We start from the raw sequence: 113,206 nt of genomic DNA on the forward strand, positions 1-113,206 counted from the left end.
ATCATCAACGGCATCAATATCGGCAAGCTGTTCCGTGATCAGTTCGCCGACGCGATGCAGCGCAATGGCAACAACCTGGACAAGACCATCGACGGTTGGGCCGGTGAAGTGGCCAAGGCCAAGGAAGTGACCGAAGACGCTGCACAAAAGGCTGCGCAATGAGTGAATCGGCCGTACGCCTCGGTGACGCCGGGGAACTGTTGATCAGCGGCGTGCTGGATTACCGCAGCGGCCCGGGCCTGCGCAAGCAGGGCCAGGCACTGATCAAGTCGAGCCAGGCACCGGCGCTGGTGCTCGATTGCTCGGCGGTGGAGAAGTCCTCCAGCGTCGGCCTTGCGCTGCTGCTGGCCTTCATGCGTGATGGCCAGGCACTGGGCAAGGCGGTAAGCGTTCGTGCGCTGCCCGAGGACATGCGCGAGATCGCCGAGGTCTCCGGAGTCACCGAAATCTTCGCCCACCCCCAATAATCCACATCTCTATATAGAAGCCCCCCGTCAGAGTCCTGCTATGCGGGGTTCGCAGGCGCGGGGCTTTTTTGTATGATGTCCGACCCGCGCGCACAGGGCGCCGATTGAGGTTGAGCATGCAGGCCAACGAAGTGAAGAGCTTTCTTGAGGGAAAGCTGCCCGGAGCTCAGGTAGAAGTTGAGGGCGAAGGCTGCAACTTTCAGCTGAACGTGATTAGCGACGAACTGGTGGCCTTGAGCCCGGTCAAGCGTCAGCAGAGCATCTATGCCCATTTGAATCCATGGATTGCCGATGGCAGCATCCACGCGATCACCATGAAATTTTTCAGCCGCGCGGCCTGGGCCGAGCGCACCTGAGCCCAAGGGCGTCGAGACTGTTATGGATAAATTGATTATTACCGGCGGCGTTCGCCTTGATGGCGAGATCCGCATTTCCGGGGCCAAGAACTCCGCGCTGCCGATTCTGGCGGCAACCCTGCTGTGCGATGGCCCGGTCACCGTGGCCAACCTGCCGCACCTGCACGACATCACCACCATGATCGAGCTGTTCGGCCGCATGGGCATCGAACCGGTGATCGACGAGAAGCTCAGCGTCGAAATCGACCCGCGTACCATCAAGACCCTGGTGGCACCCTACGAGCTGGTGAAAACCATGCGCGCCTCGATCCTGGTACTGGGCCCGATGGTTGCCCGTTTCGGCGAAGCCGAAGTGGCCCTGCCTGGCGGTTGCGCCATCGGCTCGCGTCCGGTGGACCTGCACATCCGTGGCCTGGAGGCCATGGGCGCGGTGATCGATGTCGAAGGCGGCTACATCAAGGCCAAGGCGCCTGAGGGTGGCCTGCGCGGCGCGAATTTCTTCTTCGATACCGTGAGCGTGACCGGTACCGAGAACATCATGATGGCTGCAGCCCTGGCCCGTGGCCGCAGCGTGCTGCAGAACGCCGCCCGTGAACCCGAAGTCGTGGACCTGGCGAACTTCCTGATCGCCATGGGCGCGAAGATTTCCGGCGCCGGCACCGACACCATCACCATCGATGGCGTAGAGCGTCTGCATTCGGCGATCTACAAGGTCATGCCCGACCGCATCGAAACCGGCACCTACCTGGTGGCCGCTGCGGTCACCGGTGGCCGGGTCAAGGTCAAGGACACCGATCCGACCATCCTTGAAGCCGTACTGGAAAAACTCAAGGAAGCCGGCGCCGAAGTCACCACCGGCAGCGACTGGATCGAGCTCAACATGCACGGCAAGCGCCCCAAGGCGGTCAACGTGCGTACCGCTCCGTACCCGGCGTTCCCCACCGACATGCAGGCGCAGTTCATTTCCCTGAACGCGATTGCCGAAGGCACTGGCGCGGTGATCGAGACCATCTTCGAAAACCGCTTCATGCACGTCTATGAGCTGCACCGCATGGGCGCCAAGATCCAGGTCGAAGGCAACACCGCCATCGTTACCGGTACCGAAATCCTCAAGGGCGCGCCAGTGATGGCTACCGACCTGCGGGCTTCGGCCAGCCTGGTGATCTCGGCCCTGATGGCCGAAGGCGACACCCTGATCGACCGCATCTACCACATCGACCGTGGTTACGAGTGCATCGAAGAGAAGCTGCAGATGCTCGGCGCCAAGATCCGCCGCGTACCGGGCTAGTTGCATGACGGGCACAGGGAGGTGCCCACTGCCGAATCTGTTCCACGTCGAGCCTGTCTTCAGGCTCGACGCATGTCTGGCGCCGTTTGCGTCCGGGCATCAGTCGCCGCATAAGGACTTACGTTACTCATGTTGACCATCGCACTGTCCAAGGGCCGTATCCTCGACGACACGCTGCCGCTTCTGGCTGAAGCGGGCATCGTGCCAACCGAGAATCCGGACAAGAGCCGCAAACTGATCATCCCCACGACCCAGGACGATGTACGCCTGCTGATCGTGCGTGCCACTGACGTGCCGACCTACGTCGAGCATGGCGCTGCCGACCTCGGGGTGGCCGGCAAGGACGTACTGATGGAGTACTCCGGCCAGGGCCTGTATGAGCCACTGGACCTGCAGATTGCCCAGTGCAAGCTGATGACTGCCGGTGCCATTGGCGCCGCAGAACCCAAGGGCCGCCTGCGGGTGGCTACCAAGTTCGTCAACGTGGCCAAGCGCTACTACGCCGAGCAGGGTCGTCAGGTGGACATCATCAAGCTCTACGGCTCCATGGAGCTGGCGCCGCTGATCGGCCTGGCCGACAAGATCATCGACGTGGTCGACACCGGCAATACCCTGCGCGCCAACGGCCTGGAGCCCCAGGAACTGATTGCTACCATCAGCTCGCGGCTGGTGGTCAACAAGGCATCGATGAAGATGCAGCACGCCCGTATCCAGGCGTTGATCGACACCCTGCGCAAGGCAGTGGAATCGCGACACCGCGGCTGATTCACATGCGTGGCCTTGAGCCGCGCCCATCTATCCGCGTCATAGCCAGAATGCTCAGGTGCCCACGCGGATGGCTTGGTAGTCTTGCGGCGCCTGAGCTTTGCAAATCCAAGCTTGCCCTTTTGTGCACTCGCCAATCATTGAGGCCTTCGCTATGACCGCTCCGACTGCAATTCGCCGACTCAACGCTGCCGACCCGGATTTCGCCCGTCATCTGGATCATCTGCTGAGCTGGGAAAGTGTCTCTGACGATTCGGTCAATCAGCGGGTGCTGGACATCATCAAGGCCGTGCGTGAGCGCGGCGATGCGGCGCTGGTGGAGTTCACCCAGCGTTTTGACGGCTTGCAAGTGGCCTCCATGGCCGACCTGATCCTGCCGCGCGAGCGCCTGGAACTGGCGCTGACCCGGATCACCGTGGCCCAGCGCGAAGCCCTGGAAAAGGCCGCGGCGCGGGTGCGCAGCTACCACGAGAAGCAGAAACAGGATTCCTGGAGCTATACCGAGGCCGACGGCACGGTGCTGGGCCAGAAAGTCACGCCGCTGGACCGCGCTGGCCTGTACGTGCCGGGGGGCAAGGCATCCTACCCGTCATCGGTGCTGATGAACGCGATTCCGGCCAAGGTGGCGGGCGTGACCGAGGTGGTGATGGTGGTGCCGACCCCGCGTGGCGAGGTCAACGAGCTGGTACTGGCTGCCGCCTGCATCGCCGGGGTCGACCGGGTGTTCACCATCGGCGGCGCCCAGGCCGTGGCCGCGCTGGCCTACGGCACCGAAAGCGTGCCCCAGGTGGACAAGGTGGTCGGCCCGGGCAACATCTATGTGGCCACCGCCAAGCGCCATGTATTCGGCCAGGTCGGCATCGACATGATCGCCGGCCCGTCGGAGATCCTGGTGGTCTGTGACGGCCAGACCGATCCGGACTGGATCGCCATGGACCTGTTCTCCCAGGCCGAGCACGACGAAGACGCCCAGGCGATCCTGGTCAGCCCGGATGCCGAGTTCCTGGATAAAGTCGCGGCGAGCATCGCCAAGCTGCTGCCAACCATGGAGCGCGCGAAAATCATCAACACCTCGATCAATGGCCGTGGCGCGCTGATCCAGGTCCGTGACATGCAGCAAGCCATGGACGTGGCCAACCGCATTGCCCCCGAGCACCTGGAGTTGTCGGTGGCCGACCCGCAAGCCTGGCTGCCGCAGATCCGCCACGCCGGGGCGATCTTCATGGGCCGCCACACCAGCGAAGCGCTGGGCGATTACTGTGCCGGGCCGAACCACGTGCTGCCGACGTCCGGCACCGCGCGTTTCTCGTCGCCGCTGGGGGTGTATGACTTCCAGAAACGCTCGTCGATCATCTTCTGCTCCGAGCAGGGTGCCTCTGAACTGGGCCGCACCGCCTCGGTGCTGGCCCGTGGCGAGTCGCTGACCGCCCACGCCCGCAGTGCCGAATACCGCATCGTCGACGATCAAGATCAGGGGCAATGAACATGAGCAAATTCTGGAGTCCGTTCGTCAAGAACCTGGTGCCCTACGTGCCGGGCGAACAACCCAAGCTGACCAAGCTGGTCAAGCTCAACACCAATGAAAACCCCTATGGCCCGTCGCCCAAGGCCCTGGCGGCGATGCAGGCCGAGCTCAACGACAACCTGCGCCTGTACCCGGACCCCAACAGTGACCTGCTCAAGCAGGCGGTGGCCAGTTACTACGGGGTGCAGGGTAACCAGGTGTTCCTCGGTAACGGTTCCGACGAAGTCCTGGCGCACATTTTCCACGGCCTGCTGCAGCAGGAAAAACCGCTGCTGTTCCCGGACATCAGCTACAGCTTCTACCCGGTGTATTGCGGCCTGTACGGCATCGAGCACGAAGCGGTGCCGCTGGACGAGCAGTTCCAGATCCGCGTGGCCGACTACGCCAGGCCCAACGGTGGGATCATCTTCCCCAACCCGAATGCGCCCACCGGCTGCCTGTTGGCCCTGGATGCGGTGGAGCAGATCCTCAAGGCCAGCCCGGATTCGGTGGTGGTCGTGGACGAAGCCTACATCGACTTCGGCGGCCAGACCGCCATCAGCCTGGTGGATCGCTACCCGAACCTGCTGGTGACCCAGACCCTGTCCAAGTCGCGTTCCCTGGCCGGCTTGCGGGTGGGCCTGGCGGTAGGGCACCCGGATTTGATCGAGGCCCTGGAACGGGTCAAGAACAGCTTCAACTCCTACCCGCTGGATCGCCTGGCGATCGTCGGAGCGGCGGCGGCCTTCGAGGACCGCGAGTACTTTGCCAAGACTTGCCAGCAGGTGATCGACAGTCGCGAATGGGTGGTGGCGCAGTTGCAGGCCAAGGGCTTCGAAGTGCTGCCGTCGGCGGCCAACTTCATCTTTGCCCGCCACCCGCGGCACGACGCAGCCGGCCTGGCGGCCAAGCTGCGCGAGCAAGGGGTGATAGTGCGCCACTTCAAGCAGCAGCGGATCGCTCAGTTCCTGCGGATCAGCATCGGCACACAGGAACAGAACCAGGCGCTGATCGACGGCCTGGGCGAGCTGTAGTCGCGCCTGGTTTGCGAGGCGGCCGTACCTTTATTCGTGGTGCGGCTCGCCGAGGAAGGTCAGGGAGCTGAACAAGCCGCGTGACGCCACATCCGGGTTGTCCTTGAGCGCTACCTCCAGCTCAGCGGCAATCACGTTCAAGCCTTCATTCCTTACCAGCACTTGGGCACGTCCCTGGGCATCGGTCTCGGTGCTCAGGGTGCTCGGTGCATTGCGGTAATCGCCAATCAACTTCACCCCGGCCACGGGTTGCCCATCCAGCAGCACCCGCACCGGCAGGTTCTTGCCCGGGCCGACGGTCAGCGGGTCGACTTCCGGCAGGATCACCAACTTGAGCTGTTCCAGCTTGGGCAGCTTCGCTCCCGGTTGATAGATCGCCAGGCTGTACTTGTAGGTGTGAGTCGAGGCGATGGCCCCCGGGACCTTACTGCGGCCCTGGTTGACCCAGCGCTTGTCCGCGGTTTGCGACCAGGGGCCGTTGTCCAGTGCCACGGCCAGCACCGCCGGCGGCTTGAGCGGTTGCAGGCGTGCGTGGTCCGCCAGGCGTTGCACGGTCACCGGAATCATTCTGGCCGCGCCGTCATAGGCCCAGGCACCGCTGATCTTCTTGGCCTTGAAGGCGTCGTCTTCCGCGCCGTGGCCGTAGATCACTTCGATATTGCCCCGTCGTTGTTCGGTCCACAGGCCGTGGGCCGAGGCCTGGGTGGCGCCCAGTGTGGCAAGCAGGCCCAGCAGGGCGATGGATTTGAGGCTGTGCATGGCGGCTCTCTTCTATAGGTTGAGTGTGAGGCTGAGGGTGAAATTGCGCGGTTCGCCGGGATTGACCCAGTAGTTGCTGTAGGAGCGTTCGTAGTACTTCTCGTCGAACAGGTTGTTCAGGTTCAGGCCCAGGGTCAGGTTGTCGCTGGCCTTGTAGTGGGCCAGCAGGTCCAGGGTGCGGTAGGCGGGCAGCTCGAAGCGGCCTCCGGCCTCGCCCGAGCGGTCGCCGACATAGGTCAGGGCTGCGCCGATGTCCGAGCCTTTGAGCCGGCCGTCCTGGAATTCATAGACCCCCAGCAGGCTGGCGCTGTGCTTGGCCACGCCGAGAATGCGGCTGCCGGCGGGGATTGCCGGGTCGCCCTTGGTGACTTGCGCGTCAATCAGCGCATAGGCGCCTATCACGCGCACCGCGTCGGTCAACTGGCCGCTGAACTGCAGGTCGAAGCCCTGGCTGCGGGCCTTGCCCATGGCACGGCTGGAGTCGGTGCCGGGGTCCAGGGCCAGGACGTTTTCCTTGTCGATATGGAAGGCGGCGAGGGTGGCGCTCAAGCGCTCGTCGAACAGCTCGCTCTTGATCCCCACTTCATAGCCGACGCCTTCCTCGGGCTTGAAGGTCTTGCCGCCCGCATCCAGCCCATTGTTGGGCTTGAACGAGGTGGAGGCGTTGGCGAACAGCCCCACCTGCGGGGTCAGTTGGTAGAGCAGGCCGGCGCGCTGGGTCAGGGCATCGTGGTTCTGGCGGCTGCGCTTGCCGGTGGTGTGGTCGTCGATGCGTTGCTCGAAATGCTCGAAACGCGCGCTGAGCATGCCGCGCAGGCGGTCGTTGAAAACGATCTGGTCCTGCAGGTTCAGGGCCCGGCTTTCGACGTGCTCGAAAAAGTCGCTGCCGGAGCGCTTGCCGTCTGGCTTGGGTTGGCCGTAGACCGGGTGGTAGATGTCGATGGCGTAGGGGCCGCCGGCAATGTTGGTGACCCGCTCGTTCTTGCGGTAGTTCTCGTATTCGCTGCCGATCAGCAGTTCATGCTGCCAACTGCCGAGGTCGAACAGGCCGCGCAGTTCCACCTGGGTGATGCTGTCATGCCAGTTGTTGTCCCGCTCGCGGTAGCGCCGGTTGACGGTGTGTTGGTCGGCGTTCAGCGGTCGGGTTTCGGAGGCGAAGCCCCAGAGCTTGCCTTCCTTGTAGTGGCTGGCCAGACGCAGTTTCCAGCTGTCATTGAGGTGGTGTTCCAGGGTGGCCTGGAGCATGTTGTTGTGGTTGTCGATGTTGCCGTCGTTGGGTTCGCCGAGGAAGGTCGAGCGGGAGACGCCGCTCCAGCGATTGTTTGGGGCCACGATGCCGCGGTCGAAGGTCGAGCTGTGGCGCACCCATTCGCTTTCCAGCAGCAGGCTGGTGTCCGGGTTCAACTGCCAACTGAAGGAGGGCGCGACGAGCACTCGGCGGCTGTCCACGTGGTCGCGAAAGCTGTGGTTGTCCTCCACGGCCAGGTTGACCCGGGACAGCAGGTTGCCCTGGGCATCCAGCGGGGTGTTGAGGTCCAGGGCGGTGCGATAGCGGTCCCAACTGCCAGCGCTGGTCTGCAAGGTCGCGAAGGTTTCGGGCTGGGGTTTCTTGGTGACGATGTTCACCGTGCCGCCGGGGTCGCCACGGCCATAGAGGCTGGCGGCCGGGCCCTTGAGCACTTCGATGCGCTCGATAGTGGCGGCGTCCGGGGTACTGGGGTAGCCGCGGTTGGCGCTGAAGCCGTCCTTGTAGAACTCCGAGGTGGTGAAGCCGCGCACGCTGTATTCATACAGGGTCAGCCCGCCGAAGTTGTTCTGCTTGGAAACCCCGCCGGCATACTCCAGGGCGCGTTCGACGTTGTTGCTGCCCAGGTCCTTGAGCACGCTGGCGGGGATCACGCTGATGGATTGGGGAATGTCGCGGATCGCCGTATCGGTCTTTGTCGCGCTGGCCGAGCGTGTGGCCCGGTAGCCCTTGACCGGGCCCGTGGCGGATTCGTATTCGGTGCTGATACGGGTGGTTTCAAGTTCCAGCGGCTCAGGTTCTTTGGCCAGCAGCGGATCTGCCAGCAGGCCCAGGGCCAGGCCTGCAAAGGGGAGGATTCTTCGGGACGTCATGGGGCTGTTCCAATATCAATATTGAAACAATATAACATGACTATTGAGAATTTATGCTATTAGCCCGGCATGGCCGGGCCCAGCTTCACTCTTCTTCTTTGACGGGCGCGGGCGGTGGTCGCAGGCCGATTTCTGCCGTCAGCTTGAGTTCCTTGCCGTTGCGCATGACCTGGATCGAGACTTTGTCCGTCGGTTTGATCCGCGCCACCTGGTTCATCGAACGCCGGCCGTCGCCGGCAGGTTCGCCATCGATACTGAGGATCACGTCACCCAGTTGCATCCCGGCTTTCTGCGCCGGGCCGTCGCGGAAAATCCCTGCCACCACGATTCCCGGGCGCCCGGCCAGGCCGAAGGACTCCGCCAGCTCTTGGGTCAAGGGTTGCACTTCGATCCCCAGCCAGCCGCGGATGACCTGGCCGTGCTCGATGATCGACTTCATCACTTCCATGGCCAGCTTGATCGGGATCGCAAAACCGATGCCCTGGGAGCCGCCGGACTTGGAGAAGATCGCGGTGTTGATCCCGGTCAGGTTGCCGTTGGCGTCCACCAGGGCGCCACCTGAGTTGCCCGGGTTGATGGCGGCGTCGGTCTGGATGAAGTCTTCGTAGTTGTTCAGGCCCAGCTGGTTGCGCCCGGTGGCGCTGATGATGCCCATGGTCACGGTCTGGCCGACCCCGAACGGGTTGCCGATGGCCAGCGCGACGTCGCCGACGCGGACGTTTTCCGAACGGCCGACGGTGATCGAAGGCAGGTTCTTCAAGTCGATCTTGAGCACCGCCAGGTCGGTTTCCGGATCGCTGCCGATCACCCGGGCCAGGGTCTCGCGGCCGTCCTTGAGGGCCACCACGATCTGCTCGGCGCCGGAGGTCACATGGTTGTTGGTCAGCAGGTAGCCCTCGGGGCTCATGATCACCCCCGAGCCCAGGCTCGATTCCATGCGCTGCTGCTTGGGCAGGTTGTCGCCGAAGAAGCGCCGGAACTGCGGGTCTTCAAAGAGCGGGTGAGCCGGCTTGTTGATGACCTTGGTGGTGTACAGGTTGACCACCGCGGGCGCGGCGATCACCACGGCGTCGGCGTAGGACACCGGCCCCTGTTGCGTGCTGGTGGTTTGCGGGGCTTGCTGCAGATTGACGTCGAGGCTGGGCAGGCCCACCCATTGCGGGTAGCGCTGGATAATCAACAACGCGATAAGCACGCCGGCCAGTAGCGGCCAGCCAAAAAAACGCAGAGCCTTGAGCATTGAGCAAGTCCTGGGTGGTTACGAAGGGCTGCGCACGGCCCATAATGTCGCGCATTATACGAGGCCGCGCGTGCCTCTGAACGGGATATTTAGGAGTCTTTTATGGCCGTTGCCCTGAGCACACTGGTTGAAGAAGCGGACCGCTACCTGGGCAGTTCACGTATTGCCGACTACTGCCCCAACGGCTTGCAGGTCGAAGGGCGCCCGCAGGTGATGCGCATCGTCAGTGGCGTGACCGCCAGCCAGGCGTTGCTGGACGCTGCGGTGGAGGCCAAGGCCGACCTGGTACTGGTGCATCACGGTTACTTCTGGAAGGGCGAGAACCCCTGCATCACCGGCATGAAGCAGCGTAGGCTCAAAACCCTGCTCAAGCACGACATCAGCCTGCTGGCCTATCACCTGCCCCTGGACCTGCACCCCGAAGTGGGCAACAACGTGCAACTGGCCCGTCAGTTGGACATCACCGTGGAAGGCCCGCTGGACCCGGAAAATCCCAAGGTCGTCGGCCTGGTGGGTTCCCTCAGCGAGCCGATGACCGCGCGGGACTTTGCCCGCCGGGTGCAAGAGGCCATGGGGCGAGAGCCGCTGCTGATCGAAGGCAGCGAGATGATCCGCCGGGTCGGCTGGTGCACCGGTGGCGGCCAGGGCTACATCGACCAGGCGGTGCAGGCCGGCGTCGACCTGTACCTCAGTGGCGAAGCCTCGGAGCAGACCTTCCACAGTGCCCGGGAAAACGACATCAGCTTCATTGCCGCCGGCCATCACGCCACCGAGCGTTATGGCGTCCAGGCCCTGGGTGACTACCTGGCCCGGCGCTTTGCCCTCGAACACCTGTTCATCGACTGCCCCAACCCCATCTGACCCCCGGCAGGAGCCGGCTTGCCGGTGAAAAGATCGTCAGCCCGAAGGTGCGTCTGAAAGCGCCTGTGCTGGCAAGCCAACTCCCGCAGAGTGGGGCTTGGGGCCTAACGGAGCGGTATATTCATATACCGTTTCGTTCTAGTTGGCTCCCTGATTAGAAGCAGGTCGCTGTGCTAGCATGCCCCGCTCGAACACGGCCCGATGGCCGTCCATAAGAAAGCTTTCGTGAGTAGCCATGGTCGACAAACTGACGCATCTGAAACAGCTGGAGGCGGAAAGCATCCACATCATCCGCGAGGTGGCCGCCGAGTTCGACAACCCGGTGATGCTGTACTCCATCGGTAAAGACTCCGCCGTGATGTTGCATCTGGCCCGCAAGGCGTTCTTCCCCGGCAAGCTGCCGTTCCCGGTGATGCACGTCGATACCCAGTGGAAATTCCAGGAAATGTACAAGTTCCGCGACCGCATGGTCGAAGAGCTGGGCCTGGACCTGATCACCCACGTCAACCCGGATGGCGTGGCCCAGGGCATCAACCCGTTCACCCACGGCAGTGCCAAGCACACCGACATCATGAAGACCGAGGGCCTCAAGCAGGCTCTGGACAAACATGGTTTCGACGCCGCGTTCGGCGGTGCCCGCCGCGATGAAGAGAAGTCCCGCGCCAAGGAGCGCGTCTACTCGTTCCGCGACAGCAAGCACCGCTGGGACCCGAAGAACCAGCGCCCCGAGTTGTGGAACGTCTACAACGGCAAGGTCAACAAGGGCGAGTCGATCCGTGTGTTCCCGCTGTCCAACTGGACCGAGCTGGACATCTGGCAGTACATCTACCTCGAATGCATCCCGATCGTGCCGCTGTACTTCGCCGCCGAGCGTGAAGTGATCGAGAAGAACGGCACCCTGATCATGATCGATGACGAGCGCATCCTCGAGCATCTGTCCGATGAAGAGAAAGCCCGCATCGTCAAAAAGAAAGTACGTTTCCGCACCCTTGGCTGCTACCCGTTGACGGGCGCGGTGGAGTCCGAGGCCGAGAGCCTGACGGACATCATCCAGGAAATGCTCCTGACGCGAACTTCCGAGCGCCAGGGCCGTGTCATCGACCACGATGGCGCCGGCTCAATGGAAGACAAAAAACGTCAAGGTTATTTCTAAGGGGCTGTCATGTCGCATCAATCTGATTTGATCAGCGAGGACATCCTCGCGTACCTGGGCCAGCACGAACGCAAGGAGCTGCTGCGCTTTTTGACCTGCGGTAACGTCGACGACGGCAAGAGCACCCTGATCGGGCGCCTGTTGCACGACTCGAAGATGATCTACGAAGACCATCTGGAAGCCATCACCCGGGACTCGAAGAAGGTCGGCACCACCGGTGACGACATCGACCTGGCGTTGCTGGTCGACGGCCTGCAGGCCGAGCGCGAGCAGGGCATCACCATCGATGTCGCCTACCGCTATTTCTCCACCGCCAAGCGCAAGTTCATCATCGCCGACACCCCCGGCCATGAGCAGTACACCCGCAACATGGCCACCGGTGCGTCCACCTGTGACCTGGCGATCATCCTGGTGGACGCCCGCTACGGCGTGCAGACCCAGACCCGTCGCCACAGCTTCATCGCCTCCCTGCTGGGCATCAAGCACATCGTCGTGGCCATCAACAAGATGGACCTCAAGGACTTCGATGAAGGCGTGTTCGAGTCGATCAAGGCCGACTACCTGAAGTTCGCCAAGGGCCTGAAGCTGCAGCCCACCAGCCTGCATTTCGTGCCGATGTCGGCGCTCAAGGGCGACAACGTGGTGAACAAGAGCGAGCGCTCGCCCTGGTACACCGGGCAGTCGCTGATGGAAATCCTCGAGACCGTGGAAGTGGCCGGCGACCGCAACTTCACCGACCTGCGTTTCCCGGTGCAGTACGTCAACCGTCCGAACCTGAACTTCCGTGGTTTTGCCGGCACCCTGGCCAGCGGCATCGTGCACAAGGGCGACGAGATCGTCGTATTGCCGTCGGGCAAGAGCAGCCGGGTCAAGTCCATTGTCACCTTCGAAGGTGAACTGGAGCAGGCCGGCCCGGGCCAGGCCGTGACCCTGACCATGGAAGATGAAATCGACATCTCCCGTGGCGACCTGCTGGTGCATGCCGACAACGTGCCGCCGGTCACCGACAGCTTCGAAGCCATGCTGGTATGGATGGCCGAAGAGCCGATGCTGCCGGGCAAGAAGTACGACATCAAGCGCGCCACCAGCTATGTGCCGGGTTCGATCGCCAGCATCATCCACAAGGTCGATGTGAACACCCTGGAAGAGGGCGCGGCCAGCGCGCTGCAACTGAACGAGATCGGCAAGGTCAAGATCAGCCTCGATGCGCCGATTGCCCTGGATGGTTACGAGAGCAACCGCACCACCGGCGCTTTCATCGTCATCGACCGCTTGACCAACGGCACCGTCGGCGCCGGCATGATCGTCGCCCAGCCGGTGACCCATGGCAGCGCCACCCACCACGGCAAGCTGGCTCATGTCGCCACCGAAGAGCGTGCCCAGCGTTTCGGCCAGCAACCGGCTACCGTGCTGTTCAGCGGCCTGTCGGGTGCGGGCAAGAGCACCCTGGCCTACGCCGTGGAGCGCAAGCTGTTCGACATGGGGCGCGCGGTGTATGTGCTCGATGGCCAGAACCTGCGCCATGACCTGAACAAGGGCCTGCCCCAGGACCGTGCCGGGCGTACCGAGAACTGGCGGCGCGCGGCCCATGTGGCCCGTCAGTTCAACGAAGCCGGGCTGCTGACCCTGGCGGCGTTCGTGGCACCGAGTGCCGAAGGGCGCGAGCAGGCCAAGGACCTGATCGGCAAGGAGCGTCTGCTGACGGTCTACGTCCAGGCATCGCCTGCGGTGTGCGCCGAGCGTGATCCGCAGGGCCTGTACGCGGCCGGCGGGGATAACATCCCGGGCGAGTCCTTCCCCTATGACGTACCGCTCAATGCCGATCTGGTGATCGACACCCAGTCGCTGTCGCTGGAAGAAAGCGTCAAGCAGGTGCTGGACCTGTTGCGCAGCCGCGGCGCGATCTAAGCCGTAGCAAAAAGCCCGCAGCCGAGTGATCGGCTGCGGGCTTTTTTGTGCGCTTCAAACAGTGTTCGCCGGCAAGTAGGGTGCAAACCCGCAGGAGCCGGCCTGCCAGCGAAAAGGCCCTCAGGGTCTTGCCGGATACTCGCGATGCAGCGTTTCGAGCAGCGCATCCTTGTCCAGCCACTGCTGGTTGATCCAACCCTGGAATTCCTGGCGATAGGCCGTGTCCTGCTCGTAGTTCTTGCCAAGGAACTGTGCCGGGATCTGCACCTCTTCGAAACGCACCACCACATCCTTGACCCTGCCGCACAGCAGGTCCCAGAAACCGGGGCGGCCTGCCGGGTAGTGGATGGTCACATCGATGATCGATTGCAGTTGTTCGCCCATGGCATCCAGGACAAAGGCGATGCCGCCGGCCTTGGGCTTGAGCAGGTAGCGGAACGGCGATTGTTGCTGGGCGTGCTTGGCGTCGGTAAAGCGCGTGCCCTCGACGAAGTTGAAGATGCCCACCGGGTTGTTGCGAAACTTCGCACAGGTCTTGCGCGTGGTTTCCAGGTCCTTGCCTTTCTTTTCCGGGTGCTTCTCCAGGTACGCCTTGGAGTAGCGCTTCATGAACGGAAAGCCCAGGGCCCACCACGCCAGGCCGATCACCGGCACCCAGATCAGCTCCTGCTTGAGGAAGAACTTCAGCGGGCGGATACGTCGGTTGAGCACGTATTGCAGGACCATGATGTCGACCCAGCTCTGGTGGTTGCTGGTGACCAGGTAGGAGTGCTGGTAATCCAGGCCTTCCAGGCCCTGCACGTGCCAACGGGTACGGCACACCAACTGCATCCAGGCCTTGTTGTTGCTGATCCAGGCTTCGTGGGTGTGGTTCATCAGCCAGTGGCTCAAGCGCTGGGTGAGGGCGAAGGGCAGGGCCTTGACCAGTGCCACGCAGAACAGGAACGAGCACAGCAGGATGGTGTTCAGCGCCAGCAGGAGCGAGGCGATGATTCCGCGCACCACGGCAGGTAGAAATTCCAGCATTTAGACATCCATAGGTCGGTTGGCGGCTTGAATCGCGGTGAGGGCGATGGTGTAGACGATGTCGTCCACCTGGGCGCCCCGGGGCAGGTCGTTCACCGGTTTGCGCAGGCCTTGCAGCATAGGGCCCAGGCTCACGCAGTCGGCACTGCGTTGCACCGCCTTGTGGGTGGTGTTGCCGGTGTTCAGGTCAGGGAATACGAAGACCGTGGCCTTGCCCGCGACCTGGCTGTTGGGGGCCAGTTGCCGGGCGACGTTTTCGTTGGCCGCGGCGTCGTATTGCAACGGCCCGTCGATCAGCAGCGAACGCTGGGCTTCGTGAGCCAGCAGAGTGGCTTCGCGAACTTTCTCCACTTCCTCGCCGCTGGCCGAGTCGCCACTGGAGTAGCTGATCATCGCCACGCGCGGGGTGATACCGAAGGCGGCTGCCGAGTCGGCGCTCTGCAGGGCGATTTCCGCCAGCTCGCTGGCGCTGGGGTGCGGGTTCATCACGCAGTCGCCATACACCAGCACTTCCTCGGGGAACAGCATGAAGAACACCGAGGACACCAGGGTGCAGCCCGGCGCGGTCTTGATCAGTTGCAGGGCCGGGCGGATGGTGTTGGCCGTGGAGTGGATGACCCCGGAAACCAGGCCATCGACTTCATCCAGGGCCAGCATCACCGTGCCGATCACCACCGGATCCTCCAGCTGCTGCTCGGCCATGGGGGCATTGAGGCTCTTGCTCTTGCGTAGGGCCACCATGGGCTCCACGTAGCGTTGGCGAATCAGGTCCGGGTCGAGAATCTCCAGGCCTTCGGGCAGTTCGATGCCCTGGGCCCGGGCCACCGCGTGCACGTCCTCGGGCTTGGCCAGCAGCACGCAGCGGGCGATGCCCCGGGCCTGGCAGATGGCGGCGGCCTGCACGGTCAGCGGCTCGCTGCCTTCGGGCAGGACGATACGCTTGTTGGCCTGCTGGGCGCGCTGGATCAGCTGGTAGCGGAACACTGCGGGCGACAGGCGCATTTCCCGTGGGGTGCCGCAGCGCTGGTGCAGCCAGTTGGCGTCCAGGTGGCTGGCGACGAAGTCGGTGATGATTTCCGCGCGCTCGCGGTCATCGATGGGAATTTCCTTGTTCAGGCCATTGAGCTGGTTGGCGGTGTCGTAGGACCCGGTGCTCACCGAAAGCACTGGCAGGCCGGCGTTCAGGGCGCCCCGGCAGAGCTCCATGATCCGCGGGTCGGGCAGGGTGTCGCTGGTCAGCAGCAGGCCGGCCAGGGGCACACCGTTGATGGCCGCCAGGCTCACGGCGAGGATGATGTCGTCACGGTCGCCCGGGGTCACCACCAGCACGCCGGGCTTGAGCAGTTCCACGGTGTTGCGCATGGTGCGGGCGCAAATGATGATCTTGGTCATGCGACGGCTTTCGTAGTCGCCGGCGTTGAGCACCTGGGCGCCCATCAGGTCGGCCACGTCCCGGGTACGCGGGGCATTGAGCTCCGGCTGGAAGGGGATGCACCCCAGCAGGCGGAAGTCGCCGCTGCGCAGCAAGGGCGAATGCTCCTTCAAGCGTGCGGAAAACGCCTCCATGCTTTCGTCGGTGCGCACCTTGTTGAGGATCACCCCCAGCACTTTCGGGTCCCGCGGGCCGCCGAACAGCTGGGCCTGCAACTCCACCCGTCCGGACAGCTCGGTGAGCACTTCGTTTTCCGGGGCGGATACCAGTATCACCTCGGCATCCAGGCTTTTTGCCAGGTGCAGGTTGACCCGGGCGGCGTAGCTGGCACTGCGGGTCGGCACCATGCCTTCGACGATCAAGACATCCTTGCCGATGGCTGCCTGCTGGTAGAGGGTGATGATTTCTTCCAGCAACTCATCCAGCTGGCCGTCGCCGAGCATCCGCTCCACATGGGCCAGGCCCAGGGGTTGCGGCGGTTTCAGGCCATGGGTGCGCGCCACCAGTTCGGTGGAACGCTCGGGGCCGGTGTCGCCGGGGTGAGGTTGGGCTATGGGCTTGAAGAAACCGACCTTGAGGCCAGCCCGTTCCAGCGTACGCACCAGCCCGAGGCTGATGGAGGTCAGACCCACTCCAAAATCGGTGGGCGCGATGAAAAAAGTTTGCATGCGAATTCTCAGAAGGTGCATGGCAAAGGCGACGGTCTTTGGCCGTCTGCCTGAAGTCAGGCGCTAAGGTTATCGTTATCCGGGGCTTGAGCACACCAGCCGCAGGCAAAGCGCTGGCCTATTTTTTTGGCTCGCAACTGCGGCTCCAGGACCCAGGCCCGGGACTGCCAGGGCGGTTGGTGGCGCAGGTGCTGGGTATGCCCGCAGGACAGTTCGGCCACCCAGTGGCCTTCCTCATCCTGATGAAAACCGCAGATTGTCGAGTGACTTTTCACGTTCCGTTGGTCCGGGTTCCGTTCGCTTTCGAGCGATTGCTTCGCTAAACTTGGACGTTCTTCATTCTTATGCAAAAGGTCCCGCCCCATGCTGATCGCCGCCAATAAGGCTGTCTCCATCGACTATACCCTCACCAACGACGCTGGTGAGGTCATCGACAGCTCTGCCGGCGGCGCCCCGCTGGTTTACCTGCAAGGTGCAGGTAACATCATTCCTGGTCTGGAAAAGGCCCTGGAAGGCAAGCAAGTTGGTGACGAACTGAAAGTCTGCGTAGAACCTGAAGATGCCTACGGCGAATACGCTGCCGAACTGGTCAGCACCCTGAGCCGCAGCATGTTCGAAGGCGTCGACGAGCTGGAAGTGGGCATGCAGTTCCACGCTTCCGCTCCGGACGGCCAGATGCAGATCGTGACCATCCGTGACCTGGACGGCGACGACGTGACCGTCGACGGCAACCACCCGCTGGCCGGTCAGCGCCTGAATTTCCAGGTCAAGATCGTTGCCATCCGTGACGCCAGCCAGGAAGAAATCGCCCATGGTCACGTCCATGGCGAAGGTGGCCATCACCACTGATTTTCTGCGCTAAGCTCAAGTTTGCTGGAGAGGCGCCCGAGGGCGCCTTTTTAGTCCGCGGCTTTTGGCTGTACTGTCGAGAGGCTGTTTTCTGTAAGAACACAGGAATTTGGAGTTCGTCATGAGTGCTTTTCACGACCTTAAATTGAAAGCCCTGGATGGTCAGGAGCTGCCGCTCGCGCCCTTCAAGGGGCACGTCGTGCTGGTGGTCAACGTCGCCTCCAAATGTGGTCTGACACCACAATATGCGGCGTTGGAGAATCTCTACCAGCAATACAAGGCCCAGGGATTCAGCGTGCTGGGGTTGCCCTGCAACCAGTTCGCCGGGCAGGAACCGGGCACCGAGCAGGAGATCCAGGAGTTTTGCAGCCTCAACTACGGGGTGACCTTTCCCTTGAGCAGCAAGCTGGACGTGAACGGTCCCGAGCGCCATCAGCTGTACCGCCTGCTGGCGGGCGAAGGGGCAGAGTTTCCCGGGGACATCACCTGGAACTTCGAGAAATTCCTGCTGGGCAAGGACGGTCGGGTACTGGCGCGTTTCTCGCCACGTACCGCTCCCGATGATCCGACAGTGATCCAGGCCATTGAAAAAGCCTTGAGCTGAACCCGCGCCGGGCCCCTGTTTCACGCCGCTTCAATGCGGCGTTTTTGCATCTAAATCACTCAAATCAATAGTGCTGTGCAGCGCATTGAGGGGGGAATATTATCCCCATCATAAGTGCGCCGGGGCCGGTACCCGGCGCAGTCTTGTGCGTCGAATATCGACTCAAGCCTTTTTCTCGGAGTGCAGCATGCCTGTTCAAGCCTTGTTCAAACCCTTTCAACTCGGCGCGCTGGAACTGCCGACCCGCGTGGTGATGGCTCCAATGACCCGGTCGTTTTCCCCTGGCGGCGTGCCCAACTCCAAGGTCATCGAGTATTACCGCCGTCGCGCTGCCGCGGGTGTCGGCCTGATCATCACCGAGGGCACCACGGTGGGGCACCAGGCTGCCAATGGTTACCCCAATGTGCCGCAGTTCCATGGCGAGGCGGCCCTGGCTGGCTGGAAGAAGGTGGTGGATGCGGTCCACGCCGAAGGCGGCAAGATCGTCCCGCAACTCTGGCATGTGGGCAATGTGCGGCGCCTGGGCACCGAGCCGGACGCCAGCGTGCCCGGCTACGGCCCCACCGAGAAGCTCAAGGACGGCAAGGTGCTGGTGCACGGCATGACCCACCAGGACATCCAGGAGGTGATCGCAGCCTTCGCCCAGGCCGCCAAGGATGCCCAGAGCATCGGCATGGACGGCGTGGAGATCCATGGCGCCCACGGTTACCTGGTGGACCAGTTCTTCTGGGAAGGCACCAACCAGCGTACCGATGAATACGGTGGCGACCTGGCCCAGCGCTCGCGCTTCGCCATTGAACTGATCCAGGCCGTGCGGGCTGCCGTCGGTCCGGATTTCCCGATCATCCTGCGTTTTTCCCAGTGGAAGCAGCAGGACTACAGCGCGCGCCTGGTGCAGACCCCGGAAGCTCTGGAGGCCTTCCTCAAGCCGCTGGCGGATGCCGGTGTGGATATCTTCCACTGCTCGACCCGCCGCTTCTGGGAGCCGGAGTTCGAAGGTTCCGACCTCAACCTGGCGGGCTGGACCCGCAAACTCACCGGCAAGCCCACCATCACCGTGGGCAGCGTCGGCCTGGACGGCGAGTTCCTGCAGTTCATGGTCAACACCGACAAGGTGGCGCAGCCGGCCAGCCTGGAAAACCTGCTGCAGCGTCTGAACAACGACGAGTTCGATCTGGTGGCCGTGGGCCGTGCACTGCTGGTGGATCCGGATTGGGCGCAGAAAGTCCGCGAAGGTCGCGAGCAGGACATCCTGCCGTTCAGCCGTGACGCGCTGACGACCCTGGTTTAACTGCCGGCTCCGGGCGGCGAGGGGGGCAGCCCCCTTGCCGTGCCGAGTGTCTCCACGGTGCTGCGGGGTTTGACCGTTGCTTCGATAAGCCCTTCGTAATCCTCGGCCGGCCCATGCTCGCAGGCACTGCGCAGGCGATCTTCAAACTGCTCGATAACCGCGGCCCAGCCCTGGCGGCTGGCATGCTGGCGGGCGTTGAGGCGTACCCGGCGCAAGGTTTCCGGTTCTTCCAGCAGCCAGCTGGCAGCGTCGCAGAAGGCGCTTTCGTCGCTGGGCATGGCCAGCACACCGTTGTAGCCATGGCGGATATGCTGGGCTGCGCCAGCCTGATCGTAGGCCACCACCGCGAGCCCCGAGGCCAGAGCCTCCAGCACCACGTTGCCGAAGGTTTCGGTGAGGCTGGGAAACAGGAACAGATCCCCGCAGGCGTAGTGGGCGGCCAGGGCTTCGCCCCGCTGGCTGCCACAGAACAGGGCCTCGGGCAGGCTTTTTTCCAGAGCCCCACGTTGCGGGCCGTCACCCACCACGATCAGCTTCATCCTGCGCTGTGGATAAGTCGCCTGCAGGTGTTCGAAGCAGCGCTTGAGCAGGCCCAGGTTCTTCTCCTGCGCCAGGCGCCCGACGTGGATCACCGCCAGGTCATCGGCACCCAGGCCCCAGTCGGCCCGCAGCGTCTCGAGCCGCTTGGCCGGGTGGAACAGCTGGCTGTCGACGCCCCGGGACAGCAGGGCCAGGCGCTCGAAATGCCGGCGCTCCAACTCCAGGTGCTGGCTGGTGCTGGGTACCAGGGTCAGTTGCGAGCGGTTGTGGAACCAGCGCAGGTAATGGGTCAGCAGGCGGGTCAGCAAACCCAGGCCATATTGGCTGGAGTACTGCTGGAAGTTGGTGTGAAAGCCGCTGACCACGGAGATTCCCAGGCGCTTGGCGGCCCGCAGCGCAGACAGCCCCAGCGGCCCCTCGGTGGCGATATAGAGCACGTCCGGGCGTTGGCGTTTCCAGCGCCGCAGCAGCTTGTGCATCGACGACTGGCCCCATTGCAGCCCCGGGTAGCCCGGCAGCGGCCAGCCCCGGCACAGCAGCAGGGCTTCGTCGCTGGCCCGGCTCTGGTCGCAACCCTGGCGCGGGCGCACCAGCTCAACTTGATGCCCACGGGCACGCAGGCCCTCGCAGAGGCGGCCAAGGGTATTGGCCACGCCATTGATTTCCGGTGGGAAGGTTTCAGTGATGAGGGTGATATGCAGAGCTGTCGTCATGGCCTCAGTGTCGGTTGAGGCCATGTCGCCATTGTGACCTTGCGATGATGGATTTATGACGCCCCGGCCTTATTTGGCCGGCAGGTTCTCCACCCCGCGCTCACGCACCCAGAACAGCGTGGCACCGGCCACGGCGGCCGGCATCATCAGGATATTGACCAGCGGGATCAGCAGCGCCAGGTAGACGATGCCGCCAAATCCCAGGCTCTGCCAGCGCTTCTGGCGCAGCCAGGCGAGCATGTCCTGCCAGCTCATTTTGTGGTTGTCTGCCGGGTAGTCGATGTACTGGATAGCCATCATCCAGATACCGAACAGCAGCCACAGCGGCGCGGCAATCAGGTTGACCACCGGAATCAGCGAGAGGATGAACAGGCCGATGGCCCGGGGCAGGAAGTAGCCGAGCTTGCGCATTTCCCGCGCCAGGGTGCGGGGGATCATGGCAATCAGTTCACCCCAGCTGAAGGGCGGGAAATCATCGGTGCCACGCACCACGGTTTCGACTTTTTCCGAGAGGAAGCCGTTGAAGGGGGCGGCGATGATGTTGGCCAGCATGGTGAAGCTGAAAAACACCATGAAGGCCACCAGCACCACGAACAGGGGCCAGATGATATAGGTGAGGAAGCTCAGCCAGCTGGGCAGGGACGGCATCAGCGCATCGACCCAGAGGCTGAACTGATGACCGGCGAAATAGATCAATCCGACGAACAGCACCAGGTTGATTGCCAGGGGCAGGAGCACGAACAGGCGCAGGCCGGGGCTGAGGACCAGCTTCAGGCCTTCGCGCAGGTATTGCGGGCCGGACAGGACGGGGGCGGGCATAGAGCGCTCCGAGCAGAATGAAAACGCGCCGACCTTACCGGCTTTGTCTTGGGGGCGAAAGCGCGGCGAAGCGGTCGACATCAACGGTAACAAAGACCCATTCAAATAGGCCTCCTGAGGATAGAGACCGCCTATGAGCTGGATTGTTAAACCGTATTTCCTTAATCTTCGCCCCCTCTATACGCTTCATCCATTATTTTTTGGACGGACGAGTTCAAGCCTTCCCCAAGGTTTCGCCGTCCTTTTTTATTCCAGCCGGCAATCCGGCGTTCCGCGCCAGGCTAGCCGGGCCGGTCGATAGGAGTGAGTCATGTCTGAAGTACGCCATTCGCGTGTGATTATTCTCGGTTCCGGCCCTGCCGGTTACAGCGCCGCCGTCTATGCCGCCCGTGCCAACCTGAAGCCGCTGCTGATCACCGGCATGCAGGCCGGTGGCCAGCTGACCACCACCACCGAAGTCGACAACTGGCCCGGTGACGTGCACGGCCTGACCGGCCCGGCGCTGATGGAGCGGATGCGCGAACACGCCGAGCGTTTCGAGACTGAAATCGTCTTCGATCACATCAATGCCGTGGACTTCGCTGCCAAGCCCTACACCCTGACCGGTGACAGCGCGACCTACACCTGCGACGCCCTGATCATCGCCACCGGTGCCAGCGCTCGCTACCTGGGCCTGCCTTCGGAAGAAGCGTTCATGGGCAAGGGTGTTTCCGCCTGTGCCACCTGCGATGGCTTCTTCTATCGCAACAAGCCGGTGGCAGTGGTCGGCGGCGGCAACACCGCGGTCGAGGAAGCCCTGTACCTGGCCAACATCGCCAGCACCGTGACCCTGATCCACCGTCGCGAAACCTTCCGCGCCGAGAAGATCCTGATTGACAAGCTCAACGCTCGGGTGGCCGAAGGCAAGATCATCCTCAAGCTCAATGCCAACCTGGACGAAGTCCTGGGTGACAACATGGGCGTGACTGGTGCCCGCCTGAAGAACAACGACGGCAGCTTCGACGAGCTGAAGGTCGACGGCGTGTTCATCGCCATCGGCCACACCCCGAACACCTCGCTGTTCGAAGGCCAGCTGACCCTCAAGGACGGTTACCTGGTCGTGCAGGGCGGCCGTGACGGCAATGCCACCGCCACCAGCGTCGAGGGCATCTTTGCTGCCGGCGACGTGGCCGACCACGTGTACCGCCAGGCCATCACCTCGGCCGGCGCCGGCTGCATGGCGGCACTGGACACCGAGCGTTACCTGGACGGCCTGCAGAACGCTTCGTTCTGATTGGCTACCCATAAAAAAACCGGCGCAAGCCGGTTTTTTTATGGGTGTTGCACGGTAGGAGCCGGCTTGCCGGCGAACAGGCCCTCGAGCCTTGCGCCGCTGTGCTGACGCCTTCGCCGGCGAGCCAGCGCTCCTACAGAATGCGGGTCAGCGGCGGGTCAGCGGCTGGGCGGAGAACTTGACCCCGGCCAGGCCGTGAACGATCAGGGCGCGGATATTGCCGTGGTCGGTGCCTTCGGGGGTGGCCAGTACCGAGCGGTAGTGTTCGCCGAAGGCCAGCAGGGCCTCTTCGTCGCTCAGGCCCTCCAGCAGGGCCAGGCCCAGGGTCTTGCACGAACCTTCGTTCTGCCCGGCGGCGTTTTCCACGCCGCCGTTGTTGAAGGCCTGGGGCTGGTAGTCATAGCCGGCGGCGACAAAGGCCAGGGTGTCCGCAAAAGCGTGTTCACCGCTGTTCAGGCTGGCGCGCAGGGTGTTCAGGTCCGTCATTGGGGTTTTCCTTTGGCGAACGCCGCTTGCTGCTCGGCGCTGGCTTCTTTCTGGTAGAGATTTTTCCATTCGGCGTAGGGCATGCCATACACCACTTCACGGGCGTCATCGAGGCTGACCTCGATCTGGCGTTCGTCGGCCTCGGCCTTGTACCACTTGGACAGGCAGTTGCGGCAGAACCCGGCGAGGTTCATCAGGTCGATGTTCTGTACGTCCTTGCGGCTGTCCAGGTGGGCCACCAGGCGGCGAAAGGCCGCGGCTTCCAGTTCCAGGCGTTGTTGTTCAGTCATGGGGGTTCTCCGGGACAGGGGCAAGCACCCAGGCGGGCACTTGCCACTTGTGGCAGTTTTCTAGGCGCTGGCGCGGCTGGCCGCGAGGGTGATCGACACCGACTCGGCAAAACGCAGGGCGTGGGGCTTGTCGACTTCGACTTCGGCGTACTGCACCGAGGCGTTGCTCATCACCAGGTCCAGCAGCTCCTGGGTCAGGCGCTCCAGCAGGGCAAAGCGGTTGCCCTCGACATGGGCAATGATCGCCTTGGTGATGGTGCGGTAGTTCAGCGCGTGGTCGATGTCGTTGTCCCGCACCGCCTCCTGGGCCGCGTAGAGGATGGTCAGGTTGATCAGCACATCCTGCTTGTTGAGGATCTCTTCCTCGTTGATTCCGATGTAGGTCCGCAGGAGCAGGTCCTTGACTCGGATACGAGCCATTCCTGGCTGAAGTTGTGGCATTGCTACTTGCTCCGTCCAATCAATTGCAGGAATTCCTGGCGAGTGGTGCTCGAATCGCGAAAGGCGCCGAGCATCACCGAGGTGTGCATGGTGGAATTCTGTTTCTCGACGCCGCGCATCATCATGCACATGTGCTTGGCCTCGATCACCACCGCGACGCCGGCGGCCTGAGTCACGCTCTGTACCGCGTCGGCGATTTCCCGAGTGAGATTTTCCTGGATCTGCAGGCGCCTGGCGAACATGTCGACGATCCGCGCGATCTTCGACAGCCCCAGGACCTTGCCGGTGGGAATATAAGCCACATGGGCCTTGCCGATGAAGGGCAGCAGGTGATGTTCGCACAGGGAATACAGCTCGATGTCGGCGACTATCACCATTTCATCGCTGTCGGAAGCAAACAGCGCGCCGTTGACGAGGTCCTCCAGCGACTGGCCGTAGCCGTGACACAGGTACTGCATGGCCTTGGCCGCGCGCTTGGGGGTATCGAGCAGGCCTTCGCGCTCGGGGTCTTCGCCCAGGTCCTTGAGGATCTCGCGATAGTGCTGGGGCAGGGAAAGGGTCATGCAAGGTCCTCACAGGGGCCGGCTTACTTGAGGTGCCGCCCGCCGTTGACGGTCAGGGTGGTGCCGGTGACATAGGGGTTGTCCAGCAGGTAGCGCAGGCTCTGGTAGATCACTTCGCTGCCGGGTTCGATGCCCAGCGCGGATTTGGCCAGGGTCTTGGCGCGGTACGCCGCGTCGTCGTCGGGATTGAACAATAGCAGGGCCGGGGCAATGCCGTTGACCTTGATTGTCGGGGCGTATTTCGCTGCGAAGGACAGGGTCAGGCTGTCCAGGCCGGCTTTGCTGGCGCAGTAGGCGATGTGCTTGCTGCTGCCTTTGCGGGTGACGTCGTCGCTGATGTGGATGATGTCTGCCGGGGTCGAGCGCTGCAGCAACTCGGCGCAATGCAGGTTGATCAGGTAGGGCGCCAGCATGTGCACGCCGAACATCCGGGCAAAGGCCGCTGCTTCCTCGCCTGGGCTCTCCTCCAGCCATTCCGAGGCGTTGTGGACGATGGCCCGCAGGCTCTGGGTATGGTTTTTCAGCTCGGTGATCAGGGCCAGGATCCCGGCTTCGCTGGAGAGATCGGCGAACAGCAGGGTCGCGCCCTTTTCCCGCAGGGCCTCAAGGCCCGGGCGCTGGCTGCGGTAGGTGACGATCACCGGCTGCCCGTCTTGAAGCAGGCGCAGGGCGCAGTGCAGGCCGACTCGCTGGCTGGCGCCGGTGATCAGGATCGGGGCAGGAGTGGTGTTCATGAAGGGCTCGCGTCGCAGGTAGTGGGAAAACTATACCAGCGAGGGAAGGGCCTGTGCCTGCAGGCAACGGGCTTGCCGGCGAATGCGATCTTGCGGGTTTTTTTCGCTGGCCAGCCAGCTCCTACGCTAGGCGCGAATGTTGCGCGAGGTGTGGTAGGAGCCGGCTTGCCGGCGAATCACGGATTCTGCGTCGAGGGGGTGGTCGGCAGCGGTCGGGCCGGTGTGCTGTTGAGCCAGTTGGCCAGCAGCCGGGTGGACAGCGGAATGAAGAAATAAACCATCAGCGGGGTCAGGGCCAGGGTGCTGACGAATACCCGAGGCAGCAGGCTCAGCTCGCCGAGCAACGGGCCCAGGACAAAGTTGAACAGCAGCGACACCGGGAAGAATGCCAGCCAGATGGCCACCGCCTGCTTCCAGCGCGGCGGGCGATGGCCGGCGGCGCCGAACCAGCCGTCGATACCGCTGACCCGGTGCTCCGAAGGGTGGGCGAACAGGTCGCTGCCCCGGGCCAGCCAGGCGGTACGCGAGGCGGAGTGTTCCCAGGTATGCAGGGTGGATTCGTCGGCGAAGCGAAAGATGATCTGGAATTCGTCATCGTTGGGTGGCGGCGCAAGAACGCCGGAACCCAGGTAGCCGGGAAAGTCGGTGGCCAGTTGTTCGCCTTCGCGCAGCCAGGCGATCAGGTCCTGGTAACGGCCGTCGGCAACGCGCCGGGCAACCATCAGGGTGACGGGTGAGGTAGACATTATGTATCTCCGTAAAACCAATGCGCTGCCTGGGTAAGGCAGTCGCTTGACGAGGCACCGGGGTGGCGGGCCGCGCCTGAAGCAAGCAAGGATTATTCCTGATTGCTGCCCAGGCACCAATGACGGCGGTCGGTTTTTCTCGTGCTTGAAGCATCGCCACCTGAGGGGAGTAGAATGATCGCCACTTTGTTTCCCGGTGTTTTCTTCCCAGATGCCCGTCATGACTGAACTTGCCCCTGCCCCTCACGCCCCCGAAGCCGTTCGTCAGGACGAGTTGTTTCCGATCCGCGAGGTGGCGCGCCTGACCGGCATCAACCCGGTGACCCTGCGGGCCTGGGAACGACGCTACGGTCTGATTCAGCCGACGCGCACCGAAAGTGGGCATCGCCTGTATTCCATGCACGATGTTGAGGCGGTGCGCGAGATTCTCGGCTGGATCGAACGCGGCGTGGCGGTAAGCAAAGTGGGCAAGATCCTGGCCAAGAGCCGGGCCGCCCAGGCCCAGCTCAAGGCTCCGGTGGATGACGGCTTGCAGGGCGAATACGGCCAGTGGCGTGATCAATTGAAGGCGGCGGTCAGCGCTTTCGATGAGGAGCAGCTTGAGCGCCTCTACGGGCAGATCTTCTCCAGCTATGCCTTGCCGGTGGTGTTCCAGGACATCTTCCTGCCGTTCTGGAAGCAGTTACTGCTGGCGCGCGAGGCTTTTGGCCAGACCAGCGAATGGCTGTTCCTGGATGGCTTCCTGCGCGCACGGATCACCCAGCGCCTGCTGTTGCAACGCGCCACCCAGAGCCGCTACCTGCTGCTGACGGCGCTCAACGAGCAATGCCGCGAACTGGAGCTGCTGGTGGCGGCGCTGATGCTCGGGCAGGACCCGATCGGTGTGCGCTTGCTGGCCCCCGGGGTGCCGCTGGAGGAACTGACCCTGGTCTGCGAAAAGGTCGCGCCGGTAGCCCTGGTGGTGTTTTCCAATCACGCACCCTCGGCCGAGTTGCCCAAGCGCCTCAAGCGCCTGGCACTGACCCTGGATTGCCCATTGCTGCTGGCCGGAGATGCGGCGGACCTGGCCCAGGACAGCCTGATCGGTTCGCCGGTGGCTTGCCTGGGTAACGAGGGGCGCTTGATGCAGCAGCGCCTGCGCGGGTTTCTTTGAGGCGCTAGCCTTCAGGCGTGCAGTGCCGGATGGCTGTGGCGGTGCTGCTGGAGGATGAACTGGCGCAGGCGCTCGGTTTCTTCCAGGTCGCTCTGATCCAGGCGGTAGGCGTAGAAACCGGCTTCGGTCTGGCGCTCGAAGCGCCCGTGCAGGGCAATCCGTTCATAGCCCGAGGGGCTGAACCACTGGGCGAACTGCCGCGGTGGCCGGGTACCGTTGCGGATCTCCACCAATATCCCCTTGAACGAGACCTCCAGAACCCACAGCCGGCCAGGCTGGCCCCTGGCATTTTCCAGGGCTACCGGTTGCTCCAGGGCCAGGCGCCAGGGGCGCACCATCGGCCCATCCTCGAAGATGCTCGGCACTCCCAGGCGCAGGTGCAGGGCATGGAATTCGTCTTCCACCAGTTGCAGCGGGAAGGTCATCTGCTGATTGTCGAAATGGGCCTGGATGGTGACCTTTTCATTGGCCGCCAGGCGCGTCAGCAGGTCACGGATCTGCGCGCCGCCATTGACCATCAGGCTCGAGGTGGTATCACGCACATTGAGCTGCGGGTTGTGCTGCATGGTCTGGATGAAGTCCAGTTCATCCTGGGTGAGGAGGGCGTCACGCTGCATGATGTTGCTCGGAGGGTGGAGGACAAATCGGCGGGGAATATCCCTACGACCACGAATTCCGCGATTTATTAGTGGCCGCTGGTCGCCTTGAGGGCGGCCAGTTCAGCTTGCACTTCGGCCAGTTGCTGCTCCAGCTGGAGCAAGCGTTGCTGGGCCTTGACCTGGACGCTGACGTCTTTCTGCACGCCGATGAAATAGGTCAGTTGATCACTGTCATTGAATACCGGGGTGATCGACAGCTCATTCCAGAAGTGACTGCCGTCCTTGCGGTAGTTGCGCAGCACTTCGCGGCATGGCAGGCCCTTGCCCAATGCCTGGCGAATCCGTTCCAGCCCCGGTTGGTCACGGTCCCCGGATTGCAGGAAGCGGCAATCCTGATACAGCACTTCGTCGGCGCTGTAGCCGGTCAGCCGCTCGAAAGCCGGGTTCACGTAAATCACGATGTTGTCTTCGCCTTCCTGTTCCGCGACGACAATCCCGTCGTTGGAGGCGTCGATCATCCGTTGCAACAGATGCGCGTTGATCATCCCGAAGTTCCGCTATCAATCAGCAAGTGCTGGATTCTAAGACATGCTGGCACCCTGTCCACTGGGCTACCCAGAGGTGTGGCGCGCCGAGAGAAGGATTTTACTCCGTAGCTGTTAATATCCCAGCCTTTTAGTCAGCTTCAGGATCAGATTGATGAAAGTCGCCATCCTTTCCGGCTCGGTGTACGGCACGGCTGAAGAAGTCGCCCGGCACGCCGCCAAACTCCTCAACGCCGCAGGTTTCGAGGCCTGGCATAACCCGCGCGCGACCTTGGCCGAGGTCCAGGCATTCGCTCCACAGGCGTTTCTGGCGGTGACCTCCACCACTGGCATGGGCGAGCTGCCGGACAACCTGCTGCCGCTGTATTCGAGTATTCGCGATCAGTTGCCCGCCGCCTGGCGCGGGTTGCCGGGGGCGGTGATCGGCCTCGGCGACTCCAGCTATGGCGATACCTTCTGTGGCGGTGGCGAGCAGATGCGCGAGCTGTTCGCCGAGCTGGGCGTGCAGGAAGTGCTGCCGATGCTGCGCCTGGACGCCAGCGAGAGCGTCACCCCGGAAACCGACGCCGAGCCCTGGCTGGCCGAGCTGATCAGCGCCCTGCGGGGCTGACCGGCTGTTCCCGCAGCAGCGCCAGCCAGGCTTGCGCTGCCTTGGACAGATAAGCGCCCTGGCGCCAGATGAAGGCGATATCCCATCGCAGGTAGTCCGGCGCCTTCAAGGTCAGGCGCACCACCCCAGGCCGCACCAGGCCACGGGCCACCACACTGGGCAACAGCACCACGCCCTGGCCGGCTGCCACCAGCGCCGCCAGGAAATCCGCCTGGCCGCTGCGCCCGCCTTCCCGGGGGGTGAAACCCACCTGCTGGCAGGCCTGCAACAGCCGGTCGTTGAGCACGAAACTGCGCTGGTACAGCAGGAACGGCGTGTCCGCCAGTTCTTCCAGGCGCACCTGAGCGTTCATCGCCAAAGGGTGATCGGCGGGTAGCAAGGCATCCAGCGGTTCATCGCAGAAGGGCTGGTAGGCGAATGCCGGGTCCTTGGGGGTCAGGCTGCCCCCCAGTTCCAGTTCGCCGTTGCGCACCGCTTGTTCGACATTCAGGCTGCCGCCTTCGAGCAGCTGCACCTGGATATTCGGATAGCGCCGGCGGTATTCGGCAAAACGGCTGGCGAACAGCGCGTCACTGCCAAGCAGTGGCAGCCCCAGGCGCAGTTCACCCCGTGCCAGCTGGCTCAGGTCGTCCAGTTCGCTGAGCAGTTCGTGGCGCAGGCGCAACATGCCTTCGGCCCGTTGCAGCACCACGTTGCCGGCGGCGGTGAGGTGGATGTGCGAACCCTGGCGCTCCAGCAAGGGCATGCCGAGGCTCTGTTCGAGCTGGGCGATCTGCTTGCTGACCGCCGACTGGCTGATGTGCAGGGTCCTGGCCGCCTGGGTGAAGCCGCCCTGGCGGATCACCTCGACAAAGCTGCGCAGTTGTTTGAAATCCATGGCGTTGATTCCAGATTGGAATGGCTTCCAGTCTAACAATTCGCTTCGGTAATGATGGGGCTTTTCATAAAATAAGCCCCTGAGAGGACCGAACCACCATGAACATTTCCACCTGCAAACGCCTGGGCCGCCTGATTCTTGAACTGGCGGTGCTGCTGGCCATCTATTTTCTCGGCTGCCAACTGGCCAGCTGGCTGCCCTGGCCGATTCCCGGCGGGGTCGTGGGCCTTGCGCTGTTGCTGCTGGCCTTTGCCCTGGGCTGGGTCAAGCCGGCGGCCCTGCAGCTGGGGGCCGGCCTGCTGATGGCCGAGATGCTGCTGTTCTTCATTCCCGCGCTGATGAGCCTGCTGGACTACGGCGGCCTGCTGCGCCAGGACGGCTGGCGAATTCTGCTGGTAATTGGCGTCAGCACCTTGCTGGTGATGCTGGTGACAGCCTTGACCGTGGAACTGGTGTGCCGCTGGAGGATGCGCCATGAAGCTTGAAGCCATGCCGGTGTTCTGGCTGGCCCTGACCCTGGGCGCCTACCTGTTCAGCCGCTGGATCTACCGGCGCACCGGGCGCTACCTGCTGTCGCCGCTGATTTTGGTGCCGGCCCTGCTGCTGGCGGTCGCCGTGCCGCTGCACACCGCCTACGCCGAATACGCCGCCAACACCCACTGGCTGATGCTGGTACTGGGGCCGGTGACGGTAGCGTTCGCCATTCCCATCTGGCAGCAGCGGCAACTGCTGATGCGCCACTGGTCGGCATTGCTGCTGGGCATGCTGGCGGGCAGCGCGGCGTCCATTGGCAGCTCGTTTGGCCTAGCCAAGGCCCTGGCCCTGGACAGCTCGGTGACCCTGTCCCTGGTGCCGCGCTCCATCACCACGCCGTTCGCCATGCCCCTGGCCCATGACCTGGGCGGCGTACCCGAGCTGACCGCGGTATTCGTGATGTTCACCGGGGTGTTCGGGGCCATGCTTGGCGGTGTGCTGCTGCGCTGGCTGCCGCTGCGCAGCGCCCTGGCCCGCGGCGCCCTGTTTGGCGTCGGGGCCCATGGTGCTGGGGTCAGCCGGGCCAATGAAGTGGGGGGCGAAGAAGGTTCGGTGGCGGGGCTGGTGATGGTCCTGACCGGGCTTCTGAACCTGTTCGCCGCCCCTTTGCTGGCGTCGTTGCTTTGACGGTGAAACTCCGGGCCAGGGCCTGATTCCCGGCTGACCCGCACGGCCATCAAGCTGGCTGCCAATGCAACTCCGCCAGCGGCGTGAGCTGTCTAGACTCTGGAGGTCCTCTTCCTATAAGAACCATCACTGAGGTCCTTGCCGTGAGCCTAGCCCCCGTTCAATCGACACCGAGTGTAAAAAACCAGGTCAGCGCCATCGAGTGGCAAACCCGCGTGGACCTGGCCGCCTGCTACCGCCTGGTGGCGATGCATGGCTGGGACGACCTGATTTTCACCCACATCTCCGCCAAGGTACCGGGCACCGAAGATTTCCTGATCAACCCGTTTGGCCTGATGTTCCACGAGATCACCGCGTCGAGCCTGGTGAAGGTCGACCAGGCCGGCAACAAGCTGATGGACAGCCCCTACGAGATCAACCCGGCGGGCTACACCATTCACAGCGCGGTGCATGCGGTGCGTCACGATGTGGTTTGCGTGCTGCACACCCATACCGCGGCCGGGGTTGCGGTGTCGGCGCAGAAGCAGGGCGTGTTGCCCATCAGCCAGCAGTCGCTGTTGGTGTTGTCGAGCCTGGGTTACCACCCCTATGAGGGTGTGGCCCTGAACCCCGAGGAGAAGGTCCGGCTGCAGGCCGACCTGGGGGACAACAGTTTCCTGATGCTGCACAACCATGGCCTGCTCACCTGCGGCGCGACCATCGCCGATACCTTCCTGATGATGTTCACCTTCCAGCGCGCCTGCGAGATCCAGGTGCTGGCGCAGAACGGCGGCGCCGAGCTGATTGCCATCCCTGCGCCGATCCTGGCCGGGGCCAGGGCGATGATCGCCGGCGTCACCCGCAGCGCTCAGGGCATGGGCGGCGCTCTGGCCTGGCCGGCCCTGCTGCGCAAACTCGATCAACTCGACCCGGGTTACACACTCTGATGCCTATTGCCGAGATCCCGCTGTGCGTGTGGCGTACACGCGGACATGACCTGCTCTTTCGCGGCCAGCGCATCCGTTACTGGGTGGCCGGGCAGGGCGAGCCGCTGCTGCTGATCCATGGCTTTCCCACCGCCAGCTGGGACTGGCACTTCCTGTGGCAGCCCCTGGCCCGGCATCATCAGGTGATTGCCTGCGACATGCTGGGCTTCGGTGATTCGGCCAAGCCCCTGGAACATGACTACAGCCTACTGGAGCAGGCTGACCTGCAGCAGGCGCTGCTGGCCCACCTGGGTATCGCCGAGCCGGTGCATCTGCTGGCCCACGACTACGGCGACAGCGTTGCCCAGGAGTTGCTGGCCCGGCACTACGAAGAGCGGATCGATATCGCCAGTTGCGTGTTTCTCAACGGCGGCCTGTTCCCGGAAACCCATCGCCCGGTGCTGACTCAGAAACTGCTGCTCAGCCCGCTGGGCTGGATGCTCGGGCGCACGTTCAGCCGCCAGGGCCTGGCCAAGAGTTTCCGGCAGATATTCGGCCCCCAGAACCGCCCCAGCGAGTCGGTGCTGGATGATTTCTGGAGCCTGGTGCAGAGCAACGATGGCCCGCGAATCCTGCACAAGCTGATCGGCTACATCCCTGAACGTCGGGCCCAGCGTGAGCGGTGGGTCAGTGCCATGCAGCGTGGCGAGGTGCCCCTGCGGGTGATCGATGGTGCCCTGGACCCGATCTCCGGGGCACACATGGTGGAGCGCTATCGGCAGTTGATCCCTCGGGCCGACACGGTGCTGTTGCCGAGCATCGGGCATTACCCGCAGATCGAGGCGCCCCTGGCGGTGCTCAAGCATTACCTGGAGTTTCGCGACAATCTGCTGTCGCCATCATCGCGCTTGGCGTGTTCCTGAGCCCCGCGGCCTTGAGCGAGCAAGGCGATTATCCCGCTGCCTTATTGCGCACCATTCAGCTCAAAACGTTTTTATTGTGACCAAGAGCCGCCTGCCTGACACTCGAAGCATTGTCCATTGGCCCTGCTGGAGTTCGGTATGAGTGAGTCTGTGCGCTTGGAAGATAAAGTGGTGATCGTCACCGGTGCCGGCGGTGGCCTGGGCCGGGCCCATGCACTGCTGTTCGCCCGGCACGGCGCCAAGGTGCTGGTCAACGACCTCGGCGGCTCGGCCCAGGGCGAAGGCGCCAGCGCTTCGGCCGCCGACCGCGTGGTGGCGCAGATCCGCGAGGCCGGCGGTATCGCCGAAGCCAGCCATGACTCGGTCACCGACGGTGAAAAGATCGTGCAGAACGCCCTGGATGTGTTTGGCCGGGTCGATGTGGTGGTCAACAACGCCGGGATCCTGCGGGACAAGACCTTCCACAAGATGGAGGACGCCGATTGGGACCTGGTGTATCGGGTGCATGTCGAGGGGGCCTACAAGGTCACCCGCGCCGCCTGGCCACACCTGCGCGACCAGGGGTATGGCCGGGTGATCTTCACCGCTTCCACTTCGGGCATCTATGGCAACTTCGGCCAGTCCAACTACGGCATGGCCAAGCTCGGCCTGTACGGCCTGACCCGGACTTTGGCCATCGAAGGGCGCAAGAACAACATCCTGGTCAACGCCATCGCGCCCACTGGCGGCACACGGATGACCGAGGGGCTGATTCCGCCCCAGGTGTTCGAGCAGCTCAAGCCCGAACTGGTCAGCCCGCTGGTGGTGTACCTGGGCAGCGAGCAGTGCCAGGAAACCTCCGGCCTGTTCGAAGTGGGCGGCGGCTGGATCGGCAAGGTGCGCTGGGAGCGCAGCCTTGGCGCCGGCTTCGATCCCCGCCAGGGCTTTTCCCCGGACGACGTGGCGGCCCACTGGCAGCAGATCTGCGACTTCGAGGGCGCGGCGCATCCCAAGGACAATATCGAGGCGTTGAAGCAGATGATGCAGAATCTGCAAAAGTACGCCCTCTGAAGCGCCTCTTTATCCGCCCCCTATCGCCTGTGCCAGGGGGATAGGGGCCGGCTTCCGGCGCCAGGTGCGCCGGGTTTTCAGCAGTGGACGCATCACCCCGCCGGGCCCTGGCTCCGGCGGTTTTACTCCTGCAGCGTTCGTCACTATGCTCGACGGTCCGCGAACGAACAGGGAGTGCTGCATATGTATGAGTCCAAGGATCAGCCGGTATTGTCGCGGCTGCTGTTCATCCGCCGTTTATGTCTGCATGGGCTGGTGGTGCTGGCGCTGATCATCTTCTCGGTGCTGCTGGGTATCAGCGGCCTGTTGTACTTCGAACAAGACATTTCCTTCCATGACGCCTTGTATGACGCGGCCATGATCCTCGGCGGCATCGGCCCCATCAACATGCCGCAAACCCCTGGTGGCAAACTGTTTTTTGCCAGTTACGGGCTTTATACCAACCTGGTCTTCGCTGCCACCCTGGGCTTGATCCTGTCCCCAGTGGCGCACCGTCTGCTGCACAAGTTTCATTACGACGAGAGCGAGGACGACGCGGCGTAGTCGCCACTTTCCTCTGGTGTTCCAGGCATAAAAAAGGCCGCTGCAAGAGCAGCGGCCGAAGTAAGACGTTAGATCAAGGAGCTACAAAATCAACGTCGGTGAACCAGGGGCAGCGGCTTGAACCATACGTCTTCAAGCGGCTGGAAATCATTCCCGGGAACAGCTGGTGCCCGGTACTTGCAGGGTCAGTGGCAAGCGGTTGTTTGCCGTGACTGCGAGTGAAGAATAAGCCCTGGCCGGGTGCGGAAAAATAGCGATTCAGGACAAGGACTGTTACAGCCTGAGCAACAGTCGGAGCGTTTTTTCGCCCCGGTCATCCCCCTGCATCGACGCCCCTGATAAGCCTGCATCCAGCCGGTGGATAACCCCTTGAACGGCCCTGATGGCAAGGGCACTAATCCCTTCGAGTGACAGCGCGAATACCTCCTTGGTGCGCTTATCGACCGTGCTACCCCGGCAGTAGGGTGAGGCCTCCTGTCACTCACCGGGGAAGACGCATGACAAGAATAACAATGCGCGCCATCTTCAAACCGCAGGCGCTGGCCGTCGCGGTGGCGCTGGGCTGCTGCGCCCAGGCGCAGGCGGTGTCGTTCAACATCGGGGAAATCGAAGGGCAGTTCGACTCGTCGCTATCGGTTGGCGCCAGCTGGGGCATGCGCGATGCGGACCGCGCCTTCGTCGGAACGGTCAATGGCGGTACCGCCCAGTCGTCCACCGGCGACGATGGCCGCCTGAACTTCAAGAAGGGCGAAACCTTCTCGAAGATCTTCAAGGGCCTGCATGACCTGGAACTCAAGTACGGCGACACCGGGGTCTTCGTTCGTGGCAAGTACTGGTACGACTTCGAGCTCAAGGACGAAGACCGCGAGTTCAAGCCCATCAGCGACCACAACCGCAAGGAAGGCGCCAAGTCCTCGGGGGCGCAGATCCTCGATGCCTTCGTCTACCACAACTACTCCATTGCCGACCTGCCGGGTACCGTGCGTGCCGGCAAGCAGGTGGTCAGCTGGGGCGAGAGCACCTTCATCGGCAACTCCATCAACAGCATCAACCCGGTGGACGTCTCGGCCTTTCGCCGCCCCGGGGCCGAAATCAAGGAAGGCCTGGTGCCGGTGAACATGCTGTTCGCCTCCCAGGGCCTGACCAACCAGCTGACCGTGGAAGGCTTCTATCAACTGGAGTGGGACCAGACCGTGGTGGACAACTGCGGCACCTTCTTCGGCAACGATGTGGTGGCCGATGGCTGCACCACTGGCTACACCGTCGGCAGCCCGGCCATCGCACCATTGCAACCGGTGGCTGCGGCCTTCGGCCAGGGCTTTCAGGTAAGCCGCGAAGGGGTGATCCTGCCCCGCGGCGGTGATCGTGATGCCCGCGACTCCGGGCAGTGGGGCGCGGCCCTGCGCTGGCTCGGCGATGACACCGAGTACGGCCTGTACTTCATGAACTACCACTCCCGCAGCCCGGTGGTGAGTACCACCACCGCCAATGTGAGTCCGGCGACCCTGGGCGCGATTGCCGGCGCTGCCAACGGCATCGTCCCGGGCTCGGGCAGTGGCCTGGTGCAAAGCGTGATGCTCGGCCGTGGCCAGTACTACCTCGAATACCCTGAAGACATCCGCCTGTATGGCGCCAGTTTCTCCACTACCCTGCCCACCGGCACCGCCTGGACCGGCGAGATCAGCTACCGACCCAACGCCCCGGTGCAGGTCAACACCAACGACCTGACCCTGGCCCTGCTCAACCCTATTTCCGGGGGCGCGGCGTCGCCGATCAAGACCTCCATGGGGGCTGACAACACCGGCTACCGGCGCAAGGAAATCACTCAGATCCAGAGTTCCATGACCCAGTTCTTCGATCAGGTGCTGGGGGCCGACCGCCTGACCCTGGTGGGAGAGGCGGCAGTGGTCCATGTCGGAGGCCTGGAAGACAAGAGCAAGCTGCGCTATGGCCGGGACTCGGTGTACGGCCAATACGGCTACGGGGGCGACACCGACGGTTTCGTCACGGCCACCTCCTGGGGCTATCGCGCCCGGGCCATCCTCGACTACAGCAACGTGATCGCCGGCATCAACTTCAAGCCCAACCTGTCCTGGTCCCATGACGTCAACGGCTACGGTCCCAACGGCCTGTTCAACCAGGGCGCCAAGGCCCTGAGCGTTGGCGTGGATGCCGACTACCGCAACACCTACACCGCCAGCCTCAGCTACACCGACTTTTTTGGCGGGCGCTACAACACCCTGACCGACCGGGACTTCCTCGCGTTGAGCTTTGGCGTGAACTTCTGAACCGGCACAAGAAGGAGCATTTGAATGCGCAAGATGATTCTGCAATGCAGCGCCCTGGCACTGGGGTTGTGGGCGGCCAACCTGATGGCTGCCGTGAGCCCGGAAGAGGCCGCCAAGCTGGGAACCAGCCTGACCCCGGTGGGTGCGGAAAAAGCCGGTAATGCCGACGGCTCGATCCCGGCCTGGACCGGAGGCATTCCCAAGAATGCCGGGGCGGTGGACAGCAAGGGCTTTCTCGCCGACCCGTTCGCCAATGAAAAACCGCTGTTCATCATCACCGCGGCGACGGTGGACAAATACAAGGACAAGCTTTCGGACGGCCAGGTGGCGATGTTCAAGCGCTACCCGGACAGCTACCGGATCCCGGTCTACCCCACTCACCGCAGCGTCGGCCTGCCACCTGAGATCTACGAGTCGGCCAAACGCAGCGCGTTGAGCGTGACCACCACCAACGACGGCAACGGCCTGGCCAACTTCACCGGCAACCGTTACTACGCCTTTCCGATTCCGAAGAACGGCATCGAGGTGCTGTGGAACCACCTGACCCGTTATCACGGCGGCAACCAGAAGCGCATCGTCACCCAGGTCACCCCGCAGACCAACGGCAGCTACACCTCGATCCGCTTCGAGGAAGAGGTGGCAGCGCCCCAACTGATCCCGGACCTGGACCCGGCCAAGGCGGCCAACGTACAGAACTTCTTCAAGCAGTCGGTGACCGCCCCGGCGCGGCTGGCAGGCAACGTGCTGCTGGTCCACGAGACCCTGGACCAGGTCAAGGAACCGCGTTCGGCATGGATCTACAACGCTGGCCAGCGTCGCGTGCGCCGCGCCCCGCAGGTGGCCTACGACGGCCCGGGCACGGCCGCCGACGGCCTGCGCACCTCGGACAACTTCGACATGTTCTCCGGTGCTCCCGACCGTTACGACTGGAAGCTGGTGGGCAAGAAGGAGATGTACATCCCCTACAACAGCTACAAGCTGGATTCGCCGAGCCTCAAGTACGACGACATCGTCAAGGCCGGGCACATCAACCAGGACCTGACCCGCTATGAACTGCACCGGGTGTGGGAAGTGGTGGGCACGGTCAAGCCCAACCAGCGGCACATCTACGCCACTCGGCACATGTACATCGACGAGGACAGCTGGCAGGTGGCCCTGGTGGACCACTATGACGGGCGCGGCCAACTGTGGCGGGTAGCCGAAGGTCATGCGCAGTACTACTACGACCACCAGGTACCGGCCTACACCCTGGAGGCCCTGTATGACCTGAACGCCGGCCGTTACCTGGCCCTGGGCATGAAGAACGAAGAGAAGCACAGCCTGGAGTTCGGCTTTGCCGCCAAGGCGGCCGACTACACCCCGGCTGCCCTGCGCGCCGGTGGAGTGCGCTAGGCGCCTCTTGGGTTGCAGTGGAGCAATGGTCGAGCCGCACGCTCTTTAGGGGCGTGCGGCTTTTTATGGCGGCCAGTCCTTGTAAGCGAGCTTGCTCGCCACCGTCGTGGCAATACTGCGTTCCTCTTGGCTGACAGTTATCCGACTGCCTGGTCGGATTTTTTATGGGGGCTGATCAGCCTGCTGAATACTTCTTCAACTGGCCGGGAGGTCGGGGCTAGGGTGGGGCTACGCTGGCTAAAACTATAAAAAGGCACGCCGCAATGACCGCCATGACTCGTTGTCCAGAGCGTCCCGGGTTCATGCCCCGTTTGTCCTCCCATCATTTTCCCCGCAGCCGCCTGAGCGCGCCGTTGCTGGCCTCCGGTGCGCGGGTCAAGCTGCTTTGCGCGCCTGCTGGCAGCGGCAAGACGGCGCTGCTGGCTGAGTGCCTGCAGCAGGCACCGGAGGCTTGCCGGGTGAGCTGGTTGCCGTTGTCCGGCGGGCGGCATAGCCCAGAGGGGCTGTGCGTTGCCCTGGCCCGGGCCCTGGGGCTGGAGCGTGATGATGAAGCCACGGTGCTGCAGCACCTGGCGCACCTGCAGGCGCCGGCCTGGATCTTCATTGATGACTATTGCCGGGTCGCGGCTGCGGACCTGGACCTGCTGCTCGATCGCCTGCTGAGCCTGGACAACCCGCAGTTGACCTGGTGGCTGGGTTGCCGTCGCCGGCCCCTGTGCAACTGGCCACGCCTGCTGCTGGACGATCAGTTGTTCGAGCTGGACGGCCCGGCACTGGCATTCAGCCAGACCGAGATCGAGCAACTGCTGCAACGGCTGCCCCAACCCCTGTGTGCGCAGACCGCCAGCCGCATTCTGCAACGCAGTGGCGGCTGGTGCGCCGGGGTGCGCATCGCCTTGCTGGAAGGCAGCGAACTGACGATTCAGCCCTGCAAGCCGGGACGCCCCAACACCTTGCTGGAGTACCTGGAACACGAGCTGTTCAGCGTGCTGCCGGCGGAGCTGGCGCAAGTCTGGCAAGTACTGGCGCACCTGCCACGTTTCAATGCCGAGCTGTGCGAGCATCTGTTCGGCGTCGGGGAGGGCGCCCAATACCTGCGCACCCTGCAGAACCTGGCCTGCTTCATCGAGCCCTGGGACGGTGGCGGCGACTGGCTCCAGGTGTTTGCGCCGCTGGCCCGGCTGATGCGCGACGAGGCCTGGCCGGGCGGGCGCTCCTGGCATCGCCGGGCCTGCCAGTGGTTCATTGCCCAGGAGGATTGGCAGTCGGCCTTTGAGCAGGCGCTGCGGGCCCAGGAGTATGAAGTCGCGGTCAGCCTGCTGGAGCATTTCAGTTTCGAGTTCCTGTTCCAGCAGGACAATGCGCTGCTGTTGCTGCAACTGCATGAGCGCCACGGTGGCGAACTCTTGCTGGTGTCGCCGCACCTGGTGGGGCTGCTGGTTGCGGCCATGCTGTTTGCCGGGCGCTTCGAGCAGGCTGGGCAGTGCATGGCGCAGATGGCCCGGTTCGCCCCGCAGCCCTCGGCAGCGCAGCAGCGTCAGTTGCTGGCCCGCTGGCAGGCCCAGCAGGGCTGGCTGCTGCACCTGGGCGGGCGGATGGTGGCGGCGCGGCAGCATTTTATCGAGGCCCTGGACGAACTGGCCGACAGCGCCTGGACCACCCGCCTGCTGTGCCTGTCGGGGCTGACCCAGCAGGCCCTGCTGAGTGCGGAGCTGGATGTGGCCCAGGCCCTCAATCGTGAAGCCCTGTGCCTGGCCCGGGCCCAGGATGCCCTGCTGTTCGAAGGCCTGCTGGAACTGGACCATGCCCAGTTGCTGGAGCAGAGGGGTGCGCCGCATCGGGCCCAGAGCCTGCTGGAGCAGGTCTACGAGCGCTTGTCGACGCAGGCGCTGCGGGCGACCCCGCTGCTCGGTCGCATTGCCCTGCGTCTCGGTCGCCTGGCCTTGCGCCAGGGGCATGCAGAGCAGGCGGCCGGCTACTTTCGCAGCGGCCTTGAGGATTGCCTGCTGAGCCACGATAAGCGTGCCTTGTATGGTTTCCTCGGCCAGGCCCAACTGGCGGCCAACCAGGGTGACTATGCCCAGGCCTTCGTGCGCCTGCGGGATGCGGAACGGCTGATGCAGCAGCGGCAGATTCCCGACACGGTGTACCGGGGTGTGCTGTTGCAGGTCAGCAGCCAGCTCTGGCTGCAACAGGGGCGACCGGAGCTGGCTCAGGAGGCGTTGAGCCGCTTGCTCCGGCACTTTCGCGGCCCGCAGGCGCTACAGGCGCCACCGGCCACCCTGGAGTTGATTCCGAGGATCGAATACCTGCTGGTGCTGGCCGAGGTGCACCTGGGGCGGGCCCAGGCGCCGATCGCTACCTTGCAGGGGCTGCTGGCCCGGGCCCAACGCCACGGCATGCAGGGATTGGAGGCCGAGGTGCAACTGGCCCTGGCCGAGGTCGCCTACCTGCAAGGCAACCCGGCGCTGGCGCAAGAGGCATTGCAGGCCGGGCAGGCATTGGTGCAGCGATGCAACCTGCCACAGGCCCTGCACGAACTGCGCCTGCGGCAGCCACTCTTGCTGGCTGCGGGGGAAACGCTTGAGACGCCGTCATCGCCAGGCCCCCTGGAAAACCGTGAAAGCCTGCTCAGCCTGCGGGAACTGCAAGTGCTGCAACTGATCGCCCAGGGCTGTTCAAACCAGCAGATCGCCGAGCAGTTGTTCATTTCCCTGCATACCGTGAAGACCCACGGGCGCCGGATTCACAGCAAATTGGGGGTGGAACGGCGTACCCAGGCGGTAGCCAAGGCCCAGGCCCTGGGGTTGATGAGTTGAGCGCTCGCGGTTATTGCGGCTGATAACCCATGCGCCAGCTCACTGCAGCGCTGGCCGCCAGCAGGCGTTGGGCTGCGGGCCCATGTTCATCGGCGTGGAACAGCGATGTCGGCCCTACCACGGTCAGCACCGCGGCGATCTTGCCGGTGGCATCGAACACCGGCGCCGACAGGGCATCGACCCCGGGCATCAGCAAACCGTGGACATGGTGCAGGCCGCGCTGGCGAATCTGCTCGGCCAGGGCATCGTGCACCTGCTCGTCGGCCAGGGCGTGGGGGCTGCCGGTCGCCAGTTCCTGCTGACGCAGGTCGAGGGTTTCGCGCTGTGGCAGGTAGGCGTTGAACACCAACCCGGTGGATGAACTGAGCAGTGGCAGCACCGAGCCCAGTTGAGTGACCACGGTCACCGCCCGCACCGCCGGTTCGATATGCACCACCGTTGCGCCCTGGTTACCCCACACCGCGAGGAAGCAGGTTTCGTTCAATTCGTCCCGCAGTTCCGCCAGGGGCAGGGTCGCGACTTTCAGTACGTCCATGCTGCCCAGGGCGGCCAGGCCTACCCGCAGGGCTTCGCGGCCCAGGCCGTAGTGGTTGGTGGCGCTGTTCTGTTCGGCAAAGCCGCTGGCAATCAAGGCCTGCAGGTAGCGGTGCACTTTGCTTGCCGGCATCTGCACATGTTCGGCCAGGCGCGAAAGGGAAGTGGCTGGCGACAATTGGGCCAGGGCCTTGAGGATGTCGGTACCGACCTCGGCCGAGCGGACTTTCTGTTTACCGGTGCTGTCGCTGGTGCTGCGCGGCTTTTCCATGGAGGCATTGGGGTCCCGTGACAAGTGGCGGTCTTTATAGCTTGACGCTCTCGGGCAATCAAATTACGTTATGCGTAATTGGATTACGATAAAAATAACCCGGGCGTGCCGACAGCTCTTGTGAGGGAGTGGTGGGCCCCTGCCTACTCCAACTTCCAGGAGGCTCCATGAACCTCGATTCTTCGGCGTCGGCCCTCAGCTACCAATCGGGCTTCGGCAACGAATTTGCCAGCGAAGCCCTGCTAGGGGCGCTGCCCGTCGGCCAGAACTCCCCGCAAAAAGCCCCTTACGGCCTGTACGCCGAACTGTTTTCCGGCACCGCCTTCACCATGACCCGCAGCGAAGCCCGGCGTACCTGGATGTACCGCATCCAGCCCTCGGCCAAGCACCCGGCTTTCACCAAGCTGGCGCGCCAGCTGGCAGGCGGCCCCCTGGGTGAGGTCACCCCCAACCGCCTGCGCTGGAGCCCCCTGCAGATTCCAAGCGAGCCCACCGATTTCATCGACGGCCTGGTGGCCATGGTGGCCAACTCGGCGGCGCAGAAGCCGGCGGGTATCAGCGTCTATCACTACCGTGCCAACCGCTCGATGGAGCGGGTGTTCTTCAATGCCGATGGCGAGCTGCTGCTGGTGCCGGAGCTGGGCCGCCTGCGCATCGTCACCGAACTGGGCATGCTGGACCTGGAGCCATTGGAAATCGCCGTGCTGCCTCGCGGCCTGAAGTTCCGCATCGAACTGCTGGACCCGCAAGCCCGCGGCTACGTCGCCGAGAACCACGGCGCGCCGCTGCGCCTGCCGGACCTTGGGCCGATTGGCAGCAACGGCCTGGCCAACCCCCGGGATTTCCTGGCCCCGGTGGCGCATTACGAAGACCTGCGCCAGCCCACCACGCTCGTCCAGAAGTACCTCGGCGAGCTCTGGGGCTGCGAGCTCGACCATTCGCCACTGAACGTGGTGGCCTGGCACGGTAACAACGTGCCGTACAAATACGATCTGCGCCGTTTCAACACCATTGGTACCGTCAGCTTCGACCACCCGGACCCGTCGATCTTCACCGTATTGACCTCGCCCACCAGCGTGCCGGGCCTGGCCAACCTGGATTTCGTGATCTTCCCGCCACGCTGGATGGTGGCCGAGAACACCTTCCGTCCACCGTGGTTCCACCGCAACCTGATGAACGAGTTCATGGGCCTGATCCAGGGCGCCTACGATGCCAAGGCCGAAGGCTTCCTGCCCGGCGGCGCGTCGCTGCACAGCTGCATGAGCGCCCACGGCCCGGACGGCGAAACCTGCACCAAGGCGATCAACGCCCAGTTGCAGCCGGCCAAGATCGACAACACCATGGCCTTCATGTTCGAGACCAGCCAGGTGCTGCGCCCGAGCCAGTTCGCCCTGGAGTGCCCAGAGCTGCAGAACGACTACGATGCTTGCTGGGCCTCGCTGCCCGTCACCTTCAACCCGAATCGGAGATAACCCATGACCTTGCCCACCACCACCCGTAGCTGGGTCGAGTCCGCCAACGGTCACCCCGACTTCCCGTTGCAGAACCTGCCCCTGGGCGTCTTCAGCACCCAGGGCTCGGCGCCCCGTAGCGGGGTCGCCATTGGCGAACAGATTTTCGACCTGGAAGCGGCGCTGGATGCCGGGCTGTTCGAAGGCCAGGCCCAGGCTGCGGTGCAGGCGGCCCGTGGCGGCCAGCTGAATGCGTTCTTCGAACTCGGCCGCCCGGCCCGGGTCGCCTTGCGCGAGCGCCTGCTGGAACTGCTCGGCGAAGGCAGCAGCCTGCGCGGCAAGATCGAGGCCCAGGGGGCGAAACTGCTCCCCCTGGCCGCGGACTGCCAGATGCACCTGCCGGCCAAGATCAACGATTACACCGACTTCTATGTGGGCATCGAACACGCGCAGAACGTCGGCAAGCTGTTCCGCCCCGACAACCCGCTGCTGCCCAACTACAAGTACGTGCCGATCGGCTACCACGGCCGGGCCTCGACCATTCGGGTTTCCGGTGCCGACGTGCGCCGACCCAAGGGCCAGACCCTGCCGGCCGGGCAGTCCGAACCGACCTTCGGCCCCTGCGCGCGCCTGGACTACGAACTGGAGCTGGGCATCTGGATCGGCCAGGGCAACGAGATGGGCGAGCCCATCGCCATTGGCGACGCTGCCGAACACATTGCCGGGTTCTGCCTGCTCAACGACTGGTCGGCGCGGGATATCCAGGCCTGGGAATACCAACCGCTGGGCCCGTTCCTGTCGAAAAGCTTCATCACCAGCATTTCGCCCTGGGTGGTGACCGCCGAGGCCCTGGAGCCGTTCCGCCAGGCCCAGGCCCCGCGCCCTGAAGGCGACCCGCAACCGCTGCCGTATCTGCTGGATCAGCGTGACCAGGCCGCTGGCGGCTTCGACATCGAACTGGAAGTGCTGCTGACCACCCGCACCATGCGCGAGCAGGGCCTGCCGGCACACCGCCTGACCTTGAGCAACACCCGGTACATGTACTGGACCGTGGCGCAGATGGTTGCGCACCACAGCGTCAACGGCTGCCAGTTGCAGGCCGGCGACCTGTTCGGTTCGGGCACCTTGTCCGGCCCGCAGAACGGCCAGTTCGGCAGCCTGCTGGAGATCACCGAAGGCGGCAAGAAACCCATCGAACTGGCGTCCGGCGAGGTGCGCAAGTTCCTCGAAGATGGCGATGAAATCATCCTGCGCGGGCGTTGCAGTCGTGAAGGTTTCGCCTCCATCGGCTTCGGCGAATGCCGTGGCACGGTCCAGCCGGCACGTTAAGGGAGAGCCCCCATGCAGCTCTATACCTATTACCGCTCCACTGCGTCCTACCGGGTGCGCATCGCCCTGGCGCTCAAGGGCCTGGAGTTCCAGGCCATCCCGGTCAACCTGCTGGTGCCCAAGGGCGGGGCGAATCGCCAGCCGGAGTACCTGCAGATCAACCCCCAGGGCCGGGTGCCGGCCCTGCGCACCGATGAAGGCGACCTGCTGATCCAGTCGCTGGCAATCATCGAGTACCTGGAGGAGCGTTATCCACAGGTACCGCTGCTGTCCACGGACCTGGTCAGCCGCGCCCGGGAACGGGCGGTTGCCGCGATCATCGGCTGCGACATTCATCCGCTGCACAACTCCAGCACCCAGAACCTGCTGCGGGAATGGGGCCATGAGGAAGCGCAACTGCTGGTGTGGATCGACCACTGGATCAGCCAGGGGCTGGCGGCCCTGGAGCAACTGATCGGCGACCAGGGCTTCTGTTTTGGCGATGAGCCGGGGCTGGCCGATGTGTTCCTGATTCCCCAACTGTATGCGGCCGAGCGTTTCAAGGTGTCCCTGGACGCCTATCCGCGGATCCTCCGGGTCGCGGCCCTGGCCGCCGAGCACCCGGCGTTCCAGGCCGCGCACCCGGCCAACCAGCCGGATACGCCAGCCTGAGCCTGCACGCTGCCCCGGCATCCGGGGCAGCGTGGCATCCGCATCACCCAGGCCCCGCAACGGAGCCTGAGCGGTCACCGCCTGTGACCTGCGCAACACCGCTGCCCATAACCATAAAAACCGAACAGGTACCTTGCGATGCAAAATCAGATTGCCAGCTTTCGTGCTGCGCTCGACGCCAGCCCGGTGTCCCGCTACCAGTGGTTGCTCTTGTTGCTTCTCGCCTTGCTGCTGGTTACCGATGGCTACGACGCCCAGGTCCTGGGCTATGTGGTGCCGGCCCTGGCCCAGGACTGGGGGCTGGAGAAGGCCGCCTTCGGCCCGGTGTTCAGCGCCAACCTGCTGGGCCTGACCCTGGGGTCCCTGGCGGTGACGCCCCTGGCGGACCGTTTTGGCGTGCGCCGGATCCTGCTCTGTTGCGTGCTGATCTACGCCAGCCTGACGGTGCTGATGGTGTTCGCCCATTCCCTTGAAAGCCTGATGGCCGCCCGTTTTATCTGTGGCATCGGCATGGGCGGGGCGATGCCCAGCGCGATGGCGCTGATGTCCGAATATTCGCCGCCGCGCCTGCGCACCCTGATGGTGACCCTGGCCGCCTGCGGTTTCTCCTTTGGCGGCGCGGCGGGTGGTTTCGTTGCGGCCGGCTTCATCGATCGCTTTGGCTGGGAAGCGGTGTTCCTCGCCGGTGGCCTCACGCCGCTGCTGCTGTTTCCTTTCCTGCTCTGGCGCCTGCCCGAATCGCTGCCGCGCCTGCTGCGGGACGCACCGCCCTATGCGCGGCTGCGCAAGGTCACCGCACAGATGCTCCCGGACTGGCAACCGCCGGCCGCAGTGCTCAACAGCGGTGAGCAGGCGGACAGCAAGCTCACGGTGCTGGAGTTGTTCCGCCACGGCTATGCTCGGCCTACGTTGCTGATCTGGGCGACCTTTTTCGTCAGCCTGATCCTGCTGTATTTCATGATCAGCTGGTTGCCGACGCTGCTGCTGGAGAGTGGCCTGGCCCTGAAGCAGGCCAACCTGGTGACTTCGATGTTCCTCTTCGCCGGTACCCTCGGCGCGATCTGCATGGCCTGGTTCGCCGACCGCCTGAAACGCAAGGTGCGCCTGCTGGCCGCGGTGCTTAGCGCCGCTGCACTGTGCACCGTGCTGCTGGGGTTGAACCACGACAACCCGCGCTACCTGGTGGTGTTCGTGTTTGCCGCGGGCTTCTGCATCATCGGTGGCCAGTTGACCCTGAATGCCTTCGCCAGCAACTTCTACCCGGCCCAGGTGCGCGCCACCGGCACCGGCTGGGCTTTGGGCGTGGGGCGTTTCGGTTCGATCCTCGGTCCGCTGTTCGGCAGCATGCTGCTGGCGATGCATATTCCGGTGCAGCAGATTTTCTTCTTCTGCGCGATTCCGGCCCTGCTTGCGGCGTTGTTGATCATCCAGGTGCGTTCGCCCCTGGCGTCGGCCTCGGGTGAGGCGGGGCCGGCCGCGCAACGGCAGGCCCCGCTCAAGTCCTGAGGGGCAGGGTGGTTCAGCGTGCCAGGTGCTTGATCATCGGCACGCAGGCCAGGGTCAGGCCCCGGGGTGACTGGTACTGGGCGATGCGCTCACCGACGAAGCCGCAGCGGCGATAGAAGTCGGCGGCGTTGAGGGTCGAATCCAGGATCAGGTGGGGCAACTGGGCCTCCCGCGCCCGCTCTTCGAGGTACTCCATCATCTTGCGGCCGATGCCGCGTCCCATGTAGGCCGGGTCGACGAACACCGCGTCGACCTGCCCGGTCTGCAGGTCGAGCATGCCGCTGGCGGTCACCTGATTGTCGATGACCGCCACATGGCCGGTGTTTTCCACCACTTCGATGAAGTAGTCGCTCAGTTCGCCAGCCGTCCAGACCTGGAGGTCCGCTTCGGGGTAGTGGCCGGCGCACTGCTGGTGGATGGCCTGGTTGCGAATGTCGAAGACCCGCTGTGCGTCGGCGCCGTGGGCTTTTCTGATGAGCATGCTGTGTCCGTTCCCTGGGGTTAGCCGCCCATCCTGCCAGAGCCCGGGCGCTGCTGTCATGCGGCCCTGGCCTGGATCAGCAACAGCCCCCAGCCGTTGGCGTGGTGCCGGGGTGGCGCGGGTGTAAATCCTGGCGGAAGCGTTCGGCGCTGTTCATGTTTTTTCATCCTTGCAGCAGGCACCTGGGCGGCGGGCATCGTTGCACGGCAGGCGCGAAACAGCGGGGAGATTCAGTGCACGATGGTGTTGGGCGGCAGGTGCCCCAGGCGTTCGGTCAGGCGCAGGCGCTGGATCGGATCGTCGCTGAGCAGCAGGGCGTGCTCCAGGTCGAAGCGTTCGGCATTCGGGCATTCCAGGCGCTGGTAGAGGCTGGCCCGGGCCAGGTAGTCGGCGGCGCTGCCGTTGCCGATTTCCAGGACCCGTTCGGCATTGATCAGGGCCCCCAGGTGGTCGTCGTAGGACAGGTGCAACTGGCGCAGGTTGCGTGACAGGCGCTGGAACATCTGCAGCGGTTCGGCGCTGGCCAGGTGCTCGGCGCTGAGCTTGATATGGGCGCCGTACTGGCGTTGCAGCAGTTCCCGGCAATCGTTGGGGTACAGCCGGCGCCCGCCGCACGGGTCCAGCAGGTGGTCGGCACCGGGCACCCGCAGCAGGAAGTGCCCGGGAAAGTTCACCCCCGCCAGCGGCACCTGCAGCCGCTGCGCCAGCTCCAGGGCGATCAGGGCCAGGGCCAGGGGCTGGCCACGCCGACGCTCCAGGACCTTGTCCATCAGCGCCGCCTGGGGCCGCAGGGGCAGGTGTTCGTCCTGCTGGAAACCCAGGTCGTTGAGCCGGCGCAACAGCGGCTGGCCCAGCTCGTTCGCCGGCAGCGTCGGCAGGCTGCTGCCCACTTGCTGCTGCAGTTGCTTGAACTCCTCCAGCAACAGGCCGGGCACCACCTGGGGATCATGCTCGGCGGCAATCCACAGGGCAGCCTCCAGCAGGGCGGGCGGCGAGCGGCGCAGACAGGCGAAAAAAGCTTGGCGCGGGTTCATCTCGATCTCCGACGGATGCCTCGTTTTAGCCTCGTGACGAAGCTTCGTCCAGTGTTGAAATGCGTGGTAGCAGGTTATTTCCCAAAGCCTGCAAAACCCCGGGGCTTATTCCTGCGCGGCGCAGCAAATTCCAGGCGCAAGCCTATACTGGCGTCTACAAGAAGTGATTCGGGAGCCCGTCGATGTTCGCTCTCATGCACAGCACCCGCCTTGAATCGCTGCACCTCAGCGTCGACCCCTGTACCGGGTTGAAGGCAGTGATCGCCATCCACGACAGCCGCCTGGGGCCCGCCCTGGGCGGCTGTCGTTACCTCGCCTACCCCGACGACAGCAGTGCCGTGACGGATGCCGCGCGCCTGGCCCAGGGCATGAGCTACAAGGCCGCCCTGGCCGGCCTGCCCCAGGGGGGCGGTACCGCCGTGATCATCCGCCCCGCCCATGTGGAAAGCCGCGCCGCCCTGTTCGAAGCCTTTGGCCGATGCGTCGAGCAACTGGACGGGCGCTACATCACCGCCATCGACAGCGGCACCTCGGTGGCCGACATGGACTGCATCGCCCAGCAGACCCGTTACGTCACCAGCACCAGTGCCGCGGGCGACCCGGCCCCCCATGCCGCCATGGGCGTGTTCGCCGGCATTCGCAGCACCGCCATGGCGCGCCTGGGCAGCGACAACCTGGAAGGCCTGCGGGTGGCGATCCAGGGGCTGGGCAACGTCGGCTATGCCCTGGCCGAGCAGTTGCACGCTGCCGGGGCGGAGTTGCTGGTCAGTGATATCGATGCCGGCAAGGTGCAACTGGCCATGGAGCAACTGGGCGCCCATCCCATCGCCAACGATTCTCTGCTCAGCACCCCTTGCGACATCCTCGCCCCCTGCGGCCTGGGGGCGGTGCTCAACAGCCTCAGCGTGTCGCAGCTGCGCTGCTCGGCGGTGGCGGGTTCGGCCAACAATCAACTGACCAACCTGCAGGTGGCCGATCAACTGGAGCGCCGCGGGATTCTCTATGCGCCGGATTACGTGATCAATTCCGGGGGGCTGATCTATGTGTCCCTCAAGCACCGCAACACGGAGCTGCCGGTCATCACCGCCCACCTGTCGAAGATCAGTCAGCGGCTGACGGAAATCTTCGCCCACGCCCAGGCCGAAAAGCGCTCCCCGGCGCGAGTGGCCGATGAACTGGCGGAACGGGTGCTGTACCGCTAGGCATTCTTGCCTTAACCCTTGGCCAGGCTCTGTGTACCATCCGGCTGCGAAGTGCCCACTGACAAGGAATGTATCGACGATGCGTGAAGCGCTGGAGACCGGGCTGGATGAGCAGTTGTCCTGCCTGTTGCGGGCGGGGGCGGACATTCAGGCGGTTCGCGATGTTCTTGTGGCATACCGGGACAAGGGCTTTTGCGCAGAGGCCGTATACAAGCATCTGGCATCACTGCGGCCTGGCGCATCGCAAGGGCTGGAGGACCGAATTCTGGAAGCCATGGATATCGCATCAGGTTTTTGTTGCGCAGGCTCCAGGGTCTGGGACGTCGCGCAATGACCGCGCCAGATATGGCCTCACCATTGACTGGCTGCTCCATCAGGCAACTGCAGTTGTACGCAGCGGCATGCCTGGCGGTTTATTGCGAACGAAAAGGCATTGCTCACCCGTGCATCGATGAGTTGATAAAGCACCTTGAGGGCTACCCGCCAAAGGGCGATCTACTGGCGTGGGAGAGAGCCGGGGCGCTGCTGGCACTCAATGGTCGCGGAGATGATTGGCCCCAGGAGCTTGTCGCCTTGATAGCGCCTGAAGAGGTCGAGGCGTTCTCCTGCATCGTTGACAGCGCAGTTGAGGTGGGAATGGTTGACCTGTATGGCGACTCGACCGGTATGCCCCTGGCCTTCCTGGGCAAGATCACTTCCCTGCTGCATCGCAACGCTATCGAATTGCCTGATCCGCCAGGGGCGAAAGCGCTTCAACCGGCCACCGTACTAGGGCCACGCTTGCCTTCGCAGGCATGAAAAAAGCCCTGTGCCAGGGGCACAGGGCTTATTCAATTCGCGTAACGCCTATTTTGCGGCCTTGGCCGCTTTCGCCGGTTTGGCTGGCGCCTCGGCTTCGGCAGGTTGCGGCTCGGCAACAGCCTCCACTACGGGAGCGGGGGCACTGAGCAACTCGGACAACGCGTCCGGCTGGCTCTTGAATGCCTTGGCGAACACATCGCGGTTCTTGGCCATGTAGATCCCGGCTTCTTCCACCTGCTGTTCGCTCAGCGACGGCACGGCTTTTTGCAACACTTCGGCGAGCAATTCAGCCAGTTCGAGCATTTTGTCATGACGGTCAGCTTCGGCTTTATCCATGAACAAGCGCTCCAGATCTCGGCTGCTGCGGTATACCACTTCGACGGCCATTCACCACCTCACATGCCTTCACGATAATGGGTCTGTATAAATACTGTATCTATATACAGGTCGAGAGAATAGGCGAAACCTTTTCCCTTGGATAGTGGCTTTTTAATGTAGACGCAATTTTTTTCCCGGGCCGATTGTCATGGGGCCGTGCCTCGTTGTCGGTGGCCACCATCTCATTGAAGGCTCCTGGCCTTTTTTCTGCATGCAGAACAACCGTCACGTCCAATCCGCATCATCCGGTCGAAACGACCTAAGGAAAAACCATCGTGAAAATCAATTGGGCCGAGAACCTGCGGCAGAACGTCCACCAGCTGGCCGAGTCCCTGGGCAACCTGTTCGTCGAGTCGTTCCACTACCTGGCGCTGTTCGCCATCGGTGCGGTGACCGCCTGGGCGGCGGTGATGGAATTTTTGCAGATGATCGAGGCGGGCCACATCAAGATCGATGACATCCTGCTGCTGTTCATCTACCTGGAATTGGGGGCGATGGTCGGCATCTACTTCAAGACCAACCACATGCCGGTGCGCTTTCTGATCTACGTGGCGATCACCGCGCTGACCCGGTTGCTGATCTCCAACGTCTCGCACCACAACCCGCCGGACCTGGGCATCATCTACCTGTGCGGCGGCATCCTGTTGCTGGCCTTCGCCATCCTGGTGGTGCGCTACGCCTCGTCGCAGTTCCCTTCGGTGAAGATCGAGCATCCGCAGCGCAAGATCGGCGCGGGCTCTGGCGAACACCCGGAAGTGGAAAAGGGCGAGCTCTAGAACCGCAGGGCCGGCGGTGCGAGCTTCTGGCCGCTGGGCGGCGGCAGGCCCAGGCTGTCGCCGTTGGTCATGGCTTCGAGAATGGCCACGGCGCTGTGGCCCTGCTCGATGGCGATACCAAACTGAATGCTTTGCACCAGGCGCTTGATGCGCTGCGGGTCATTGCGCTGGGCCGCGCTGATCATGCGCTTGGCCACCACCCGGCCACCTTCGGACAAGGTCAGCATGATGCTGCCGTCCAGGCCCTGGATGCTCAGGTTGACCTGGTATTGCGGGGTGAAGGTGTCGGTAATCAGTTGAAAAGGGTTGTCCATGATGCGTCACCGCCTGATTGGATCGTGCAGTCATTGACCGGCAGGGCGCGGAATTAGTTCGCGATTCCGGACCACTGGCCAGTCGTTCGCCGAGGGTGGCCAACGTCCGTGTTCCTCCCCCGGGACAAAGCAAGGGGCATGCCGGGAAACGCGCCGGGCAATGAATACGGGGACAAAAAAAGCGGACCACTAGGTCCGCTTTTTTTATCCCGGCCCGATTCAGGGCACGACCGAATAAATGATCGCAGACAGTGCGACCAGCCCGATCAGCACCACGAACAGGTTCGACAACTGGCCCGAATACTGGCGCAGTGAAGGCACCCGTCGGATCGCATACATCGGCATCAGGAACAGCAGGCAGGCGATTACCGGTCCGCCCATGGTCTCGATGATGTGCAGGATGCTCGGGTTGAAGGTGGCCACGGCCCAGCAGGTGAGGATCATGAACAGCGCCGTGATCTTTTCCAGGCTGCTGGAGGACAGCGAGCGCCCCCGCAGGTTTTTCACGATCAGGCCCTGGAAGCCTTCGCTGGCGCCGATGTAGTGGCCCAGGAACGATTTGGTAATGGCCACCAGGGCGATCAGCGGGGCGGCATAGGCAATCACCGGGGTCTGAAAGTGGTTGGCCAGGTAGGACAGGATCGAGATGTTCTGCTCCTTGGCCGCTACCAGGTCCGCCGGCGACAGGGCCAGCACGCAACTGAAGCAGAAGAACATCACTGTCAGCACCATCATGCCGTGGGCCGTGGCCAGGATACCGCTGCTCTTGGCTTCGGCCTGCGGGCCGTAATGGCGCTTCTGATCCAGGGCGAAGGCCGAGATGATCGGCGAATGGTTGAAGGAAAACACCATCACCGGGATCGCCAGCCACAGGGTCTTGAAGAACAGCGGCAGGGGCATGCCTTCGCCGGCCGAGGCGAAGAACGCGCCGTTCCAGTTGGGGATCAGGCTCAGGGCCAGTAGCAGCAACGCGGCGACGAAGGGGTAGACCAGCAGGCTCATGGCCCGCACGATCACGCCCTGGCCGCAGCGCACGATGGCCATCAGGCCGAGTATCAGCAGCAGCGACAGCAGCGCCCGCGGCGGTGGAGTCATGTGCAACTGGTGTTCCATGAAACTGCTCAGGGTGTTGGTCAGCGCCACGCTGTACACCAGCAGGATCGGGAAGATGGCAAAGAAGTAGAGCAGGGTGATGAGCTTGCCGGCGCCGACCCCGAAATGCTCCTCGACCACTTCGGTGATGTCTCCGGAGCGCCCGGAAAGAACGAAGCGGGTCAGGCCGCGGTGGGCGAAGAAGGTCATGGGGAAGGCCAGCAGTGCCAGCACGATCAGCGGCCAGAAGCCGCCAACCCCGGCGTTGATCGGCAAGAACAGGGTGCCGGCGCCGATGGCGGTGCCATACAGGCCGAGCATCCAGGTGGTGTCGTGCTTGCTCCAGCCCTGGCGGGCGCTGGTGGTGTCGCGGGGTGTGGCTACAGCAGGGTTTTGGGCAGCAGGTGTCGGTACATCGGTCATCGTTATCGCCTCGTTATTATTTTTGCTCGGGCTCACGTAGTGCGGACGGTCAGGGAAGGCTCCTCAGCATTCCACCCAGCTCACCGCCAGGCCGCCCCGTGAAGTCTCTTTGTATTTGTCATGCATGTCGGCGCCGGTATCACGCATGGTGCGGATCACCCGGTCCAGGGAGATGAAGTGCTTGCCGTCGCCGCGCAGGGCCATCTGGGTGGCGTTGATCGCCTTCACCGCGGCAATCGCGTTGCGTTCGATGCAGGGCACCTGCACCAGCCCGCCCACCGGGTCGCAGGTCAGGCCGAGGTTGTGTTCCAGGCCGATCTCGGCGGCGTTCTCCAGTTGCTCGGGCGTGGCGCCGAGAACTTCCGCCAGACCGGCGGCGGCCATGGCGCAGGCCGAGCCCACTTCGCCCTGGCAGCCGACTTCTGCGCCGGAGATCGAGGCGTTCTTCTTGCACAGGATGCCCACGGCCGCGGCAGCGAGGAAAAAGTTCACGACGTCGTCGTCACAGGCCTGGGGATTGAACTTAATGTAGTAGTGCAGCACCGCCGGGATGATCCCCGCCGCACCGTTGGTGGGGGCGGTGACCATGCGTCCGCCGGCGGCGTTTTCCTCGTTCACCGCCAGGGCGTAGAGGTTGACCCACTCCATGGCCGACAGGGTCGAGGTGATGACATTCGGCTTGCCGATTTCCAGCAGGCTGCGGTGCAGCTTGGCCGCGCGGCGTGGGATATCGAGGCCGCCGGGCAGGGTGCCTTCGTGGCGCAGGCCCTGTTCGACGCACTCGCGCATCACCGACCAGATATGCAGCAGGCCGCTGCGGATTTCGGCATCGCTGCGCCAGGCCCGTTCGTTGGCCAGCATCAGCTCGCCGACCCGCAGCTTGTGGGTCTTGCACAGGGCCAGCAGCTCGGCGGCGCTGTTGAAGTCGTAAGGCAATTCGACACTGGCGCCGGCTTCAGTTCCGGCCTCGACCTGGGCGGCTTCGATGATGAAGCCGCCGCCCACCGAGTAATAGGTCTGCTCCAGCACGATGCCCTGCTCGCCGTGGGCGGTCAGCGACATGGCGTTGGGGTGGTAGGGCAGGCTTTCGTCCAGCAGCAGCAAATCCTGCTGCCAGTCGAAGGCGATGTTCGTGCGCCCACCCAGCAGCAACTGGCCACTGTCGCGCAGTTGCTGGATGCGAGGGTTGATGCTGCCCGGATCGATGCTGTCTGGCCATTCGCCCATCAGGCCCATGACACTGGCGCGGTCGGTGGCATGGCCGACGCCGGTGGCCGACAGTGAACCGTACAGGCGGATCTGCACCCGCTGCACCTGCTGCTCCAGGCCTTGTTCGAACAGCGCCTGGGCGAAGGTCGCGGCGGCGCGCATCGGGCCCACGGTGTGGGAACTGGAGGGGCCGATACCGACTTTGAAAAGATCGAAAACACTGATAGCCATGCTAAAGCCTTACAAGCAATGGAAGGTGGATCGCTGCCATTTTTTGTAGGCCAAGCGCAATGTCGGCGATACTGCCCGGGTCGGTCGCGGCTGACCAACGAAAATTCCTAAGAGATCCTTTAGCAGGACTAAACGATGAGTCGTCAGTTTCATGCCCAGACCTATGTCTGGCTGCATGTGTTTTCCTGTGCCGCGCGGCACCTGTCTTTCACCCGGTGTGCCGAAGAGCTGCACATCACGCCGGGGGCGGTCAGCCAGCAGATCCGCCAGTTGGAGGAACGCCTGGGTTTTCGCCTGTTTCACCGGCGGCCCCGGGGTGTGGAACTGAGTGCCGAAGGCCAGCGGCTGGCGCTGACAGTGAGCGAGGCCTACGGCAGCATCGACGCGGAACTGCGGCGCCTGGATGCGGGGATGATCGGGGGGACTTTGCGCTTGCGCTCGATCCCGTCGTTTCTCGGCAAGTGGCTGACTCCGCGCCTGCCGCGCCTGCAGCAGCGTTATCCGGAGATCCAGCTGCGGCTGGTGGCCGAAGACAGCAGCGTGGCCCTGCACGAGGGCGACTTCGACCTGGCCATCGACCTGAACGACGGCAGCTACCCCGGCTTGCAGTCCACCGCGCTGCTGGACGAGCAGATCTTCCCGGTGTGCGCCCCGAGCCTGCTGCGTGGGCGCCCGCCGCTGCACGGTCCGGCGGACCTGGCGCACTTTGCGCTGTTGCACGACATCACCGCCTGGCGCGGCAGCTATGAATACGCCGAGTGGGAGTTCTACCTCAATGCCATCGGCTTCGAGGGCGCGGACGTGCGTCGTGGCCATACCTTCAATCGCAACCACCTGACCATCGAGGCGGCGATCGCCGGCATGGGCGTGGCGATTGCCCGGCGCACCCTGCTCAACGACGAACTGGAGCGCGGCACCCTGATCGTGCCTTTCGGCCTGGCGGTGCCCAACCACAAACGCTACGTGCTGCTCTATGCGCCGGGCGCACTGAGCCATCCGGGTGTACGCGCGGTGCATGACTGGCTGGTGGAGGAAGCGGAGATCTTTCGCGGCTTGCACCCTCTGGGCGAGGGGCAGCTGTGAGCGGTTTTGACTGACGCATGGGGCGAGCTAACTCCCGACCTTAACAGCGCCTTTGCGGTTTGTCCGGCTTTATTTGCGTATGAATATTTATCTTTTTTAAGGGGTTGAAATGTTCGTCGCCGTGCCTAATTGTGTAATCAAGAGGTCACGAAATGCAGGTTCATACGCATTGCCTTGACCCTCTTACGAGCAAGCTGAAATAAGGGAAGAACTATGCAAATCCAAGTCCATAGCGATAACCATATTCAAAGCAGCCTTCGGATGGAGGAGTGGGTGCGCAGCACCGTTGAAAGCACGCTCGAACGCTACGAAGAAGACCTGACCCGGGTAGTGGTCCACCTGCGGGACGAGAACGGCGGCAAGTCGGGTCCGGACGATATGCGCTGCCAGCTGGAAGCCCGTCCGAAAGGTCACCAACCGGTTTCCGTGACCCACAAGGCCGACACCCTGGAGCAGGCCCTCGACGGTGCCACCGTCAAGTTGGAAAGTGCCCTGGAGCACATGTTCGGCAAATTGCGCGGCAAACGTGCGGCAGCGGTGCCCACAGCCGATGGCAGCGAGGCAGATGCCCTGCTCGAAGAAGAATTCCTGGAGAACCAACAGGCCGCGCTCAATAGCTGACGGCCGGGTTTCACCCCCAACCGGACGGGCCTGCATTGCAGGCCCGTTTTGCTTTGTGGGGGAAATGAATCAGAACGCCACGGAGGTCTGCACGTAGAGCGTGCGGGGCTCGCCTACGTACTTGCCCTTGTTGTTGTCGTCGAAGGAACGGGTGAAGTACTGGTGGTTGAAGATGTTCTTTACCCCCACCGCCACGTTCAGGTCCGACAGTTGCGGGCCGAAGTCATACCCGGCGCGGGTGCTGAACAGCATGTAGCCGGGGATGCGCCCGGTGCTGCCATCGGCGCTTTCGGCACGGGTGTTGGCATTGTCGGCAAACTGGCTGCTCTGGTAGCTACTGTCGAGGTTGAGCTTCCACGGGCCTTCGGTGTAGCTCACCCCCAGGGTGCCCTTGTGCTTGGAAGAGAAGGGCACGCGGTTGCCCTTGTTCGGGCCGTCTTCACGAATGGTGGCATCGACATAGGCGTAGGTGGCGTAGACATCGAAGCCCGCCAGCGCCGGGGCCAGGCCATCCAGGGCGTAGCTGACGCTGCTCTCGATACCCTGGTGGCGAGTCTCGCCCCGGGCGATCACCGTGTCGTTGGTCTGGTTGCTGTCGTACTGGTTGTCGAAGTTGATCAGGAAAGCGCCGATCTCCGCCCGCAGGGTGCCGTCGTCATAGCGGGTGCCCAGTTCCCAGGTGCGGGCTTTCTCCGGCTTGACCTCGCCACTGGCCACGCGGTTGGGCATCTGGCTGTACTGCACGCTGCCGAAGGAGCCTTCGGTGTTGGCGTAGAGGTTCCAGCTCTCGTTGAGGTGGTACATCACATTCAGCGCCGGGAGCGCGGTGTTGTAGTCACCCTTGTATTTGACGTGGGTGAGGTTGTTGCTCTGCTGCGACTCGATCATCTCGTAGCGGATGCCCGGGGTCAGGGTCCACTTGCCGATATCGATCCGGTCATCGACGAAGAACGCATGGGCCTCGGTGCCGCCACGGGTGTCGCGGTCGTTGCGGCTGTTGCTGGTGGGCAGTTGCTGGTTGGCGGTCAGCGGCGTGCGATAGCGCAGCTCATGACCGGCTTCGTTGATGTAGCGGTAGCCGACGCCCACTTCGTGGCTGCTGTCCCCCAGGTCGATGCCTTGGGCGAAACGGGTTTCCAGGCCGCGTACCCAGTATTCGCGAGGCGACAGGGAGAGGAAGCTGCCCTGGTCCAGGTAACCGCTGCGCAGGGTCTTGGTGAAGAAGCTGTTGACGGTGAATTCGCGGCGATCTTCCTGGTAGCGGTAACCGACGTTGAACATCGTGCGCCGGCCCCAGAACTTGTCGTAGGGGCGGGTCGACTGGTACGGGTCGGCCTTGTAGTCCGCCACGTTCAGGCCGCCGGGCATGTGCGCCTCACCTTCGTAGTACTGGGCCATGGCATTGAAACTGTTGGCGTCATCGAGCTGGTACTTGCCCTTGAGGATCAGGTCGTCGATCTGCGTGTCGCTGTGTTCGCGCCAGTCGCCGCCGCGGGTGCCGGAGTACAGCAGGGCGCCGCCCAGGCCGTTGTCGGCGGTGCCGCCGGCCAGCAGGTTGCCGGTGGTCTTGAAGCCGTCATGGCTGGAAGAGGGGCTGGTTTCGGTCTGCAAGCCGCCCTTGACCGTCGGCGCGTCGGGAATTGCCCGGGTCACGAAGTTGACGATGCCGCCGACGTTCTGTGGGCCATAGCGCACCGCGCCACCACCGCGCACCACGTCCACGGCATCCATGTTGCCCATGCTGATGGGGGCAAACGACAGTTGCGGCTGACCGTAGGGGGCGAAGGGTACCGGGATGCCGTCCATCAGCACCGTGGAACGCGAGGCCAGGCGCGGATTGAGGCCGCGGATGCCGAAGTTCAGCGCCATGTCATGGCTGCCGGTGCCGTTGTTGTCCGGTGCGTTGACCCCGGGAATCCGATTGAGCACGTCCCGTGCCTGGGTGGCGCCCTGGCGTTCGAACTCCTCGCGACGGATCACGTCCCGGGCCCCTGGGTGCTCGAACACATCGCTTTGCTGGGCATCGCCGAGCCAGTCGCCGACCACGCTGGAGGCGCCCAGGTGCAGCGGCTGGGCAGCGGCCTCGGGGCTGGCCGGTTGCAGGCTGAAGGCATTGCTGCCCTCGGCCCGGGCTTGCAGGCCGGTGCCTTGCAGCAGAACGTTCAGGCCTTCCTGCGGGCTGTACTGGCCTTGCAGGCCACGGCTTTGCACGCCACTGGTGACGTGTGAACCGAAAGAGATCAGCACCCCGGCTTGCCGGCCAAACTGGTTCAGGGCGTTTTCCAGCGAGGTCGGGGCGATGTGATAACTCTGGGCCTGGGCCTCGGCGGCCTGGACCAGGGGCAGGCTGGCCAGGCTCAGGCTGGCCCCCAGCAGCCAGTGGCGCAGGGTACGGGCCAGAGGCGTGAGGCAGGTGGGTTGCTCGGTCATGAAGGTGGGTCCTGAGAAGGGGGAATCAAGGTGGCTTTCCTTCTCTGTCACTTGAACCTGGGGAAACGGCTCATGGGCGGTGGTTTTTTTTCGGTGCCGGGGCGGGCGGCGATTGGTTGGCGGGGGCTTGGGTGCGGCCCGGGTCAAGGGCGCGTTCCCTGCGGAGCCGGTTGCAGCCCGCGGCAGCGGCGACAGAGGGCCGTCAGGCGCGGGCTTGGACGGTGACCCAATAGCGGGTGAAGCGACGTACCTTGACCGGCAGGCTGATCTCCAGCAGGTCGAGAATCCGCTCGCTGTCATCCAGGGGGTAGCTGCCGGAAATCAGCAGGTCCGCCACCTGCGCATCACAGTTGAGCTGGCCGCGACGGTAGCGCCCCAGTTCGTCGAGAAAGTCCGCCAGGCGCATGTGCGCTGCCACCAGCATGCCTTCGCTCCAGGCGCCCCTGCCGGCATCCAGGGCCCGGGGAGCTTGCCAGCTGTTGCCGGTGAAATTCAGTTGCTGCCCGGCCGCCACCTGGGGCGGGGTTGTGGCGTAGTCCAGGGGCGTCACGCCGACGGTTCCGGAGAACACTGCCAGTTGGGTGTAGTGCTTGAATTGGCGCAGGTTCAGCCGCGCGCCTTGCGGGCTTACCTGCCCTTGTGCGGTCTGCACCCGCAGCGGCCGGGCATCCTGGGCACTGGTGAGCATGATCTCGCCCTCCAGCAGGCGGATCAGCCGTTGCTGGCCATCAAAGCGCACATCCACCGCGCTGCTGGTATTGAGCTGCAACTGGCTGCCATCGCTCAGTTGCAGTTTGCGCCGCTGCCCCAGGGGGCTGCGGTAATCCGCCAGCAGTGGCGGCAGCGGGTTGTGTTCGCGCAGGCCCCAGGCGGCGGCTGAGCCGGCGCCGAGAATCAGCAAGAGCTTCAGTGCCTGGCGCCGGCTGGCGGATTTCGGCGCGTTCAGGGCGGCGTGGGCCAGGGGCGAAGACAGGCCACGCAGGCGCTGGTTGACGCGCTGGATATGCTCCCAGGCCCGCTGATGTTCGCTGTGGGCATCGTGCCATTGCTGCCAGGCTTGTTGCTGGCGGGGGCTCAAGGGCCCGTCCTGCATTTCGATCAGCCAGTGCACGGCCTGTTCGGCCACCTGGTTACTGAAATCGGGCTGGCCATTGGGGTGTGGGTTCATCGAGGCACTCACAGGGCGAAGTAGCAGCGCATCGCCGCTTTGTTCAGGTGGCGTTTGACCGTGGCGATGGAGATATTCAGCTCCCGGGCGATTTCGCCGTAGGTCAGGCCATCGAGCTGGCACAGCAGAAAGGCTCGCTTGACCGGCCGCGGCAGGCCGTCGAGCAGGCTGTCCAGCTCCATCAGGGTTTGCAGGATGATGGCCCGCTCTTCCTCGGAGGGCGCCACCTGTGCAGGCATCTGCGCCAGGGTTTCCTGATAGGCCCGCTCCAGGTCCTGGCGCCGGTAGTGGTTGAACAGCACGCGCTTGGCGATGGTGGTGAGAAACGCCCGGGGCTCGATCAGGGCCGGTGTTTCCCGGGCGCTTAGCACCCGCATGAAGGTGTCCTGGGCCAGGTCGGCGGCGCTGTGGGGGCAGCCGAGCCGGCGCCGCAACCAGGTGTTCAACCAGCTGTGATGGGCCTGGTAGAGGCCTTCGACGGTAGCGGTATGGGACAAGCCGGACGCTCCTGCACCGAGATGGCGCATAAGAGAACAAGAATTGTTCGCATTGTAGTGGGGCGACATGGTATTGGGCAATCAGGCCGGACCGACGGGTTTGCATCGGGTTCGTCGCTGCTTTTTGCATATGAGAATATTTATCATTAAACTTGCCCGCCTACTTCCCCCGGCCACCTGTGTGCTGTGCCGGACCTCCCCTCGCGTCAAGGTCGAAACATGAAAAGCAAGGCTGGCGGTCTTTCCGCTTCCTATCGTCTGGCGGTGGCTTCGCGGGTATTCGCCGCGGTGCTGGGGGGCTATCTGCTGGCGGCGCTGGGCAGTGTCTGCCTGACCTTGCTGCTGCCCCTGCCCAGGGCCGATGCGGTGGTCAGCGCAATGATGACGTCCTTCCTGCTCTATCTGGTGGCGGTGCTCTGGTGCTTTGCCTGTCGCAGTGCCCGGCAGGCCTGGCTGGGCCTGTTGCTGCCCAGCCTGGTGCTGGCGCTGGTCGCCGGCAGTGCCTACTGGGTGGCCCTGCCATGAAGGAAGGATTTCGCCAGTCCATGGCCTGGCTGCACACCTGGAGCGGGTTGCTGTTCGGCTGGTTGCTGTTTGCGATCTTCCTCACCGGGACCCTGTCCTACTTCAAGGATGAGATCACCCACTGGATGCAGCCGGAGGCGCCGGCCCGGGCCCTGAACGCCGATGCCAGCCTGGGGCTGGCCCAACGCTACCTGGAACGCCATGCCCAGGGCGCGCAACGCTGGTTCATCGGCCTGCCCGATGCCCGCCAGCCAAGCCTGTCGGTGGGCTGGCAGGCGCCCGGCAAACCCGGCGAGCGCGGTGCCTTCACCGAGAAACTGCTGGACCCGGCCACCGGCAGCGAAGTGCATGTGCGCGACACCCGCGGCGGCGAGTTCTTCTACCGCTTCCACTTCCAGCTGCAGATGCCCTATCCCTGGGGCCGCTGGCTGTCGACGATGGCGGCCATGGTGATGTTCGTGGCGCTGATCAGCGGCATCATCACCCACAAGAAAATCTTCAAGGACTTCTTCACCTTCCGCCCGCGCAAGGGCCAGCGCACCTGGCTCGACGGGCACAACGCGGTGGGCGTGCTGGTGCTGCCGTTTCACCTGATGATCACCTACAGCAGCCTGGTGATCTTCATGTACATGGTCATGCCGGCGAGCATCCTGGTGGCCTACAAAGGGGATTCCGATGCCTTCTTCGAGGACTTGCGGCCCGCTGCCGCCGCTGCCTCGGCCGCTGGGCGGAGTGCCCCGCTAGCCCCCCTCGAACCCATGCTCAAGCAGGCCCGGGAACGTTGGTCGGGCGGCCATGCGCAGCGCCTGGTCGTCAGTTACCCGGGGGACCTGAATGCCTCGGTGCAGGTGTTTCGCCATGAAGCCGACCGCGTGGCCCGGGATTTCGGCAGCCAAGTGGCGTTCAACGGCGTGACCGGCCAGCCGTTGCAGGCCTCTGCCGAGCAATCCCTGCCGCTGGCCATCGGCGGCAGCTTCTATGGCTTGCACATGGGGCGCTTCGCCGGGCCGGTGTTGCGCTGGCTGTACTTCCTCTGTGGGTTGGCCAGCACCGCGATGATCGGCACCGGGCTGGTGATCTGGCTGGGCAAGCGCCAGCTCAAGCATGCCAAGAGTGCCGCCCAGCCTTTCGAGCTGCGCCTGGTGCAAGTGTTGAACATCGCCAGCATGGCCGGGCTGCTGCTGGCGGTGGCGGCGTTCTTCTGGGCCAACCGCCTGTTGCCCGCAGGCTTCGCCGAACGCGCCGACTGGGAGGTCAACAGCTTCTTCTGGGCCTGGGGCCTGAGCCTGTTGCACGCCTGCGTGCGCCCCGGCCGTCGCGCCTGGGTTGAACAACTGGGCCTTGGCGCCTTGCTGTTCGCCGGGGTGCCGGTGCTCAGCGTGCTCACCAGCCCGAGCCTGATGGATGGCTTCATGGTCCGGGGCGACTGGGCCATGGCGAGCTTCGACCTGGCGTGCCTGGGCTGTGGCCTGTTCCTGGCCTGGGCGGCGCGCAAGCTGCATCGCGCGGGGGGCGCCGCCACAGCCCCGCCCCGGGTGCCCCGGCAGCGCCCGCCGGCTCTTGAAACCGAGGTGAATTGAATGCTCCTGGTGCTGTTGCTCTGTTATGCCGGCTTTACCGGCCTGTGCCTGTCCCTGGACCGGCATCACGGCGAGCTGCTCGGGCACAAGCCTTCGGCCCTGCGCCGCCACGGCCTGCGTCTGGGCGGCTGGATGCTGCTGGGCCTGTCGCTGGCAGCCGCAGTGCAGGGCACCGGCTGGAGCCTGGGGCTGGTGCAGTGGTGCGCGGTGCTGATGTTCAGCGCCTTGCTGCTGGTGCTGCTGTTGCCCTATCGGCCGCGCCTGGTGCTGACGATGGCGGGGGCCAGCCTGCTGGCCAGCCCGGTCGCGGCCCTGGCCTACTTCTGAGCGGACCGACGATGATGAGCACCCTGCCACCGGAGCCTGCCGAGGCGGATCACCCTGATCCGCAGGGCAGCCGTGCGCATTTTCTCCAGGTGTTCCTGTCCCAGCGTTCGCAGATGGAGGCCCTGGTCAGCCGCCGGGTCGGTTGCCGGGCCACCGCCGCCGACCTGGTGCAGGACCTGTTCCTGCGCTTCTGGCGCCGGCCCCTGGTGCAGGTCGAGGAACTCAGCACCTACCTGCTGCGTTGCGCCGGCAATATCGCCATCGACCACCTGCGCAGCGAGGGCGCGCGAGTGCGGGTCAATGAAGGCTGGCTGCCGGAGCAGCAGGACAACCAGGGCAGCGAGCCCCAGGCGGCGCTGGAAGCCGGCAACGACCTGCGGCATGTCGAGGCGGCCCTGCGCAGCCTGCCGCAGCGCACCCGGCAGATCTTCCTGCTCAACCGCATCCACGGGCGCAAGTACGCCGAGATCGCCAAGGCCATGGGCTTGTCCCAAAGCGCCGTGGAAAAACATATGATGCGCGCCCTCGAAGCCTGCAAGGCCAGCCTGCGGGAAGCCCCGGGCACGCGCACGCCAAGGAATGCACCGTGAACCACCGCACGAGTATCTGCCCGACGCCCGCTCAGGAGCAGGCCGCGCTGGCCTGGCTGAGCCTGCTCCACGATCAGCCCAGCAGTGGCGACCAGGCCACCTTCAGCCACTGGTTGCAGGCCGACCCCGCGCATATCGAGGCCTATGCCCAGGCCCAGGTGGTGTGGGAGCTGAGCGAGCAACCGGCGCGCACCCTGGCCGATGAAGACGCCTTTGCCCTGCACGGCCTGCTGCGTTCCATGGATGCTGCCAGGGGCCGGGCCCGGCGGCGCTGGTCGGCGGGGCTGGCGCTGGCCGCCAGTGTGTTGCTGGCGGTGGCCCTGGGCGCCGGCTGGCAGCCCGGGCGCTGGGTCGATGACCTGGGGGCCGACTATGTTTCCGCGCCGGGCCAGGTGCGCACCCTGACCCTGGCCGACCAGAGCCAGGTGACCCTGGATGCCGACAGCGCCATTGCCGTGGATTTCAGCCGGGGCGAGCGCCATGTGCAACTGCGTCGCGGCGCCGGTTTCTTCAGCGTCAGCCACACCGGCGAGCCCTTTGTGGTGAACGCGCAAGAGGGGGAGGCGCGGGTGCTGGGCACCCAGTTCGAAGTGCGCCTGCAGCCGGGCGGGGCCCAGGTCACGGTGCTGTCTGGCCGGGTGGGGGTCACCCCGGCCAAGGGCGCGGCGCAGCAGGTACTCGGCGCCGGGCAGCAAGTGGCCTACGGACATGGCGTTGCGGCCCCGCTGCACGCTGTCGACAGTGAGGCGCAACTGGCCTGGCGCCAGGGCTGGCTGAACTATTACCACGCGCCTCTGGCCGAGGTGGTGGACGACCTGCGGCGTTATTTCCCCGGGCGTATCCTGCTGCTCAACGATGAACTGGCGGCGCGGCGCATCAGTGGCAGTTTCTCCAGCAAGGACCCGCAGGCGGTCCTCGACTCACTGCAGGCGGTGCTCGGCTTCCAGCAGCATCGGGTGCTCGGGAGGTTCATCGTCCTGCGCTGAGAACCGCGTCCCAGAGCTCCCGAACATTCATCGTTATCACTCCGTTCTGTCACCAAACCGTTACATCAGACGGGGATGATCTGCGCATTCCTGAGCACATGGTCAGGATCGGCGAGGGTTGTGATTCAGCTCTCACAAGGGAGGGATAGCTGAAGCGGGAGCAAGACGATGCGCAGCTGGGATGTAGCTAAAAAGAAAAAAGCTCATATCGAGATCATTCCGATGATCGATGTGATGATGTTTCTGCTGGTGTTCTTCGTACTCATCAGCCTCAACGTGATCCCGGCCGTAGGGATCAAGACGCAGTTGCCGGTCGCCAGTACCGCGCAACAGCTGAAGCCGCAAAACAAGGCAGTGATTACCCTGGGTCTGCAAGAGCGCCTGCAACTCGATGGCCAGGACCTGGATGAAAGTGCATTGCTGGCGCAACTCAAAGTGTTGAACGACAGCAGTGAAAAGTTGGTGATCATTATCAACAGCGATCAGGGCGTGGAAGTTAAACGCCTGGTTTCGGTGATGGACTTGCTCAAGGGCAATGGCTTCTCTTCCGTCTCCATCGCTACACGCAAGTCCTGACGCCATGTTCAGTCTCTATAGAACTCGCAAGTTGCTTGCGTGCCTGCTGCCGGCTGGCCTGTTGCTGCTGGTGATCTATACCAGCCAGTTGCAGCAGTTGCAGATCAAGCCGGTGTATGACGAAAGCACCGTTGAAATCGCCCTGGTCGATGCCGCCGAACTGCTGGCGGCGGCCGAGCCACCACCGCCACCGCCTGAGCCGTTGCCCATCGAGCCCGAGCCGCCGCGGGTGGTGCCGGAGGAAGAACCGCTGGTGATCGAGCCGCCGAAACCCAAGCCGGTGGTCAAGCCCAAGCCGCCGGTGCCCAAGCCCATGGTGGCCAAGCCTGCGCCACCCAAGCCGGCCCCGGCCGTGGCCCAGAATGCCCCCGCCGCGCCGCAGCCCGCGGTGGCCGCCGCGCCGAAACCGGTGGCCGCACCGGCTCCCGTACCTGCTCCGGCCACCGCGCCCGCGGCGCCCAGCAGTGCAATCAAGGAAAGTCTGTACACCGCCGCTTTGCGCAAGGAACTGGAAAAGCACAAGCAATACCCCAGCGGCCGCGAGGCCTCGCTGCAACGTCCCCAGGGCGATGTGGTGATCTGGCTGGAAGTCGATCGGGCCGGCAACGTGCTCGACAGTGGCATCGAAAACAAGGCGCCGAACATGTTGCTCAATCGCGCCGCGCAAACCAGTTTGCGCCGCGTGGAGAAAGTTTCGCCGTTTCCCTCGGACGCGTTCTCCGGCAAGAACAAGCAACGTTTTACCGCGACCTTTAGTTACAACGTGGAATAAACCCATCACCTATTAACGAAAGTTGTAAGCAAGGGATTGACCCGTGAAGATCAATAAACTTTATGCCCTGCTTCTGGCATCGGGCCTGGGCAGTTTTGCGCCACTGGTTTTGGCCGACGATACCGTGGACGTAGGTTCGGTAAACGTTGCCGGTAAACAGACCCTGGGCAACGGCCACATGATCAAGGAAGAAAGCGCCAAGGGCCGCTCCACCGTGACCAAGGAGGCCATGGATCAGATGGCCCCCACCGCCAACGCCGTGGACAAGCTCAAGTACACCCCGGGGATCAACGTTTCCAGCACCGACGCCTCGGGCCTGAGCGGCACCAACTTCACCATGCGCGGGATGAACTCCGACCAGGTCGGGCTCTCCGCCGATGGTTTCCCGATCAACGACTCGGGCGACTACAGCATCTACCCGAACCTGATGGGCGACCCGGAGAACTTCAGTGAAGTCTTCGTCACCCAGGGTTCGTCCGAAGCCGACGGCCCGCACATCGGTTCCAGCGGTGGCAACATCGGCCTGGTGACCGTGCGCCCGACCAAGGATTTCGGGGTGTTCGTCAAGCAGTCTGTGGGTTCCAACAACCTGCGCAAATCCTTTGCCCGCCTCAACACCGGCGAGCTGGGGGGCTTCAAGACCTGGGTCTCGGCGTCCCATACCGAAGGTGACAAGTGGAAGGGCAAGGGCACCCTGCGGGCCGACAAGATCGAGTGGAACACCCTGTTCGAAGACGGCAACGGCAACTCCACCAACGCCATCGTCAAATACAACCTGCAGGAAAACTACAACTACAACAGCGTCAGCAAGTCCCAGTTCCAGACCCAGGGCCGGCGCCTGGACTACTCGGAAAACACCGTGTTCAAGAACGGCAGCGTGTCCCAGTCCTACAAGCTCAACCGCAACCCCTTCGAAAGCGTGACCGCCTCGGTGACCCAGCGCTTCCAGCTGCGCGACGACCTGAGCCTGACCTTCAACCCGTACTACGTCTGGTCCAACGGCGGCAGCTTCAGCGGCCAGACCGCCACCACCTTGTCCAGCACCTCCAGCCGGGCCGGCAACTATGACCTGAGCGGGTTGCCCAGCGGCACCTACTACCGGCCTTCGTGGACCGAGACCTGGCGCCCCGGCATGACCACCAAGCTCAAGTGGGACCTCAACGAAGAGCACAGCCTGGACGTGGGCTACTGGTACGAGCGCGCCCGCCAGCGCCAGACCCAGCCCTTCATCGGCATCAAGGGCAACGGCGCTCCGGAAAACGTCTGGGGCGACTACAACGGCTCCGACCAACTGGTGGACCGCAATGGCGCGACGGTCCAGGGCCGCCACCAGTACACCGTGACCCCGGCGCAGAAACTCTGGGTGCAGGACACCTGGCAGGCGACCCCGGACCTGACCCTCACCGGAGCCCTGGCTTACCAGTACGTGGAGCGCGATGGCAACAACCTGGGCAGCCTCACCGACAAGCCGGAAAAACGCGACGCCAGGTACCACCAGTTCCTGCCCAGCTTCAACGCCAAGTACCAGGTGGACCCGAACAACCAGGCGTTCTACAACGTCACCCGCAACATGCGCACGCCACCCAACTACGTGCTCTACAACAAGGGTGATTCCATCAGCCTGAAACCCGAGCTGAGCTGGAACCAGGAACTGGGCTGGCGCTACAGCGAGGAGAACATGGCCCTGAGCGCGACCCTGTTCTACATCACCTTCAAGGACCGGCAGATCTCCACCACCGACCTCAATGGCGACTACGTCGTGGCCAACGTCGGCGAAGTGAAGAACCGTGGCCTGGAGCTGGAGTGGAGCGGCCTCTTGCCACACAACTTCAACTACTACGCCTCGTACACCTACACCAAGTCCGAGCAGATGGATGACCTGACCAACAAGAACGTGCTGCTGCCGACGTCCGGCAAACAGCTGACCAACGTTCCGGAAAACATGTTCAACCTGAGCCTGGGCTACGACGATTCGCTCTACTACGGCAACGTGGTGGGCAAGTACGTCGGCGCCTTCTACGGCGACCTGACCAACGACGAGAAGATCTCCGGGCGCACCGTGTTCGACCTCAATGCCGGTATCCACCTGCCGGTGGACAAGAAGGTGCTGAAGTCCGCGACCCTGCGCTTCTCGATGCTCAACGTGTTCGACAAGGAATACCTGGCGTCGGTACGCACCGTGTCTTTCAACTCGGTAAGGACCAATGGCCTGGCGCCAAGCACCGCCTATTACAACGTGGGTGAAGAACGCACCGCGATGGTCTCCCTGGAAGCTGCGTTCTGATTCGATTCAGGCACAAGAGGAAATGACGATGGACATGAATCTGCTGCACGACATCACCTTCTACACCATGTACGGCGCTGCCGCGATTGCCGCCTTCATCGCCGTGGAGCGGGGCATCTACTTCAGCTTCAGCCTGCGCCAGGCGAAGAAGCTGGAGACCGTGCTCAACCCCAAGATGCACAGCGTCGACGATCTGCCCGCCCCGCTGCGCGAGCGCAACAGCCTGCCCCTGGAAATGGTCGCCGAGCTGTTTGCCCACAAGCAGGGGCTGGCCAGCCACAAAGACCTGGAAGACCTCAGCGAGTCGATCTACATCGCCACCCGCAGCAAGCTGATGCATGGCCTGTGGCTGCTGGAAACCGTGGTTACCGCTGCGCCCTTGCTGGGCCTCTTGGGCACCATCCTGGGGATCATCGACACCTTCAAGGCCCTGGCCGAGACCGGCGTCAGCGACCCGGGCGAAGTGTCCAAGGGCATCGGCACCGCGCTGTACGCCACGGCCCTGGGGATCGCCATTGCCCTGGGCAGCATGATCTTCCACAACCACTTCCAGGACCGGGTCGAGCGCATCACCGACCACCTGAAGATCCTGCTGCTGCGCGCCGGCATGGGCACCGCGCTGAAAGCCCCGCCAGCATCCCAGGTGGTCCACGGCAACCTGCAACCTGCCTGATGACCTGACCTGTAGCCGCTGCCGCGGGCACGGGCTGCGATCGACGGCGAAGCCGGCGCTGTTCCCTAGCGCTGTTCTCTGCCTGATCGGCCTGCGCCAGCGGCTTTTTTTTCGCTGATCTACCAAGGATTTCTTTCATGTCCCGTCTTCGTCCCATGCCCCGGCTGCTGGGGGCACTGACCCTGGCCCTGGTCACCCTGGCCGGTTGCAGCTCGCTGTCTGAACCGCCGCAACCGGTGGCGGTGAACATCGTCGCCATCAACGATCTGCACGGCTACCTGCAAGCCAACCCCTTCAGCTACAAGGACCCCCAGGCTCCGGGCGGCGTGCGCAAGCTTGCGGCCGGCGGCATCGCGACCCTGGGCGGCATGCTTGCCCAACTGCGCCAGCAGGACCCGCAACTGCTGTTCATCGGCGCCGGCGACCTGGTGGGCGGCAGCCCGCCGCTGTCGGCCATGTGGGCCGACGAGCCGACCCTGGACGCCCTGCGCCAGATGGGCATGAAACTCAGCGCCATCGGCAATCACGAACTGGACAACGGCAAGGCCGAGTTCCTGCGCCAGCTCAACGGCGGTTGCCAGTCGTCGCGGCCGGACAAGGCCTGCCAGTTCCGCCCGAACTATGCCGGCAGCGGCTTCCCCTACCTGGCGGCCAACCTGCTGGACAGCGACACCGGCAAGCCGTTGCTGCCGGCCTACCGCATCGAAGAGGTGCGCGGGGTCAAGGTGGCCTTTGTGGGGGCGGTGCTGCGGGACGTGGCCTCGGTGGTCAGCGCCAAGGGCATGCGCGGTTTGCAGGTGGCCGACGAAGCCGAATCCATCAACAAGCTGATCCCCGAACTCAATGCCCAGGGCGTCAACGCCATCGTCGCCGTGGTGCACCAGGGCGGCTCGACCCCGGAGCCGTTCGACAAGCAGGACTGCTCGCAGCTCGGCGGCGATATCGTCGACGTTGCCAAGCGCCTGGACCCGGCGGTGGACGTGCTGATCAGCGCCCACTCGCACCAGGGCTACCTGTGCAAGGTCGGGCCGCTGCTGGTGACCCAGGGCAATTCCTACGGCCACCTGCTGACCCACCTGACCCTGCAAGTGACCCCGGGCCAGCACCGGGTGGCGAGCATCCAGGCCCTCAACCTGGTGGCCGATCCGGCCCGTTATCCACAGGACCCGGCCCTGGCGCAGTTGCAACAGGAGGTCGAGGCCCGCAGCAACCAGGTGCTGCTCAAGCCGGTGGGGGCGATTGCCGCCTCGCCGATTGCCCGGCGCGCCGACGCGGCCGGGGAAATGCCCATCGGCGACCTGATCGCCGACGCCCATCTGGCCGGCGGCCGGGCCAATGGCGCGCAGATCGCCTTCATGAACACCGGCGGCATTCGTAGCGACCTGGCCCTGGAGCCCGGGCAGACCCAGGTCAATTACGGGCAACTGGCGACCTTGCAGCCGTTCAACAACAACCTGATCGCTTTCGACCTCACGGGCCGAGAGATCGAACAGGTGCTCAACCAGCAATGGAAGGGCGCGGACGATGCCAACATCCTGCAAGTGTCCCAGGGCTTCACCTATCGCTGGGACCCCAAGCGCCCGCCGGACAGCCGTGTCGTACCCGGCAGCGTGCGCCTCAACGGCAAGCCGCTGCAGGCCGGCGCGAACTACCGGCTGGTGATGAACGGCTTCCTGGCCGATGGCGGCGACCGCTTCAGCCTGTTCAAGAGCGGCCGCAACCGCAGCGACCTGGGGGTCAGCGACCTGGAGGCGATGCTGCACTACCTCAAGGACATGGATCAGCAGGGCAAGCCCGTGGGTTCCAGCACCAGTGCCGGGCGCATCCAGCGATCCCTGTAACGAGCGCTGTAGCCGCTGCCGAGCCTGCGAGGCTGCGAAAAGGTCCGCAGGGCCTTGCTTGACGGTCTTCCGTCAAGCCTCCTGCGGCCTCACAAGCGCCTCGATCTTCGCCTGAGTGCCGCCCAGCCCGATCGCAGCCTGCGGCACTGGCTACAGGGGATGCATCGGGCGGGAGGCGTTTTTGCCGGCCTGAAAATATTTTCAAAAAAATGCTGAGGTCTTTGCCTGCGACATACGTGTAGTGCTTGAAAGTGCGACTAATTCGCATTCAAGGTGCTTTTACACACGAGTCTCCAGCATGAAGTCCAGGGCAAATTCGGCGGTAAACGGTTCGGTCAAACGGTGGTTCGGCGCTTCGGCGCTGGTGGTTTCGGGGTTGGCCCTGCTGCCCCTGAGCGTGGCATTGGCGGCCCAGGCCGGCAGCGAGCAGCACAGTGCGCTGTTCAACTTCGCCATCGCAGCCAAGCCGCTACCCCAGGCCCTGAGCGATTTCACCCGGGTCACCGGGATCAGCGTGGTCTACACCGACGAGGCGCCCTACAACCTCAAGGCCCCGGCCGTCACTGGCCAGCTCAGTGCCGATCAGGCCTTGCAGCGTCTCTTGGGCAATTCCGGTTTCACCTATCGCCACAGTGACGCCCATACCCTGGTTCTCGAACCCCTGCCCCAAGGTGCCGGGCTGAACCTGGGGACTTCCAGCATCACCACCCAGGGCGTCGACGAAAGCACCAGCTACCAGCCGCCGGCCACCACCTCGGTGGCCCGCACCCAGGCGCTGAACCAGGAAATCCCGCAGATCATCAACGTGATCCCGGCCCAGGTGCTGCGCGACCAGACCCCGCGCAACTTGGATGACGCCCTGAAGAACGTCAGTGGCATCACCCAGACCAACACCCTGGGCGGCACTCAGGACGCGGTGCTGCTGCGCGGCTTCGGCGACAACCGCAACGGCTCGATCATGCGCGACAGCATGCCGGTGGTGCAGGGGCGCTCCCTCAACGCCACGGCCGAGCGCGTGGAAGTGATCAAGGGCCCGTCCTCCCTGCTGTACGGCATCCAGGACCCGGGCGGGGTGATCAACATCGTCAGCAAGAAACCCGAGTTGCAGCAGTCCACGGCCCTGACCGTGCGCGGCTCGACCTACGGTTCGGGCAAGAACGGCAGCGGTGGCAGCCTGGACACCACCGGGCCGCTGGGGGATTCCGGGCTGGCCTACCGGCTGATCGTCGACCACGAAGACGAAGACTACTGGCGCAACTTCGGCACCCACCGCGAATCCCTGGTGGCACCGTCCCTGGCCTGGTACGGCGAGCGCACCAAGGTGCTGCTGGCCTATGAGCATCGCGAATTCCTGACCCCGTTCGACCGCGGCACGGCCATCGACCCCAAGACCAACCACCCGCTGGACATCCCGGCCACCCGGCGCCTGGACGAGCCGTTCAACAACATGGAAGGGCGTTCGGACCTGTATCGTTTCGAGGTCGATCACGAGCTCAGCGACGACTGGAAGGCCCACTTGGGCTACAGCTGGAACCGTGAAACCTACGACGCCAGCCAGGTGCGCCTGACCGCGGTGAACGCCAATGGCACCCTGACCCGGACCATGGACGGCACCAAGAATGCCCTGACCACCGACCGCTATGCCACCGTCAGCCTGGAAGGCAAGGTGCAACTGGGCGGCATGCAGCACGACCTGGTGTTCGGCCTGGACGACGAGTACCGCAAGATCTACCGCGCCGACCTGATCCGCGGCAAGAACACCAGTTTCAATTACCTCAACCCGGTGTATGGCCAGCAAGTGGCGGGGACCAACGTCAGCGCCCCGGACAGCGACCAGACCGACCTGCTGCGCAGTGACTCGCTGTTCTTCCAGGATGCCATCCACCTCACTGACCAGTGGATCCTGGTGGGCGGCGGGCGTTTCCAGGAGTACGACCAGTACGCGGGCAAGGGCCGGCCGTTCCACGCCAATACCGACAGCAACGGGCAGAAGTTCGTGCCCCGCGCCGGCCTGGTGTACCGCTACACCGACCAGCTGTCGTTCTACGGCAGCTACACCGAGTCGTTCAAACCCAACTCCAGCATTGCCCAGCTGGCCGGCGGCAGCGTGGTGCTGGACGGCTCCATCGCACCGGAAGAAGCCAAGTCCTGGGAACTGGGAGCCAAGCTCGACATTCCAGGGCGCATCACTGCCAGTGCGGCGTTGTTCGACATCACCAAGCGCAATGTGCTGGTGACCACCGCCACGGCCTCCGAGACTGTCACCAGCGTGGCCGGTGAAGTGCATTCCCAGGGCCTGGAGCTGGACCTGACCGGGCAGCTCACCGACCAGTGGAGCCTGATCGGCAGCTACGCCTACACCGACGCCGAGGTGACCAAGGACACCCAGTACAAGGGCAAGCAACTGCAGAACGTGGCCAAGAACACCGGCTCGCTGTCGGCGGTCTACGACTTCGGCAGCCTGATCGGCGGCGACCGCCTGCGGGTCGGCGCCGGTGCCCGTTATGTCGGTGAACGCGCCGGGGATGCGCCCAACAGCTTCGACCTGCCGGGCTACACCGTGGCCGATGCTTTCGCCACCTACGACACCCGGGTCGAAGGGCAGAAGGTCAAGTTCCAGCTCAACGTGAAGAACCTGTTCGACAAGACCTATTACACCTCTTCGGTGAGCAAGTACTTCGTGTCCCTGGGGGACGCTCGCCAAGTGTCGCTGTCCAGCACCCTGGAGTTCTGATGAAAGCCCTGACCCTGAGTGTGCTCCTGGCGTTCTGTGGCGTGGCCCAGGCGGCCGCGCCGGCGGATGAGCGCCTGTACCACCGCGAACAGCAAGTGCAACTGCCGGGCTCCGGCAGCAGTTGGGGCTTTATCGCCCTGGACCCGACCCGGCCTTACCTGTTCCTGGCCCGCCGGGAAAACGGCCTGAGCGTGTTCGATGTGGACAAGCAGCGCCCGGTGCGCACCCTCGAACAGTCCCGGGGCGCCAATGGTGTGGTGTTGGTACCGGAGCTGGACCGCCTGCTGGTACTCAACACCGACGGCAGCCTGGGGGTGGTGGAGTTATCCACATTCAAGCCGCTCAAGCGCATCACCGTGACCCAGAGCAACCTCAACAGCGCGGTGTACGAGCCGCGCACCGGGCAGGTGATCATTGTCAGCGGGCGCCGGGCCGATCGTTCCACCCTGTTCGTCTTCGATCCCAAGGAAGAGCGTATCACCGCCGCCCACGAGCTGGCGGTGAAGAAGATCGACCCCTTGCTGCTCAAGGGCGATGGCAGTTTCTTCTTGCCGATGCGCGATGAGGGCATCGTCGCGCGGCTGTCCTCCAGCAGCTTCAAGGTCCTGGACCGCTGGCAATACCCCGACTGCCCGCGGCCCAGTGCCCTGGCCCAGGATGAACAACGGGGGCGGTTGTTCGTCGCTTGCCGTGGTGAACGGCCAGTGCTGCTGGTGCTCGACCGCGACAACGGCGCGCTGAAAGCCAGCCTGCCCATTACCCGGGACGTCAACGCCCTGGCCTACGACCCGCAGGCCCAGCGCTTGCTGATCGCCAGCGGGGTGGACGCCAACCTCAGCGTCGTCGCCCAGCTCGATGCCGACCGCTACCAGCTCCTGGGTAGCGTCAGCACCCAGCCCATGGCCTACAACATGGCGTTCGACCCGCGTACCCGGCGGGTCTACCTGGCGGCCATGGACTTCACCCAGCCAGCCGCGAGCCCGGCCGAACCCAAGCCGGACCCGCTGTTTCATGCCAATACCTTCAAGGTGCTCACCCTGGCGCCCTAGGGCCTGGGGCGCTAGCGCAGGAACGCCAGGCGGTAGTCTCCCGGCGTGCCCCCCAAGGCGTGGCGGAAGCGATTGCTGAAGTGGCTGGCACTGGCAAAACCACAGGCCAGTGCAATCTCGCCCAGGGGCTGGGCGGTGGTGCGCAGCAGGTGCCGGGCCCGGCTCAGGCGTCGGGCTAGCAGGTATTGGTGGGGCGGCAGGCCGAAGCTTGCACGGAACATGCGGGCGAAGTGGTATTCGGAGAGGGCGCACAACCCCGCCAGCTGGCCCAGGCTCAGGGGTGCGTCCAGCTGGCTGTCGATGTAGTCCACCAGCAGCCGTCGCTGGTGTGCGGCCAGCCCGCCCTTGAGCCGGGCCCCCTGGCGCAGGCCCACTTGATTGAGCAAGGCATGGCTGAGCATCTCGTGGGCCAGGCTGCTGGTCAGCAGGCGCTCGCCGGGTTCGTCCCAGTTCAGGCGGACCAACTGTGCAAAGCGTTGGGTCTGCTCGGGGTCGTCGAGAAAGGTGCTTTCGCGCAGTTGCAGTTCCCGGGGCTCGCGATCCAGCAGGGTGATGCAGCCCAGGGCGAACTGCTCCGGGCTGAAGTACAGATGGGCCAGGCGAATATCACCGTTGATCACCCAGGCCGACTGGTGCTCGGCGGGCAGGATGCACAACTTGCCCGGGCCGCCCTTGCTGCCCGGCTGGTCGCGGCGGAAGGTGCCGGTGCCGCCGGCCAGGTAGCAGGACAGGGTGTGATGGCTGGGGGCCTCGTACTCCTGGGCATCGTGATGGTTGCTCCACAAGGCTGCGGACAAGCCGTCACCGAGCTCGGCGCTGTGCTCCAGGCGAGCATTGGGCGAGCGGTTCAGGGCTTGGAAGACTTGCAGGGTATCCAGTGCGTGCATGGTGGGGCGTCAACATGGGTGCGGCTGCCGGTGTTCTGCATGCTACTCCGTAGCCCGTGCGCTGCCAGCCCCGGGCGGATAAAAAGCGCAAGTTTGTGCAAGCGCACAAGGCCGGCGGGGCGTGACACTGCAGTCCTGACAAAGGAGTCGCGCCATGAACCTATCGCTGTACCTGTTGACCGTGCTGATCTGGGGCACCACCTGGATCGCCCTGAAACTGCAACTGGGGGTGGTGGCGATTCCGGTGTCCATCGTCTATCGCTTCGCCCTGGCGGCCCTGGTGCTGTTCGTCCTGTTGCTGCTCAGCCGCAAGCTGCAGCCAATGAACCGCCGTGGCCACCTGATCTGCCTGGCCCAGGGCCTGTGCCTGTTCTGCATCAACTTCATGTGTTTTTTGCACGCCAGCCAGTGGATTCCCAGTGGTCTTGTCGCCGTGGTGTTTTCCACCGCGACCCTGTGGAACGCCCTGAATGCGCGGGTGTTCTTCGGCCAGAAGATCGCCCGCAACGTGCTGCTGGGCGGCGGCCTGGGGCTGCTGGGGCTGGGGCTGCTGTTCTGGCCGGAGCTGGTGGGCCACAGTGCCAGCCCGCAAACCCTGCTGGGCCTGGGCTTGGCCCTGCTGGGCACCTTGTGCTTCTCGGCGGGCAACATGCTGTCCAGCCTGCAGCAGAAAGCCGGGCTCAAGCCGTTGACCACCAATGCCTGGGGCATGGCCTACGGCGCGACGATGCTGGCGGTGTATTGCCTGTTCCAGGGCATCGCCTTCGATGTGGAATGGAGCACCCGCTACATCGGCTCACTGCTGTACCTGGTGATTCCGGGCTCTGTCATCGGCTTTACCGCCTACCTGACCCTGGTGGGGCGCATGGGCCCGGAGCGCGCGGCCTACTGCACCGTGCTGTTCCCGGTGGTGGCGCTGAACGTCTCGGCCTTTGCCGAAGGCTATCAGTGGACCGCCCCGGCGCTGGCCGGGCTGGTGCTGGTGATGCTGGGCAACGTCCTGGTGTTTCGCAAACCCAAACCTGCCTCTGTAGCCGCTGCCGAGCTCGCGAGGCTGCGAACGGCGGCGCAGCCGTCGCAAAACCGGGCGACCTGATTCTGCCGGGCTATCGCTGAAGGTCCTGCGGACCTTTTCGCAGCCTCGCAGGCTCGGCAGCGGCTACAGGGGGGATGGGCCGTGCGTGGTCAGCCCTTCCACACCTGCGGGTTGACCAGGTCCTGCGGCCGCTCGCCCAGCAGGGCACTGCGCAGGTTGCTCATGGCGCGCGCGGCCATGGCGTCGCGGGTTTCATGGGTGGCCGAGCCAATGTGCGGCAAGGTCACTGCGTTCTTCAGCTGGAACAGCGGCGACTCCGCCAGCGGTTCCTTCTCGTACACATCCAGGCCGGCGCCACGGATCTGGCCCTTCTGCAAGGCTTCGATCAGCGCCGGTTCATCCACCACCGGCCCGCGGGAAATGTTCACCAGGATCGCGCTGGGCTTCATCAGTGCCAGTTCGCGATGGCTGATCAGGTGCTTGGTCTTTTCGCTCAACGGCACCACCAGGCAGACGAAATCCGCCTCCGCCAGCAGTTGCTCCAGGCTGCGAAACTGCGCCCCCAGCTCCTGCTCCAGGGCCGCCTTGCGGCTGTTGCCGCTGTAGAGGATCGGCATGCCGAAGCCCAGGCGCCCACGGCGGGCGATGGCCGCGCCAATGTTGCCCATGCCGACGATGCCCAGGGTCTTGCCGTGCACGTCGCAGCCGAACAGTGCCGGGCCGACGCTGGCCTGCCATTGCCCGGCCTTGGTCCAGGCGTCCAGCTCGGCCACTCGGCGGGCGCTGCTCATGAGCAGGGCGAAGGCCAGGTCGGCGGTGCTTTCGGTGAGCACGTCCGGGGTGTTGGTGAGCATCAGCCCGCGTTCGTTGAAGTAGGCCAGGTCATAGTTGTCGTAGCCCACCGAGATGCTCGATACCACTTCCAGGCGTGCGGCGTTTTCCAGCTGCGCACGGCCCAGCTTGCGGCCGACACCGATCAGGCCGTGGGCCTGGGGCAGGGCTTCATTGAATTGCGCGGCGATGTCCCCGTGCTTGGGGTTGGGCACTATGACCTCGAAATCCTGTTGCAGGCGTTCGGTCATCTCGGGGGTGATGCGGCTGAAGGCAAGTACAGTCTTTTTCATCGCGCGAAGGCTCGTCAGGCGGGGAGAATGCCAAGCACGCTAACATTTTTGCCGCCGCCACCAAAGCACCCCGCCACGAGCCTGCATGTGTAGGAGCTGGCTTGCCAGCGAAGGCGGCATCCAGGCTTGCACAGGACGTGCGGGCTTCTTCGCCGGCAAGCCGGCTCCTACGGGGGATGGGCCGGCGTTTGGGGGAGGGGCGTACATCGTGTAGGAGCTGGCTTGCCAGCGAAGGCGGCATCCAGGTTTGCACAGGATGTGCGGGCTTCTTCGCCGGCAAGCCGGCTCCTACGGGGGATGGGCCGGCGTTTGGGGGAGGGGCGTACATGGTGTAGGAGCTGGCTTGCCAGCGAAGGCGGCATCCAGGCTTGCGCAGGATGTGCGGGCCTCTTCGCCGGCAAGCCGGCTCCTACGGGGGATGGGCCGGCGTTTGGGGGAGGGGCGTACATCGTGTAGGAGCTGGCTTGCCAGCGAAGGCGGCATCCCGGTTTGCACAGGACGTGCGGGCTTCTTCGCCGGCAAGCCGGCTCCTACAGGTGGGGCGGTGGTCTGGGCGGGGCGCCCCGTGGTCAGGTGGCCAGGCGTGCGCCGGTCAGGCTGCCGCTCAGTTCATAGGCCGCCAGTTCCGTCTGGTGCGCGGTGAGGATCTCCGGCAGCGAGCCGCGCAGGTATTCGACCCAGGTCTTGATCTTGGCGTCCAGGTACTGGCGCGACGGGTAGATGGCGTACAGGTTCAGCTCCTGGGAGCGGTACTTGGGCATCACCCGCACCAGGGTGCCGGTGCGCAAACCCTCTATAGCCGCATACACCGGCAACACCCCGACCCCCATGCCGCTGATGATCGCAGTCTTCATGGCATCGGCGGAGTTCACCAGGAACGGCGAGCTGTTGATGGTGACCATTTCCTGGCCTTCCGGGCCGTCGAAGGTCCACTTCTCCAGGGGAATCACCGGGCTCACCAGGCGCAGGCAGGCATGGTTCAGCAGCTCGCTGGGCTTTTGCGGGCAGCCGTTGGCTTTCACATAGGCCGGCGAGGCGCAGACGATGCTGTAGGTCATCCCCAGGCGCTGGGAGACGAACCCCGAATCCGGCAGCTCCCGGGCCAGGACGATGGACACGTCGTAGCCCTCGTCCAGAAGGTCCGGCACACGGTTGGCCATGGTCAGGTCGAAGGTCACGTCCGGGTGGGTCTTGCGGTAGCGGGCGATGGCGTCGATCACGAAGTGCTGGCCGATGCCGGTCATGGTGTGCACTTTCAACTGCCCGGCGGGGCGGGCGTGGGCGTCGCTGGCCTCGGCCTCGGCTTCTTCGACATAGGCCAGGATCTGCTCGCAGCGCAGCAGGTAGCGCTTGCCGGCCTCGGTCAGGGCGATGCGGCGAGTCGTGCGGTTGAGCAGGCGGGTTTGCAGGTGCGCCTCTAGATTGGAGACGGCGCGCGAGACGTTGGCGGTGGTGGTGTCCAGCTGCACCGCGGCGGCCGTGAAACTACCGGCTTCGGCAACACAACTGAAGGCGCGCATGTTTTGCAAGGTGTCCATGGGGTGCTCTCAAGGGAGATTGCAAATTGTGACACGAAGTTTCTGTTTTTACAGGCGTACAGGGATACGACCAAGGGATTATCGCGTTTACGGTAACAAAGATTCACAGGAATCCCAGCTTATCGCCGCCACGACCGCCCCCTAGAATTGCGCCGATCCCTAGGAGCCGGCAGGCCGGCGATCCGCGCAACGCGGTGTAGCAGGCGTATCGCTGCGCCGGCAAGCCAGCTCCTACGAGAGAAATACTCCCCCCCGATCTTCAGGAATTCGCAGCAGTGCCGCGTCGCATCAGCAGAGGGTTCAAGACCCTCAGTGTTTGGGCTTTATCGTTAGCAATCAGCGGCTGCATCGGAACCGGAGGCATTGCCCCACAAGGCAAGACACTTCCCGCTAATACATTGGCCACCGACGAGGCGATCAAGAGCGCCGCGCGAGATGCCCACTGGCCCAGCGCCCAGTGGTGGCAGGCCTATGGCGACCCGCAACTGGACCGCTGGATCAGCCTCGCCTTGCAGGGCAGCCCGAGCCTGGCCATGGCCGCCGCCCGGGTGCGCCAGGCCAAGGCCATGGCCGGTATTGCCGAGTCGGCCGAGTCGTTGCAGATCAAGGGTGACGCCACCCTCAAGCGCCACAACTGGCCCACCGATCAGTTCTACGGCCCCGGCGCCCTGTCCAACAGCACCACCTGGGACAACAACGCCGCCCTGGGTTTCAGTTATGCCCTGGACCTCTGGGGCCGGGAAAGCAACAGCACCGAGCGCGCCGTGGACCTGGCCCACATGAGCGTGGCCGAAGCCCGTCAGGCCCAGTTGGAACTGGTGAACAATGTGGTGCGCAGCTATATCCAGCTGTCCCTGCACTTCGCCCAGCGCGATATCGTCGCGGCCACCCTCAAGCAGCAGCAACAGATCCTCGAACTGGCGCAACGGCGCCTGGACGGCGGCATCGGCACCCATTTCGAAGTCAGCCAGGCCGAGGCGCCGCTGCCGGAAACCCATCGCCAGCTGGACGCCCTGGACGAAGAAATCGCCCTGACCCGCAACCAGCTGGCGGCCCTGGCCGGCAAGGGCCCGGGGGAGGGTGCGCAATTGCAGCGGCCAAGCCTGTCCCTGGGCGCCGCGCTGAAACTGCCTTCGGCCCTGCCCGCCGAACTGCTGGGCCAGCGTCCGGACGTGGTCGCCAGCCGCTGGCAAGTGGCGGCCCAGGCTCGCGGTATCGATGTGGCTCACGCCGGCTTCTACCCCAACGTCGACCTGGTGGGCAGCATCGGCTTCATGGCCACCGGCGGTGGGGCCCTGGAGTTCCTCACCGGCAAGAAGCTCAACTACAACGTCGGCCCGGCCATCAGCCTGCCGATCTTCGACGGCGGGCGCCTGCGCTCGGAGCTGGGTGAAGCCTCGGCCGGCTACGACATGGCCGTGGCCAGGTACAACCAGACCCTGGTGGATGCACTGAAAAGCATCTCCGATCAGTTGATCCGCCGCGAGTCCATGGACAAGCAGCAAGCCTTCGCCGCCGAGTCGGTGGCCGCGGCGCAGAAGACCTACGACATCGCCACCGTGGCCTTCCAGCGCGGCCTGACCGACTACCTGAATGTGCTCAACGCCCAGAGCCTGCTGTTCCATCAGCAACAGGTGCAGCAGCAGGTGCAGGCCGCACGCCTGACGGTCCAGGCGGACCTGGTCACGGCCCTGGGCGGCGGGCTGGAAGCCGGCCGCGACGTCCCCGCGCAAGACCGCCTTGAGGCACCCAAGACCCCCGCGGCCCTGGCCGTGTTCGACCATTGAAGCAGGCCCCCATGACTTCCTTGCCCGCCCCTTTGCGCTGGCTGTACTCCCTTGAATGGCGCCGGGGTTTCTTCGACTGGGCGCGCAGCGACGGCGTGACCTGGGTTTATATCTTCAAGGTCCTGGCCGCCGCGTTCCTCACCCTGTGGCTGGCCATGCGCCTGGAGTTGCCGCAACCGCGCACGGCGATGATCACCGTGTTCATCGTCATGCAGCCGCAGAGCGGCCAGGTGTTCGCCAAGAGCTTCTACCGCTTTCTCGGCACCCTGGCCGGCTCGGCGGTGATGGTGGCGCTGATCGCCCTGTTCGCCCAGAACACCGAGCTGTTCCTAGGCTCGCTGGCGATCTGGGTTGGCATCTGCTCGGCCGGTGCCGCGCGCTACCGCAACTTTCGCGCCTACGGTTTCGTCCTCGCCGGCTACACCGCGGCCATGGTTGGCCTGCCGGCCCTGGCTCACCCCGAAGGGGCCTTCATGGCGGCGGTGTGGCGGGTATTGGAGATCTCCCTGGGGATTCTCTGCTCGACCCTGGTCAGCGCCGCGATCCTGCCGCAGACCGCCAGCGCCGCCATGCGCAACGCCCTGTACCAGCGCTTCGGGGTGTTCGCCCTGTTCGTTACCGACGGCCTGCGCGGGCGCAGCCAGCGCGACAGCTTCGAAAGCAGCAACGTGCGCTTCATCGCCGAGGCCGTGGGCCTGGAAGGGTTGCGCAGCGTCACCGTGTTCGAAGACCCGCACATGCGTCGGCGCAACGGTCGCCTGAGCCGCCTGAACAGCGAGTTCATGGGCATCACCACGCGCTTCAACGCCTTGCACCAGTTGCTCGAACGCCTGCGCAGCAGCGGCGCCGACCATGTGGTGGCGGCGATCAAACCAGGGCTCTATGACCTGGCGGAACTGCTGGACGGTTTCTCTGGCCGGGCCCTGACCAGCCCCGATGCGGCACGCCTGGCCACGGCCCTGGCGGCCTACAAGGCCGAGCTGCCGGCGCGGGTGCGCAGCCTGCGCGCGGCCTTCCAGGAGAGTGGCCCGAGCGACGCCGAGCAGTTGGATTTCCACACGGCCTATGAGCTGCTCTACCGCTTTGTCGACGAGATGCACAGCTACGCCCAGACCCACGCGTCCCTGGCCGACCACCGCCACGAGCGCGAGCGCTGGGACGAGCCCTACACGCCGCAGACCAACTGGCTGGCCTGCGCCGCCTCGGGCATCCGCGCGGCCTTCGTGCTGGTGGTGCTGGGGAGCTACTGGGTGGCCACGGCCTGGCCCAGCGGCGCCACCATGACCCTGATCGCCGCCGCCACCATCGGCCTTTCGGCGGCTACGCCGAACCCCAAGCGCATGGCGTTCCAGATGGCCTGCGGGACTTTCATCGGCGCCCTGGTGGGCTTCGTCGAAATGTTCTTCGTGTTCCCCTGGATCGACGGCTTCCCGCTGCTGTGCCTGATGCTGGCGCCGGTGATCGTGTTGGGTTCGTTCCTTGCGTCCAGGCCCAAGTACGCCGGGGTCGGCCTGGGCTTGCTGATCTTCTTCAGCACCGGTTCGGTGCCGGACAACCTGACCGTCTACAACCCCTACGCCTTCATCAACGACTACATCGCCATGGTCATGGGCATGCTGGTCTGCGCCGCGGCGGGGGCGATCATCCTGCCGCCCAACAGCCGCTGGCTGTGGCGGCGCCTGGAGCAGGACCTGCGCGGCCAGGTGGTGTACGCCATCAGCGGCAAGCTCAAGGGCCTGGCATCGAGCTTCGAAAGCCGTACCCGCGACTTGCTGCACCAGGCCTATGGCCTGGCGGTGGGCCAGCCCAAGGTGCAGAGCGAACTGCTGCGCTGGATGTTCGTGGTGCTGGAAGTCGGCCACGCCATCATCGAGCTGCGCAAGGAACAGGCCATCCTCCCGGTGCACCCGGCCTATGCCGAATCCCAGCCCTGGCGCCAGGCGATCCGGGTCATGGGCCGCTCCCTGGTGCGGCTGTTCCTGCAGCCCAGCCAGAGCAACCTGGAGCGCGGCCTGATCGCCGTGGACCACGCCATCAGCCGGGTCCAGGCCACCGACGAGCCCTTTGCCCCGCACTTCGACACCTCGGCCCTGCGCCGGGTCAAGAGCTACCTGCACTTCATCCGTACTTCATTGCTCGACCCGCAATCGCCGCTGGCGGCCTATGCCGTGGCCAAACCAACGGCGCCTGCACCCCAAGGACTTGACCATGCCTCGTGAAATCGCCTTCCACGGCGTTTACATGCCCACCATGACCCTGATGTTCTTCATCGCCGCGGCCCTGGCCTGGGCCCTGGACCGGTTCATCTCCGGCTATGACCTGTATCGCTTCTTCTGGCACCCGGCGCTGCTGCGCCTGAGCCTGTTCTGCTGTCTGTTCGGCGCCATGGCGCTCACTGTCTACCGTTGAGACCCCCGCAATGAAAAAGTTTTTCAGCCTGCTCGCCACCCTGCTCGTGCTGGCCCTGGCCCTGTGGATCGGCCGCACCCTGTGGGAGCACTACATGTACACCCCCTGGACCCGTGACGGCCGGGTGCGCGCGGACATCATCAACGTCGCCGCCGACGTCACCGGCGAAGTGGTGGACGTGCCGGTCAAGGACAACCAACTGGTGCACAAGGGCGACCTGCTGATGCAGATCGACCCCGAGCACTACCAGATCGCGGTCAAGCAGGCGCAAGCGCTGGTGGCGTCGAAGAAAGCCACCTGGGAGATGCGCAAGGTCAATGCCCGGCGCCGCGCCGACATGGACAACCTGGTGATCTCCAAGGAAAACCGCGACGACGCCGGCAACATCGCCGACTCGGCCCTGGCCGACTACCAGCACGCCCAGGCCCAGTTGGAAGCGGCGCAACTCAACCTTGCGCGCACCCAGGTGCGGGCGGCGGTGGACGGCTATGTCACCAACCTCAACGTGCACCGTGGCGACTACGCGCGCATCGGCGAGCCGAAAATGGCGGTGGTCGACATGAACTCGTTCTGGGTCTACGGCTTCTTTGAGGAAACCAAGCTGCCCCACGTGCGCGTCGGGGATAAGGCCGACATGCAACTGATGAGCGGCGAAGTGCTCAAGGGCCATGTGGAAAGCATTTCCCGGGGCATCTACGACCGCGACAACCCGGAAAGCCGCGAACTGATCGCCGACGTCAACCCGACCTTCAACTGGGTGCGCCTGGCCCAGCGCGTACCGGTGCGCATCCACATCGACCAAGTCCCGGACGGCGTACTGCTGGCCGCCGGCATCACCTGCACCGTCATCGTCAACCCCGAGCCTTTGTAGGCGCCACCCTCTGTAGGAGCTGGCTTGCCAGCGAAGGCGCCGGCATGGGCGATGCAAGGCTCGCGGGCCTCTTCGCCGGCAAGCCGGCTCCTACAGGGAACTGCACGGTCTATCTGACTGCTGTAGGAGCTGGCTTGCCAGCGAAGGCGTCGGCAAGGGCGATGCAAGGCTTGCGGGCCTCTTCGCCGGCAAGCCGGCTCCTACAGGGGGCGGTTATTTGTAGCTTTTGTCCATGATCGCCTGGGACTTCTTCGCCGCAGCTTCCAGGCCGTCGTCGACGTGGTTGATGACCGCCACCAGCTTCGGGTTCTGCAGCACGTCGACACCGGGGTAACGCTGCTGGGCCAGGCGCGAGACGATGATGTACTGGGTCACCGCGTAATGCAGCTTGAACTGGCCGCTGTCCCGGGCCTTGGCGATGGCCGCTTTGACAAAGGCCTGGCGCTCGGCCGTGGTCATGCCCTGGAACAGGTCGGGGAGATCGAAATGGATCTCGGCGGAGAAAATCGCTACTTCTTCATCCCGCGCTTCGTCGTACATCACCTGCTTGCTGGTCACCCGCGCCTTCAGCTCGCCAAAGCGCTGTTCGCCTGCGGCCAGTTGCTCTGGGCTCATTTTGCCTTTAAGGGCATCCAGCTGGCTGGTGTCCTCGGTGTTGTCGATGATCTTCAGCCAGGCATAGGCCTTCACCAGATCGCCGGATTCTTCGGCGGCGTCGGCCAGGCTCTGCTGCGGTTCCGGGTTGCCGTGCAGCGCCGAGCGCTCCAGCCAGCGCAGGGCCAGGTCCCGGTTTTTGGGGATGTCCTTGTCGCCGAACCAGTAGGTGGCGTACATGCCGTACTCGGCGCACCAGTCGTTCTGTGACGCCGAGTAGGCGATGTAGTTGAACGACTCGCGGTCGCGCTCGGCCTTGGGCTTGTCCGTTTCCTGGTCGGTGGTGGTGGACAGGTAGCAGAAGGCCCGGGTGTAGTGCGGCGCGGCCATGGCGAAGCAGCCCTTGGCGTTCGCGTAGTCCTCGATCTCGTTCAGCTTGTAACCGATGCCGTACAGCAGATCGGCCTCCATGGCCGGGTTGCAGTATTCGTTGGCGCTGACCTTGGGCAAGACGCTGTCCAGCGTCAGCTTGGGCAGGGTGTCATTCAGTTCTGGGACTTTCGGTTCAGTGTTTTTCGGAGCCGTGGAGGCGCAGGCCGCCAGCAATACAGCCGCTGCCAGTGGCAGCGCGTTGAACAATTTCAATGGGTATTCCCTGATCGGCGAATGAAAAAAGACGCGCATGAAATCAGGCAAGGACAGGACGGGAGAGGGTGGAGCTTGAGCAAATCCGTGCTTGGGTGTCGACGCCAGCGATTCCATGCTGCATGAGCGCAGGGGCTCAAGGTCGCGCATTCTACTGGGATTGAGAGGGCATACAACCGAAACCGCCGCACCTGTTGGGCTGCGGCAAAGGGCCCCGGGGCCCTGCACCGGTGACACCTCGGACAGCAGTAGCGCCAGCCGCTGCTATGGCTTGCGCTTGGCCAGGAGGATTTTGGCCTGGGCCACGCTGTCTTCCACGCTCAGGTCATCGTCCTCCAGCACGGCCTGCAGCGCCGGGTCTTGCCACAGGTCCACGGCCGGCCCGGTGCTTTGCACCAGGCGGGAAATCAAGGCGTAGGCCACCAGTTGGCCGCGGGTGTGGAACTTCGGGTAGCGGTCCTGCATGTCCACCAACTGGGCGACGAACGCATGCTGTTGCTCAAGTGACATGCCCGCGAACACCTCCGGGTAGTCGTAGTAGATATCCCCTGTGCCCAGGAGGATGACGTTCTGGCGCAGCTCCTGCTCAAGATCCTGTTTGGAGGGGAGCTGGCTGAGCAGCCGGGTGTAGTGCTGTTCGCCTTCGGCCATCTGCTGAGGGCGCATCTTGCGTTTCAGCGCTTCGAGCGCTTGGGCGTCATCCAGGGTTCGGGCCCAGGCGTAGGCCACCGGCAAATTGTCCTGTTCGTTGCGGCGCAGCATCTCTTGTTGCGAGTCCTGGTCGCCGTGCCGGGCGGCGCGTTCCAGCCAGGCCATGGCCAGTGCCTTGTTCGCGGGCTGGTCCAGCTTGCCAAGGTTGTAGATGTCGTACAGGCCCGCTTCAGCGCAGGATTCATTGTGCTGGGCGGCGTAGGCGATGTAGTTGAAGGCTTCGCTTTTGTCATAGTCCTTCTGCCTGGAGCCGACAATCCCGCCCAGGAGGCACAGGCTCATGGTGTCGCGGGGGGCGGCCATGATCAGGCAGGCGCGGGCCATTTGTATGGCCTTGCTCGCCAGCAAGGTGCGGCTTGCGCCATGCAGCACCTCGTCCTCATTCATCAGTCGGATGCCGAGGCCGACCAGCCGTTCGCTGTCCATCTCCGGCGAGCAGTACGGGTTGGCTTCGACCTTGGGCAGGATCTGTTCCAGGCTCAGGTCCGGCAGGGTGGCATTGAGTTTTTCGTCCGGTGACGAGGCATGGCAGCCCAGCAGCAAGGCGAGCAGGGCCAACGGTAGTGTTCTACGACATTTCAATGGGGCAGATCCCTGATCGGCGAATGAACAAAGGCGTACCGCTGTAGGAGCTGGCTTGCCAGCGAAGGCGCCGGCAAGGGCGATGCAAGGCTTGCGGGCCTCTTCGCCGGCAAGCCGGCTCCTACGGGAGGCACGCGGTACACCCTGGATGGCTTGCGTGCGTGGGGGTCAGAGCCTGGCGCTCAGGCCAAACCGCTTCATCAGTCCCTTCTCCAGCAGAGCCTTGGGCAGCAGGTTGGCCAGCAGCGGCAGGGCGCGGCTGCCATTGCCCAGGCGCACCAGGCGTGGCGGCTTGTCCTGTTGCACGGCCTTGAGCAGGCCGGCGGCAAATTCGCTGGCCGGGGTCGGCTTGTCCTGGGAGGCCTTGGCCCGGGAGCGGATGCCCTCGCGCAGCGGCCACCAGGGCGATTGTTCGTTGAGCAGCTGTTCGGCTTCGTGCCCGGCGTTCTTGGCAAAACTTGAAGCAATGGCCCCGGGCTGCACTTCCATGACGCGGATGCCGAACGGCGCCAGTTCCATGCGCAGGGCATCGCTCAAGGCATGCACCGCGGCCTTCGAGGCGCAATAGGCACCGGCAAACGGCGTCACCAGCACCCCGGACACACTGCCGATATTCACCACCAGGCCGCGACTGCGGCGCAGCACCGGGAACATCGCCCGAGTCACCCCGACCACCGAAAATACGTTGGTTTCGAACTGGCGCTGCATGGCTTGCACGCCGCCATCGAGCAGCGGGCCCATGGCGCCGTAGCCGGCGTTGTTGATCAGCACATCCAGGCCGCCGTACTGCTGGTTGATCTCCTCGCCCAGGGCGCCCAGGGCCGGGCCGTCATTCACATCCAGTTGCACGGCCTTGAAACCGGCCGCTTGCAGGGCAGAGACGTCCTCGGCCTTGCGTGCGGTGGCGAGCACGGTGAAACCGGCGCCCTTGAAGGTGTCCGCCAGGGCGCGGCCGATGCCGCTGGAACAACCGGTGATCAACGCTACGGGCATGGCGCGGTCCTTGTGCTGGATGAGGGAAGGGGTGAATCAGTCGGAGAAACTACCCTGTAAACGCTCGGCGCGAAACTCCAGGGTTTGTGGACGATAGCCGGGGCGCAGCGGCGGCAGGGGCAAGCAGTCCTGCCAGTTGGCGCCGGCCTGCAACTCGCCGGGGCCACGGTAGCGCGGGGCGCTGTACTGGTTGTCGGCGAGGTTGACCGTATCCCCCGGCGCGTAGGCCGCGACCCGCCAGCGCAATTCCACCAGGGGCACCTTGTTGCCGTTGTTCAGCTTGACCTGCAATGGACGGTCGGCGGGGCAGTGCTCCGGCGCGTAGGTCAGGCGCAGCTCCAGGCGCGCCAGTTGCTGGGCTTCGCGGTTGTCCAGCCAGACCACCCAGCAGGCCACCAGGGCCAGGCCGAACGCGGCAGCCAGGGACACGGGGAGGGCTTTGGCGGGGTAGCGCAGAAGCAGGATCAGCCAGGTAATGACCAGCAGAACGCCGATGAACATGACGCGAGCCTCGGGGAAAAGGAGGGGACATCCTACCTAAGCGTAGGTGGGGTTGGCGATGGAGGGTGGCTGTTGTGACGTTATCCACAGGCCAGGTTTTGATGGGGGCGTTAGGGACAACAGAAGGTCTGTTAATGCGGATTTATGCCGATAGTGGACATCATGTGGTCCTATGCTGCCCGCCCGAGCAGGTGGCTGGCATGTTCCGGGGTCATCTATCGATTCCTGGAACACCTTTACCGGGACTGGAAAATGCTCAGGCTCTCAGGGCTGCCAACATCGAACGAGGCGAATGCTAGCTGAAGGGGTGGGCTCCGCTTTTGACTGTGAAGAGTGCTGGTGCCAAGGTCGAGACGTGCCCGTGGTGGCGATCTATGAGGTGTATAATCTCCGGGCTTTGGCATCAATCATGGGGCGATGATGGACGTATCACTGCAGCAGATCTTGCAAACTGCACAGATCAGCGATCTGAAGAAGCTCGGAACGTTTCTTGAGGTCAAACGCTTTGTCGAAACTCAGCTTCATTTGAAGTTAGGGGCAAATGGCTGGAGCTCCTTATCTTTGAAGTTAAAGCGCCTGAGTGCCCAGGCAGAAGAGGGGCGTGAATGCGCACGTGCACTCAGTGATGCGTTGCCCTATCCGGTTGTGCGCAATGAAGTTTCAAAAAGAATCGGCTTCAGGATGTGCGCCAGGAATGTTGCAGAACTTAGAGGCGCTTTGTCCCTGTTGTCGAAATGCGCTGTTCGTCCAGCGTTTGATCCTTATGAGCGTTTCGAAAAGAACAAGCTTAAAAACTTTGTCAGCAGTTCAAGACTGGAAGGCATAGACATACCGATCTTCGACGAAAAAGCCTCGTTGGAAAAAATCCTGGCCAAGCATGGAAGACCGTTGAATGGATAAATACGACGCTTCTCATGATCATTACTGCTACCCCGCCTCCTCGGCGTGCCGCCATCCTGAACATTCCTAAACTCTCTTGGCCTGGACATAAACTGCGACGCCTTCGTCGTTGCTGTGTGTCGAACCCGGACTAGCCTTTGAGCGTCGCAGCACATTCAGCGACCGGGCTTGGTAACTCGTTCTGATACAGGCGCAACAGCGCCGCATTTCACTTGTGCAATGGCAGCTGTGCGTGGGAGGGGGCGTCCCTGCCGGGTTCCTGTATCTCCGGTTTACCAACCTGCACGCAGCTGCCACCCCTGCGCTTGGTAACCCGTTTTGATGCAGCTGCAGCAGCACCCCATTGCGCTATTGCCGGCGGGTTGTGCGCCTGCGCATTCGTGCAATGGCAGCTGTGCGTGGGAGGGCTTCGTCCCTGCCGGGTTCCTGTATCTCCGGTCGACCAATCCGCGCACGGCTGCCACCCACAACAGGGCTGCGCATCTTCTGACGAAGATGGGTACGGCAGTGATCGATGAGGCGGGTTCTAGATGAAGGAGAGGGGACAGGCGTGCCGATCGTTCCCCCGCGTTTGAAGGGGAACGATTACGGGGCGTTTTAGTTCAGGTACTGACTGCCACGAATCCGCCGTCCCAACACGTCCAGCAGATCACAACCATCGCGCAACAGAATGGCGCTGGCGTGGGCGATCTGTGTCAGATCGGTGGCATCGGCGTGGCGGCTGTCCATGTGCACGATGCTTTCCATCAGTTGAGTCACCGCGAGGATGCGGTAGGCGGCGCTGGCATGCAGTTCGTCCAAAGGCGCGCGGGTGTCGATAAACAGGGTCGGAGTGGAGGATTCGTTGCTGGTTAGCGCGATACGGTCCGTCATGGTGTGTTGCTCCTGAAATAAATAGAGCTGCCACTTGATCGCCGTCAAACGAGTTGGGTGGCAACTGTACGCAGGTTGACGGACCGGTTTCAGGAACCCGGCGCATCCGAAGATGCCCCACGCACAGTCGCCATAAGACATTTTTGCGAGCGCAGAAGAGCGCAAGCAGAGTCGAGGAACTATGCGTCCTGAAAGTGTTACCGAGCCGTCAAACCCGATCACGAATGAGTCGTGACAGGCGCGAGGATAGGGAGCGAGAAGAGGGTGGTCAACCCGAGATGTGTAGCCTTAAACGACCTTTTGTATCCACAGATGGCTGTTGATCTGGCTTGCCGCTTGAAGCTTACGGTTGCCTCTACTGATCGCTGCTTCTTATAGCCGCTGCCGCAGGCTGCGAACGACCGCGCAGCGGGCTCAGGGGGCTCAAGACCGCTGAAGGTCCTTCGGCCCTTTTCGCAGCCTGCGGCAGTGGCTACAAAAAAATCCCCCTGTCCAGGCGCCTGCGGATAGGGGACGCGGGCACCTGGAAAGGGGGAGCACAAAGGTCTTGCTAGCACGACTCCCTGCTTTTACTTGCAGCTTGCCGCTTGAAACTTGCCGCTGCGCTTACTGCGCTATGGTCTTCACCGAGACGCCACGTTCCACCGGGGTGGAGCGGCCGTAGATATCCTCAAACCGCTCGATATCGTCTTCGCCCAAATAACTGCCCGATTGCACTTCGATGATCTCCAGCGGGATCTTGCCCGGGTTGCGCAGGCGGTGCACCGAGGCGATGGGGATGTAGGTGGACTGGTTCTCGGTGAGCAGGAACACGTTCTCGTCACAGGTGACTTCGGCGGTGCCGCTGACCACGATCCAGTGTTCGGCGCGGTGGTGGTGCATCTGCAGCGACAGGCAGGCCCCCGGCTTGACCGAGATGTGCTTGACCTGGAAACGCCCGCCCATGTCCACCGAGTCGTAGGAGCCCCACGGGCGGTAGACCTCGCAGTGGTTCTGGGTTTCGCTGCGGCCCTGTTCGTTGAGGGTGTTGACCATCTGTTTCACCCCTTGGACCTTGTCCTTGTGGGCGATCATCATGGCGTCCTTGGTTTCCACCACGACGATGTTTTCCAGGCCGATCACCGACACCAGCTTGCCGTTGCCGTGGATCATGCAGTTCTTGCTGTCCTGGATCACCACATCGCCTTTGCTGACGTTGCCGTTGGCGTCTTTTTCATGCACGTCCCATAGCGACGACCAGCAGCCCACATCGCTCCAGCCGGCGCTCAGGGGCACCACGCAGGCGCGCTGGGTCTTCTCCATCACCGCGTAGTCGAGGGAGTTGTCCGGGCAGCAGGCGAAGGTGGCTTCGTCGATGGTCACGGTGTCCGGGTCCTGCTGGCTGCGCTCCAGGGTCAAGAGGCAGGTGTCGTAGATGTCCGGGTCGTGTTTCTTCAGCTCTTCGAGGAAGCGGCTGGCGCGGAACAGGAACATGCCGCTGTTCCAGAAATAGCCGCCGGCCTGGACAAACTCGGTGGCGCGTTTTTCGTCGGGCTTTTCGACGAAGTGCGAGACCCGGCTGACCCCCTCCGGAAGCAACGCATCGTTGGTGGACTTGATGTAGCCGTAGCCGGTTTCCGGCTTGGTCGCCGGTACGCCGAACAGCACCATTTCGCCACGCTCGGCGGCCACGGTGGCCAGGGCTAGGGCTCGTTGCAGGGCTTTCTGGTCGTCCAGGACGTGGTCGGCGGGCAGCACCAGCATCAGCTCGTCGCGGCCTTCGTTGACCAGCATCATCGCGGTCAGGGCCACGGCCGGGGCGGTGTTGCGGCCGAAGGGCTCCATGAGGATGCGCTGGGCTTCGAGCTTACGCGCCGCCAGCTGTTCGTTGACGATAAAGCGGTGGTCCTTGTTGCAGACCACGATGGGGGTGTCCATGCCTTCGAACACCAGGCGCTCCAGGGTTTGCTGGAACAGGGTGTGTTCGCCGGTCAGGGCGAGGAACTGCTTGGGGAATTGCTTGCGCGAAAGCGGCCAAAGACGTGAGCCGCTACCACCTGACAAGATCACCGGAATCATGTTGTTACTCCTTCAAACATCGTATGGGTTAGAGCTACTGCGTTCTGTCGTTTCACTCTTGTTTTTGTGGCGTGCCTGGATGCTCGCGGCGCCCCTGTGTAGGAGCTGGCTTGCCAGCGAAGGCGTCCTCAAGGGCCCCTTCGCCGGCAAGCCGGCTCCTACGGGGGGACGGGCAAGGCATCCGGAAATTCGTTAGCGCGTGGAGACGGGGCGCTTGACCCACACCGGCGACAGGTTGCTGCCGTTGCCGGTGACGTAGAGCACTGCCGCTTCGCCGCGCTCCAGGGCCACGGGCTTGAGGTCGCTGACCTTTTTCTCGCCGTCATACAGGGCGAAGCTGACCTTCACCGGGTTGATTTCGCGCTCGCCGCGGCCCTTGGCGGCCACCGCCTTGACCACATCGGTCTTGCCGTCGGCGGTCTTCAGGGTCAGGGCCTGGTCGCTGAGGTTCTGCACCCGTACCAGGGATTTCTGCTTGTTCTTGAACGGCGGTTCTTCGATCAACTGCGGCTGGCCGCTGGCGTTGTTGACCAGGGTGTAATAGTGATCGGCGGCGAGTTTCACCGGCACGCTCTGGCTGCCCACCTTGGCGGTGTAGTCACCGCCGGGCATGAAGCTGAAGTCGCTGCTGGCCAGGGGCGCGACGTCATTGACGTTGGTGCTGCCCACCGTGGCGCTGACTTCGCTGTTGCTGGCGTTGTACAGGCGCACGAAGGTCGAGCCCTTGGGCGCGGTGGGGCCGTACAGGGCGGCATCGCCACCGGCGAATACCGGAGCTGATAGCAGGCCCAGGCCCGCGGCCAATACGGCAGCTTTCAGGGATTTGGCAGCGAGACGACGAGGAGTAGTAGTGAAAGTCATGAGTGTTACCTCTTTTTCAGTTTTGCGCCCGGTCGGGCGTCTCGGATTTGGTGTTAACAGCTAGGTTCTGTTGGCGAGCACCGGCTTGCTTGAGCTCTGCGACCCACTGCGGGTCGGCGTCGCCGATTTCGTTGTTCACAGGCAGATAACGTTCAGGGAATTCCCAGATCAGCACCTGGGGCGGGTGGTTCTTGAAGTCGTCGCTTTTCAGGTAGCTGAGCATCGGCAGGATCGGCCCGTGGCCGTCTTCGGCGTAGCTCAGCACGTCGCTGTGCAGGGCCTGTTTCAGGGCGCCGACGAAGTTCCAGTTGGGGTTGGCGCTGTAGCTGGTGCCCACCAGGGTCACTGGTACTTCGTGGTCGGCGAACAGCGCATCGTCGGCGGCCGGCTGTTCCTCGCTGGCGCGGGTCACGCGCTTTTGCAGCGGTTCTGCGGCGGGCATCAGGTTGTCGAACAGCGGGTCCAGGGGCAGGAAGCGTCGCAGGTCGCCCTGGTGCTTCACCGTCTCTTGGGTCTCGGTGACGAAGCGTTGTGGCGGGCCGCTGAGCGGGGTCTTGGCGGCGATGGCCTGGGCTAACTGGCGGGCGACGACTTCGGCGCCGGCCGGGGTCCAGTGGGTGTCGGTGCGCAGGAACACTGGCTGGCCCTGTTGCTTGGCCTGTTGCAGGGGGCCCAGCAGATCAGGGGCAAGGATCTTGTCGGCGGCGACCCGGGCGTGGAAGTCCTGGTAGAGGTTGGCGTGGATGCGCGCCGGGCGCACCTCGTCCAGATGTTCCGGATACAGCCGGGCCTTGGCCGGGACGATGGCCATCACCAGCTTCACCCCGTGCGCCTTCAAGGTCTGGCGCACGCCTTCCACCAGGGCGTAGTTGCCCTGCAGGTTGAGTTCCTCGTTGACCACCGGGTTGAACTCTTCATCGCTGTACAGCCACTGGTCGCGGCCCAGCACCACCCCGGGGCGGCCTTCGTTGAACAGCTTGAAGTCCAGGGCGGCCCAGAGGTTGGTGCCCAGGCGCTTGATCGGGAACTGGTCGTCGTAGTGGGTTTCCACGGCCTTGGCCCAGCGCCCGTTGAGCACAGTGGCGTCGTTGTTGGTACTGAAGCCGAAGAAGCTGCGCACCGACCACAGCCCCAGCACCAGCAGGGTCAGCAGGAACAGGGCGATGTAGAACACACGTAATGAGCGGGTCATGGGTAGATCCCTCAGAACTGGAAGTAAAGGAACGGCGAGAAGCTTTGCGCCGAGAGTTTGAGAATCGAGGCAATGAACAGCAGCAGCACCAGGGCGCGCATGGCGTAGCGCGACCAGTCGGCAGTCCAGTAGGCCGGTTGCACCTGGGCCTCGGTGCCGACGATGTAGCCCGGCTGGTGGATGCTGCCGGGGTTGTCCCCGGGCACCGCCTTGATCAGGCCGGGCTGGGCGCTGGCCGGGCCGTCGGCGGCGCTAGTGACCTCGGGCTTGGGCTTGACCGGCGCCGGGTTGCGGTACAGGTCACGCAGGCCGAAGAACGCCAGGGTGGCGTAGGCCAGGATCAGGGTCGCCACTTGCAGGCCGGTGAGGCTGGCACGGTTGAGTTCCGACAGCGACCAGTCGCCAAAGCTGAACATGGCGCCGTACATGCGGCCTGCTACGTGCAGGTTCTCGGCACGGAAGATCACCCAGCCCATCACCACCAGCAGGAAGGTCAGGGCCCAGCGGATCGGGTTCAGGCTGCGCGGCGTGGTGTTGATGCCCAGGGCCTTTTCGATGGCCAGCCACATGCCGTGCCAGGCGCCCCAGACGATGTAGGTGAAGTTGGCGCCGTGCCACAGGCCGCCCAGGAGCATGGTCAAAAACAGGTTGCGGTAGGTGATCAGGGTGCCTTTGCGGTTGCCGCCCAGGGTGATGTACAGGTAGTCGCGCAGCCAGGTGGAGAGGCTGATGTGCCAGCGCCGCCAGAACTCGGTGATCGACTGGCTGATGTAGGGCTGCTTGAAGTTTTCCATGAAGCGAAAACCCATCATCAAGCCTAGGCCGATGGCCATGTCGCTGTAGCCGGAGAAGTCGAAGTACAGCTGCGCGGTGTAGGCCAGGGCGCCGAGCCAGGCATCGCCCGTGGTGGGGTTTTGCAGGGCGAAGCAATGGTCGGCAACCACCGCCAGGGTGTCGGCGATGAACACTTTCTTGATGAAACCCTGCATGAAGCGGGTGCAGCCTTCGGAGAACTTGTCCAGGGTGTGGGTGCGGTTGTTGAACTGGTCCGCCAGGTCACGAAAGCGCAGCACGGGGCCGGCGATCAGGTGCGGGAAGATCGCCACGAACGCCGCGAAGTCGATCAGGTTGCGGGTGGCCGGGGTGTCGCCACGGTAGACGTCGATGATGTAGCTGATGGACTCGAAGATGTAGAACGAGATGCCGATCGGCAGCAGCACGTGGGTCACGATGAACGGCTCAAGCCCCATGGAGGTCATGATGGCGTTGATGCTGTCGACGCCGAAGTTGGCGTACTTGAAGTAGCCGAGGATGCACAGGTCCACCGCCACCCCCAGCAGCAGCCAGCGCTGGGCGGGTCGGGTACGCACACCGGCGGCGCCGACTTTCAGGCCGATCCAGTAGTTCCACAGGGTGACCCCGGCGAACAGCGCCAGGAAGTCCACGCGCCACCAGGCATAGAACACATAGCTGGCGATCAGCAGCAGCAAGTTGCGATAGCGTTGCCCGCTCAAGTAGTACAAGCCGAGAAAGATCGGCAGGAACAGGAACAGGAACACATTGGATGAGAAAACCATCCCGATCTCTCCATGTTTAACCAATAGTCAGAGGCCGGAGCCCCCCCAAACCCCCCCGTGAAAAACCGGGGAAGCGGTACTGCGTGCAGCGCGCCCCCCCTGTAGGAGCCGGCTTGCCGGCGAAGGCGCTCTTGAGGGCCTCTTCGCTGGCAAGCCAGCTCCTACAGGGGGCGTTTCAACGATTCGAATCAGGAGCCCTTTTCATGGGCCGGGTCGTAGACCTTGGTCAGGTCGCCACCCAGGCGGAAAGTCTTGAACGGCTGCATCTTGTGCTTGCGCTCCAATGTCTCCGGAGCGCAGGTGTAGAGGCTGCAGTAGGGTTCCAGCCAGGCGAATTTCGAGTCGACCTTGAGGTCGGTCATGTCCTGCTGCTTGCCGTTCTTCTTCTCGAAGGTGTCCGGGTCCTTGACCCCAGCCAGTACCCGTTCGCCCAGGCGCTTGAGTGCGCTGTTGTTCTCCTGGCGCAGGTCCACGCCGTTGACCTGGGCGAAGCTGGCGATCATCGCCAAAGGCGGCAGGGCGTAGTTGTGGTAGGCCAGGGCCCGTTGCTGGCGCTTGAGTTCATTGGGCAAGAAGCCGTCGGCATCGACCTGGTTGGCGCCGACCTTGTATTCCTTGACCGCCCAGTCGAACAGGTCGCGGCGGTTGGTGGCCACGGCGGTGGCCATCACCGACCAGGCGGCCCAGTAGGAGTGGTTGTTGGTCTTGTCCAGGGGCAGGTTGTCCCAGTCGCTGACCACCTGGTCGGCCATCTTGCTGAACCAGGCTTCGATCTTCTGTGCCTGTTCCTGGTGGGTGGCCAGGGGGTGGGAGTCGGAGAACTTCAGCCGCAGGTAGGCCGAGGCCATGCTGCCCAGGGCCCATTTGCGCATCGACTTGCCGGTGTGGTTGAAGTCCTTGGACATCAGCGCATCGGCCTGGGCCCAGGCGCTGAGCCAGGCGAGGGTGCAGTCCAGCTGTTCAGGACGGCCGTCGCGCATGAACTGCATGACCCGCTTGCTGGTGCCGCGCTCGATCTTGGTGATGTCGGCGGTGGTGTCGCGAAAGGCCTGTTCGGACTGCACGTTGAGGGTCGCCCGGGCCTTGTCCGAGCCTTCGTACTTGCTGCGAAACTGCAGGGCGCCGGTGTAGGGCGCCGGCATGGCGTCGCAGCCCTCGCTGTGGTCGCCGCTCTTGAACTTGTCCACCGGGGCGTAATAGCCCTGGGGCGGGCGCAGCGGCGCGGCGGCCTGGGCGCTGCCGGTGACGATGGCCAGCCCCAGCAGGCTGGGTATCAACAAGCGTTTCAAGTCTGTGCTTTGCATAGGTAACCTCATTGCCCGATCTGCGCGGTGCGTTGCTCGGCGCTCGGGAATACGTTGCGTTTGCAAATTTTCGCTTCGACCTTCTGCCCCGCAGTGCCCGCTTCCGGGCCCTGGATCTCGACCGCCAGCAGGTTCTGCGAGGCCCAGTCTTCGTCGGTGCGCAGTTCGAAGGCGAAGCGCCCGTCGGTGTCGGACGTTTCCGGTTTTTCGATCTTGATGTCCTCGTGGCGCCCGTTCATGTACCAGAGGGTGGCTTGCAGGGTTTTCACCGAGGTGTCGGCGAAGCGGATGTCGACCTGATGACCACTGTTGCGCAGGTCCATGTTCTTGCTGTTGACCAGCAATTCGTTCTTGCCGGGCTTGAGGGTGGTGCTGGCGCTCATCTGCGCGTCCTTGCCCTCGCAGCCGTTGTCCAGCAGGGCCATCATCTGCCGGTAGATGGTTTCCTGGTCCAGGCGGTACAGCGGCGAGAATTCCCAGATGAGGATCTTGGGCGGGCTCTTCTGGAATTCATCACTGCCCAGGTACTGCAGCATCGAGCCTTCCAGGCCGCCGCCGGGGAAGGCGACGTTGAGAATGTCGGCACCGATGGCCTCTTCCAGGAAGCCGGCGAAGTTGTAGTTCTTGCCACTGTGGCTGGTGCCCACCAGGGTGATCTGCGGGTTGCCGGAGTCGCCGAACAGGTCGCCGTCGCCAGCCTCGCCCTTGGGCTCGGTGGTGAACTGGTCCATGTACTGGATGGCGTAGCTGGTGCCGCACAATTGCCCGGCCATGTTGTGCAGGGTGCCGGTCTTGCCCATGCGCCCGGACTTGTGGGTTTCGAATTCACGCCGAGGAATGTCGGCAAAGGCCGGCAACTGCTTGACCTTGTCGGCGACGATCTTCGCCGTGCGCTGGGCGCCATAAGGGGTCCAGTGCTGGTCGCCGCGGAAGTAGAAGTCGTGGGCCGGCAGGGTGTCGGGCAGTTGTTCGTTGGTCAGCGGCGAGAGGTCCGGCACCACGTAGCCCATCTGCGCGAAGCGCCCGAGCATGGCCTTGTAGTTGCTCAGCGCCTTGTCATAGTCGAAACGGGCTTTCTCCGCCGGGTTGAGCTTGTTGCGGTTCACCAGGCCGCGGGTGGGCTGATAGACCACTACCAGTTCCACGCCCTTGCTCTTGAAGGCTTCGTGCAACTGCTTGAGGCGGCGGTAGCCTTCGGGAGTGGTGTTGAACTCGGTGCGCAAATCTTCCTGGGTACGGAACAGCCAGTCGCCCTGGGCTTGCACCAGGGTGGTGAAGTTCTGCTGGTAGCGGGTCACGTAATTCTTTGCGTCGTGGGCGGCCGGGCACAGGTTGCAGCACGGCTCAGCCTTGAAGCTCGGCGCGGCGCTTGTGGCGCTGGTTTGGTCGGCACGGGCGCCGGCGCTGGCGGCGAGAATCCCCGCGGTCAGGGCCGACAGGCCCAGGAGTTTGATCCAGTGTGGGTGCATGAAAGTCATCCTCAATCCCGCAATTCGGTCTGGCGTTCGACGGGGTCGATCAACACGGCTTTCTGCTGGCGCACCAGCAGGTCGAGAATTTCATCCTGGCGCTCGCCCAGGACCCCGGAGAAGCTGATGCCGCTGCTTTTGGTCGGCGCCAGCATGGAGACCCGGTACAGCTCCACGCTCAAGGGGGAGTCGATGGACATCGGTCCGCTGCCGTTGGCGGCCAGTTCGCCGCCGACCACGATCAGCGAGACCTGGGCGTCGAACGGGTCGAGCTTGATGTCGCGGTCGGTGTCGGAAAGGTCCTTGATGTGGCCGTAGACCCCGGTCAGGCCGTTGGCCATGGCGATGTTTTCGTACAGGCGGATGTTCACGCTGTTGCGAATGCGGATGCCGTGGCGGCGGTTGCTGATCACCTTGTTGCCGTAGATCAGGTTGTCGGCACTCTCGTAGAGGGTGATGCCGTCGGTGTGGTTGCGGTAGATCTCGTTGTAGGCGATCAGGTTGTTGATGCTGTTACGGTCGATCACCAGCCCGGAGAGGTGGTTGTCGTAGCTGCGGTTGTTGAAGATGAAGCTGTCGTTCACTTCCCGGGAAATGATGATGCCGTGCTTCTTCTTGGTGCCGTGGACGGTGTTGTCGGCAATGATCAGGCCATGGGAACGGTCGTGGGGGTCGATGCCGTAGACGATGTTGTCCTTGTAGGTGTTGCCCTTGAGCACGAAGTCCCGGGTCTCGTAGCAGTAGAAGCCGTACCACATGTCCGAGAACGTCGAGCCGACGATCCAGCCGGTGGGCTCGGGGCGCTTGAGCACCTTGGCCATGTTCGGCGTGTACTGGGAAATACTCACTCCGTAGGACTTGGAGTTGGCGTAGCCGAAGCTGGCCATCGTGCTGTTGACGATGTAAGTCTCGGTGCCGCCCCAGGCCAGCAGGAACGGGCGGAATTCCTTGGGCGAGCGGAAGGTCGCCGGGCCGTTGTCCTTCTCGCGCCAGCCCGTGACCTTGGTGTCGCGCACGAACAGCTGGCCATCGTTGACCAGGAACGAGCCGCCTTCCTGGGACAGGCGCAGCTCCTGGGTCTGTTTATCGATTTCCAGGATGCCGTGGCGGCCGACGACGATGGGCAGGCGGGCCAGGTAGACCCCGGGCGCGGTTTCGCTGATGTACTGCTTGGGCAGCTTGCCCACCAGCTCCTTGAGGTTGACGTAGCCGTCGTCGATGAAGATCGCCTGGGGTATGCCGTGCTGGCGCACCACCCATTCGGCCATCTTGTTGTCACCGCCGATAAAGTCCTTCAGGGCGTCTTCCTGCATCATCCGGCGCACGCTGATCTTGCCCGGCTTGCTGCGCACGATCTTCGCCGCGGCCGCTTCGGCGGTGTAGCCGGAGAGGTCGGGCAGGGTCGGCTTGGCCAGGGCCAGGGGCTCGGTGGGCGCACTGCTGACGGTGTAGGTCTTGGCCTGTTGCAGCTCCTTGGCGATGATCGGTGCCTTGGCCGTTTCGGCAGTGGCGAAGGCGCTGCTGCTGGCCAGCAGCAGGGCGCCGGCCAGGAGGCTCAGGGAGCCTCTGGACAACGGGCTCTGGAGAGTTTGATTAGGCATGTCGGGCACTCCTTTAGCGGCTTGCATCAGAAGCGCCAGATCACGTCGATAAAGGCGCGGTGCATGTAGGAGTCGACCTCTTTGCCGTAGGCGTCGCCGGGCTTGAACACGCCACCGCGCAAACGCACCAGGGCCGAAGGTTCATCGATCGACTGGCTCAGGGCCGCGGGCAACAGGCCTTGCTTGAAGTACTTGGTGACCACCAGATCCATCTCCTGGCCGAGGTCCTTCTTGCCATCCATGAGCGGCAGCGAGGTGCTGCTGAGCAGGGCGCCGGTGGTGTCGTCGTAGTTGTTGTCCACTGCGTTGATGCCGTTGCTGCCCACCGGTTTGTTGCCGTCCACACGCCAGAACTTGTGGTAGACCAGGCTGGCGTCGTAGTCCTCGCGCAGTTGCCAGGAACCGAACAGGGTGGCGCTCTGGGTGTTGTTCATTTCGCCCCGGAAGGCTTCGCCGAAGCGGTGCACCCGGGAGCGGGTACCGGTGTAGTTGGAGCGGTTGCTTTGCAGGCCGTTCTGTTCGTACTCGGCGCTGGCCCGGGCATAGGCCGCGCCCACTTGCCAGTTCGGGTCAAGGCGCAGGCGCACGCCCAGGTCGGTGGCCCAACCGTTGAGGTTGTCCCCGCGCTTGGCTTGGGTCGGGCGGCTACCGTCGGCGTTCAGCGGGTTGACCGTATCGCGGTCGCCGCGCATGCCGGTGAGGCTGGCCCAGTAGTTGACGGTATTGGTGTTGCGCCAGTTAAAGGCGTCGCTGTTGGCTTGCAGGCCGAGCCAGGTCAGGTCGCCGTTTTCCTTCTTGTCAAGCGGGTCGCTGGCCACGCCGGGCTGGGCATAGTCGAGCTTGCCGTCGTCGTGGGTATGGTGGGCGCGGATGCCCACCCACTGGCCGGGGGTCCACTGGTAGGCGGCGTCGGCGTACAGGTGCAGGCGGTCCTTGTCCTTGGACGCCAGCTCCTTGAGGTCGGTGCGGTATTCGCTGAAGCGCTCGGCGGCGCCGACGTTGGCCCGCAGCAGGGTGGTGTCGAAGGTCCAGTTCAACGCCTCGATGTTGGTGTCGCGCCATTGCCCGTCATCGTTGCGCAGGCGCTGGCGGCCGAACTTCAACTGCTCGCCAGGGTAGGCGGTGAAGCCGCTGTAGCCGACCCAGAACTCGCGCATGGCCAGGTAGTTCTTCTTGGTCTTGCGGTCATCGTTGCTGGACTGCTGGCTGGCGTCGTCGCCGGACTGTTGCAGGGTGTCGGTTTCGATCACGTCGCTTGCGGTCACGGCCTGGCCCATGGCGTAGGCGCTCCAGTTGCCGCTTTCGCCATAGACCCATGGCCGCAGGTCGAGGCCGATGCCGTTGACGTCGCCACCGCCCTGGGTGCCCAGGTCGCGATCGTCTTCGGACTGGCCGGTGATCTTCACTTCCAGGCCGAAGTTCTGGGTGTCGGTGATGGCCGCCAGGGTCGGGTTGGACCAGAGCATGGCAAAGCCCAGGGCCATGCCCAGTTTCGACAGGCACAAGCGCTTGCCTGTGGTTGTGGCGGCGGGGTGTGCCCGGTCGCGCAGCGGCCGCGATTCGCGAGGGCAGGCGTGGCGAGCGCTTCGCGCTCGGTCGCAGCCTGCGGCAGCGGCTACAGGGGCGGTGTTGAATGGGATGGACTTCATAGGGATTCCTCGCCGTCTTCTTCCTGCAGGGCGTGCAGTTGCAGCGTGTTCTGGGTCAGGGCGCCACGCACCGCCTGTTCCTGTTGCAGCAGGCGCTGGGCTTCGGCGCGCTGGCCAGGGGGCAGTTGTTCATCCAGCTGCTGGGCCAGTTCGTTGGCCTGTGGGGTGTCCTGGGCCTTGGCCAGCTGGCTGAAGACGTAGGCGTTGACCGGGTTGGGCTGGGTGCCGCGGCCCTGGGAAAACAGCTGGGCAATGGCGAAGTCGGCGCTGTTCTGGCCGTTGCGGGCAGCCGTCAGCAGGTGGTCCAGGGCTTTTTGCGGGTACACCTGGCCCAGGTAGCCACGGCGGTAGATCTGCCCCAGGTAGTAGTCGGCGGCGACTTCGCGGCCCACGGCTTTCTGGAAGTGCGCCTCGGCCACCTTGGCGTCCGCCGGCACCCACTTGCCTTCGTAGTAGAGCTTGCCCAGCAGCAGTTCGGCCCGGGGCTGGTCGGCGGCGCGGCCGTTCTCCAGGTACTCCATCATCTTGTCGACGTCACCCAGCTCGGGGAAGTCGTAGAGCAGTTGCGCCAGGCTGACCCAGGATGCCGGGTAGCCGGGGGCGACCTGTTCCAGCAGGGCCTGGGCGGTCTTTTCGTCCGGCTTGCCAAGACTGGCATCGCCCAGTACCCGGGCCACGCTGTCGACCCGCTGGGCACTGACGCTGCCACGGCTGTAGCCGGCCTGCAGTTGCTGGATCAGCTCGGCCTGCTGTTCTGGCTGGCCGCGTTTCTGGTAGACGGTGGCCAACTCGACGTAGCAGATGTCGGTGCTGTTGAGGGCGGCCTTGCAGATGCTTTCCACCTGGTCCAGGTGCTGGTCGTAGGTGCCCTGGGTGCGGTACAGCAGGACCTGGGCCAGACCGGCTTCCGGGTAGCCGGCGGCGCGCCACTTGCTGATCTGCTGCTGGGCGTCGACGTTGGGGAAGCTGTGGGGGTATTGCAGGTACAGCATCGCCAGGGGGATCAGGGTGTTGCCTTCGCCATGGGCAAAGGCTTTCTTCAGCAGGCCTTCGGCTTCGTGCTGCTCGGCCTCGCTGGAGCCGGGCTTGGCCACCAGCAGGCGCCCCAGGCGCGCCTGGGCACGGGGCGAGGTGTCGGCCGCGGCGCGGTAGGTGGCCTCGGCCTGCTTGATCTGCGCCGGGTCGCGGCTTTGCACCTGAATGTCGGCCAGGCCCACTTGCGCTTCGCTGTAGCCCAGGTCTGCCAGTTGGCGGTAGTTCTGCTGGGCCAGGGCGGTGTCGCCGCGCTTCAGGGCCTCGTTGGCCAGGCGCTGGTCCGGCAGGCTGGCGCAACCGGCCAGGCTCACGGCCAGCGCCAGGGAGCACAGGGCCAGATGGCGGCGGCTTTGCGAGCTTTCGCGAGCAAGCTCGCTCCTACGGAGGGCCGCGGCGTTCTGGTAGGAGCGAGCTTGCTCGCGATCGAGTGCGCAGCACTCGCCAATGAAAAGGCTAGTCACAGGCATGTCCTCCGCTCAGAGACCCGCAGCCATGGCTTTGTCGATCAGCCAGTTCATCGACGGGCCGCGGTCGCTGCTGACTTCCACCGGGCGGCCGGCGAAGGCGCTGCTCAGGGGCACGTCAGGCTTGATCTGTACGCGGATGTCGGAGGACAAGTCGTTGCTGTTGAGGCTGGCGCTGCTGACGATGGTGCCGGTGCGTACTTCATCCTCGCCGGCGATCTGGAAGTTGACCTTGGTGCCCGGGCGCACGTCGCCGAACTGGCGGTAGGAGAACCGCGCCTCGACATTGGCCAGGCTATTGCGCGGCACCAGCTGGAAGATCACGTCGCCCTTGCTGGCGTACTGCCCGTCGGCCACCAGTTGCTGGGCCACGGTGCAGTCACAGGGGGAGGTCAGGGTGCCGGTCATCTGCTTGCCGAACAGTTCCTCGACCTTGGCCGGTTGCAGCTGGTTTTCGTCCAGGTGGCCCTTGAGCACGTCCAGCATGCTGGTGCTGAAGCTGGCCAGGGGCGCGCCTTTGGCGACGCTGCCGTCGGTCTGCACCAGGCTCTGCACGGTGCCGTCGCGCGGCATGGTGACGTTCATCCCCGGAACGTTGACCAGGCCGGCCTCGGCGTGGCTGACGAAGTACATGCCGTACACCGACTTGAGGATGAAACCGAAGGCGGCGAGGCCGACGATGAAGATCCCGGCGCTGAAGGTCACCGCCCGCAGGCGCCCCAGCGGGGTCATGCCGCTGCCGCTGTCCTTGTTCTTGCGCGCCTTGGTGAAGTTGTCCCGCTGCAGGGTGGCGAGCACGTCGCCCATGCTGACGATATCGCCGGCCAGGTGCGAGGTGATCAGGTGGCGCAGGGTGGAGATGTCCTGGGGTTCGAGGTTCTGGAACTGGCAACCGACCCGGCCGCTCTGGCGATCGAAGGAGCGGATCTGCAATTCCACGTCCATGGCCAGGCCGAGGTTGTCGATGACAAATTGCAGGCGGCCCTTGTGCACTTCGCCCACGGTCAGCATCTGCTGCCCGGCGTTGAAGCTCAGGCCGCCGGCGGAGAGGTCGTGGACCCGCACTTCAAGTGGCTTGGCCTCGGTTCCGAAGAAGCGCAGCTTGGCCGGGATCTTGACCCGGGCGTGCTGGCGTTGGGCTTCGGATTCATGCACTACATTGACGTTCACGGCGGTGTTCATAGAGTCGATTTCCTAGTTAATTCAGGCAAGGCGGTTCAGACCATCAGCAGCAGGACAGCGACGAATACGCTGCCGGCCGAGAAGGTCATGGTCCGAGACGACCAGGTGTTGAACCAACGTTGAAAACTGGCCAGGTCGCGGGTCAGCTTGGTGTCCTGGCGGGTCCAGGATTGCTGGTCGAGGCGGAAGAACACGTAGATCTTCACCAGCGCGCCGACGATCTGGTTGTAATAGAGAATCAAGGGGTAGGCCGGGCCGATGCGGTGCCCCGAGCAGGACAGCAGCAGGGTCAGGATCAGGCGGGTGATGCCGATCCACAGCAGGTAGGCCAGGATGAAGGCGGTGCCGTACTTGAAGCTGGCGATGATCGCCACGGTCAGGCCCAGCAGCGAGGTCCACATCGATACGCGCTGGTCGAACAGCACCACGCTGGTGAACAGCCCCAGGCGTTTCATGCCCAGGCCGAGGGCCCGGGAGTTCTGCCGCAGGTTGTTGCCGTACCAGCGGAACATCAGCTTGCGGCTGGCCTTGATGAAGCTCTTCTCCGGCGGGTGCTCCACGGTGTTGATCGCCGCGTCAGGCACGTAGAAGGTGTCGTAGCCCAGGCGCATCAGGCTGAACCAGCTGGACTTGTCGTCGCCGGTAAGGAACTTGAAGCGGCCCAGGCGCCAGTGCTGCAGGGAGTCGCTTTCCACGTCGGCGATGAAGTCCGGGTCGGTGACCACGGTGGCGCGGAACACCGACATGCGCCCGGTCATGGTCAGCACGCGCTTGGACAGGGCCATGGAGCACATGTTGATGTGGCGCTGGGCGAAGCGCAGCTTGTGCCACTCGCTCATGACGTAGCCGCCGCGCACTTCGCAGAATTCGTTGGTGGTCAGGCCGCCGACATTGCCGAACAGCTGGAACCAGGGCACGGTCTTGCGCACCACGCCTTCGCCGAGCACGGTGTCACCGTCGATCACCGCCACCACGGCGCGGCTGTCCGGCAGGTGGCGGGAGATGGCCCGAAAGCCGAAGGCCAGGCCGTCACGCTTGCCGGTGCCGGGGATGCGCACGAAGTCCAGCGTGACCCGCTCCGGCGGGTTCATCCGCGCCCACAGGCTTTTCACCAGCAACTCGTCGGACATTTCCACGATCGAGCAGACCACGGTGGTGGGGAAGCCGCAGTCGATGGCTTCACGGATGACCGAGCCGTAGACCTGGGCGGTGGTCAGCGCGTCGATGCGAAAGCTGGTGACCATCAGGTACACATGGGACGGGTCCGCCGCGCTGCCGAGCTTGCGCACCTTGCGCCGCAGGTGCGGGTAGACCACGTAGAGAAACAGCATGCCGCGCACGAAGTGCGTGGCACCCATCGAGTAGCGCCAGATGCCCACGGCGCCAATCAGGAAAATGAAGTCCTTGGACTGTGAGTCGAAGGTCGAGGCGGGCAGCAACAAGGCCATGCCCATCAGCAAACTCAAGTAGAACAGCCAACCGGCGGCCTGAAGCAGGCCGTGCTTTAGCCTGTGCATAATCTGCGTCCATCAAGGTCTCGGGCGAGCCTGTTGGGTGGCCCGAGGGGGGTTAAGGCAGGCATGGAGATCTGGGAGGCCAGATCGCTGGCAAGCCAGCTCCTACGGGGATGGGGTAGGAGCCGGCTGGCCGGCGAGGCCTTACCAGCAGATCCCTTCGGTACGGCCTTGGGCGCTGGTGGCCTTGGACATGAAGCCCACCAGGTCGATGACCTGCTTGCCGTGGGGCACGTCTTCGGCCAGGGCACGGAACTTCTCGTCGCGGTTGCCGAGGATGATCACGTCGGAGTTGCCGATCACGGCGTCGAAGTCCGAGTTGAGCAGGGACGACACGTGGGGGATCTTCGACTCGATGTAGTCCTTGTTGGCGCCGTGGACCCGGGCGTACTCGACGTTGCTGTCGTAGATGCTCAGGTCGAAACCCTTGCCGATGAGCATTTCCGCCAGCTCCACCAGCGGGCTCTCGCGCAGGTCGTCGGTACCGGCCTTGAAGCTCAGGCCCAGCAGGGCGACCTTGCGCTTGTCATGGCTGGAAACGATGTCGAAGGCGTTCTGCACCTGGGATTCGTTGCTGCGCATCAGCGAGTTGAGCAGGGGCGCCTCGATGTCCAGGGAGCCGGCGCGGTAGGTCAGGGCGCGCACGTCCTTGGGCAGGCACGAGCCGCCGAAGGCGAAGCCCGGGCGCATGTAGTACTGGGACAGGTTGAGGGTCTTGTCCTGGCAGACCACGTCCATCACTTCACGGCCGTCCACACCCACCGCCTTGGCGATGTTGCCGATCTCGTTGGCGAAGGTGACCTTGGTGGCATGCCAGACGTTGCAGGTGTACTTGATCATCTCGGCGACTTCGATGTCCTTGCGGATGATCGGTGCATCGAGCTCTTCGTACAGCGCTTGCAGCACATCACCGGAGGCCTGGTCGAACTGGCCGATCACGGTCATGGGCGGGAAGTCGTAGTCCTTGATCGCGGTGCTTTCACGCAGGAACTCGGGGTTCACCGCGACGCCGAAATCCACCCCGGCCTTCTTGCCCGAGCAGTCTTCGAGAATCGGGATCACCACGTTCTTCACGGTGCCCGGCAGCACGGTGCTGCGTACCACGATGGTGTGGCGGGTGGCCTTGTCGCGCAGGACGAAACCGATCTCGCGGCACACCGATTCGATGTAGTCCAGTTCCAGGTCGCCGTTCTTCTTGCTTGGGGTACCGACGCAGATCATCGACAGGTCGGTATCGCGAATGGCCTCGGCGAAGTTGGTGGTGCCACGCAGACGAGCGGTCTGGATGCCTTGCGCCAGAAGTTCACCCAAGCCCGGTTCGACGATCGGCGACTTGCCGGCGTTGATCAGGTCGATCTTGTCTTTGGAGATATCTACGCCAACCACTTCATGGCCCCGAGCGGACAGGCAACCGGCACATACTGCACCGACGTAACCCAAACCAAATATGCTGATGCGCATCGCATTTACCTCTGTGTTATTCACGCCATTAGATGGCCGGAGTTAATGTTTGCCAGCTGTTGTTGCGCACTCGGAAGTCCAGCGAAGTACGCTGTAGTGCCGTGTGCAAGGCAGACTAAGTTCCGAGTGACTAAATAAATGCACTCAAGTTGTGCGCAACCGATCCATGTTGTTTCGACTTGCCCGTGAATGTTGCCGGCGGCTCCTGCTGCAGGTCCCTCGAGAAAAACCATCCGCGTTCCTGTGGGTGGCTGGATGCCGCGTAGTACGGGCTCTCCATTTGTTTTCGGGGGCCTTGAAGGCCAGCTGTTCCTTGGCTCGTTAGGGGATAGTTGAGGTGCCTTATCTCCGTTTGTTTACCCTTTAGTTCAAGTTTGTGACTCGTTGGTCAAATCAATGTTGCAACTTGATTAGTTTCTCGTGAGTCCGTGTAAGTCATCTCCTACAACCTCGTTGAGAATCGTTACCGGTGGTATGAGCGGTGTCTGAAGGCATAGTTCCAGCCCACTCATCCTGTTTTTCGAAATTTCTTGAAATATTGAGAAAGATGGCACTGCTCTCAAACTGATAGCACTAACGGTTTGGGCCTTTAGTTATGGGGAGTTGAAGCGAGGGGATATTTTTGTGCCACTACCGAATAAAAAAAGTGGTGCCACTACTGAAAAAAATCAGCGCTGTCGAGTGAAATAAAAGTTAGGCAAAACACTGAAAGTTCTATGGCGCCAGAAAATTGGCTTATTAAAGGCGGGGAATGTGCGGATGATCACATTCTGGCGCGCTCGCCGGTGGGAAGCGAGCGCGGCAGGGGAACGCTTTATTCCGGTGCGTGGTCGCGCAGGAATACCAGGTTGTCGGCCTTGGACTGCTCCGCGCTGAAGCGGTAGCCCTGGGCGTCGAATTGCTTGAGCTCGGCGGGGTCGTTGATGCGTTCCTGGATGACGAAACGGCTCATCAGGCCACGGGCTTTCTTGGCATAGAAACTGATGATCTTGTACTGGCCGTTCTTCAGGTCCTTGAACTCGGTATTGATGATCCGTGCGTTCAGGGCCGTGCGCTTGACCGCCGAGAAGTACTCGTTGGAAGCCAGGTTCAGCAGCAGGTCGTCACCTTGCTCGGCCAGGGCCTCGTTCAACCATTCGCTGATGCGGGTGCCCCAGAAGGCATACAGGTCCTTGCCCCGGGCGTTGGCCAGCTTGGTGCCCATTTCCAGGCGATAGGGCTGCATCAGGTCCAGGGGGCGCAGCAGGCCGTACAGGCCGGAAAGCATGCGCAGGTGTTGCTGGGCGTAGTCGAAGTCCGCCTCGCTGAGGGTTTCGGCGTTGAGCCCGGTATAGACGTCGCCCTTGAACGCCAGCAGCGCCTGCTTGGCGTTGTCTGGGGTGAAGGCCGGGGTCCAGCTGCCGAAGCGCGCGGCGTTGAGCCCGCCGATCTTATCGGATACGTGCATCAGCTCGCTGATCTGCGCCGGGGTCAGTTCCCGCAGTTGCTGGATCAGTTCCTGGGAGTGGTCGAGGTATTGCGGCTGGGTGAAGCGCTGGGTAACCGGCGGTGTTTCGTAATCGAGGGTCTTGGCGGGTGAAATCACCATCAGCATGGGGTCGTCTCCTTTAAGCGTCGGGGGATTCTAGGGGCTCGGGCGCCCGGACTCCACCTATGATGGCGATAGTCATGACCGCTGATCGCGGTTCGCCGGCAAGCCGGCTCCTGCACGCGCCTGTAGGAGCCGGCTTGCCGGCGAAGAGGCCCTGATTCCTGGCTCAGATCGGCTATAGTGCGGCGCGGGTTTTGTTCTGGAGGCATCCCTTTTGCGTATCGCGTTTCTCTTCTCGGCCTGGCTTCTGAGTGTCAGCGTGCTGGCAGCGCCCAATGATGTGGCGACCCTGGACCGCAGCACCTGGCCGGAAAAGCTCGACAGCCCGACCCTGTTCGACGTGGCCTCGCGGGCCGAGATCCTCACCTTCGCTCGCGCCTTGCTGATCAGTGAAGCCTGGGACGAGGCCTCGATGAAGCAGCGCCTGGGCCTGCGGATGATCAACATGGAGGCGATCTCTGAGCTGCGCGAGCATCTGTGGCAGCGCCTGCTGGACAACTACAACTTCGCCCAGCAGAGCTGCGACCAGGATGCGTCCTTCTGTTATCTGGTGGAAAACATGCAGCAGCTGCGCAAGCAGGCCGGCAAGTTCCATCTTGGGGAGGACTCCTATTACGCCCGCTGGGCCGAGCCGAGCCGCAGCTTCCACGAGCAGTACCTGGACGAATTGTTGCGCAAGGCCGCGCTGTCACCGCAGACCAGCAGTGAAGTGCTGCGGTACGGCGACTACGAGCGCAATGGCGACGAGCTCAATGACCGGCTGTTTCTGCTGACCTTCGACAGCGCCGCCAACCTGGCGCCGGACAACACGCCCTGGCTCACCAACTACCTGCGCAAGGCCAACCTCAGCGGCACCTTCTTCGTTCTCGGCAACGATATCCAGAACCGTCTCAACCAGGCTTCGGTGGCCAGCCTGCAGTCCCTGTATTCCCGGCAGTGCGTTGGGGTCCAGGGGTGGGAATTCCGTTCCCATAGCCATTGGCAGGACTGGCAGTACTCGATCCAGCGCAGCGCCGACCTGGTGAAAAGCAAGCTGCCGGAAAACTACGTGCCGCTGTTCCGCCCGCCCTATGGCCAGCGTCGCGCCGATGCCCAGGGCTTCTTCAATGCCCAGGGCATGCAAGTGGCGCTATGGGACATCGACGCCCAGGATGGCGCCGGCAAGCTCAAGGCCGAGGACAGCGGGCAAAGAGTGTTGACCTTGATGCTGTTGTGGCGACGCGGGGTGATTGCCTTCAATGCCAAGCAGGATGGGGTCAAGAGCAGCCTGCCCTGGTTGCTGGCCCAGACCGCGCAGAGCGGCATCGGTTGGGAGGACTGCCAGGATGCATTTCGCTGAAACGAAACAGCCTGCGCAAACAGGGAGAAATGGTGGCTGAAGGGGGAAAAACAGCGGGATTTCGAGGCAGGCTGACTTCCGACTTTAACGGTGCCCGGGCCACTCGCCAAGGGCTATTCGTCACTCTGCAAAATAAACATCAAAAAAGCGTCAAAGTGCTTTTTCCTGTCACGGTTTTTGGAGTATTACGAACTCAGACCGCCGAAACCTGCGACACAGGTGGCGTCTCCCAAGACTCCTTGTGTGTGCAGGTCACCTGAACCCCCGCGGGTGAATTCGGTGGCCCTTCGAGGCGCGATACCCCATGGTATTGCGTCGACTGGCTCCCACATAAGGTGACCGAGTATGGATGACCACGGACGTAGCTCTTCTTCCAACCAGCCAATCCTTTATGTACTCGATACCAATGTATTGATTCACGATCCAAACGCCTTACTGAATTTCGAAGAACACCACGTTGCCATTCCCATGACCGTCCTCGAAGAGCTGGACAAGCTCAAGAGCGGGCATCACAGCGTGGCCGCCGAATGCCGCCAGGCCATCCGCCTGATCGACAAGACCCTGGGTGAAGCCTCGCCCGAGGACGTCGAGCTGGGCGTACCGATCCAGCGTGGCAAGAGCGGGCCCAAGGGCTTGCTGTCGATCCTGATGAGCAAGCGCAACGAGCCCACCAGCCTGTTGCCGGAGAACCTCAACGACAACATCATCATCAACCAGTTGATCGACCTGCACGCGCGCAACAAGGACCTGCCCGTGGTGCTGGTGACCAAAGACATCAACATGCGCCTCAAGGCGCGGGCCTGCGGGATCGCCGCCGAGGACTACAGCACCGACCAGTTGGTGGACGACGTGTCCCTGCTGCCCAATGGTTTCCACAACATGAGCGGCTCGTTCTGGGATCGCGTGAGCAAGGTCGAAACCCGCCAGGACCACGGCCGCACCTGGCACCAGGTGCAGTTGATCGACAACCTGCCGGCGGTGCACATCAATGAATTCATCATCGACGAACAGGGCTTTGTCGGCTGGATCAAGGAGATCCGCGCCGACGTGCTGCTGATCCTCGACCTGCATCAGGAACCCCTGTTGCACCAGGAAGCCTGGGGCCTGAAACCGCGGGACATCTACCAGGGCCTGGCGCTGTACGCGCTGCTCGATCCGGATATCCACCTGGTCAACCTGTCCGGCGCCGCGGGCTCGGGCAAGACCATCCTGGCCCTGGCCGCCGCCATCGAGCAGACCATGGTCAGCAAGCGCTACCGGCGCATCATCGCCACCCGCAGCGTGCAGGGGCTGGACCAGGAGATCGGCTTCCTGCCGGGCACCGAGGCGGAGAAGATGGAACCCTGGCTGGGCGCCATTACCGACAACCTCGAAGCCCTGCACATGGACGACGAGAACACCCATGGCAGCGTTGACTACATCCTCAGCAAGGTGCCGTTGCAGTTCAAATCCCTGAACTACATCCGCGGTCGCAGCTTCCAGCAGAGCCTGATCCTGATCGACGAATGCCAGAACCTCACCCCGCACCAGATGAAGACCATCATCACCCGTGCCGGCGCCGGTTCCAAAGTGGTGTGCCTGGGCAACCTGGCACAGATCGACACCCCCTACCTGTCGGCCACCAGCTCGGGCCTGACCTACCTCACCGAACGCTTCAAGGACTTCCCCAACGGCGTGCACATCACCCTGCAAGGGGTGCCGCGCTCGATCCTGGCCGAGTACGCGGAGAGCCATCTGTAACGCCATTTGCTTCCAGCACGGGCGGCCTTCGGGTCGCCCGTTTTGCATCCGGGCCCGGGCCTCGGGTTATCCTGCGCTCCCGCCGCCGAGCGTTCCCCAGTTGGAAAACACCGGATGACCCGCGTTTCCCTGCGCAATATCGACCTGAATCTGTTGGTAATCCTCGATGCCTTGCTGACAGAAAAACACGTGACCCGCACCGGCGAGCGCCTGCACCTGAGCCAGCCGGCCATCAGCCATTCCCTGGGCAAGCTGCGGGTGCTGCTGGACGATCCGCTGCTGATCCGCCAGGGCAATGACGTGCTGCTTAGCCCGCTGGCCCGCAGCCTGCAGGCACCGCTCAAGGAGATTCTCAGCCAGATCGAAACCTTGCTCGGTAAATCCCTGGATTTCGACCCGGCCACCTCCCAGCGGATCTTTCACCTGGCGATGTCGGATTACGCGGCGGCCATTGTCCTTCCCCGGTTGTTGGTGCGCCTGCGCGGCGAGGCGCCACTGATGCGCCTGGTGGTGACCCAGGGCAGCCGGCACCAGATGTCCGAGCAGATTGCCCAGGGCCAGATCGACCTGGCCCTGGGGGTGTTTCCCAGTCTCGGGGGAGAGATCGTCAAGGAGGTGCTGTTTGAAGAGACCTTCTCCTGCCTGGTGGATGGCAGCACCTTGGGCGAGGAGCAAAGCCTGGACTTGAGCACCTATCTGGCGCGCCCGCATTTGCAGGTATCGATGGATGGTTGCTTCAACGGTGAGGTCGATCATCGCCTGGCAGACGAAGGCCTGCAGCGGCAGATTGCGGTCAGCGTGCCTCATTGGGGCGCGGCGCCGAACCTGATCCGCGGCACCGACCTGATCCTCACCGTGGCCAGCCGCACCCTGGACGAGATCCCGCTGCAGACCGGGCTGCTGCGCTTGACCCCACCGCTGAATATTGCGCCTTTCAAGTTCGTGCAGATCTGGCATTCGCGTTTCAGCGATGACCTGGCCCATCGCTGGTTGCGCGAGCAGGTCCGGCTGGCCAGCGTGGCCCAGGACTGAGACGGCCCCTCAGCCCCGGGTGGTGATGACGAAACCGCCGATCACCACCAGCACGCCGATCAGTTTCTGCAAGCTGATGTCCTTGCGTGGCAGGCCCACCAGCCCGAAGTAGTCGATGATCAGCGAGATCAGCAACTGGCCGATGATCACCGCCATGATGAAGTTCAGCGCCCCCAGGCGGGGCGCCATCAACAGTGCGACGGTGATGTAGAGCACCCCGGCCAGGCCGCCCATCCAGATCCACCAGGGGCCTTGCAGCGCGGCCACGAGATTGGGCTTGGGCACCTTGATCACCAGCAGCAGGCCCCCCAGCACCAGCAGGCTGACCAGCAGCGAAACGCCTGTGGCCCACAGTGGATGCCCCAACACGGTGCCCAGGCGGGCGTTGGTGCCGGCCTGGAGGGGCACGGCGAAACCGGCGAGCAGGCTGAGCAGGATCGAAACGAACAAGGCCATGGAGCGACTTCCTTTTTT

General features: G+C 63.8%; 104 protein-coding genes and 1 pseudogene (1 of these 105 cut by a window edge). 56 read left to right on the forward strand and 49 right to left on the reverse strand.

Features of this window, described 5'->3' with window-relative positions:
- The 7 genes from KCG88_RS13100 to hisC form a co-directional block, all read left to right on the forward strand.
- A protein-coding gene (locus tag KCG88_RS13100; RefSeq protein WP_019093344.1) for an ABC transporter substrate-binding protein crosses the window boundary here: on the forward strand, positions 1–162 show its end. Its footprint begins 492 nt before the window's first position; 162 of the gene's 654 nt are visible here — the last part of the coding sequence; its start codon lies beyond the left edge, outside the window; its stop codon occupies positions 160–162.
- Entirely contained in the window at positions 159–467 is a 309-nt protein-coding gene (locus tag KCG88_RS13105; RefSeq protein WP_011059279.1) for an STAS domain-containing protein, read from the forward strand. Before KCG88_RS13100 ends, KCG88_RS13105 begins: the two co-directional genes overlap by 4 nt.
- A gap of 116 nt (positions 468–583) precedes the next feature.
- On the forward strand, positions 584–823 hold the full coding sequence (locus KCG88_RS13110) for a BolA family protein (RefSeq protein ID WP_016966651.1): 240 nt from the start codon (positions 584–586) through the stop codon (positions 821–823).
- 22 nt (positions 824–845) lie between these two features.
- Positions 846–2,111, forward strand: coding sequence for a UDP-N-acetylglucosamine 1-carboxyvinyltransferase (gene murA, locus KCG88_RS13115; protein WP_011059281.1), 1,266 nt, complete (start codon positions 846–848; stop codon positions 2,109–2,111).
- A gap of 129 nt (positions 2,112–2,240) precedes the next feature.
- Complete coding sequence (gene hisG / locus KCG88_RS13120) at positions 2,241–2,876, forward strand: ATP phosphoribosyltransferase (protein ID WP_025261766.1); 636 nt, start codon at positions 2,241–2,243, stop codon at positions 2,874–2,876.
- Positions 2,877–3,030: 154 nt separating this feature from the next.
- Positions 3,031–4,359 carry a histidinol dehydrogenase gene (hisD, locus tag KCG88_RS13125; protein ID WP_210712513.1) on the forward strand — a complete coding sequence of 443 codons (1,329 nt, stop codon included), beginning with the start codon at positions 3,031–3,033 and terminating at the stop codon, positions 4,357–4,359.
- A gap of 2 nt (positions 4,360–4,361) precedes the next feature.
- Complete coding sequence (hisC, locus tag KCG88_RS13130) at positions 4,362–5,414, forward strand: histidinol-phosphate transaminase (protein WP_047284157.1); 1,053 nt, start codon at positions 4,362–4,364, stop codon at positions 5,412–5,414.
- A gap of 30 nt (positions 5,415–5,444) precedes the next feature.
- On the opposite strand, the gene KCG88_RS13135 is transcribed toward hisC, so the two are convergent.
- The 3 genes from KCG88_RS13135 to algW all read right to left on the reverse strand — a co-directional run bounded on the left by KCG88_RS13135 (position 5,445) and on the right by algW (position 9,531).
- The gene (locus tag KCG88_RS13135) at positions 5,445–6,173 is read right to left on the reverse strand and encodes a DUF4198 domain-containing protein (protein WP_011059285.1); all 729 of its coding nucleotides are present in this window, start codon (positions 6,171–6,173) and stop codon (positions 5,445–5,447) included.
- A gap of 12 nt (positions 6,174–6,185) precedes the next feature.
- The gene (locus KCG88_RS13140) at positions 6,186–8,291 is read right to left on the reverse strand and encodes a TonB-dependent siderophore receptor (RefSeq protein ID WP_210712514.1); all 2,106 of its coding nucleotides are present in this window, start codon (positions 8,289–8,291) and stop codon (positions 6,186–6,188) included.
- Between the two features lie 85 nt (positions 8,292–8,376).
- Positions 8,377–9,531, reverse strand: coding sequence for a Do family serine endopeptidase AlgW (gene algW, locus KCG88_RS13145; RefSeq protein ID WP_047283943.1), 1,155 nt, complete (start codon positions 9,529–9,531; stop codon positions 8,377–8,379).
- 102 nt (positions 9,532–9,633) lie between these two features.
- On the opposite strand from algW, the gene KCG88_RS13150 reads away from it, so the two are divergent.
- The 3 genes from KCG88_RS13150 (at position 9,634) to cysN (ending at position 13,453) form a co-directional block, all read left to right on the forward strand.
- The gene (locus KCG88_RS13150) at positions 9,634–10,392 is read left to right on the forward strand and encodes a Nif3-like dinuclear metal center hexameric protein (RefSeq protein ID WP_011059288.1); all 759 of its coding nucleotides are present in this window, start codon (positions 9,634–9,636) and stop codon (positions 10,390–10,392) included.
- A 235-nt stretch (positions 10,393–10,627) separates the two neighbouring features.
- Complete coding sequence (gene cysD / locus KCG88_RS13155) at positions 10,628–11,545, forward strand: sulfate adenylyltransferase subunit CysD (RefSeq protein ID WP_210712515.1); 918 nt, start codon at positions 10,628–10,630, stop codon at positions 11,543–11,545.
- 9 nt (positions 11,546–11,554) lie between these two features.
- Positions 11,555–13,453 (forward strand): sulfate adenylyltransferase subunit CysN, encoded by a 1,899-nt coding sequence (gene cysN / locus KCG88_RS13160; protein ID WP_047283944.1) that lies wholly within the window; start codon positions 11,555–11,557, stop codon positions 13,451–13,453.
- 120 nt (positions 13,454–13,573) lie between these two features.
- Here cysN and KCG88_RS13165 read toward each other — a convergent pair whose 3' ends face one another.
- Genes KCG88_RS13165 through KCG88_RS13175 form a run of 3 tightly spaced genes read right to left on the reverse strand, consistent with a single transcriptional unit; the run spans position 13,574 to position 16,974 of the window.
- Complete coding sequence (locus tag KCG88_RS13165; protein WP_047283945.1) at positions 13,574–14,479, reverse strand: acyltransferase; 906 nt, start codon at positions 14,477–14,479, stop codon at positions 13,574–13,576.
- Entirely contained in the window at positions 14,480–16,579 is a 2,100-nt protein-coding gene (gene pta / locus KCG88_RS13170; RefSeq protein ID WP_047283946.1) for a phosphate acetyltransferase, read from the reverse strand. It abuts the gene before it with no gap.
- A 56-nt stretch (positions 16,580–16,635) separates the two neighbouring features.
- Positions 16,636–16,974 (reverse strand): DUF3565 domain-containing protein, encoded by a 339-nt coding sequence (locus tag KCG88_RS13175; protein ID WP_080965383.1) that lies wholly within the window; start codon positions 16,972–16,974, stop codon positions 16,636–16,638.
- Here KCG88_RS13175 and KCG88_RS13180 point away from each other — a divergent pair.
- The 3 genes from KCG88_RS13180 to KCG88_RS13190 all read left to right on the forward strand — a co-directional run bounded on the left by KCG88_RS13180 (position 16,943) and on the right by KCG88_RS13190 (position 19,323).
- Entirely contained in the window at positions 16,943–17,428 is a 486-nt protein-coding gene (locus KCG88_RS13180) for a peptidylprolyl isomerase (RefSeq protein WP_047283947.1), read from the forward strand. The genes KCG88_RS13175 and KCG88_RS13180 overlap by 32 nt on opposite strands.
- A 121-nt stretch (positions 17,429–17,549) precedes the next feature.
- Positions 17,550–18,032 carry a redoxin domain-containing protein gene (locus KCG88_RS13185; protein ID WP_015634175.1) on the forward strand — a complete coding sequence of 161 codons (483 nt, stop codon included), beginning with the start codon at positions 17,550–17,552 and terminating at the stop codon, positions 18,030–18,032.
- 187 nt (positions 18,033–18,219) lie between these two features.
- Complete coding sequence (locus KCG88_RS13190) at positions 18,220–19,323, forward strand: NADH:flavin oxidoreductase (RefSeq protein ID WP_011059296.1); 1,104 nt, start codon at positions 18,220–18,222, stop codon at positions 19,321–19,323.
- On the opposite strand, the gene KCG88_RS13195 is transcribed toward KCG88_RS13190, so the two are convergent.
- Both KCG88_RS13195 and cysZ read right to left on the reverse strand, forming a co-directional pair.
- Positions 19,320–20,600: a glycosyltransferase family 1 protein gene (locus KCG88_RS13195; protein ID WP_210712516.1), complete on the reverse strand. Its 1,281-nt coding sequence runs from the start codon at positions 20,598–20,600 to the stop codon at positions 19,320–19,322. The genes KCG88_RS13190 and KCG88_RS13195 overlap by 4 nt on opposite strands.
- A gap of 45 nt (positions 20,601–20,645) precedes the next feature.
- Complete coding sequence (cysZ, locus tag KCG88_RS13200; RefSeq protein WP_047284159.1) at positions 20,646–21,395, reverse strand: sulfate transporter CysZ; 750 nt, start codon at positions 21,393–21,395, stop codon at positions 20,646–20,648.
- Between the two features lie 310 nt (positions 21,396–21,705).
- Here cysZ and trxB point away from each other — a divergent pair, with 310 nt between their 5' ends.
- Entirely contained in the window at positions 21,706–22,668 is a 963-nt protein-coding gene (gene trxB / locus KCG88_RS13205) for a thioredoxin-disulfide reductase (protein WP_011059299.1), read from the forward strand.
- 147 nt (positions 22,669–22,815) lie between these two features.
- On the opposite strand, the gene KCG88_RS13210 is transcribed toward trxB, so the two are convergent.
- From KCG88_RS13210 to KCG88_RS13235, 6 genes are all read right to left on the reverse strand, one after another.
- Positions 22,816–23,154: a HopJ type III effector protein gene (locus KCG88_RS13210; RefSeq protein WP_019093350.1), complete on the reverse strand. Its 339-nt coding sequence runs from the start codon at positions 23,152–23,154 to the stop codon at positions 22,816–22,818.
- Positions 23,151–23,444 (reverse strand): DUF1244 domain-containing protein, encoded by a 294-nt coding sequence (locus KCG88_RS13215; protein ID WP_011059301.1) that lies wholly within the window; start codon positions 23,442–23,444, stop codon positions 23,151–23,153. Before KCG88_RS13215 ends, KCG88_RS13210 begins: the two co-directional genes overlap by 4 nt.
- A gap of 60 nt (positions 23,445–23,504) precedes the next feature.
- Positions 23,505–23,885 carry a dihydroneopterin triphosphate 2'-epimerase gene (folX, locus tag KCG88_RS13220; RefSeq protein WP_047283949.1) on the reverse strand — a complete coding sequence of 127 codons (381 nt, stop codon included), beginning with the start codon at positions 23,883–23,885 and terminating at the stop codon, positions 23,505–23,507.
- A 2-nt stretch (positions 23,886–23,887) separates the two neighbouring features.
- Positions 23,888–24,448: a GTP cyclohydrolase I FolE gene (gene folE, locus KCG88_RS13225; protein WP_047283950.1), complete on the reverse strand. Its 561-nt coding sequence runs from the start codon at positions 24,446–24,448 to the stop codon at positions 23,888–23,890.
- Positions 24,449–24,471: 23 nt separating this feature from the next.
- A complete protein-coding gene (gene folM / locus KCG88_RS13230) occupies positions 24,472–25,182 on the reverse strand; it encodes a dihydromonapterin reductase (protein WP_047335717.1) in 711 nt (236 codons plus the stop codon).
- A 176-nt stretch (positions 25,183–25,358) separates the two neighbouring features.
- Positions 25,359–25,928, reverse strand: coding sequence for an antibiotic biosynthesis monooxygenase (locus KCG88_RS13235; protein ID WP_047283952.1), 570 nt, complete (start codon positions 25,926–25,928; stop codon positions 25,359–25,361).
- A 211-nt stretch (positions 25,929–26,139) separates the two neighbouring features.
- Here KCG88_RS13235 and KCG88_RS13240 point away from each other — a divergent pair, with 211 nt between their 5' ends.
- Complete coding sequence (locus KCG88_RS13240) at positions 26,140–27,081, forward strand: MerR family transcriptional regulator (RefSeq protein ID WP_047283953.1); 942 nt, start codon at positions 26,140–26,142, stop codon at positions 27,079–27,081.
- A gap of 11 nt (positions 27,082–27,092) precedes the next feature.
- Here the strand turns inward: KCG88_RS13240 and KCG88_RS13245 are convergent, their stop codons facing one another.
- Entirely contained in the window at positions 27,093–27,698 is a 606-nt protein-coding gene (locus KCG88_RS13245) for a hypothetical protein (RefSeq protein WP_210712517.1), read from the reverse strand.
- Positions 27,699–27,766: 68 nt separating this feature from the next.
- The gene (locus KCG88_RS13250; protein ID WP_047283955.1) at positions 27,767–28,225 is read right to left on the reverse strand and encodes a PAS domain-containing protein; all 459 of its coding nucleotides are present in this window, start codon (positions 28,223–28,225) and stop codon (positions 27,767–27,769) included.
- A gap of 154 nt (positions 28,226–28,379) precedes the next feature.
- Between KCG88_RS13250 and KCG88_RS13255 the strand changes: the two genes are divergently transcribed.
- The gene (locus tag KCG88_RS13255; RefSeq protein ID WP_210712518.1) at positions 28,380–28,835 is read left to right on the forward strand and encodes a flavodoxin; all 456 of its coding nucleotides are present in this window, start codon (positions 28,380–28,382) and stop codon (positions 28,833–28,835) included.
- Here the strand turns inward: KCG88_RS13255 and KCG88_RS13260 are convergent.
- Positions 28,816–29,712, reverse strand: coding sequence for a LysR family transcriptional regulator (locus KCG88_RS13260; RefSeq protein ID WP_047283957.1), 897 nt, complete (start codon positions 29,710–29,712; stop codon positions 28,816–28,818). The genes KCG88_RS13255 and KCG88_RS13260 overlap by 20 nt on opposite strands.
- Before the next feature lie 98 nt (positions 29,713–29,810).
- Here KCG88_RS13260 and KCG88_RS13265 point away from each other — a divergent pair, with 98 nt between their 5' ends.
- The 9 genes from KCG88_RS13265 to KCG88_RS13305 all read left to right on the forward strand — a co-directional run bounded on the left by KCG88_RS13265 (position 29,811) and on the right by KCG88_RS13305 (position 40,793).
- A complete protein-coding gene (locus tag KCG88_RS13265; RefSeq protein ID WP_047283958.1) occupies positions 29,811–30,197 on the forward strand; it encodes a CidA/LrgA family protein in 387 nt (128 codons plus the stop codon).
- Positions 30,187–30,873 (forward strand): LrgB family protein, encoded by a 687-nt coding sequence (locus KCG88_RS13270; RefSeq protein ID WP_210712519.1) that lies wholly within the window; start codon positions 30,187–30,189, stop codon positions 30,871–30,873. The genes KCG88_RS13265 and KCG88_RS13270 overlap by 11 nt, the downstream gene beginning before the upstream one ends.
- Before the next feature lie 143 nt (positions 30,874–31,016).
- Complete coding sequence (locus tag KCG88_RS13275; RefSeq protein WP_210712520.1) at positions 31,017–31,799, forward strand: class II aldolase/adducin family protein; 783 nt, start codon at positions 31,017–31,019, stop codon at positions 31,797–31,799.
- Entirely contained in the window at positions 31,799–32,701 is a 903-nt protein-coding gene (locus tag KCG88_RS13280; RefSeq protein ID WP_047283959.1) for an alpha/beta hydrolase, read from the forward strand. The genes KCG88_RS13275 and KCG88_RS13280 overlap by 1 nt, the downstream gene beginning before the upstream one ends.
- Positions 32,702–32,839: 138 nt before the next feature.
- A complete protein-coding gene (locus KCG88_RS13285; RefSeq protein ID WP_047284160.1) occupies positions 32,840–33,751 on the forward strand; it encodes an SDR family oxidoreductase in 912 nt (303 codons plus the stop codon).
- Positions 33,752–33,934: 183 nt separating this feature from the next.
- Positions 33,935–34,294: a hypothetical protein gene (locus tag KCG88_RS13290; RefSeq protein ID WP_047335721.1), complete on the forward strand. Its 360-nt coding sequence runs from the start codon at positions 33,935–33,937 to the stop codon at positions 34,292–34,294.
- A 497-nt stretch (positions 34,295–34,791) separates the two neighbouring features.
- Positions 34,792–36,582, forward strand: coding sequence for a DUF1302 domain-containing protein (locus KCG88_RS13295; protein ID WP_210712521.1), 1,791 nt, complete (start codon positions 34,792–34,794; stop codon positions 36,580–36,582).
- A 24-nt stretch (positions 36,583–36,606) separates the two neighbouring features.
- Positions 36,607–37,974: a DUF1329 domain-containing protein gene (locus KCG88_RS13300; RefSeq protein WP_047283962.1), complete on the forward strand. Its 1,368-nt coding sequence runs from the start codon at positions 36,607–36,609 to the stop codon at positions 37,972–37,974.
- A 263-nt stretch (positions 37,975–38,237) separates the two neighbouring features.
- The gene (locus KCG88_RS13305; RefSeq protein ID WP_047283963.1) at positions 38,238–40,793 is read left to right on the forward strand and encodes a LuxR C-terminal-related transcriptional regulator; all 2,556 of its coding nucleotides are present in this window, start codon (positions 38,238–38,240) and stop codon (positions 40,791–40,793) included.
- A 10-nt stretch (positions 40,794–40,803) separates the two neighbouring features.
- Here the strand turns inward: KCG88_RS13305 and KCG88_RS13310 are convergent, their stop codons facing one another.
- Positions 40,804–41,598, reverse strand: coding sequence for an IclR family transcriptional regulator (locus KCG88_RS13310; protein ID WP_047335723.1), 795 nt, complete (start codon positions 41,596–41,598; stop codon positions 40,804–40,806).
- Positions 41,599–41,765: 167 nt separating this feature from the next.
- On the opposite strand from KCG88_RS13310, the gene hmgA reads away from it, so the two are divergent.
- From hmgA to KCG88_RS13330, 4 genes are all read left to right on the forward strand, one after another.
- On the forward strand, positions 41,766–43,070 hold the full coding sequence (gene hmgA / locus KCG88_RS13315) for a homogentisate 1,2-dioxygenase (protein ID WP_210712522.1): 1,305 nt from the start codon (positions 41,766–41,768) through the stop codon (positions 43,068–43,070).
- 3 nt (positions 43,071–43,073) lie between these two features.
- Positions 43,074–44,378, forward strand: a complete 1,305-nt coding sequence (fahA, locus tag KCG88_RS13320; RefSeq protein WP_210712523.1) for a fumarylacetoacetase — start codon at positions 43,074–43,076, stop codon at positions 44,376–44,378.
- Between the two features lie 12 nt (positions 44,379–44,390).
- A complete protein-coding gene (gene maiA / locus KCG88_RS13325; protein WP_047335725.1) occupies positions 44,391–45,029 on the forward strand; it encodes a maleylacetoacetate isomerase in 639 nt (212 codons plus the stop codon).
- A gap of 138 nt (positions 45,030–45,167) precedes the next feature.
- On the forward strand, positions 45,168–46,535 hold the full coding sequence (locus tag KCG88_RS13330; protein WP_047283967.1) for an aromatic acid/H+ symport family MFS transporter: 1,368 nt from the start codon (positions 45,168–45,170) through the stop codon (positions 46,533–46,535).
- Positions 46,536–46,548: 13 nt separating this feature from the next.
- Here the strand turns inward: KCG88_RS13330 and KCG88_RS13335 are convergent, their stop codons facing one another.
- Together KCG88_RS13335 and KCG88_RS13340 are read right to left on the reverse strand one after the other, a co-directional pair.
- The gene (locus KCG88_RS13335) at positions 46,549–47,016 is read right to left on the reverse strand and encodes a GNAT family N-acetyltransferase (protein WP_047335727.1); all 468 of its coding nucleotides are present in this window, start codon (positions 47,014–47,016) and stop codon (positions 46,549–46,551) included.
- Between the two features lie 230 nt (positions 47,017–47,246).
- Positions 47,247–48,050, reverse strand: coding sequence for a transglutaminase family protein (locus KCG88_RS13340; protein WP_210712524.1), 804 nt, complete (start codon positions 48,048–48,050; stop codon positions 47,247–47,249).
- Between the two features lie 182 nt (positions 48,051–48,232).
- Between KCG88_RS13340 and KCG88_RS13345 the strand changes: the two genes are divergently transcribed.
- From KCG88_RS13345 to KCG88_RS13355, 3 genes are all read left to right on the forward strand, one after another.
- Positions 48,233–49,252 (forward strand): Glu/Leu/Phe/Val dehydrogenase dimerization domain-containing protein, encoded by a 1,020-nt coding sequence (locus tag KCG88_RS13345; RefSeq protein WP_047283968.1) that lies wholly within the window; start codon positions 48,233–48,235, stop codon positions 49,250–49,252.
- A 79-nt stretch (positions 49,253–49,331) separates the two neighbouring features.
- Positions 49,332–49,586 carry a hypothetical protein gene (locus KCG88_RS13350; protein WP_047283969.1) on the forward strand — a complete coding sequence of 85 codons (255 nt, stop codon included), beginning with the start codon at positions 49,332–49,334 and terminating at the stop codon, positions 49,584–49,586.
- Positions 49,583–50,050 (forward strand): hypothetical protein, encoded by a 468-nt coding sequence (locus KCG88_RS13355; protein ID WP_246882693.1) that lies wholly within the window; start codon positions 49,583–49,585, stop codon positions 50,048–50,050. The genes KCG88_RS13350 and KCG88_RS13355 overlap by 4 nt, the downstream gene beginning before the upstream one ends.
- A 150-nt stretch (positions 50,051–50,200) precedes the next feature.
- On the opposite strand, the pseudogene KCG88_RS13360 reads toward KCG88_RS13355, so the two are convergent.
- Positions 50,201–50,440: pseudogene (locus tag KCG88_RS13360) on the reverse strand (YebG family protein); the annotation flags it as partial.
- Between the two features lie 266 nt (positions 50,441–50,706).
- On the opposite strand from KCG88_RS13360, the gene KCG88_RS13365 reads away from it, so the two are divergent.
- Positions 50,707–51,207, forward strand: a complete 501-nt coding sequence (locus KCG88_RS13365; RefSeq protein WP_047283972.1) for a phosphate-starvation-inducible PsiE family protein — start codon at positions 50,707–50,709, stop codon at positions 51,205–51,207.
- Here KCG88_RS13365 and KCG88_RS13370 read toward each other — a convergent pair.
- The 3 genes from KCG88_RS13370 to KCG88_RS13380 form a co-directional block, all read right to left on the reverse strand.
- Positions 51,204–51,521 carry a DUF3509 domain-containing protein gene (locus KCG88_RS13370; protein ID WP_047283973.1) on the reverse strand — a complete coding sequence of 106 codons (318 nt, stop codon included), beginning with the start codon at positions 51,519–51,521 and terminating at the stop codon, positions 51,204–51,206. The two genes, KCG88_RS13365 and KCG88_RS13370, sit on opposite strands and share 4 nt — an antisense overlap.
- 219 nt (positions 51,522–51,740) lie before the next feature.
- Positions 51,741–53,036, reverse strand: coding sequence for a serine/threonine transporter (locus tag KCG88_RS13375; RefSeq protein ID WP_041116018.1), 1,296 nt, complete (start codon positions 53,034–53,036; stop codon positions 51,741–51,743).
- Positions 53,037–53,099: 63 nt separating this feature from the next.
- The gene (locus KCG88_RS13380; protein ID WP_210712525.1) at positions 53,100–54,476 is read right to left on the reverse strand and encodes an L-serine ammonia-lyase; all 1,377 of its coding nucleotides are present in this window, start codon (positions 54,474–54,476) and stop codon (positions 53,100–53,102) included.
- 135 nt (positions 54,477–54,611) lie between these two features.
- On the opposite strand from KCG88_RS13380, the gene KCG88_RS13385 reads away from it, so the two are divergent.
- Complete coding sequence (locus KCG88_RS13385; protein WP_011059334.1) at positions 54,612–55,559, forward strand: LysR substrate-binding domain-containing protein; 948 nt, start codon at positions 54,612–54,614, stop codon at positions 55,557–55,559.
- A 213-nt stretch (positions 55,560–55,772) separates the two neighbouring features.
- Positions 55,773–56,180, forward strand: coding sequence for an HPF/RaiA family ribosome-associated protein (locus KCG88_RS13390; protein WP_011059335.1), 408 nt, complete (start codon positions 55,773–55,775; stop codon positions 56,178–56,180).
- Between the two features lie 69 nt (positions 56,181–56,249).
- Here KCG88_RS13390 and fecA read toward each other — a convergent pair whose 3' ends face one another.
- The 3 genes from fecA to KCG88_RS13405 all read right to left on the reverse strand — a co-directional run bounded on the left by fecA (position 56,250) and on the right by KCG88_RS13405 (position 60,275).
- Positions 56,250–58,610 (reverse strand): TonB-dependent Fe(3+) dicitrate receptor FecA, encoded by a 2,361-nt coding sequence (fecA, locus tag KCG88_RS13395; RefSeq protein ID WP_210712526.1) that lies wholly within the window; start codon positions 58,608–58,610, stop codon positions 56,250–56,252.
- 202 nt (positions 58,611–58,812) lie between these two features.
- Entirely contained in the window at positions 58,813–59,778 is a 966-nt protein-coding gene (locus tag KCG88_RS13400) for a FecR family protein (protein WP_210712527.1), read from the reverse strand.
- An 8-nt stretch (positions 59,779–59,786) separates the two neighbouring features.
- Positions 59,787–60,275, reverse strand: coding sequence for a sigma-70 family RNA polymerase sigma factor (locus KCG88_RS13405; protein ID WP_210712528.1), 489 nt, complete (start codon positions 60,273–60,275; stop codon positions 59,787–59,789).
- 219 nt (positions 60,276–60,494) lie between these two features.
- Here KCG88_RS13405 and KCG88_RS13410 point away from each other — a divergent pair, with 219 nt between their 5' ends.
- From KCG88_RS13410 to KCG88_RS13465, 12 genes are all read left to right on the forward strand, one after another.
- The gene (locus KCG88_RS13410; RefSeq protein WP_047283979.1) at positions 60,495–60,800 is read left to right on the forward strand and encodes a DUF3649 domain-containing protein; all 306 of its coding nucleotides are present in this window, start codon (positions 60,495–60,497) and stop codon (positions 60,798–60,800) included.
- The gene (locus KCG88_RS13415) at positions 60,797–62,380 is read left to right on the forward strand and encodes a PepSY-associated TM helix domain-containing protein (protein ID WP_210712529.1); all 1,584 of its coding nucleotides are present in this window, start codon (positions 60,797–60,799) and stop codon (positions 62,378–62,380) included. Before KCG88_RS13410 ends, KCG88_RS13415 begins: the two co-directional genes overlap by 4 nt.
- Complete coding sequence (locus KCG88_RS13420; RefSeq protein WP_047335736.1) at positions 62,381–62,707, forward strand: DUF3325 domain-containing protein; 327 nt, start codon at positions 62,381–62,383, stop codon at positions 62,705–62,707.
- Positions 62,708–62,718: 11 nt separating this feature from the next.
- Positions 62,719–63,297: an RNA polymerase sigma factor gene (locus tag KCG88_RS13425; RefSeq protein WP_047283982.1), complete on the forward strand. Its 579-nt coding sequence runs from the start codon at positions 62,719–62,721 to the stop codon at positions 63,295–63,297.
- Positions 63,294–64,283, forward strand: a complete 990-nt coding sequence (locus KCG88_RS13430) for a FecR family protein (protein ID WP_210712530.1) — start codon at positions 63,294–63,296, stop codon at positions 64,281–64,283. The genes KCG88_RS13425 and KCG88_RS13430 overlap by 4 nt, the downstream gene beginning before the upstream one ends.
- Positions 64,284–64,451: 168 nt before the next feature.
- Positions 64,452–64,859 carry a biopolymer transporter ExbD gene (locus KCG88_RS13435; RefSeq protein ID WP_011059344.1) on the forward strand — a complete coding sequence of 136 codons (408 nt, stop codon included), beginning with the start codon at positions 64,452–64,454 and terminating at the stop codon, positions 64,857–64,859.
- 4 nt (positions 64,860–64,863) lie between these two features.
- Positions 64,864–65,631, forward strand: coding sequence for an energy transducer TonB (locus tag KCG88_RS13440; RefSeq protein ID WP_210712531.1), 768 nt, complete (start codon positions 64,864–64,866; stop codon positions 65,629–65,631).
- A 43-nt stretch (positions 65,632–65,674) separates the two neighbouring features.
- Positions 65,675–67,915, forward strand: a complete 2,241-nt coding sequence (locus KCG88_RS13445; protein ID WP_052914292.1) for a TonB-dependent receptor — start codon at positions 65,675–65,677, stop codon at positions 67,913–67,915.
- Between the two features lie 28 nt (positions 67,916–67,943).
- On the forward strand, positions 67,944–68,588 hold the full coding sequence (locus KCG88_RS13450) for a MotA/TolQ/ExbB proton channel family protein (RefSeq protein WP_047335737.1): 645 nt from the start codon (positions 67,944–67,946) through the stop codon (positions 68,586–68,588).
- 137 nt (positions 68,589–68,725) lie between these two features.
- The gene (locus KCG88_RS13455; RefSeq protein WP_210712532.1) at positions 68,726–70,429 is read left to right on the forward strand and encodes a bifunctional metallophosphatase/5'-nucleotidase; all 1,704 of its coding nucleotides are present in this window, start codon (positions 68,726–68,728) and stop codon (positions 70,427–70,429) included.
- Between the two features lie 298 nt (positions 70,430–70,727).
- Positions 70,728–73,163 carry a TonB-dependent receptor gene (locus KCG88_RS13460; protein WP_047283986.1) on the forward strand — a complete coding sequence of 812 codons (2,436 nt, stop codon included), beginning with the start codon at positions 70,728–70,730 and terminating at the stop codon, positions 73,161–73,163.
- Positions 73,163–74,212, forward strand: a complete 1,050-nt coding sequence (locus tag KCG88_RS13465; RefSeq protein ID WP_047335739.1) for a hypothetical protein — start codon at positions 73,163–73,165, stop codon at positions 74,210–74,212. The genes KCG88_RS13460 and KCG88_RS13465 overlap by 1 nt, the downstream gene beginning before the upstream one ends.
- 11 nt (positions 74,213–74,223) lie before the next feature.
- Here the strand turns inward: KCG88_RS13465 and KCG88_RS13470 are convergent, their stop codons facing one another.
- The gene (locus KCG88_RS13470) at positions 74,224–75,099 is read right to left on the reverse strand and encodes an AraC family transcriptional regulator (RefSeq protein ID WP_210712533.1); all 876 of its coding nucleotides are present in this window, start codon (positions 75,097–75,099) and stop codon (positions 74,224–74,226) included.
- Between the two features lie 154 nt (positions 75,100–75,253).
- On the opposite strand from KCG88_RS13470, the gene KCG88_RS13475 reads away from it, so the two are divergent.
- Entirely contained in the window at positions 75,254–76,195 is a 942-nt protein-coding gene (locus KCG88_RS13475; protein WP_210712534.1) for a DMT family transporter, read from the forward strand.
- A gap of 89 nt (positions 76,196–76,284) precedes the next feature.
- Here KCG88_RS13475 and KCG88_RS13480 read toward each other — a convergent pair whose 3' ends face one another.
- Positions 76,285–77,259, reverse strand: a complete 975-nt coding sequence (locus tag KCG88_RS13480; protein WP_011059355.1) for a D-glycerate dehydrogenase — start codon at positions 77,257–77,259, stop codon at positions 76,285–76,287.
- 569 nt (positions 77,260–77,828) lie between these two features.
- The gene (locus KCG88_RS13485; RefSeq protein ID WP_047283991.1) at positions 77,829–78,797 is read right to left on the reverse strand and encodes a LysR family transcriptional regulator; all 969 of its coding nucleotides are present in this window, start codon (positions 78,795–78,797) and stop codon (positions 77,829–77,831) included.
- Between the two features lie 275 nt (positions 78,798–79,072).
- Between KCG88_RS13485 and KCG88_RS13490 the strand changes: the two genes are divergently transcribed.
- The 4 genes from KCG88_RS13490 to KCG88_RS13505 are packed head-to-tail and all read left to right on the forward strand — an operon-like array spanning position 79,073 to position 83,864.
- Positions 79,073–80,584 carry an efflux transporter outer membrane subunit gene (locus KCG88_RS13490; RefSeq protein WP_210712535.1) on the forward strand — a complete coding sequence of 504 codons (1,512 nt, stop codon included), beginning with the start codon at positions 79,073–79,075 and terminating at the stop codon, positions 80,582–80,584.
- 11 nt (positions 80,585–80,595) lie between these two features.
- Positions 80,596–82,803: an FUSC family protein gene (locus KCG88_RS13495; protein ID WP_047283993.1), complete on the forward strand. Its 2,208-nt coding sequence runs from the start codon at positions 80,596–80,598 to the stop codon at positions 82,801–82,803.
- The gene (locus KCG88_RS13500; RefSeq protein ID WP_007930063.1) at positions 82,793–82,993 is read left to right on the forward strand and encodes a DUF1656 domain-containing protein; all 201 of its coding nucleotides are present in this window, start codon (positions 82,793–82,795) and stop codon (positions 82,991–82,993) included. Before KCG88_RS13495 ends, KCG88_RS13500 begins: the two co-directional genes overlap by 11 nt.
- Before the next feature lie 10 nt (positions 82,994–83,003).
- Positions 83,004–83,864, forward strand: coding sequence for an HlyD family secretion protein (locus KCG88_RS13505; protein WP_210712536.1), 861 nt, complete (start codon positions 83,004–83,006; stop codon positions 83,862–83,864).
- Between the two features lie 213 nt (positions 83,865–84,077).
- Here the strand turns inward: KCG88_RS13505 and KCG88_RS13510 are convergent, their stop codons facing one another.
- The 4 genes from KCG88_RS13510 to KCG88_RS13525 form a co-directional block, all read right to left on the reverse strand.
- On the reverse strand, positions 84,078–85,103 hold the full coding sequence (locus KCG88_RS13510; protein WP_241774806.1) for a sel1 repeat family protein: 1,026 nt from the start codon (positions 85,101–85,103) through the stop codon (positions 84,078–84,080).
- Between the two features lie 264 nt (positions 85,104–85,367).
- Positions 85,368–86,396 carry a sel1 repeat family protein gene (locus KCG88_RS13515; RefSeq protein ID WP_210712537.1) on the reverse strand — a complete coding sequence of 343 codons (1,029 nt, stop codon included), beginning with the start codon at positions 86,394–86,396 and terminating at the stop codon, positions 85,368–85,370.
- 168 nt (positions 86,397–86,564) lie between these two features.
- Entirely contained in the window at positions 86,565–87,389 is an 825-nt protein-coding gene (locus KCG88_RS13520) for an SDR family oxidoreductase (RefSeq protein ID WP_047283996.1), read from the reverse strand.
- A gap of 36 nt (positions 87,390–87,425) precedes the next feature.
- Positions 87,426–87,890 carry a hypothetical protein gene (locus KCG88_RS13525; RefSeq protein ID WP_019094739.1) on the reverse strand — a complete coding sequence of 155 codons (465 nt, stop codon included), beginning with the start codon at positions 87,888–87,890 and terminating at the stop codon, positions 87,426–87,428.
- A 420-nt stretch (positions 87,891–88,310) separates the two neighbouring features.
- Between KCG88_RS13525 and KCG88_RS13530 the strand changes: the two genes are divergently transcribed.
- On the forward strand, positions 88,311–88,790 hold the full coding sequence (locus KCG88_RS13530) for a YhfG family protein (RefSeq protein WP_210712538.1): 480 nt from the start codon (positions 88,311–88,313) through the stop codon (positions 88,788–88,790).
- Positions 88,791–89,387: 597 nt separating this feature from the next.
- Here KCG88_RS13530 and KCG88_RS13535 read toward each other — a convergent pair.
- The 14 genes from KCG88_RS13535 to yaaA all read right to left on the reverse strand — a co-directional run bounded on the left by KCG88_RS13535 (position 89,388) and on the right by yaaA (position 108,624).
- Complete coding sequence (locus tag KCG88_RS13535) at positions 89,388–89,663, reverse strand: hypothetical protein (protein WP_015634231.1); 276 nt, start codon at positions 89,661–89,663, stop codon at positions 89,388–89,390.
- 606 nt (positions 89,664–90,269) lie between these two features.
- Positions 90,270–91,721 (reverse strand): mannose-1-phosphate guanylyltransferase/mannose-6-phosphate isomerase, encoded by a 1,452-nt coding sequence (locus KCG88_RS13540; RefSeq protein ID WP_210712539.1) that lies wholly within the window; start codon positions 91,719–91,721, stop codon positions 90,270–90,272.
- 192 nt (positions 91,722–91,913) lie between these two features.
- On the reverse strand, positions 91,914–92,582 hold the full coding sequence (locus tag KCG88_RS13545; RefSeq protein WP_011059367.1) for an alginate O-acetyltransferase AlgF: 669 nt from the start codon (positions 92,580–92,582) through the stop codon (positions 91,914–91,916).
- 16 nt (positions 92,583–92,598) lie between these two features.
- Positions 92,599–93,774 (reverse strand): alginate O-acetyltransferase, encoded by a 1,176-nt coding sequence (locus tag KCG88_RS13550; RefSeq protein ID WP_199010747.1) that lies wholly within the window; start codon positions 93,772–93,774, stop codon positions 92,599–92,601.
- Between the two features lie 11 nt (positions 93,775–93,785).
- The gene (locus tag KCG88_RS13555) at positions 93,786–95,351 is read right to left on the reverse strand and encodes an MBOAT family protein (protein ID WP_210712540.1); all 1,566 of its coding nucleotides are present in this window, start codon (positions 95,349–95,351) and stop codon (positions 93,786–93,788) included.
- Positions 95,352–95,539: 188 nt separating this feature from the next.
- On the reverse strand, positions 95,540–96,655 hold the full coding sequence (locus tag KCG88_RS13560) for a mannuronate-specific alginate lyase (RefSeq protein ID WP_047284002.1): 1,116 nt from the start codon (positions 96,653–96,655) through the stop codon (positions 95,540–95,542).
- Positions 96,656–96,663: 8 nt separating this feature from the next.
- Entirely contained in the window at positions 96,664–98,124 is a 1,461-nt protein-coding gene (locus KCG88_RS13565; RefSeq protein WP_047335854.1) for an alginate O-acetyltransferase, read from the reverse strand.
- A gap of 11 nt (positions 98,125–98,135) precedes the next feature.
- Complete coding sequence (algG, locus tag KCG88_RS13570) at positions 98,136–99,725, reverse strand: mannuronan 5-epimerase AlgG (protein ID WP_047284003.1); 1,590 nt, start codon at positions 99,723–99,725, stop codon at positions 98,136–98,138.
- 26 nt (positions 99,726–99,751) lie between these two features.
- Positions 99,752–101,209: an alginate export family protein gene (locus KCG88_RS13575; RefSeq protein ID WP_210712727.1), complete on the reverse strand. Its 1,458-nt coding sequence runs from the start codon at positions 101,207–101,209 to the stop codon at positions 99,752–99,754.
- Between the two features lie 161 nt (positions 101,210–101,370).
- On the reverse strand, positions 101,371–102,876 hold the full coding sequence (gene algK / locus KCG88_RS13580; RefSeq protein ID WP_210712541.1) for an alginate biosynthesis TPR repeat lipoprotein AlgK: 1,506 nt from the start codon (positions 102,874–102,876) through the stop codon (positions 101,371–101,373).
- Positions 102,877–102,885: 9 nt separating this feature from the next.
- Positions 102,886–104,055: an alginate biosynthesis protein Alg44 gene (locus KCG88_RS13585; RefSeq protein ID WP_047284006.1), complete on the reverse strand. Its 1,170-nt coding sequence runs from the start codon at positions 104,053–104,055 to the stop codon at positions 102,886–102,888.
- A 35-nt stretch (positions 104,056–104,090) separates the two neighbouring features.
- Entirely contained in the window at positions 104,091–105,575 is a 1,485-nt protein-coding gene (gene alg8, locus KCG88_RS13590; RefSeq protein WP_210712728.1) for a mannuronan synthase, read from the reverse strand.
- Positions 105,576–105,713: 138 nt separating this feature from the next.
- On the reverse strand, positions 105,714–107,030 hold the full coding sequence (locus KCG88_RS13595) for a nucleotide sugar dehydrogenase (RefSeq protein ID WP_047284008.1): 1,317 nt from the start codon (positions 107,028–107,030) through the stop codon (positions 105,714–105,716).
- Between the two features lie 814 nt (positions 107,031–107,844).
- The gene (gene yaaA / locus KCG88_RS13600; RefSeq protein WP_047335756.1) at positions 107,845–108,624 is read right to left on the reverse strand and encodes a peroxide stress protein YaaA; all 780 of its coding nucleotides are present in this window, start codon (positions 108,622–108,624) and stop codon (positions 107,845–107,847) included.
- A gap of 211 nt (positions 108,625–108,835) precedes the next feature.
- On the opposite strand from yaaA, the gene KCG88_RS13605 reads away from it, so the two are divergent.
- The 3 genes from KCG88_RS13605 to KCG88_RS13615 all read left to right on the forward strand — a co-directional run bounded on the left by KCG88_RS13605 (position 108,836) and on the right by KCG88_RS13615 (position 112,732).
- A complete protein-coding gene (locus KCG88_RS13605; protein WP_047335757.1) occupies positions 108,836–109,960 on the forward strand; it encodes a polysaccharide deacetylase family protein in 1,125 nt (374 codons plus the stop codon).
- 345 nt (positions 109,961–110,305) lie between these two features.
- A complete protein-coding gene (locus KCG88_RS13610) occupies positions 110,306–111,700 on the forward strand; it encodes a PhoH family protein (protein ID WP_047284011.1) in 1,395 nt (464 codons plus the stop codon).
- A 114-nt stretch (positions 111,701–111,814) separates the two neighbouring features.
- Positions 111,815–112,732 carry a LysR family transcriptional regulator gene (locus tag KCG88_RS13615; protein WP_210712542.1) on the forward strand — a complete coding sequence of 306 codons (918 nt, stop codon included), beginning with the start codon at positions 111,815–111,817 and terminating at the stop codon, positions 112,730–112,732.
- Between the two features lie 9 nt (positions 112,733–112,741).
- On the opposite strand, the gene KCG88_RS13620 is transcribed toward KCG88_RS13615, so the two are convergent.
- Positions 112,742–113,188, reverse strand: a complete 447-nt coding sequence (locus tag KCG88_RS13620) for a DMT family transporter (RefSeq protein ID WP_210712543.1) — start codon at positions 113,186–113,188, stop codon at positions 112,742–112,744.
- Positions 113,189–113,206: the final 18 nt, after the last annotated feature.

Origin of the sequence: Pseudomonas sp. MWU349 (genome assembly GCF_017947325.1) — a bacterium.
GTDB lineage: Bacteria > Pseudomonadota > Gammaproteobacteria > Pseudomonadales > Pseudomonadaceae > Aquipseudomonas > Aquipseudomonas protegens.

Coding starts and splice junctions, on each gene's coding strand:
- KCG88_RS13105 (WP_011059279.1), top strand. CDS start 159: ATGAGTGAATCGGCCGTACGCCTCGGTGACGCCGGGGAACTGTTGATC.
- KCG88_RS13110 (WP_016966651.1), top strand. CDS start 584: ATGCAGGCCAACGAAGTGAAGAGCTTTCTTGAGGGAAAGCTGCCCGGA.
- murA (WP_011059281.1), top strand. CDS start 846: ATGGATAAATTGATTATTACCGGCGGCGTTCGCCTTGATGGCGAGATC.
- hisG (WP_025261766.1), top strand. CDS start 2,241: ATGTTGACCATCGCACTGTCCAAGGGCCGTATCCTCGACGACACGCTG.
- hisD (WP_210712513.1), top strand. CDS start 3,031: ATGACCGCTCCGACTGCAATTCGCCGACTCAACGCTGCCGACCCGGAT.
- hisC (WP_047284157.1), top strand. CDS start 4,362: ATGAGCAAATTCTGGAGTCCGTTCGTCAAGAACCTGGTGCCCTACGTG.
- KCG88_RS13135 (WP_011059285.1), bottom strand. CDS start 6,173: ATGCACAGCCTCAAATCCATCGCCCTGCTGGGCCTGCTTGCCACACTG.
- KCG88_RS13140 (WP_210712514.1), bottom strand. CDS start 8,291: ATGACGTCCCGAAGAATCCTCCCCTTTGCAGGCCTGGCCCTGGGCCTG.
- algW (WP_047283943.1), bottom strand. CDS start 9,531: ATGCTCAAGGCTCTGCGTTTTTTTGGCTGGCCGCTACTGGCCGGCGTG.
- KCG88_RS13150 (WP_011059288.1), top strand. CDS start 9,634: ATGGCCGTTGCCCTGAGCACACTGGTTGAAGAAGCGGACCGCTACCTG.
- cysD (WP_210712515.1), top strand. CDS start 10,628: ATGGTCGACAAACTGACGCATCTGAAACAGCTGGAGGCGGAAAGCATC.
- cysN (WP_047283944.1), top strand. CDS start 11,555: ATGTCGCATCAATCTGATTTGATCAGCGAGGACATCCTCGCGTACCTG.
- KCG88_RS13165 (WP_047283945.1), bottom strand. CDS start 14,479: ATGCTGGAATTTCTACCTGCCGTGGTGCGCGGAATCATCGCCTCGCTC.
- pta (WP_047283946.1), bottom strand. CDS start 16,579: ATGCAAACTTTTTTCATCGCGCCCACCGATTTTGGAGTGGGTCTGACC.
- KCG88_RS13180 (WP_047283947.1), top strand. CDS start 16,943: ATGCTGATCGCCGCCAATAAGGCTGTCTCCATCGACTATACCCTCACC.
- KCG88_RS13175 (WP_080965383.1), bottom strand. CDS start 16,974: ATGGAGACAGCCTTATTGGCGGCGATCAGCATGGGGCGGGACCTTTTG.
- KCG88_RS13185 (WP_015634175.1), top strand. CDS start 17,550: ATGAGTGCTTTTCACGACCTTAAATTGAAAGCCCTGGATGGTCAGGAG.
- KCG88_RS13190 (WP_011059296.1), top strand. CDS start 18,220: ATGCCTGTTCAAGCCTTGTTCAAACCCTTTCAACTCGGCGCGCTGGAA.
- KCG88_RS13195 (WP_210712516.1), bottom strand. CDS start 20,600: ATGGCCTCAACCGACACTGAGGCCATGACGACAGCTCTGCATATCACC.
- cysZ (WP_047284159.1), bottom strand. CDS start 21,395: ATGCCCGCCCCCGTCCTGTCCGGCCCGCAATACCTGCGCGAAGGCCTG.
- trxB (WP_011059299.1), top strand. CDS start 21,706: ATGTCTGAAGTACGCCATTCGCGTGTGATTATTCTCGGTTCCGGCCCT.
- KCG88_RS13210 (WP_019093350.1), bottom strand. CDS start 23,154: ATGACGGACCTGAACACCCTGCGCGCCAGCCTGAACAGCGGTGAACAC.
- KCG88_RS13215 (WP_011059301.1), bottom strand. CDS start 23,444: ATGACTGAACAACAACGCCTGGAACTGGAAGCCGCGGCCTTTCGCCGC.
- folX (WP_047283949.1), bottom strand. CDS start 23,885: ATGCCACAACTTCAGCCAGGAATGGCTCGTATCCGAGTCAAGGACCTG.
- folE (WP_047283950.1), bottom strand. CDS start 24,448: ATGACCCTTTCCCTGCCCCAGCACTATCGCGAGATCCTCAAGGACCTG.
- folM (WP_047335717.1), bottom strand. CDS start 25,182: ATGAACACCACTCCTGCCCCGATCCTGATCACCGGCGCCAGCCAGCGA.
- KCG88_RS13235 (WP_047283952.1), bottom strand. CDS start 25,928: ATGTCTACCTCACCCGTCACCCTGATGGTTGCCCGGCGCGTTGCCGAC.
- KCG88_RS13240 (WP_047283953.1), top strand. CDS start 26,140: ATGCCCGTCATGACTGAACTTGCCCCTGCCCCTCACGCCCCCGAAGCC.
- KCG88_RS13245 (WP_210712517.1), bottom strand. CDS start 27,698: ATGCAGCGTGACGCCCTCCTCACCCAGGATGAACTGGACTTCATCCAG.
- KCG88_RS13250 (WP_047283955.1), bottom strand. CDS start 28,225: ATGATCAACGCGCATCTGTTGCAACGGATGATCGACGCCTCCAACGAC.
- KCG88_RS13255 (WP_210712518.1), top strand. CDS start 28,380: ATGAAAGTCGCCATCCTTTCCGGCTCGGTGTACGGCACGGCTGAAGAA.
- KCG88_RS13260 (WP_047283957.1), bottom strand. CDS start 29,712: ATGGATTTCAAACAACTGCGCAGCTTTGTCGAGGTGATCCGCCAGGGC.
- KCG88_RS13265 (WP_047283958.1), top strand. CDS start 29,811: ATGAACATTTCCACCTGCAAACGCCTGGGCCGCCTGATTCTTGAACTG.
- KCG88_RS13270 (WP_210712519.1), top strand. CDS start 30,187: ATGAAGCTTGAAGCCATGCCGGTGTTCTGGCTGGCCCTGACCCTGGGC.
- KCG88_RS13280 (WP_047283959.1), top strand. CDS start 31,799: ATGCCTATTGCCGAGATCCCGCTGTGCGTGTGGCGTACACGCGGACAT.
- KCG88_RS13285 (WP_047284160.1), top strand. CDS start 32,840: ATGAGTGAGTCTGTGCGCTTGGAAGATAAAGTGGTGATCGTCACCGGT.
- KCG88_RS13290 (WP_047335721.1), top strand. CDS start 33,935: ATGTATGAGTCCAAGGATCAGCCGGTATTGTCGCGGCTGCTGTTCATC.
- KCG88_RS13295 (WP_210712521.1), top strand. CDS start 34,792: ATGACAAGAATAACAATGCGCGCCATCTTCAAACCGCAGGCGCTGGCC.
- KCG88_RS13300 (WP_047283962.1), top strand. CDS start 36,607: ATGCGCAAGATGATTCTGCAATGCAGCGCCCTGGCACTGGGGTTGTGG.
- KCG88_RS13305 (WP_047283963.1), top strand. CDS start 38,238: ATGACCGCCATGACTCGTTGTCCAGAGCGTCCCGGGTTCATGCCCCGT.
- KCG88_RS13310 (WP_047335723.1), bottom strand. CDS start 41,598: ATGGAAAAGCCGCGCAGCACCAGCGACAGCACCGGTAAACAGAAAGTC.
- hmgA (WP_210712522.1), top strand. CDS start 41,766: ATGAACCTCGATTCTTCGGCGTCGGCCCTCAGCTACCAATCGGGCTTC.
- fahA (WP_210712523.1), top strand. CDS start 43,074: ATGACCTTGCCCACCACCACCCGTAGCTGGGTCGAGTCCGCCAACGGT.
- maiA (WP_047335725.1), top strand. CDS start 44,391: ATGCAGCTCTATACCTATTACCGCTCCACTGCGTCCTACCGGGTGCGC.
- KCG88_RS13330 (WP_047283967.1), top strand. CDS start 45,168: ATGCAAAATCAGATTGCCAGCTTTCGTGCTGCGCTCGACGCCAGCCCG.
- KCG88_RS13335 (WP_047335727.1), bottom strand. CDS start 47,016: ATGCTCATCAGAAAAGCCCACGGCGCCGACGCACAGCGGGTCTTCGAC.
- KCG88_RS13340 (WP_210712524.1), bottom strand. CDS start 48,050: ATGAACCCGCGCCAAGCTTTTTTCGCCTGTCTGCGCCGCTCGCCGCCC.
- KCG88_RS13345 (WP_047283968.1), top strand. CDS start 48,233: ATGTTCGCTCTCATGCACAGCACCCGCCTTGAATCGCTGCACCTCAGC.
- KCG88_RS13350 (WP_047283969.1), top strand. CDS start 49,332: ATGCGTGAAGCGCTGGAGACCGGGCTGGATGAGCAGTTGTCCTGCCTG.
- KCG88_RS13355 (WP_246882693.1), top strand. CDS start 49,583: ATGACCGCGCCAGATATGGCCTCACCATTGACTGGCTGCTCCATCAGG.
- KCG88_RS13370 (WP_047283973.1), bottom strand. CDS start 51,521: ATGGACAACCCTTTTCAACTGATTACCGACACCTTCACCCCGCAATAC.
- KCG88_RS13375 (WP_041116018.1), bottom strand. CDS start 53,036: ATGACCGATGTACCGACACCTGCTGCCCAAAACCCTGCTGTAGCCACA.
- KCG88_RS13380 (WP_210712525.1), bottom strand. CDS start 54,476: ATGGCTATCAGTGTTTTCGATCTTTTCAAAGTCGGTATCGGCCCCTCC.
- KCG88_RS13385 (WP_011059334.1), top strand. CDS start 54,612: ATGAGTCGTCAGTTTCATGCCCAGACCTATGTCTGGCTGCATGTGTTT.
- KCG88_RS13390 (WP_011059335.1), top strand. CDS start 55,773: ATGCAAATCCAAGTCCATAGCGATAACCATATTCAAAGCAGCCTTCGG.
- fecA (WP_210712526.1), bottom strand. CDS start 58,610: ATGACCGAGCAACCCACCTGCCTCACGCCTCTGGCCCGTACCCTGCGC.
- KCG88_RS13400 (WP_210712527.1), bottom strand. CDS start 59,778: ATGAACCCACACCCCAATGGCCAGCCCGATTTCAGTAACCAGGTGGCC.
- KCG88_RS13410 (WP_047283979.1), top strand. CDS start 60,495: ATGAAAAGCAAGGCTGGCGGTCTTTCCGCTTCCTATCGTCTGGCGGTG.
- KCG88_RS13415 (WP_210712529.1), top strand. CDS start 60,797: ATGAAGGAAGGATTTCGCCAGTCCATGGCCTGGCTGCACACCTGGAGC.
- KCG88_RS13420 (WP_047335736.1), top strand. CDS start 62,381: ATGCTCCTGGTGCTGTTGCTCTGTTATGCCGGCTTTACCGGCCTGTGC.
- KCG88_RS13425 (WP_047283982.1), top strand. CDS start 62,719: ATGATGAGCACCCTGCCACCGGAGCCTGCCGAGGCGGATCACCCTGAT.
- KCG88_RS13435 (WP_011059344.1), top strand. CDS start 64,452: ATGCGCAGCTGGGATGTAGCTAAAAAGAAAAAAGCTCATATCGAGATC.
- KCG88_RS13440 (WP_210712531.1), top strand. CDS start 64,864: ATGTTCAGTCTCTATAGAACTCGCAAGTTGCTTGCGTGCCTGCTGCCG.
- KCG88_RS13450 (WP_047335737.1), top strand. CDS start 67,944: ATGGACATGAATCTGCTGCACGACATCACCTTCTACACCATGTACGGC.
- KCG88_RS13455 (WP_210712532.1), top strand. CDS start 68,726: ATGTCCCGTCTTCGTCCCATGCCCCGGCTGCTGGGGGCACTGACCCTG.
- KCG88_RS13460 (WP_047283986.1), top strand. CDS start 70,728: ATGAAGTCCAGGGCAAATTCGGCGGTAAACGGTTCGGTCAAACGGTGG.
- KCG88_RS13465 (WP_047335739.1), top strand. CDS start 73,163: ATGAAAGCCCTGACCCTGAGTGTGCTCCTGGCGTTCTGTGGCGTGGCC.
- KCG88_RS13470 (WP_210712533.1), bottom strand. CDS start 75,099: ATGCACGCACTGGATACCCTGCAAGTCTTCCAAGCCCTGAACCGCTCG.
- KCG88_RS13475 (WP_210712534.1), top strand. CDS start 75,254: ATGAACCTATCGCTGTACCTGTTGACCGTGCTGATCTGGGGCACCACC.
- KCG88_RS13480 (WP_011059355.1), bottom strand. CDS start 77,259: ATGAAAAAGACTGTACTTGCCTTCAGCCGCATCACCCCCGAGATGACC.
- KCG88_RS13485 (WP_047283991.1), bottom strand. CDS start 78,797: ATGGACACCTTGCAAAACATGCGCGCCTTCAGTTGTGTTGCCGAAGCC.
- KCG88_RS13495 (WP_047283993.1), top strand. CDS start 80,596: ATGACTTCCTTGCCCGCCCCTTTGCGCTGGCTGTACTCCCTTGAATGG.
- KCG88_RS13500 (WP_007930063.1), top strand. CDS start 82,793: ATGCCTCGTGAAATCGCCTTCCACGGCGTTTACATGCCCACCATGACC.
- KCG88_RS13505 (WP_210712536.1), top strand. CDS start 83,004: ATGAAAAAGTTTTTCAGCCTGCTCGCCACCCTGCTCGTGCTGGCCCTG.
- KCG88_RS13520 (WP_047283996.1), bottom strand. CDS start 87,389: ATGCCCGTAGCGTTGATCACCGGTTGTTCCAGCGGCATCGGCCGCGCC.
- KCG88_RS13525 (WP_019094739.1), bottom strand. CDS start 87,890: ATGTTCATCGGCGTTCTGCTGGTCATTACCTGGCTGATCCTGCTTCTG.
- KCG88_RS13530 (WP_210712538.1), top strand. CDS start 88,311: ATGGACGTATCACTGCAGCAGATCTTGCAAACTGCACAGATCAGCGAT.
- KCG88_RS13535 (WP_015634231.1), bottom strand. CDS start 89,663: ATGACGGACCGTATCGCGCTAACCAGCAACGAATCCTCCACTCCGACC.
- KCG88_RS13540 (WP_210712539.1), bottom strand. CDS start 91,721: ATGATTCCGGTGATCTTGTCAGGTGGTAGCGGCTCACGTCTTTGGCCG.
- KCG88_RS13545 (WP_011059367.1), bottom strand. CDS start 92,582: ATGACTTTCACTACTACTCCTCGTCGTCTCGCTGCCAAATCCCTGAAA.
- KCG88_RS13550 (WP_199010747.1), bottom strand. CDS start 93,774: ATGACCCGCTCATTACGTGTGTTCTACATCGCCCTGTTCCTGCTGACC.
- KCG88_RS13555 (WP_210712540.1), bottom strand. CDS start 95,351: ATGGTTTTCTCATCCAATGTGTTCCTGTTCCTGTTCCTGCCGATCTTT.
- KCG88_RS13560 (WP_047284002.1), bottom strand. CDS start 96,655: ATGCAAAGCACAGACTTGAAACGCTTGTTGATACCCAGCCTGCTGGGG.
- KCG88_RS13565 (WP_047335854.1), bottom strand. CDS start 98,124: ATGCACCCACACTGGATCAAACTCCTGGGCCTGTCGGCCCTGACCGCG.
- algG (WP_047284003.1), bottom strand. CDS start 99,725: ATGCCTAATCAAACTCTCCAGAGCCCGTTGTCCAGAGGCTCCCTGAGC.
- KCG88_RS13575 (WP_210712727.1), bottom strand. CDS start 101,209: ATGGCCCTGGGCTTTGCCATGCTCTGGTCCAACCCGACCCTGGCGGCC.
- algK (WP_210712541.1), bottom strand. CDS start 102,876: ATGCCTGTGACTAGCCTTTTCATTGGCGAGTGCTGCGCACTCGATCGC.
- KCG88_RS13585 (WP_047284006.1), bottom strand. CDS start 104,055: ATGAACACCGCCGTGAACGTCAATGTAGTGCATGAATCCGAAGCCCAA.
- KCG88_RS13595 (WP_047284008.1), bottom strand. CDS start 107,030: ATGCGCATCAGCATATTTGGTTTGGGTTACGTCGGTGCAGTATGTGCC.
- yaaA (WP_047335756.1), bottom strand. CDS start 108,624: ATGCTGATGGTGATTTCACCCGCCAAGACCCTCGATTACGAAACACCG.
- KCG88_RS13610 (WP_047284011.1), top strand. CDS start 110,306: ATGGATGACCACGGACGTAGCTCTTCTTCCAACCAGCCAATCCTTTAT.
- KCG88_RS13615 (WP_210712542.1), top strand. CDS start 111,815: ATGACCCGCGTTTCCCTGCGCAATATCGACCTGAATCTGTTGGTAATC.
- KCG88_RS13620 (WP_210712543.1), bottom strand. CDS start 113,188: ATGGCCTTGTTCGTTTCGATCCTGCTCAGCCTGCTCGCCGGTTTCGCC.